The 115,343-nt window shown below is 75.7% G+C and carries 106 protein-coding genes, 5 tRNA genes and 1 other RNA gene (2 of these 112 running past the window's edge); 50 read left to right on the forward strand and 62 right to left on the reverse strand.

The window, feature by feature from the left end; translation table 11 throughout:
• The 4 genes in view from WA616_RS12820 to nth are tightly spaced (each overlapping or abutting the next) and all read right to left on the reverse strand, a layout consistent with a single transcriptional unit that may run on beyond the window.
• Positions 1-22: the beginning of a cupredoxin domain-containing protein gene (locus tag WA616_RS12820; RefSeq protein ID WP_336030323.1), read on the reverse strand. The gene continues 443 nt to the left of window position 1, outside the view; 22 of the gene's 465 nt are visible here — the first part of the coding sequence; it begins with the start codon at positions 20-22; its stop codon lies beyond the left edge, outside the window.
• Positions 19-789, reverse strand: coding sequence for an NUDIX hydrolase (locus tag WA616_RS12825; protein WP_245794231.1), 771 nt, complete (start codon positions 787-789; stop codon positions 19-21). The genes WA616_RS12820 and WA616_RS12825 overlap by 4 nt, the downstream gene beginning before the upstream one ends.
• Positions 786-1,370 carry a TlpA family protein disulfide reductase gene (locus WA616_RS12830; RefSeq protein ID WP_336030324.1) on the reverse strand — a complete coding sequence of 195 codons (585 nt, stop codon included), beginning with the start codon at positions 1,368-1,370 and terminating at the stop codon, positions 786-788. The genes WA616_RS12825 and WA616_RS12830 overlap by 4 nt, the downstream gene beginning before the upstream one ends.
• Positions 1,367-2,161, reverse strand: coding sequence for an endonuclease III (gene nth, locus WA616_RS12835; protein WP_336030325.1), 795 nt, complete (start codon positions 2,159-2,161; stop codon positions 1,367-1,369). Before nth ends, WA616_RS12830 begins: the two co-directional genes overlap by 4 nt.
• A gap of 93 nt (positions 2,162-2,254) precedes the next feature.
• Here nth and WA616_RS12840 point away from each other — a divergent pair, with 93 nt between their 5' ends.
• Both WA616_RS12840 and WA616_RS12845 read left to right on the forward strand, forming a co-directional pair.
• Positions 2,255-2,494, forward strand: a complete 240-nt coding sequence (locus WA616_RS12840; RefSeq protein WP_083628424.1) for a hypothetical protein — start codon at positions 2,255-2,257, stop codon at positions 2,492-2,494.
• A 173-nt stretch (positions 2,495-2,667) separates the two neighbouring features.
• Complete coding sequence (locus tag WA616_RS12845; protein ID WP_073418184.1) at positions 2,668-3,342, forward strand: Crp/Fnr family transcriptional regulator; 675 nt, start codon at positions 2,668-2,670, stop codon at positions 3,340-3,342.
• A 59-nt stretch (positions 3,343-3,401) separates the two neighbouring features.
• On the opposite strand, the gene WA616_RS12850 is transcribed toward WA616_RS12845, so the two are convergent.
• From WA616_RS12850 to WA616_RS12860, 3 genes are read right to left on the reverse strand one after another with little or no spacing between them, the layout of a single operon-like run.
• Complete coding sequence (locus tag WA616_RS12850) at positions 3,402-4,193, reverse strand: NUDIX hydrolase (RefSeq protein ID WP_336030328.1); 792 nt, start codon at positions 4,191-4,193, stop codon at positions 3,402-3,404.
• A complete protein-coding gene (locus WA616_RS12855; RefSeq protein ID WP_336030330.1) occupies positions 4,190-4,666 on the reverse strand; it encodes a RidA family protein in 477 nt (158 codons plus the stop codon). The genes WA616_RS12850 and WA616_RS12855 overlap by 4 nt, the downstream gene beginning before the upstream one ends.
• A gap of 10 nt (positions 4,667-4,676) precedes the next feature.
• Positions 4,677-4,850, reverse strand: a complete 174-nt coding sequence (locus tag WA616_RS12860; protein WP_139252784.1) for a hypothetical protein — start codon at positions 4,848-4,850, stop codon at positions 4,677-4,679.
• Between the two features lie 82 nt (positions 4,851-4,932).
• On the opposite strand from WA616_RS12860, the gene WA616_RS12865 reads away from it, so the two are divergent.
• The 3 genes from WA616_RS12865 to WA616_RS12875 are packed head-to-tail and all read left to right on the forward strand — an operon-like array spanning position 4,933 to position 9,493.
• Positions 4,933-5,922 carry an ArsA-related P-loop ATPase gene (locus WA616_RS12865; protein WP_336030331.1) on the forward strand — a complete coding sequence of 330 codons (990 nt, stop codon included), beginning with the start codon at positions 4,933-4,935 and terminating at the stop codon, positions 5,920-5,922.
• Positions 5,919-7,145, forward strand: a complete 1,227-nt coding sequence (locus WA616_RS12870) for an ArsA family ATPase (RefSeq protein ID WP_336030333.1) — start codon at positions 5,919-5,921, stop codon at positions 7,143-7,145. The genes WA616_RS12865 and WA616_RS12870 overlap by 4 nt, the downstream gene beginning before the upstream one ends.
• A gap of 41 nt (positions 7,146-7,186) precedes the next feature.
• Complete coding sequence (locus tag WA616_RS12875) at positions 7,187-9,493, forward strand: transglycosylase domain-containing protein (RefSeq protein ID WP_336030335.1); 2,307 nt, start codon at positions 7,187-7,189, stop codon at positions 9,491-9,493.
• 21 nt (positions 9,494-9,514) lie between these two features.
• On the opposite strand, the gene WA616_RS12880 is transcribed toward WA616_RS12875, so the two are convergent.
• Complete coding sequence (locus WA616_RS12880) at positions 9,515-9,967, reverse strand: GatB/YqeY domain-containing protein (RefSeq protein WP_073418173.1); 453 nt, start codon at positions 9,965-9,967, stop codon at positions 9,515-9,517.
• A gap of 70 nt (positions 9,968-10,037) precedes the next feature.
• Between WA616_RS12880 and WA616_RS12885 the strand changes: the two genes are divergently transcribed.
• The 5 genes from WA616_RS12885 (at position 10,038) to WA616_RS12905 (ending at position 15,471) form a co-directional block, all read left to right on the forward strand.
• Entirely contained in the window at positions 10,038-10,949 is a 912-nt protein-coding gene (locus tag WA616_RS12885; protein WP_336030337.1) for a metallophosphoesterase, read from the forward strand.
• Positions 10,950-11,009: 60 nt separating this feature from the next.
• A tRNA-Pro gene (locus tag WA616_RS12890) sits at positions 11,010-11,083 on the forward strand.
• Positions 11,084-11,187: 104 nt separating this feature from the next.
• Positions 11,188-12,540: a hemolysin family protein gene (locus tag WA616_RS12895; protein WP_336030338.1), complete on the forward strand. Its 1,353-nt coding sequence runs from the start codon at positions 11,188-11,190 to the stop codon at positions 12,538-12,540.
• Positions 12,537-13,670 carry a hemolysin family protein gene (locus tag WA616_RS12900; protein WP_336030339.1) on the forward strand — a complete coding sequence of 378 codons (1,134 nt, stop codon included), beginning with the start codon at positions 12,537-12,539 and terminating at the stop codon, positions 13,668-13,670. The genes WA616_RS12895 and WA616_RS12900 overlap by 4 nt, the downstream gene beginning before the upstream one ends.
• A gap of 4 nt (positions 13,671-13,674) precedes the next feature.
• A complete protein-coding gene (locus tag WA616_RS12905; RefSeq protein ID WP_336030341.1) occupies positions 13,675-15,471 on the forward strand; it encodes a S9 family peptidase in 1,797 nt (598 codons plus the stop codon).
• Here the strand turns inward: WA616_RS12905 and WA616_RS12910 are convergent.
• The 3 genes from WA616_RS12910 to WA616_RS12920 are packed head-to-tail and all read right to left on the reverse strand — an operon-like array spanning position 15,404 to position 19,033.
• On the reverse strand, positions 15,404-16,690 hold the full coding sequence (locus WA616_RS12910; RefSeq protein WP_336030343.1) for a glycosyltransferase 87 family protein: 1,287 nt from the start codon (positions 16,688-16,690) through the stop codon (positions 15,404-15,406). The genes WA616_RS12905 and WA616_RS12910 overlap by 68 nt on opposite strands.
• Positions 16,691-16,697: 7 nt before the next feature.
• On the reverse strand, positions 16,698-17,768 hold the full coding sequence (locus tag WA616_RS12915; RefSeq protein ID WP_336030344.1) for an aspartate-semialdehyde dehydrogenase: 1,071 nt from the start codon (positions 17,766-17,768) through the stop codon (positions 16,698-16,700).
• Positions 17,765-19,033: an aspartate kinase gene (locus WA616_RS12920; RefSeq protein WP_336030345.1), complete on the reverse strand. Its 1,269-nt coding sequence runs from the start codon at positions 19,031-19,033 to the stop codon at positions 17,765-17,767. Before WA616_RS12920 ends, WA616_RS12915 begins: the two co-directional genes overlap by 4 nt.
• Before the next feature lie 94 nt (positions 19,034-19,127).
• Here WA616_RS12920 and WA616_RS12925 point away from each other — a divergent pair, with 94 nt between their 5' ends.
• The 3 genes from WA616_RS12925 (at position 19,128) to leuA (ending at position 23,571) form a co-directional block, all read left to right on the forward strand.
• Positions 19,128-20,720: a phospholipase D family protein gene (locus tag WA616_RS12925; RefSeq protein ID WP_336030346.1), complete on the forward strand. Its 1,593-nt coding sequence runs from the start codon at positions 19,128-19,130 to the stop codon at positions 20,718-20,720.
• Positions 20,721-21,024: 304 nt separating this feature from the next.
• Positions 21,025-21,669 (forward strand): helix-turn-helix domain-containing protein, encoded by a 645-nt coding sequence (locus WA616_RS12930; RefSeq protein WP_336030347.1) that lies wholly within the window; start codon positions 21,025-21,027, stop codon positions 21,667-21,669.
• Positions 21,670-21,834: 165 nt separating this feature from the next.
• Positions 21,835-23,571: a 2-isopropylmalate synthase gene (gene leuA, locus WA616_RS12935; RefSeq protein ID WP_336030348.1), complete on the forward strand. Its 1,737-nt coding sequence runs from the start codon at positions 21,835-21,837 to the stop codon at positions 23,569-23,571.
• 24 nt (positions 23,572-23,595) lie between these two features.
• Here the strand turns inward: leuA and mnhG are convergent, their stop codons facing one another.
• The 8 genes from mnhG to WA616_RS12975 form a co-directional block, all read right to left on the reverse strand.
• Positions 23,596-24,006, reverse strand: coding sequence for a monovalent cation/H(+) antiporter subunit G (gene mnhG / locus WA616_RS12940; protein ID WP_336030350.1), 411 nt, complete (start codon positions 24,004-24,006; stop codon positions 23,596-23,598).
• Entirely contained in the window at positions 24,003-24,332 is a 330-nt protein-coding gene (locus tag WA616_RS12945; protein ID WP_336030352.1) for a monovalent cation/H+ antiporter complex subunit F, read from the reverse strand. The genes mnhG and WA616_RS12945 overlap by 4 nt, the downstream gene beginning before the upstream one ends.
• Entirely contained in the window at positions 24,329-24,904 is a 576-nt protein-coding gene (locus WA616_RS12950) for a Na+/H+ antiporter subunit E (RefSeq protein ID WP_336030353.1), read from the reverse strand. Before WA616_RS12950 ends, WA616_RS12945 begins: the two co-directional genes overlap by 4 nt.
• The gene (locus WA616_RS12955) at positions 24,901-26,616 is read right to left on the reverse strand and encodes a Na+/H+ antiporter subunit D (RefSeq protein WP_336030354.1); all 1,716 of its coding nucleotides are present in this window, start codon (positions 26,614-26,616) and stop codon (positions 24,901-24,903) included. Before WA616_RS12955 ends, WA616_RS12950 begins: the two co-directional genes overlap by 4 nt.
• Positions 26,613-27,104: a Na(+)/H(+) antiporter subunit C gene (locus tag WA616_RS12960; RefSeq protein WP_336030356.1), complete on the reverse strand. Its 492-nt coding sequence runs from the start codon at positions 27,102-27,104 to the stop codon at positions 26,613-26,615. The genes WA616_RS12955 and WA616_RS12960 overlap by 4 nt, the downstream gene beginning before the upstream one ends.
• Positions 27,101-29,977: a Na+/H+ antiporter subunit A gene (locus WA616_RS12965; RefSeq protein WP_336030357.1), complete on the reverse strand. Its 2,877-nt coding sequence runs from the start codon at positions 29,975-29,977 to the stop codon at positions 27,101-27,103. Before WA616_RS12965 ends, WA616_RS12960 begins: the two co-directional genes overlap by 4 nt.
• A gap of 118 nt (positions 29,978-30,095) precedes the next feature.
• Positions 30,096-30,755: a response regulator transcription factor gene (locus WA616_RS12970; protein WP_336030358.1), complete on the reverse strand. Its 660-nt coding sequence runs from the start codon at positions 30,753-30,755 to the stop codon at positions 30,096-30,098.
• A complete protein-coding gene (locus WA616_RS12975; protein ID WP_336030359.1) occupies positions 30,752-31,927 on the reverse strand; it encodes a sensor histidine kinase in 1,176 nt (391 codons plus the stop codon). The genes WA616_RS12970 and WA616_RS12975 overlap by 4 nt, the downstream gene beginning before the upstream one ends.
• A 186-nt stretch (positions 31,928-32,113) precedes the next feature.
• Between WA616_RS12975 and WA616_RS12980 the strand changes: the two genes are divergently transcribed.
• The gene (locus tag WA616_RS12980; protein WP_336030361.1) at positions 32,114-32,812 is read left to right on the forward strand and encodes a hypothetical protein; all 699 of its coding nucleotides are present in this window, start codon (positions 32,114-32,116) and stop codon (positions 32,810-32,812) included.
• An 85-nt stretch (positions 32,813-32,897) separates the two neighbouring features.
• Here the strand turns inward: WA616_RS12980 and WA616_RS12985 are convergent, their stop codons facing one another.
• Complete coding sequence (locus WA616_RS12985) at positions 32,898-34,718, reverse strand: ABC-F family ATP-binding cassette domain-containing protein (protein ID WP_336030362.1); 1,821 nt, start codon at positions 34,716-34,718, stop codon at positions 32,898-32,900.
• A 162-nt stretch (positions 34,719-34,880) separates the two neighbouring features.
• Here WA616_RS12985 and WA616_RS12990 point away from each other — a divergent pair, with 162 nt between their 5' ends.
• The 6 genes from WA616_RS12990 to WA616_RS13015 all read left to right on the forward strand — a co-directional run bounded on the left by WA616_RS12990 (position 34,881) and on the right by WA616_RS13015 (position 40,731).
• A complete protein-coding gene (locus WA616_RS12990) occupies positions 34,881-35,636 on the forward strand; it encodes a hypothetical protein (protein WP_336030364.1) in 756 nt (251 codons plus the stop codon).
• Between the two features lie 56 nt (positions 35,637-35,692).
• Complete coding sequence (locus WA616_RS12995; RefSeq protein WP_336030366.1) at positions 35,693-37,228, forward strand: Mur ligase family protein; 1,536 nt, start codon at positions 35,693-35,695, stop codon at positions 37,226-37,228.
• Between the two features lie 107 nt (positions 37,229-37,335).
• Positions 37,336-38,325: a pirin family protein gene (locus WA616_RS13000; protein ID WP_336030367.1), complete on the forward strand. Its 990-nt coding sequence runs from the start codon at positions 37,336-37,338 to the stop codon at positions 38,323-38,325.
• Between the two features lie 80 nt (positions 38,326-38,405).
• On the forward strand, positions 38,406-39,317 hold the full coding sequence (locus tag WA616_RS13005) for a DUF5996 family protein (RefSeq protein WP_336030369.1): 912 nt from the start codon (positions 38,406-38,408) through the stop codon (positions 39,315-39,317).
• Positions 39,318-39,337: 20 nt separating this feature from the next.
• Complete coding sequence (locus WA616_RS13010; protein ID WP_336030371.1) at positions 39,338-40,309, forward strand: pirin family protein; 972 nt, start codon at positions 39,338-39,340, stop codon at positions 40,307-40,309.
• Positions 40,306-40,731: a PPOX class F420-dependent oxidoreductase gene (locus tag WA616_RS13015; RefSeq protein ID WP_336030372.1), complete on the forward strand. Its 426-nt coding sequence runs from the start codon at positions 40,306-40,308 to the stop codon at positions 40,729-40,731. The genes WA616_RS13010 and WA616_RS13015 overlap by 4 nt, the downstream gene beginning before the upstream one ends.
• A 58-nt stretch (positions 40,732-40,789) precedes the next feature.
• Here the strand turns inward: WA616_RS13015 and WA616_RS13020 are convergent, their stop codons facing one another.
• Together WA616_RS13020 and WA616_RS13025 are read right to left on the reverse strand one after the other, a co-directional pair.
• Positions 40,790-41,551 (reverse strand): VOC family protein, encoded by a 762-nt coding sequence (locus WA616_RS13020; RefSeq protein WP_336030373.1) that lies wholly within the window; start codon positions 41,549-41,551, stop codon positions 40,790-40,792.
• A gap of 196 nt (positions 41,552-41,747) precedes the next feature.
• Entirely contained in the window at positions 41,748-43,838 is a 2,091-nt protein-coding gene (locus tag WA616_RS13025) for a TPM domain-containing protein (RefSeq protein ID WP_336030374.1), read from the reverse strand.
• Positions 43,839-43,937: 99 nt separating this feature from the next.
• On the opposite strand from WA616_RS13025, the gene WA616_RS13030 reads away from it, so the two are divergent.
• Complete coding sequence (locus WA616_RS13030; RefSeq protein ID WP_336030376.1) at positions 43,938-44,294, forward strand: Rieske (2Fe-2S) protein; 357 nt, start codon at positions 43,938-43,940, stop codon at positions 44,292-44,294.
• Between the two features lie 3 nt (positions 44,295-44,297).
• On the opposite strand, the gene WA616_RS13035 is transcribed toward WA616_RS13030, so the two are convergent.
• From WA616_RS13035 to ffs, 10 genes are all read right to left on the reverse strand, one after another.
• A complete protein-coding gene (locus WA616_RS13035; protein WP_336030377.1) occupies positions 44,298-45,437 on the reverse strand; it encodes an ABC transporter ATP-binding protein in 1,140 nt (379 codons plus the stop codon).
• Entirely contained in the window at positions 45,434-46,513 is a 1,080-nt protein-coding gene (locus WA616_RS13040) for an ABC transporter ATP-binding protein (RefSeq protein ID WP_336030379.1), read from the reverse strand. Before WA616_RS13040 ends, WA616_RS13035 begins: the two co-directional genes overlap by 4 nt.
• Positions 46,510-47,451 (reverse strand): ABC transporter permease, encoded by a 942-nt coding sequence (locus WA616_RS13045; RefSeq protein WP_073418118.1) that lies wholly within the window; start codon positions 47,449-47,451, stop codon positions 46,510-46,512. Before WA616_RS13045 ends, WA616_RS13040 begins: the two co-directional genes overlap by 4 nt.
• Entirely contained in the window at positions 47,448-48,452 is a 1,005-nt protein-coding gene (locus WA616_RS13050; protein ID WP_073418116.1) for an ABC transporter permease, read from the reverse strand. Before WA616_RS13050 ends, WA616_RS13045 begins: the two co-directional genes overlap by 4 nt.
• Before the next feature lie 138 nt (positions 48,453-48,590).
• Positions 48,591-50,297 (reverse strand): ABC transporter substrate-binding protein, encoded by a 1,707-nt coding sequence (locus WA616_RS13055; protein ID WP_336030381.1) that lies wholly within the window; start codon positions 50,295-50,297, stop codon positions 48,591-48,593.
• A gap of 206 nt (positions 50,298-50,503) precedes the next feature.
• A complete protein-coding gene (recR, locus tag WA616_RS13060; protein ID WP_073418111.1) occupies positions 50,504-51,103 on the reverse strand; it encodes a recombination mediator RecR in 600 nt (199 codons plus the stop codon).
• Between the two features lie 39 nt (positions 51,104-51,142).
• Positions 51,143-51,484 carry a YbaB/EbfC family nucleoid-associated protein gene (locus WA616_RS13065; RefSeq protein WP_336030383.1) on the reverse strand — a complete coding sequence of 114 codons (342 nt, stop codon included), beginning with the start codon at positions 51,482-51,484 and terminating at the stop codon, positions 51,143-51,145.
• A gap of 56 nt (positions 51,485-51,540) precedes the next feature.
• Positions 51,541-53,958, reverse strand: a complete 2,418-nt coding sequence (locus tag WA616_RS13070) for a DNA polymerase III subunit gamma and tau (RefSeq protein ID WP_336030384.1) — start codon at positions 53,956-53,958, stop codon at positions 51,541-51,543.
• 50 nt (positions 53,959-54,008) lie between these two features.
• Complete coding sequence (locus WA616_RS13075; protein ID WP_073418105.1) at positions 54,009-54,680, reverse strand: YceI family protein; 672 nt, start codon at positions 54,678-54,680, stop codon at positions 54,009-54,011.
• Between the two features lie 118 nt (positions 54,681-54,798).
• Positions 54,799-54,894, reverse strand: an RNA gene (gene ffs, locus WA616_RS13080) — signal recognition particle sRNA small type.
• A gap of 190 nt (positions 54,895-55,084) precedes the next feature.
• Between ffs and WA616_RS13085 the strand changes: the two genes are divergently transcribed.
• Entirely contained in the window at positions 55,085-56,059 is a 975-nt protein-coding gene (locus WA616_RS13085) for a DMT family transporter (RefSeq protein WP_336030386.1), read from the forward strand.
• 54 nt (positions 56,060-56,113) lie between these two features.
• Here the strand turns inward: WA616_RS13085 and WA616_RS13090 are convergent.
• Positions 56,114-56,198: transfer RNA gene (locus WA616_RS13090), tRNA-Ser, on the reverse strand.
• 140 nt (positions 56,199-56,338) lie between these two features.
• Here WA616_RS13090 and WA616_RS13095 point away from each other — a divergent pair.
• The gene (locus tag WA616_RS13095) at positions 56,339-56,686 is read left to right on the forward strand and encodes a hypothetical protein (protein WP_073418101.1); all 348 of its coding nucleotides are present in this window, start codon (positions 56,339-56,341) and stop codon (positions 56,684-56,686) included.
• A 43-nt stretch (positions 56,687-56,729) separates the two neighbouring features.
• Positions 56,730-58,460 (forward strand): serine/threonine-protein kinase, encoded by a 1,731-nt coding sequence (locus WA616_RS13100; RefSeq protein ID WP_336030388.1) that lies wholly within the window; start codon positions 56,730-56,732, stop codon positions 58,458-58,460.
• 73 nt (positions 58,461-58,533) lie between these two features.
• On the opposite strand, the gene WA616_RS13105 is transcribed toward WA616_RS13100, so the two are convergent.
• The 5 genes from WA616_RS13105 to WA616_RS13125 form a co-directional block, all read right to left on the reverse strand.
• Positions 58,534-58,621 (reverse strand) — tRNA-Ser (locus WA616_RS13105).
• A 10-nt stretch (positions 58,622-58,631) separates the two neighbouring features.
• Positions 58,632-59,135, reverse strand: coding sequence for a nucleoside deaminase (locus tag WA616_RS13110; RefSeq protein WP_442902001.1), 504 nt, complete (start codon positions 59,133-59,135; stop codon positions 58,632-58,634).
• The gene (locus WA616_RS13115) at positions 59,132-59,770 is read right to left on the reverse strand and encodes an HAD-IA family hydrolase (protein WP_336030390.1); all 639 of its coding nucleotides are present in this window, start codon (positions 59,768-59,770) and stop codon (positions 59,132-59,134) included. Before WA616_RS13115 ends, WA616_RS13110 begins: the two co-directional genes overlap by 4 nt.
• The gene (locus WA616_RS13120; RefSeq protein ID WP_336030391.1) at positions 59,767-60,273 is read right to left on the reverse strand and encodes a tRNA adenosine deaminase-associated protein; all 507 of its coding nucleotides are present in this window, start codon (positions 60,271-60,273) and stop codon (positions 59,767-59,769) included. Before WA616_RS13120 ends, WA616_RS13115 begins: the two co-directional genes overlap by 4 nt.
• Positions 60,270-60,932 carry an O-methyltransferase gene (locus tag WA616_RS13125; protein ID WP_336030392.1) on the reverse strand — a complete coding sequence of 221 codons (663 nt, stop codon included), beginning with the start codon at positions 60,930-60,932 and terminating at the stop codon, positions 60,270-60,272. The genes WA616_RS13120 and WA616_RS13125 overlap by 4 nt, the downstream gene beginning before the upstream one ends.
• 40 nt (positions 60,933-60,972) lie before the next feature.
• Between WA616_RS13125 and WA616_RS13130 the strand changes: the two genes are divergently transcribed.
• From WA616_RS13130 to WA616_RS13140, 3 genes are read left to right on the forward strand one after another with little or no spacing between them, the layout of a single operon-like run.
• On the forward strand, positions 60,973-61,416 hold the full coding sequence (locus WA616_RS13130; protein WP_336030393.1) for a PaaI family thioesterase: 444 nt from the start codon (positions 60,973-60,975) through the stop codon (positions 61,414-61,416).
• On the forward strand, positions 61,413-62,336 hold the full coding sequence (locus tag WA616_RS13135; RefSeq protein ID WP_336030395.1) for a prephenate dehydrogenase/arogenate dehydrogenase family protein: 924 nt from the start codon (positions 61,413-61,415) through the stop codon (positions 62,334-62,336). The genes WA616_RS13130 and WA616_RS13135 overlap by 4 nt, the downstream gene beginning before the upstream one ends.
• 39 nt (positions 62,337-62,375) lie before the next feature.
• Positions 62,376-62,609, forward strand: a complete 234-nt coding sequence (locus WA616_RS13140) for a DUF2630 family protein (protein WP_336030396.1) — start codon at positions 62,376-62,378, stop codon at positions 62,607-62,609.
• A gap of 24 nt (positions 62,610-62,633) precedes the next feature.
• On the opposite strand, the gene WA616_RS13145 is transcribed toward WA616_RS13140, so the two are convergent.
• On the reverse strand, positions 62,634-63,869 hold the full coding sequence (locus WA616_RS13145) for a PucR family transcriptional regulator (protein WP_336030398.1): 1,236 nt from the start codon (positions 63,867-63,869) through the stop codon (positions 62,634-62,636).
• Between the two features lie 175 nt (positions 63,870-64,044).
• Between WA616_RS13145 and WA616_RS13150 the strand changes: the two genes are divergently transcribed.
• From WA616_RS13150 to WA616_RS13180, 7 genes are all read left to right on the forward strand, one after another.
• Positions 64,045-64,926, forward strand: coding sequence for an ABC transporter ATP-binding protein (locus tag WA616_RS13150; RefSeq protein WP_139252782.1), 882 nt, complete (start codon positions 64,045-64,047; stop codon positions 64,924-64,926).
• Positions 64,919-65,710, forward strand: coding sequence for an ABC transporter ATP-binding protein (locus tag WA616_RS13155; protein ID WP_336030399.1), 792 nt, complete (start codon positions 64,919-64,921; stop codon positions 65,708-65,710). Before WA616_RS13150 ends, WA616_RS13155 begins: the two co-directional genes overlap by 8 nt.
• Before the next feature lie 42 nt (positions 65,711-65,752).
• On the forward strand, positions 65,753-66,637 hold the full coding sequence (locus WA616_RS13160) for a branched-chain amino acid ABC transporter permease (RefSeq protein WP_336030401.1): 885 nt from the start codon (positions 65,753-65,755) through the stop codon (positions 66,635-66,637).
• Entirely contained in the window at positions 66,634-67,806 is a 1,173-nt protein-coding gene (locus WA616_RS13165) for a branched-chain amino acid ABC transporter permease (RefSeq protein ID WP_336030403.1), read from the forward strand. The genes WA616_RS13160 and WA616_RS13165 overlap by 4 nt, the downstream gene beginning before the upstream one ends.
• Before the next feature lie 94 nt (positions 67,807-67,900).
• On the forward strand, positions 67,901-69,244 hold the full coding sequence (locus WA616_RS13170; protein ID WP_336030404.1) for an ABC transporter substrate-binding protein: 1,344 nt from the start codon (positions 67,901-67,903) through the stop codon (positions 69,242-69,244).
• Positions 69,245-69,432: 188 nt separating this feature from the next.
• Positions 69,433-70,410 carry a UDP-glucuronic acid decarboxylase family protein gene (locus WA616_RS13175; RefSeq protein ID WP_336030405.1) on the forward strand — a complete coding sequence of 326 codons (978 nt, stop codon included), beginning with the start codon at positions 69,433-69,435 and terminating at the stop codon, positions 70,408-70,410.
• 131 nt (positions 70,411-70,541) lie between these two features.
• Positions 70,542-72,188 carry a VWA domain-containing protein gene (locus tag WA616_RS13180; protein ID WP_336030407.1) on the forward strand — a complete coding sequence of 549 codons (1,647 nt, stop codon included), beginning with the start codon at positions 70,542-70,544 and terminating at the stop codon, positions 72,186-72,188.
• 65 nt (positions 72,189-72,253) lie between these two features.
• On the opposite strand, the gene WA616_RS13185 is transcribed toward WA616_RS13180, so the two are convergent.
• The 9 genes from WA616_RS13185 to WA616_RS13225 all read right to left on the reverse strand — a co-directional run bounded on the left by WA616_RS13185 (position 72,254) and on the right by WA616_RS13225 (position 81,634).
• Complete coding sequence (locus tag WA616_RS13185; protein WP_336030408.1) at positions 72,254-73,195, reverse strand: glycosyltransferase family 9 protein; 942 nt, start codon at positions 73,193-73,195, stop codon at positions 72,254-72,256.
• A complete protein-coding gene (gene rfaE2 / locus WA616_RS13190) occupies positions 73,192-74,553 on the reverse strand; it encodes a D-glycero-beta-D-manno-heptose 1-phosphate adenylyltransferase (RefSeq protein WP_336030410.1) in 1,362 nt (453 codons plus the stop codon). Before rfaE2 ends, WA616_RS13185 begins: the two co-directional genes overlap by 4 nt.
• On the reverse strand, positions 74,550-75,230 hold the full coding sequence (locus tag WA616_RS13195) for a D-sedoheptulose-7-phosphate isomerase (protein WP_073418062.1): 681 nt from the start codon (positions 75,228-75,230) through the stop codon (positions 74,550-74,552). The genes rfaE2 and WA616_RS13195 overlap by 4 nt, the downstream gene beginning before the upstream one ends.
• Positions 75,231-75,250: 20 nt before the next feature.
• Entirely contained in the window at positions 75,251-76,495 is a 1,245-nt protein-coding gene (locus WA616_RS13200; RefSeq protein ID WP_083628146.1) for a glycosyltransferase, read from the reverse strand.
• Positions 76,492-77,484 carry a glycosyltransferase gene (locus tag WA616_RS13205; protein WP_336030414.1) on the reverse strand — a complete coding sequence of 331 codons (993 nt, stop codon included), beginning with the start codon at positions 77,482-77,484 and terminating at the stop codon, positions 76,492-76,494. The genes WA616_RS13200 and WA616_RS13205 overlap by 4 nt, the downstream gene beginning before the upstream one ends.
• Entirely contained in the window at positions 77,481-78,515 is a 1,035-nt protein-coding gene (locus WA616_RS13210) for a glycosyltransferase family 9 protein (RefSeq protein WP_336030416.1), read from the reverse strand. Before WA616_RS13210 ends, WA616_RS13205 begins: the two co-directional genes overlap by 4 nt.
• Entirely contained in the window at positions 78,512-80,002 is a 1,491-nt protein-coding gene (locus WA616_RS13215; protein ID WP_336030418.1) for an HAD-IIIA family hydrolase, read from the reverse strand. The genes WA616_RS13210 and WA616_RS13215 overlap by 4 nt, the downstream gene beginning before the upstream one ends.
• Before the next feature lie 131 nt (positions 80,003-80,133).
• A complete protein-coding gene (locus WA616_RS13220) occupies positions 80,134-80,631 on the reverse strand; it encodes a MarR family winged helix-turn-helix transcriptional regulator (protein ID WP_073418059.1) in 498 nt (165 codons plus the stop codon).
• A 25-nt stretch (positions 80,632-80,656) separates the two neighbouring features.
• Complete coding sequence (locus tag WA616_RS13225; protein ID WP_336030420.1) at positions 80,657-81,634, reverse strand: hypothetical protein; 978 nt, start codon at positions 81,632-81,634, stop codon at positions 80,657-80,659.
• Positions 81,635-81,933: 299 nt separating this feature from the next.
• On the opposite strand from WA616_RS13225, the gene WA616_RS13230 reads away from it, so the two are divergent.
• Genes WA616_RS13230 through WA616_RS13240 form a run of 3 tightly spaced genes read left to right on the forward strand, consistent with a single transcriptional unit; the run spans position 81,934 to position 85,557 of the window.
• The gene (locus tag WA616_RS13230; RefSeq protein WP_336030422.1) at positions 81,934-83,250 is read left to right on the forward strand and encodes an alpha-hydroxy-acid oxidizing protein; all 1,317 of its coding nucleotides are present in this window, start codon (positions 81,934-81,936) and stop codon (positions 83,248-83,250) included.
• A 25-nt stretch (positions 83,251-83,275) separates the two neighbouring features.
• Positions 83,276-84,700, forward strand: coding sequence for an amino acid permease (locus tag WA616_RS13235; RefSeq protein WP_336030423.1), 1,425 nt, complete (start codon positions 83,276-83,278; stop codon positions 84,698-84,700).
• A complete protein-coding gene (locus WA616_RS13240; protein ID WP_336030426.1) occupies positions 84,697-85,557 on the forward strand; it encodes a universal stress protein in 861 nt (286 codons plus the stop codon). Before WA616_RS13235 ends, WA616_RS13240 begins: the two co-directional genes overlap by 4 nt.
• 141 nt (positions 85,558-85,698) lie before the next feature.
• On the opposite strand, the gene WA616_RS13245 is transcribed toward WA616_RS13240, so the two are convergent.
• The 4 genes from WA616_RS13245 to WA616_RS13260 all read right to left on the reverse strand — a co-directional run bounded on the left by WA616_RS13245 (position 85,699) and on the right by WA616_RS13260 (position 89,893).
• Positions 85,699-88,224 carry an AMP-binding protein gene (locus tag WA616_RS13245; RefSeq protein WP_336030428.1) on the reverse strand — a complete coding sequence of 842 codons (2,526 nt, stop codon included), beginning with the start codon at positions 88,222-88,224 and terminating at the stop codon, positions 85,699-85,701.
• A gap of 190 nt (positions 88,225-88,414) precedes the next feature.
• Positions 88,415-88,487: transfer RNA gene (locus WA616_RS13250), tRNA-Arg, on the reverse strand.
• 21 nt (positions 88,488-88,508) lie between these two features.
• A tRNA-Ser gene (locus WA616_RS13255) sits at positions 88,509-88,597 on the reverse strand.
• A gap of 96 nt (positions 88,598-88,693) precedes the next feature.
• Positions 88,694-89,893 (reverse strand): MFS transporter, encoded by a 1,200-nt coding sequence (locus WA616_RS13260; protein ID WP_336030430.1) that lies wholly within the window; start codon positions 89,891-89,893, stop codon positions 88,694-88,696.
• 94 nt (positions 89,894-89,987) lie between these two features.
• On the opposite strand from WA616_RS13260, the gene WA616_RS13265 reads away from it, so the two are divergent.
• The 6 genes from WA616_RS13265 (at position 89,988) to WA616_RS13290 (ending at position 95,763) form a co-directional block, all read left to right on the forward strand.
• Positions 89,988-90,515, forward strand: coding sequence for a CGNR zinc finger domain-containing protein (locus WA616_RS13265; protein ID WP_336030432.1), 528 nt, complete (start codon positions 89,988-89,990; stop codon positions 90,513-90,515).
• A 34-nt stretch (positions 90,516-90,549) separates the two neighbouring features.
• Positions 90,550-91,830, forward strand: coding sequence for a phosphatase PAP2 family protein (locus tag WA616_RS13270; protein WP_336030435.1), 1,281 nt, complete (start codon positions 90,550-90,552; stop codon positions 91,828-91,830).
• Positions 91,831-91,939: 109 nt separating this feature from the next.
• Entirely contained in the window at positions 91,940-92,485 is a 546-nt protein-coding gene (locus WA616_RS13275) for a DoxX family protein (RefSeq protein ID WP_336030437.1), read from the forward strand.
• A gap of 8 nt (positions 92,486-92,493) precedes the next feature.
• Complete coding sequence (locus tag WA616_RS13280; RefSeq protein ID WP_336030498.1) at positions 92,494-93,534, forward strand: PHP domain-containing protein; 1,041 nt, start codon at positions 92,494-92,496, stop codon at positions 93,532-93,534.
• A gap of 132 nt (positions 93,535-93,666) precedes the next feature.
• Positions 93,667-94,572, forward strand: coding sequence for a hypothetical protein (locus tag WA616_RS13285; protein WP_336030439.1), 906 nt, complete (start codon positions 93,667-93,669; stop codon positions 94,570-94,572).
• Positions 94,573-94,674: 102 nt separating this feature from the next.
• The gene (locus WA616_RS13290; RefSeq protein ID WP_336030440.1) at positions 94,675-95,763 is read left to right on the forward strand and encodes a glycosyltransferase family 4 protein; all 1,089 of its coding nucleotides are present in this window, start codon (positions 94,675-94,677) and stop codon (positions 95,761-95,763) included.
• Here the strand turns inward: WA616_RS13290 and WA616_RS13295 are convergent.
• Both WA616_RS13295 and WA616_RS13300 read right to left on the reverse strand, forming a co-directional pair.
• Positions 95,736-96,884, reverse strand: a complete 1,149-nt coding sequence (locus WA616_RS13295; protein ID WP_336030442.1) for a glycosyltransferase family 4 protein — start codon at positions 96,882-96,884, stop codon at positions 95,736-95,738. The genes WA616_RS13290 and WA616_RS13295 overlap by 28 nt on opposite strands.
• A gap of 112 nt (positions 96,885-96,996) precedes the next feature.
• Positions 96,997-98,358, reverse strand: coding sequence for a hypothetical protein (locus WA616_RS13300; RefSeq protein WP_336030444.1), 1,362 nt, complete (start codon positions 98,356-98,358; stop codon positions 96,997-96,999).
• A gap of 296 nt (positions 98,359-98,654) precedes the next feature.
• Between WA616_RS13300 and WA616_RS13305 the strand changes: the two genes are divergently transcribed.
• From WA616_RS13305 to WA616_RS13320, 4 genes are read left to right on the forward strand one after another with little or no spacing between them, the layout of a single operon-like run.
• The gene (locus WA616_RS13305; protein ID WP_336030446.1) at positions 98,655-99,488 is read left to right on the forward strand and encodes a hypothetical protein; all 834 of its coding nucleotides are present in this window, start codon (positions 98,655-98,657) and stop codon (positions 99,486-99,488) included.
• Between the two features lie 42 nt (positions 99,489-99,530).
• Positions 99,531-100,778, forward strand: coding sequence for a hypothetical protein (locus WA616_RS13310; RefSeq protein WP_336030449.1), 1,248 nt, complete (start codon positions 99,531-99,533; stop codon positions 100,776-100,778).
• Positions 100,775-101,989, forward strand: coding sequence for an acyltransferase family protein (locus WA616_RS13315; protein WP_336030451.1), 1,215 nt, complete (start codon positions 100,775-100,777; stop codon positions 101,987-101,989). Before WA616_RS13310 ends, WA616_RS13315 begins: the two co-directional genes overlap by 4 nt.
• 52 nt (positions 101,990-102,041) lie before the next feature.
• Positions 102,042-102,596 (forward strand): hypothetical protein, encoded by a 555-nt coding sequence (locus WA616_RS13320; RefSeq protein ID WP_336030453.1) that lies wholly within the window; start codon positions 102,042-102,044, stop codon positions 102,594-102,596.
• A gap of 3 nt (positions 102,597-102,599) precedes the next feature.
• On the opposite strand, the gene WA616_RS13325 is transcribed toward WA616_RS13320, so the two are convergent.
• Positions 102,600-103,691, reverse strand: a complete 1,092-nt coding sequence (locus tag WA616_RS13325; protein WP_336030455.1) for a glycosyl hydrolase — start codon at positions 103,689-103,691, stop codon at positions 102,600-102,602.
• Positions 103,692-103,874: 183 nt separating this feature from the next.
• Positions 103,875-105,143, reverse strand: coding sequence for a glycosyl hydrolase (locus WA616_RS13330; RefSeq protein ID WP_336030457.1), 1,269 nt, complete (start codon positions 105,141-105,143; stop codon positions 103,875-103,877).
• A gap of 228 nt (positions 105,144-105,371) precedes the next feature.
• Between WA616_RS13330 and WA616_RS13335 the strand changes: the two genes are divergently transcribed.
• Positions 105,372-106,523, forward strand: coding sequence for a glycosyltransferase (locus WA616_RS13335; RefSeq protein WP_336030459.1), 1,152 nt, complete (start codon positions 105,372-105,374; stop codon positions 106,521-106,523).
• Positions 106,524-106,582: 59 nt separating this feature from the next.
• Here WA616_RS13335 and WA616_RS13340 read toward each other — a convergent pair whose 3' ends face one another.
• The 5 genes from WA616_RS13340 to WA616_RS13360 all read right to left on the reverse strand — a co-directional run bounded on the left by WA616_RS13340 (position 106,583) and on the right by WA616_RS13360 (position 112,202).
• A complete protein-coding gene (locus WA616_RS13340) occupies positions 106,583-107,920 on the reverse strand; it encodes an NAD(P)H-dependent oxidoreductase (RefSeq protein WP_336030461.1) in 1,338 nt (445 codons plus the stop codon).
• Positions 107,917-108,486, reverse strand: coding sequence for a dTDP-4-dehydrorhamnose 3,5-epimerase family protein (locus WA616_RS13345; RefSeq protein WP_336030463.1), 570 nt, complete (start codon positions 108,484-108,486; stop codon positions 107,917-107,919). Before WA616_RS13345 ends, WA616_RS13340 begins: the two co-directional genes overlap by 4 nt.
• On the reverse strand, positions 108,483-109,511 hold the full coding sequence (locus WA616_RS13350) for an NAD-dependent epimerase/dehydratase family protein (protein ID WP_336030464.1): 1,029 nt from the start codon (positions 109,509-109,511) through the stop codon (positions 108,483-108,485). The genes WA616_RS13345 and WA616_RS13350 overlap by 4 nt, the downstream gene beginning before the upstream one ends.
• 127 nt (positions 109,512-109,638) lie before the next feature.
• Complete coding sequence (locus tag WA616_RS13355; RefSeq protein ID WP_073418020.1) at positions 109,639-110,457, reverse strand: sugar phosphate nucleotidyltransferase; 819 nt, start codon at positions 110,455-110,457, stop codon at positions 109,639-109,641.
• 200 nt (positions 110,458-110,657) lie between these two features.
• Positions 110,658-112,202, reverse strand: a complete 1,545-nt coding sequence (locus WA616_RS13360; protein ID WP_336030467.1) for an exopolysaccharide biosynthesis polyprenyl glycosylphosphotransferase — start codon at positions 112,200-112,202, stop codon at positions 110,658-110,660.
• Between the two features lie 382 nt (positions 112,203-112,584).
• Between WA616_RS13360 and WA616_RS13365 the strand changes: the two genes are divergently transcribed.
• The gene (locus WA616_RS13365) at positions 112,585-113,622 is read left to right on the forward strand and encodes a glycosyltransferase (RefSeq protein WP_336030469.1); all 1,038 of its coding nucleotides are present in this window, start codon (positions 112,585-112,587) and stop codon (positions 113,620-113,622) included.
• A 4-nt stretch (positions 113,623-113,626) separates the two neighbouring features.
• Here the strand turns inward: WA616_RS13365 and WA616_RS13370 are convergent, their stop codons facing one another.
• Entirely contained in the window at positions 113,627-114,670 is a 1,044-nt protein-coding gene (locus tag WA616_RS13370; protein WP_336030471.1) for an alpha-hydroxy acid oxidase, read from the reverse strand.
• Between the two features lie 237 nt (positions 114,671-114,907).
• On the opposite strand from WA616_RS13370, the gene WA616_RS13375 reads away from it, so the two are divergent.
• Positions 114,908-115,343: the 5' portion of a hypothetical protein gene (locus tag WA616_RS13375; RefSeq protein WP_336030473.1), read on the forward strand. It continues 785 nt past the right edge of the window; only the first 436 of its 1,221 coding nucleotides appear in the window; its start codon is at positions 114,908-114,910; its stop codon lies off the right edge, out of view.

Raw genomic sequence — 115,343 nt, forward strand, 5'->3', positions numbered from 1 at the left:
TCGCGGTCGTCGGCGTCCTCATCGCCGCGGAACCGTACTTGCCGGAGGGCCGTCCGCCGCGACGTCGGCGACGCTCGGCGCGGCGGCGTCCTCCGCCCCGCCCTCCCCCAGCGAGCCCGGCGCGGCCTCGGGACGGGGCGCGACGGCCTCCAGCGGCCGCACGTCTCGCACGTCCCACGGCCGGGCCAGGCCGGTGGCCTCGAGGATCGCCTCCATCAGCCCGCCGGTGAAGCCCCACACGACCATCCCGGCGACGTCGAACGCCGGGCCGACGTAGCCGGCCGGGTGGCGCACGCGGAAGCGGTTGGCCGGGTCGGTGAGGTCGGCGAGCGGCACGCGGGCGACCCGCGCCACCTCGCGCGGGTCGCCGACCACGACGTCGGCGGGCTCGTCCCACCACGCCACCACCGGGACGACGAGGTTGTCGGAGTAGGGCAGGAAGAGCTCGGGCAGCGTGGCGAGCACCCGCACGCCCGCCGGGTCGACGCCGGCCTCCTCCTGGGCCTCGCGCAGCGCCGTGGTGACGGGGTAGTCCTCCCCCGCGTCGGCGCCGCCGCCGGGGAAGGCGGGCTGGCCGGCGTGCGTGCGCAGCCGGGCGGACTTCTCGATGAGCAGGACGTCGGGGCCGCGCGGGCCCTCGCCGAACAGCACGAGGACGGCCGACCGGCGCGGCGTGCCGGTGACCGACGGGAAGCGGTGGCGCAGCGGCAGGTCGGCGGAGGCGGCCAGGAGCCGCTGCAGCCACCCGGGGAGGTCGGAGGTGTCGGCGCCGGGGAGCACGCCGGTCACAGCTGCACCCCGAGGTGCTCGGCGACCAGCGCCCGCAGCTCGTCGGTGGACGCGACCGGGCCCAGCTTCACGAAGGCCACCGATCCGTCCGCCGCGAGGAACACCGTGTGCGGCAGCCCCTGCAGGCCCAGCGCCGCCGCGACCTCGCCGTCGCGGTCGAAGGCGCCGGGCAGCGTGACGCCCGAGTCGTCGGCGAACGACGCCGCCTGCGGCACGCCGTCCTGGCTGATGACGCCGAGCACGCGGACGCGGTCGCCGCCGAGGTCGGCGAGCTCCTGCACCAGCGGGAGCTCCTCGCGGCAGGGGCCGCACCAGCTGGCCCAGAGGTTCAGCACGGTGGGCACGCCCGGGCCGCGGCCGAGGTCGAGCGTGCCGCCGCTGAAGCACTCGAGGGGTGCGACCCCGGCCAGGTCCCCGGTCGCGGGCTCGTCGGGCTGCTCCGGACAGGGCGCCAGGTCGGTCTCGGTCGAGGCGACCGTCGCCCGCTGCTCCGGGGCGGGCTCGTCGGCGGAGGCGGTGCAGGCCGACAGGAGGGCGACCGCCCCGAGCAGCAGCGCGGCCGCACGCCGCCCGGCGCTCACTCGGTGTCCGACGCCGCGGGCGTCTTGACCAGCTTCAGCGCCAGCTCCGGGTCGGTGGGGCCGATGCCGTAGGAGGGGCACCAGCGGGCCAGGCCGCACGCCCCGCAGGCGGCCTTCTTGGCGTGGCAGACCCGCCGGCCGTGGAAGATGACGCGGTGGCTGAACATCGTCCAGTCGCGCTTGGGGACCAGCTCGGCGATCTCGGCCTCGACCTTGACCGGGTCCTCCTCGGCGGTCCAGCCGAAGCGGCGCACGAGCCGGCCGAAGTGGGTGTCGACCGTGAGCCCGGGGACGTCGAAGGCGTTGCCCAGGACGACGTTCGCCGTCTTGCGGCCGACGCCGGGCAGCGTCACCAGGTCGGCCATGCGGCCGGGCACCTCGCCGTCGAAGCGCTCGACCAGCGCCTGCGCGAGCCCGAGCACCGAATTCGCCTTGGCGCGGAAGAAGCCGGTGGGCTTGAGGATCTCCTCGACCTCGGCCCGGTCGGCCGCGGCCAGCGCCACCGGGTCGGGGTAGCGCGCGAACAGCGCCGGCGTCACCTTGTTCACCGTCTTGTCGGTGGTCTGCGCCGACAGGACGGTGGCGACCAGCAGCTCGAAGGCGTTGGTGAAGTCGAGCTCGCAGTGCGCGTCGGGGTGGATCACGGCGAGCTCGCGGGCCATGCGGCGGGCGCGGCGGGTGCGCGCCAGCGGCGTCTCGTCGGGGTCGAACGGCACGGCGGCCGGACGGCGGGCGGGAGCGCGACGCGCCGCGGGGCGCGCGTAGGGCTGCTCGGGTACCGGCGAGGACACGCGGTCGAGGGTAGGCGTCACCGGCGACGGTCCCGGGCGCGTGCCACCATGGCGGTGCAGGCCAGAAGCCGGCGACCCGATCGGGAGGTGACCGTGGTCGCACTGATCGTCATCCTGTTCCCGCCGATGGTCATCGCGTTCCTGCTGGTGATGGAGCGCGTGGAGGAACCGCTGCGCCGGCCGACGTCGCCGCGCGAGGTGGCCGAGTTCCTGCAGTCGGCGACGCCGGGTGAGGTCGACACGCTGGCCGCCTCCGGCATCCGCCGGGCCATGGCGCGCTGGCGCCGTCGCCGCCGCTCGCGGGTGCAGAAGAGCACCGAACCGCTGGTCTGAGGGCCGGTCCGGCCCCACGCGGCCGGGGACCGCCGGCCGCCGTCCTCCCCCCGACGGGTCACGTCGCGTCACACCGAACGGGTGACGAGTCGCACAGCCGCCTAGACTCCTCCTGGATGCGGGTGCGTTGCCCCGCAGGTGGAGCGCGAGACGGTGGGGTGGGAAGACACGTGGTGGACGAGGTACTGGCTCAGTCGGGGCTCTTCCAGGGGCTCTCGGAGGAGGCCGTCGACCCGGTCGCCAGCCGTCTGGAGACGATCACGCTGCCCCGCGGCCGGGTGGTGTTCAACGAGGGCGAGCCGGGCGACAGCCTCTACATCGTGCTGAGCGGCAAGATCAAGCTGTCCCGCCGCTCCCCCGACGGCCGCGAGAACGTGCTCGCCGTCATGGGCCCGTCCGACCAGTTCGGTGAGCTGTCGGTCTTCGACCCCGGCCCGCGCACGGCCACGGCCACCGCGGTCACCGACGTGAAGCTGGCCAAGATGCCGCAGTCGGTGCTGCGCCCGTGGATCGAGGCGCACCCGGAGGTCGGCGAGCGGCTCCTGCACGTGCTGGCCCGCCGGCTGCGCCGCACCAACGACTCGGTCGCCGACCTGATCTTCACCGACGTGCCCGGCCGCGTGGCCAAGGCGCTGCTGCAGATGGCCGACCGCTTCGGCAGCCGCGAGGCCGACGGCCTGCGCGTCAAGCACGACCTGACGCAGGAGGAGCTGGCCCAGCTGGTCGGCGCCTCCCGCGAGACGGTGAACAAGGCGCTGGCCGACTTCGTGCACCGCGGCTGGATCCAGCTGCAGGGCAAGTCCGTCGTCGTCCTCGACGAGGACCGCCTCCGCCGCCGCGCGCGCTGACGTCTGTACGCGAGAGGCCCGGAACCGACTCGGTTCCGGGCCTCTCGTGTTCAACGGTCCTAGGACGGGAGCGGCACCACGAGTCCAATACGGGTGCCGTCGGGGAGCTCGGCGAAGCGGCCCTCCGGCGTGCGCACCAGCTCCGGCATGATCGGGTGCAGCGGCTCCGGCGGGCTGCCCGCCAGCGCCGCCGCCACGTCCGCGAACGGGGCGAGCTGGCCGAGCGTGTGGATCGTCGGCGGCAGCATCGGCCGCGTGCCGGCCCGCATCTCCGCCAGCGCGGCCTCCGGCGTCAGCCAGCTGGCCTCGTCGGCCTCGCCGGAGACGTCGCGCGCCTCCTGGCCGACCGGCAGCGCCGCCGCGAAGAAGCGGGTGTCGTAGCGCCGCGGCTCCGCCGGCGGGGTGATCCAGTGCGCGAAGGGCCGCAGCAGGTCCGCGCGCAGCGCGAGGCCGCGGGCCGCCAGCAGCTCGGCGAGCGACAGCTCGCGGCTGAGCAGCGCCTGCCGCTGCGTCTCCCACTCGTCGCCCGACACGTCCGGGACGACGTCGCCGCCGGGCTCGCCGGCGAGCAGGACGCCGGCCTCCTCGAACGTCTCGCGCACCGCCGCGCAGACCAGCTCGCGGGCCACCCGCTCGTCGCAGCCGAGCGCCACCGCCCACTCCGCCGGCGAGGGCCCGGTCCAGGCGACGTCGGTGTCGCCGTCGCGCGGGTCGACGCCGCCGCCCGGGTAGGCGGTCATCCCGCCGGCGAACGGCATGCCGCGGGTGCGCCGCAGCAGGTGGACCTCCAGGCCCGCCTCGCCGTCGCGCAGCAGCAGGACCGTGGCCGCCGGGCGGACCGCCGCGGTCATCCCCTCAGCTCGACGGTCAGCTCGACCTCGACCGGGGCGCCCAGCGGCAGCTCCGCGACACCGACGGCGCTGCGCGCGTGCCGGCCGGCCTCGCCGAACACCTTGCCCAGCAGCTCGCTGGCGCCGTTCACCACGCGCGGCTGGCCGCTGAAGCCCTCCGCGCTGGCCACGTAGCCGACGACGCGGATCACCCGGGCCACCTGGTCGAGACCGACCAGGTCGTCGACGGCGGCCAGCGCGTTGAGCGCGCAGAGCTTCGCGTCGGCGGCGGCGTCCTCGGGGTTGACCGACCCGCCGACCTTGCCGGTGCGGCGCAGGCCGCCGTCGACGAAGGGCAGCTGCCCGGAGGTGAACACCAGCTGGCCGCAGCGCACGGCCGGGACGTAGGAGGCGACGGGCGCGGCGACCGGGGGCAGCCGGATGCCGAGCTCGGCCAGCCGGGCGTGCCAGCTCTGGGGCTGCGCGGAGGTCATCGCGGCGGCCTCAGGACAGCGGGCGCTTGAGGTACGCGACCGGCTGCTCGGAGCCGGACGGGCCGGGCAGCACGGTGACCAGCTCCCACCCGTCGGTCCCCCACGAGTCGAGGATCGCCTTGGTGTTGTGGATCAGCAGCGGGATGGTGGCGTACTCCCACCTGCGGCGGGCCGGTTCGCTCATGGGGCCCGACGCTAGCGCAGCGGCGGGGGTGCGTCGGCCCGCGGGCAGGCCGAGGTCGCGCGGGGCTCCTAGTCTGGACCGGGTGAACCCCGACCTGCCCGTCCGCTGTCACGTCGTGACCGGGAAGGGCGGGACCGGCAAGACGACGGTCGCCGCCGCCCTGGCCCTGGCCCTGGCCGCCGAGGGGCGGACCGTCCTGCTGGTCGAGTGCGAGGGCCGCCAGGGCATCGCCCAGCTCTTCGACACCCCGCCGCTGCCCTACGAGGAGCGCCGCGTCGCCGTCACCCGCGGCGGCGGGGAGGTGCGCGCGCTGGCGATCGACGTCGAGGAGGCGCTCCTCGAGTACCTCGAGATGTTCTACAACCTCCGCCGCGCCGGCCGGGCCCTGCGCAAGATGGGCGCGGTCGACTTCGCCACCACCATCGCCCCGGGCCTGCGCGACGTGCTGATCACCGGGAAGGTCAAGGAGGCGGTCACCCGCCGGGTCGACGGGCAGCGGGTCTACGACGCCGTCGTCGTCGACGCCCCGCCCACCGGCCGGATCACCCGGTTCCTCAACGTCACCAGCGAGATGGCCGGGCTCGCCCGCTCCGGCCCGATCAAGACCCAGAGCGACGGCGTCATGGCCGTGCTGCGCTCCCCGCAGACGGCGGTGCACCTGGTCACCCTGCTCGAGGACATGCCGGTGCAGGAGACCGCCGACGCCATCGCCGAGCTCGCCGACGCCCAGCTGCCGGTCGGCTCGGTGATCGTGAACATGGCCACCGAGCCCGTCCTGCCGGAGCCGGAGCTCGTCCGGGCCGCCGAGGGCCGGCTCACCGGCGCCGACCTCGTGCCCGGCCTGACGGCCGCCGGCCTGCCCGCCGACGCCGACCTCGCGGACGCGCTGGCCGCCGAGACGGTCGAGCACGCCCGCCGCTGGGCCGCGCAGGACGCGCTGCGCGCCCGTGTCGAGGGCCTGGGCCGCCCGACCGTGGAGCTGCCGCTGCTGCCCGGCCCGATGGACCTCGGCTGCCTGTTCGAGCTGGCCGGCCGCCTCGAGGAGTCCCTCGGCGCGGAGGTGGCCGCGTGAGCGCCGCCCCCGCCGACGGCGCCCGTGCCGGCCGCGCGGCCGGCACGCCGCGGCAGGCCCCGGCGATGGACCTGTCGGCCCTCGTCGACGACCCGGACACCCGGATCGTCGTGTGCTGCGGCTCCGGCGGCGTCGGCAAGACGACGACGTCGGCCGCGCTCGCCCTGGCCGCCGCCGAGGCCGGCCGCCGCGTCGTCGTCCTGACCATCGACCCGGCCCGCCGGCTGGCCCAGTCGCTGGGTCTCGTGGAGCTCGACAACGAGCCGCGGCGGGTCGACGTCCCGGGGGCCGCGGGCGAGCTGCACGCGATGATGCTGGACATGAAGCGGACGTTCGACGACATCGTGTCCGCGCACTCGACGCCCGAGCGGGCCGAGCAGATCCTGGCCAACCCCTTCTACCAGACCCTGTCCTCGTCGTTCTCCGGGACGCAGGAGTACATGGCGATGGAGAAGCTCGGCCAGCTGCGGGCGGCCGACACCTGGGACCTGATCGTCGTCGACACGCCCCCGTCGCGGTCCGCGCTGGACTTCCTCGACGCCCCGAACCGGATGAGCCGCTTCCTCGACGGCACGATGATCCGGGTGCTCACCGCGCCCGCGCGGGCCGGCGGGCGGGCCGGGTTCAAGTTCGCCAGCGCCGGGTTCATGCTCTTCACCCGGATCATCAGCAAGGTGCTCGGCGGCCAGCTGCTGCGCGACATCTCCGCGTTCGTCAGCGCGCTGGACACCATGTTCGGCGGGTTCCGCGAGCGGGCCACCGCCACCTACGAGCTGCTGCGCCGACCCGGCACCTACTTCGTCGTCGTGGCGACGCCGGAGCCCGACGCGCTGCGCGAGGCCTCCTACTTCGTCGACCGGCTGTCGGCCGAGGGCATGCCGCTGGCCGGCCTCGTGCTCAACCGCACCCACCCGCCGGCGGACACGCGGCTGTCGGCCACCCGCGCCGAGGCGGCGGCGGAGGCGGCCGAGGACGACGGGCTGGTGTCCGGCGCGCTGCGGGTGCACGCCGAGCGGATGGCCCTCGCCGCGCGGGAGCAGCGGCTGGCCGACCGGTTCACCAGCGCCCACCCCGAGGTGGCCCTGCGGACCGTCCCGGCGGCCGCCGGCGACGTCCACGACCTCGAGGGCCTGCGGGTCATGGGCGAGGCGCTGACCGGCGCCGACGGCGACACGCCGACGGGCGTGCCGCGCACCCGGGTGCTGCCCGCGCGCCGCGGCTGATCACCGGTCCGGGGGCGGCGCGGCACGTACCCTTCCGGGTGATGTCCGAGGTGTCCCGTGGCCGGGTGCTGGCCAAGCTCGTCGCGATGATCGTGGTGGCCGGCGCGCTGGTCGCCGGCCTGATGCTGCCCTTCGTGGGCGGCACCGGGGTGGTGGCCCGCAACTCCGCCTCGCTGCTGGACGCGCTGCCGGTCGAGCTCACCGACGCGACGCCGGCGGGCAACTCGCGGGTGCTGGCCTCCGACGGGTCGCTGATCACGAACTTCTACGCGAACAACCGCACGGTGGTCACCTCCGACCAGATCGCCGACGTGATGAAGCAGGCCCTCGTCGACATCGAGGACTCCCGCTTCTACGAGCACAACGGCCTCGACGTGCAGGGCACGCTGCGCGCCGCGGTGACCAACCTGTCGGCCGGGTCGGTGCAGGAGGGCGGCTCGACGATCACCCAGCAGCTGGTCAAGCAGACCCTGCTGGAGACCGCCGACAGCGCCGAGGAGCGGACCGCCGCGACCGAGCAGGACGGCGTCGAGGGCCTGTCGCGCAAGCTGCGCGAGGCCCGCCTCGCCCTCGCCCTGGAGGAGACCTATCCCAAGGACGAGATCCTCACCCGCTACCTGAACATCGTGTACTTCGGGCAGGGCGCCTACGGCATCCAGGCCGCCGCCCAGCAGTACTTCAGCGTCAACGCCGTCGACCTCACCCTCCCCCAGGCCGCCATGTTGGCCGGGCTGGTGCAGAGCCCGGCCAACGACGACCCGATCACCAACCCGGAGAACGCACAGACGCGGCGCAACCAGGTGCTGCAGCGGATGTTCGACCTCGGCCACATCTCCGAGGCCGAGCTGACCGAGATCTCCGCCCAGCCGGTCGCCGTGGCCCCCGGCGTCCGCCCGGCCAACGGCTGCATCGACGCCGCCGTCGGCGGGTTCTTCTGCTCCTACATGCAGGGCTACCTCACCGGCGTCCTCGGGATCACCCAGGAGCAGCTGGACAACGGCGGCCTGACCATCCAGACGACGCTGGACCCGCAGCTGCAGGTGCTCGGCGACCAGGCCGTCCTCAACACCCTGCCGATGGGCGCCGAGCTCGCCGGCATGTTCACCGCCGTCCAGCCGGGCACCGGGGCGGTGCTGGCGATGAGCGTCAACCGCCGGTTCGGCTGCTCCGACCCCGACTGCGAGTCCGTCGTCCTGCACACGGCGGCCAGCAAGGGCGCCGGGTCCACCTACAAGGTCTTCACCGCCGCGGCGGCGCTGGAGGCCGGCATCCCGGCCAGCACCGTCATCACGACGCCGGGCAACCAGTACACCTCGCGGGTCTTCCGCGGCCCGGGCTGCAACGACGACGACCGCAACACCACCACCGCGCGTGGCATGTACTGCGTGCAGAACGCCGGCAACTACCCCGACACCCTGGACATGGTCGGCGCGCTGGTCCGCTCCTCCAACACCTACTTCCTCGCGCTGGAGGACCGCCTCGGCAGCGTCGAGGGCCCGGTGCGGATGGCCGAGCGGATGGGCATGACGTTCGACCAGCCCACCCAGAACTCCGCCGACACGATCATCGACGGCAACTTCGGCTCCTTCACCCTGGGCGCCGAGGCCACCAGCCCGCTGGACCTGGCCAACTCCTACGCCACGCTCGGCGCCCAGGGCACCCGCTGCACCCCGGTCCCGGTGGTCCAGGTGCTCGACCGCGCCGGCCAGCCGCTCACCGGGGACGACGGCCAGCCGCTGGTGCGCGGCGACAACTGCACCGCGAACGCGATCCCGGCCAACGTCGCCAACACGCTGAGCCAGATCCTCGTCGGCGACGTCGCCACCCCCGCCGGCACCGGCACCCGGGCCGCCATCGCCGGCCACCAGATCGCCGGCAAGACCGGTACCGCCCAGGGCCGCGACTCCGTCGCCTTCGTCGGGTTCATGCCCGAGTACTCCGCGAGCGTCATGGTCTTCAACCCGAAGGCCCAGCAGGACGTCGGCGGCTACGGCGGCAACTTCCCGGCGACCATCTGGCGCAACGCCATGGCGCCCTACCTGGAGACCCGGCCGACCTCGACGTTCCCGCCGGCCGACCCGGCGCTGATGAACGGCGGCCGCGGGGCCTCGACTCCCGCGCCGGACGCGGGGCAGGTGCCGACCGACCCGGGCGTGGTCGCGCCGGGCACGGCCACCGACGGCGCCCCCGCCGACGGCGGCCCCCAGGGCACCGGCACGCAGGGCGGTGTCCCCCAGGGCGGCGCCGGCACCGACGGCGGTCCCGGTGGTGGCGCGGGCGGCGGGTTCGGCGGAGGTCCCGGTGGGGGTCCCGGCGGCGGTGGTCCCGGCGGTGGCGGCGGGGGCTGACCCCGCCGCGCGGCCGGTCCGTCAGCCGAGCTGGCGGCGGACCTCCGCGGCCACCCGGCCACCCTCGGCCCGGCCCGCGACCGCGGCGTTGGCCGCGCCCATGACCCGGCCCATGTCCTTCATGCCGGTGGCCCCGGTGCGGGTGACCACGTCGGCGACGATCGCGGCGAGGTCGGCGTCGTCGAGCTGGGCCGGCAGGTAGCCCGCGACGACCTCGCCCTCGGCCCGCTCGCGGCCGGCCTGCTCGGCGCGGCCGGCGGAGTCGAACGCCTCGGCGGCCTCCCGGCGGCGCTTGGCCTCGCGGCGCAGCACGCCGAGCACCTCGTCGTCGGACAGCTCCCGGGCCTCCTTGCCGGCGACCTCCTCCGCACTGACCGCGGCGAGCACCATGCGCAGCGTGGCGGTGCGCAGCTCGTCGCGGGACTTCATGGCGGCGGTCAGGTCGGCGCGCAGCTGATCCTTGAGGTCGGACACGCCTCCAGCCTGGCACGACGCCCCCGTCCGCTCGGCGCGGGCCGGTGATCGCCACCCGTACGCTCGGCCCGTGCGCTGGTACACCGCCCTCCCCACGGCCGCCGTCGCGGCGGGTGCCTCGACCGTCGCCTACGCCTCGCTCTACGAGCGCACCCACTGGACGCTGCGCCGCTTCGACGTCCCGGTGCTCGCGCCCGGCTCGGCGCCGCTGACCGTGCTGCACCTGTCGGACCTGCACATGACCGCCGGGCAGCGCTCGAAGCAGGACTGGGTCGCCGCGCTCGACGGGCTGGGGCCCGACCTCGTCGTCGACACCGGCGACAACCTCGCCGGCCACGACGCCGTCCCGGCGGTACTGCGCTCGCTGGACCCGCTGCTCGACCGGCCCGGCGTGTTCGTCACCTCGTCCAACGACTACTACGCGCCGCGGCCGAAGAACCCGTTCAGCTACTTCACCCGCACCACCAAGCGGGTGCACGGCGACGAGCTGCCCTGGCGCGGCATGCGCGACGCGTTCACCGGCCGCGGCTGGCTCGACCTGACCAACGCCCGCGGCGAGCTGACCGTCGCCGGGCGGCGGATCTCCTTCGCCGGCCTGGACGACCCGCACCTGAGGCGGGACCGGTACGACGACGTCGCCGGGCCGGCCGACCGCACGGCCGACCTGCGCATCGGTGTCGTCCACTCCCCCGAGCCGCGGGTGCTCGACCGCTTCGTCGCCGACGGCTACGACCTGCTGCTGTGCGGCCACACCCACGGCGGGCAGCTGCGGGTGCCGTTCTACGGGGCGCTGGTCACCAACTGCGGCATCGACCGCGACCGCGCCCGGTGGCTGCACCGGTGGGCCGGCCCCGCGCCGGAGCGCCCGGCGGGCACCTGGCTGCACGTCTCGGCGGGCCTGGGCACCAGTCCCTGGGCGCCGGCGCGCTTCGCCTGCCCGCCGGAGGCGACGCTGCTCACGCTGACCGCGCGGGAGCCATGAGCCGGTCCGACCCGCCGCCGGGGCCCTCCGGCGGCTCGGTTACAGTGGACCAGTCACACCCGGGGTGTGGCGCAGCTTGGTAGCGCGCGTCGTTCGGGACGACGAGGCCGCAGGTTCAAATCCTGTCACCCCGACCCACCACCGAGGGGCCGCCGGAAGGCGGCCCCTCGGTGCGTTCCGGGCCACGTTCCGGATGCGTTCCGGTTGAGTCCGGGCCGCAGCGGGCACCCGTGCCCTGATGACCGAGTGGTTGCTCCTCCTCGCCGCCGTGGTGCTCACCGCGCTGACCGGCTTCTTCGTCGCCGCCGAGTTCTCGCTCACCACCGTCGACCGCGGCCGCGCCGAGGAGGCCGCCCGCGGTGGTGACACCGGCGCGGCCAGCGTGGTGACCGCGCTGCGCTCCCTGTCCACGCAGCTGTCGGCCGCCCAGCTGGGCATCACGCTCACCACGCTGGTCGTCGGCTACCTCGCCGAGCCGGCGATCGGGCAGCTGCTGCACGGCCCGCTCGAGGCGCTGGGACTGTCGCAGGCCGCGGCCACCGGCGTCTCCTACGGGCTGGCCCTGGCGCTGGCCACGACGCTGCAGATGCTGCTCGGTGAGCTCGGGCCGAAGAACCTGGCGATCGCCAACCCGCTCGGCGTGGCCCGCGTCGTCGCGCCGGGCATGCGCCTGTTCACCGCCGCCACCGGTGTCCTCCTCCACGCCCTGCAGCGGCTGGCCAACGCGATCGTGCGGCGGCTGGGCTTCGAGCCGCGCGAGGAGCTCGACTCCGCCCGCGGGGCCGACGAGCTGGCCGCCGTCGCCCGCCGGTCGGCCGAGGAGGGCGACCTCTCCCCCGTCGCCGCCCGCCTGCTGCAGCGCTCGCTGGGCCTGCGCGCCAAGTACGCCACCGACGTCATGACCCCGCGGACCCGGCTGTGGACGCTGCGGGCCAGCGCCACGGCGGCCGACGTCATCGCCGCGGCCACCCAGTCCGGCAACTCGCGGTTCCCCGTGTACGGCTCCGACCTGGACGAGGTGACCGGCGTGGTGCACGTCAAGCGCGCCGTCGCCGTCCCCGAGGCGGAGCGCTCGTCCCGCACCGCCGGCGAGCTCGCCGACCCGGTGCTCGCCGTCCCGTCGTCCCTGCGCCTGGAGCGGCTGATGGACCTGCTGCGTGAGCAGGGCCTGCAGATCGCCCTCGTCGTCGACGAGTGGGGCGCCACGCACGGCGTCGTGACGCTGGAGGACATCGTCGAGGAGCTCGTCGGCGAGATCACCGACGAGACCGACCGGCCGCTGCGCACGCTGCGCCGGGTCGACGACCGCCGCTGGGTGCTGTCGGGCCTGCTGCGCCCCGACGAGGTGCTCGAGCGCACCGGCATCGCGGTGCCCGAGGGCCGGTGGGAGACGCTGGCCGGCTGGCTGGCCGAGCACCTGCAGCGGCTGCCGGAGGTCGGCGACACCGTCGAGCTGGAGAGCGCGCGGCTCACCGTCGAGTCGCTGGACGGCCGCCGGGTCGCCCGGATCGCCGCCGAGCGGACCGTGGAACCCCAGTACGGCGCGACGGCGGCCTCGCGGCTGCGCGCGGAGCGGGAGGTCGCGGCGTGAGCGACGTGATCAGCCTGCTGGTCCTGGTGGCGCTGCTGCTGGGCAACGCCTTCTTCGTGGCCGCCGAGTTCGCGCTGGTGTCGGCCCGGGTGGACCAGATCGAGCCCCGCGTCGACGCCGGGTCCGCCCGGGCGGCGAAGACCCTCGCCGCGATGCGCAACGTCTCGCAGAACATGGCCGGCGCGCAGCTCGGCATCACGCTGTGCTCGCTGGGCCTGGGCGCCGTCGGCGAGCCGGCCGTCGCCCACCTCATCGAGGTGCCGCTGCACGCCGCCGGCGTCCCCGACGCGCTGCTGCACCCGATCGCGCTGGTGATCGCCCTGTCGCTGGTCACCGTGCTGCACATGGTGCTCGGCGAGATGGTGCCGAAGAACATCACCATCGCCGGGCCCGACCGGGCGGCGATCGCGCTCGGCCCGCCGCTGGCCGCCTTCACCCGCTTGCTCAAGCCGGTGATCTGGTTCTTCAACACCACGGCCAACGCGTTCGTCCGGCTGTTCGGCGCCACCCCGACCGACGAGGTGGCGGCGAGCTTCGACGAGACCGAGATCCGCTCGATGATCACCCAGTCGCGGCGGGAGGGCCTGCTCGGCACCGAGGTGAGCGAGCTGGCCGCGGGCGCGCTGACCTTCGAGCAGCACGCCGTCGAGGACGTGCTGCTGCCGATGGACACCGTCGTCACCGTGCCGCGCTCGACCACGCCCCGGCAGCTGGAGGCCGTCGTCGCCGAGCACGGCTTCAGCCGCTACCCGGTGCAGGGCGAGGACGGCAGCCTGCTGGGCTTCCTGCACGTCAAGGACGCCCTCGGCGTCACCGGCGCCGACCGCGACCGCCCGATGCCCGACGAGCACGTGACGCCGCTGGTGCCGATCGCGCCGGGGACCAAGCTGCCCGAGGTGCTGTCGGAGATGCGCGCCCAGGGCGCCCACCTCGGCGGCGTGGTGGCCCAGGAGGACGGCCGGCGGCGCACCGTGGGCCTGGTGGCGCTGGAGGACGTGCTGGAGCTGCTGATCGGTGACGTCCGCGACGCCGCCGCCGAGCACACCCGCCAGCTCGCCGACCGCGCCGACCGCGCCGCCCGCGGCCGCCGGACCGGTGCCGAGGCGGGAGCGGGCGCCGGGGGAAGATGACCGGGTGAGTGCACCCGCCCTCCCCCCGGAGGTCACCGCCCGCTGGCAGGCCCGCTTCCGCGCCCCGCGGGTGAGCCTGCCCGACTGGGCGCTGCGGGCGCCGGACCGCTCGCTGTACGCCTCCGACGTCAGCGGCGTCGTCGAGCAGTACGCCTGGGACCGCGGCACCGACGCCCACCGGCAGGCCACCGACCGGCCCAACGGCACGCTCATCGGCACGCTGTCCCCCGACGGCGAGCAGATCTGGTGGTTCGCCGACACCGACGGCGACGAGTTCGGCGTGTGGATGGTGCAGCCGTTCGCCGGCGGCGAGGACCGGGTCGCCGTGCCCGAGGTGGGCCCGGCCTACCCCGCCGGGCTGGAGATCGGCTCCTCGCTCGTGGCGATCGGCCGCTCCACCGACGACGGCAGCGAGCTGTGGCTGGCGCCCGCCGGCGGGACGCCGCGGGTGGTCTACCGGCACGAGGACCCGGCGTCGGTCGACGCGCTCACCCTCGACGACGAGCTGCTGGTGGTGTCGCACTCCGAGCACGGCGACCCCCGCTACCCGGCGCTGCGCGTGCTCCGGACGGCCGACACCACCGAGGACGCGCCCGCCGTCGTCGCCGAGAAGTGGGACGGCGAGGGCCGCGGCCTGCACGCGCTGGAGTTCGCCCCGCTGCCCGGTGACCGGCGGCTGCTGGTCGGCCACGAGCGCCGCGGCCGCGAGGAGCTGCTGGTCTGGGACGTCGCCGCCGGCACAGAGACCGAGATCGTCCTCGACCTGCCCGGCGACGTGACCGCCGGCTGGTACCCCGACGGCTCGGCGCTGCTCGTGGGCCACGACCACGCCGCCCGCAGCGAGCTGTACCGCTACGACCTCGGCACGGGCACGCTCGAGCGGCTGGACACCCCGCCCGGCGTCGTCCGCGGGGCCACTGCCCGGCCCGACGGCAGCGTGGAGCTGGCCTGGTCGTCGTCGGAGCGACCGCCGGTGATCCGCCGGGCCGACGGCCCCGTGGTGCTCGCCGCACCCGGCGAGGAGCCGCCCGCGGCCTACCCGGTGGAGGACCGCTGGGTGCCCGGCCCGGGCGGCGACGTGCACGCTCTGCTGGTCCGCCCGGCCGGGGAGCCGCCGTACGCGACGGCGTTCCTCGTGCACGGCGGCCCCGAGTCCGCCGACGACGACAGCTACCGCGCGCGGCGGGCGGCCTACGTCGACGCCGGGTACGCGGTCGTGCACGTCAACTACCGGGGCTCCACGGGCTACGGCAGCGCCTGGCGCGACGCGCTGACCGGCCGCCCGGGCCCGACCGAGCTCGAGGACGTCGCCGCCGTCTACGACGCGCTGGTCGCCGAGGGCATGCTCGACCCGGCGCGCGCGCTGATCACCGGGGGCTCGTGGGGCGGCTTCCTCACCCTGCTGGCGCTGGGCACCCAGCCCGAGCGCTGGGCGGCCGGCATCGCCGAGGTGCCGGTGGCCGACTACCTGGCCGCCTACGAGGACGAGATGGAGGGCCTGCGGGCCTACGACCGGGCGCTGTTCGGCGGGTCGCCGGAGGAGGTCCGGGAGCGGTACGAGCGCTCGTCGCCGATCACCTACGTCGAGCAGGTGCGCGCCCCGGTGCTGGTGGTGGCCGGTGCCAACGACCCGCGCTGCCCCATCCGGCAGATCGAGAACTACCTGGGCCGGCTGGCGGAGCTCGGCCGGTCGCACGAGGTGTACCGCTTCGACGCCGGGCACGGCTCCCTGGTCATCGAGGAGACGATCCGCCAGGTGGAGACGGCGCTGTCGTTCGCGATGCGGCACGTGCGGCCCTGATCCCCCGGGCGGGGAGCACGGCCACCACTGCCAGCGTCACCAGCAGGTAGAGGTCCTCGACGACGATGCCGACCACGCCGCGCTCGTGGTGGTGGCCCGTGGTGGCGAAGGCGAACCAGATCGCCGACGACGCCAGCACGCCCGCGGCCACCGCCGCCAGCGACCCGGCGAGCACCCGGGGCCGGTCGCGCCACCACCGCGGGGCGGGCGCGGCGGGCGGCGTGCCGGCGGCGACGTCGACGAGCACGACCAGCGCCGGCACCAGCCAGACGAGGTGGTGCGACCAGCTGATCGGGCTCACCAGGCAGGCGGCCAGGCCGGTGAGCGCGACCCCGGCCAGGTCGTCACCGGCCCGCGCGGCGCGCACCGCCCGGGTCAGGACGAACGCCAGCGCCGCGGCGGCGAGCAGCGCCCAGACCAGCCGCGGCGGCTCGGCGGGATCGGTGAGCCGCGCGAGCGCGCCGAGCAGCGACTGGTTGGACGTCTTGTCCAGCTTGCCCACGCGCTCGGTCTGCCACAGCGTCTCGGTCCAGAAGCGCCACGACGTGCCGGGCACGACCGCGAACGCCAGCAGCGTGGCCGCGGCGGCGGTGCCGGTCGCCACGGCTGCGGCGCGGGTTCGACGGGTGAGCAGCAGCCAGACGACGAACAGGCCGGGGGTGAGCTTGACCGCGGCGGCCAGGCCGATGCCGACGCCGGCCCACCGCGAGCCGCGCCGCAGCGCCGCGACGTCGGCGAGCACCAGCGCCATCAGGAACAGGTTGACCTGACCGAAGCCCATCGTCTCGCGCACCGGCTCGAGCACGAACAGCAGCGGCAGCGCCAGCACCCACGCCCACGGCAGCGGCCAGCCGTGCCGCCGGGCGAGCGGCGTGAGCAGCCACCACGCCAGCCCGCCCAGGACGACGACGTTGAGCAGCACGTGGCCGGCCGCGACCACCGGGTAGGGCAGCAGCGCCATCGGGAGCACCAGCAGCGCCGCGAACGGCGGGTAGGTGAAGCCGTAGGGACTGCGGCCGTAGGTGAAGTCGTAGAGCGGCTGCCCGTCCAGCCACCAGGCCACCGCGCCGCGGTAGACGCGCAGGTCGAAGAAGTCGTGCCAGGGGTCGTTGGGGACGACGACCGACACCCAGGCGACGACGCCCACCAGCGCGGCGAACAGCCCGACGCCGGCGGCGACGCGCCGCCGGCTCGTCGCGCCGGCCCGGGTGCCGGCCACGGGAGCGCTAGGCCTGGCCCCGGCGGGCGAGCAGCAGCTCGGCGATCTGCACGGTGTTGAGCGCCGCGCCCTTGCGCAGGTTGTCGTTGCTGATGAACAGCGCCAGCCCGCGGTCGCCGTCGACGCTCTGGTCCTGACGGATGCGCCCGACGTAGCTCGGGTCCCGGCCGGCGGCCTGCAGCGGCGTCGGGACGTCGGTGAGCTCCACGCCGGGGGCCTCGCCGAGCAGCTCGGTGGCCCGCGCGACCGTGAGCGGCCGGGCGAACTCGACGTTGAGCGACAGCGAGTGCCCGGTGAAGACCGGCACGCGCACGCAGGTGCCCGAGACCCGGAGGTCGGGGATGCCGAGGATCTTGCGGCTCTCGTTGCGGAGCTTCTGCTCCTCGTCGGTCTCGAACGAGCCGTCGTCGACCACGCTGCCGGCCATGGGCAGCACGTTGTAGGCGATCGGGCGCACGTACTTCTGCGGCTCGGGGAAGCTCACCGCCGACCCGTCGTGGGTGAGCGCGGCGGCCTTGTCGACGACGGCCTTCACCTGCCCGTCGAGCTCCTCCACGCCGGCCACCCCGCTGCCGGAGACGGCCTGGTACGTGCTGGCGACCATGCGGACCAGCTGGGCCTCGTCGTGCAGCGGCCGGAGCACCGGCATCGCGGCCATGGTGGTGCAGTTCGGGTTGGCGATGATCCCGCGCGGGACCTCGTCGAGTGCCTGCGGGTTGACCTCGGCGACGACGAGCGGCACGTCGGCGTCGCGCCGGAAGGCCGAGCTGTTGTCGATGACGGTGACGCCGGCCGCGGCGAACCGCGGCGCCTGGGCGCGGGAGGTGCTCGCGCCGGCGGAGAAGATCGCGACGTCGAGGCCGGCGGGGTCCGCGGTGGCGGCGTCCTCGACGGTGATCTCGACGGCATCCGGGCCACTGCCCCACGGCAGGGTGCGGCCGGCGCTGCGGGCGCTGGCGAAGAACCGCAGCTCGGCGAGCGGGAAGCGGCGCTCGGCGAGGACCTGGCGCACGACGGCGCCGACCTGCCCGGTGGCGCCGACGATCCCGACGCGGAGCCCGTCGCTGGTGAAGGTCATCGTCCGGTCCCTCCGTAGACCACGGCCTGCTCCTCGTCGGTGCCGAGGTCGAAGGCGTCGTGCACCGCGCGGACGGCGAGGTCGACGTCGGTGTCGCGGCAGACCACGGAGATGCGGATCTCCGAGGTGCTGATGAGCTCGAGGTTCACGCCGGCGTCGGCGAGCGCGCCGAAGAAGCGGGCCGAGACGCCGGGGTGGCTGCGCATGCCGGCGCCGACCAGGCTGACCTTGCCGATGTGCTGGTCGAAGCGGACGTCGCTGTAGCCGACGGTGTGCTTGACCTTCTCCAGCGCGGCGATCGCGGTGGGCCCGTCGCTCTTGGGGAGCGTGAAGGAGATGTCGGCGAGCTTGCTGGTCTCGGCCGACACGTTCTGCACGATCATGTCGATGTTGATCTCGGCGTCGGCCAGCACGCGGAAGATCTGCGCGGCCTCGCCCGGCCGGTCCGGCACGCCGTAGACGGTGATCTTGCCCTCGCTGCGGTCGTGCGCGACGCCGGTGATGATCGCCTGTTCCACGCTGAGGTCCTCCATCGAGCCGGTCACCACGGTGCCGGGGAGCTGTGAGTAGGAGCTGCGGACGTGCACCGGGATGCCGTAGCGGCGGGCGTACTCGACGCAGCGGAGCATGAGCACCTTCGCGCCGGACGCGGCCAGCTCGAGCATCTCCTCGTAGGTGACGGTCTCGAGCCGGCGGGCGTTGGGGACGATCCGCGGGTCGGCGGTGAACACGCCGTCGACGTCGGTGTAGATCTCGCAGACGTCGGCGCGCAGGGCCGCGGCGACGGCGACGGCGGTGGTGTCGGAGCCGCCGCGGCCGAGCGTGGTGATGTCCTTGGTGTCCTGGCTGACGCCCTGGAAGCCGGCGACGATGACGATCGAGCCCTCGTCGAGCGCCGAGCGCAACCGGCCGGGCGTGACGTCGATGATGCGGGCCTTGCCGTGGCTCGACGTCGTGATCACGCCGGCCTGCGAGCCGGTGAACGACCGCGCCTCGTAACCGTGGGTGTTGATCGCGATGGCGAGCAGCGCCATGGAGATGCGCTCGCCCGCGGTGAGCAGCATGTCGAGCTCGCGGCCGGGCGGCTCGTCGGTGATCTGCGCCGCCTGGTCGAGCAGTTCGTCGGTGGTGTCGCCCATGGCGGAGACGACCACGACGACGTCGTTGCCGGCCTTCTTCTCGGCCACGATCCGCTCGGCGACACGCTTGATGTGGGCGGCGGAGGCGACGGAGGAGCCACCGTACTTCTGCACGACGAGGGCCACGGGTCCACAGGCTACCGATCCCGGCCCGGTCCTCCGTGATCCAGCCCGGTCCCGTCCCGTTGCGCCGCGCCGGGGCGGGCGTTGTGATCATGGGGTGACCGACCCCGTGGAGTGGCTGCTCAGCCCCGAGGAACGGGGCAACCACGCCACCGACCTGCCGCCGTGGACCGAGGGCAACCTCGCCGTCCCGCTGGTGCACGGGGCCGCGTACTTCGACGCGCTGGTGGAGGCGGTCGAGGTGCTCGACGAGGGCGACCACCTCTTCTTCACCGACTGGCGCGGCGACCCCGACGAGGAGCTGCGCCCCGGCGGGCCCACGGTGGCGCAGCTGTTCACCGAGGCCGTGCAGCGCGGCGTGACCGTGCGCGGGCTGGTGTGGCGCTCGCACGTGGACTGGCTGTCGTTCAGCGCCCGGGAGAACCGCGCGCTCGACCGCGAGGTCGAGGACGGCGGCGGGCTCGTCGTGCTCGACCAGCGCGTGCGCCGCGGCGGCAGCCACCACCAGAAGCTCGTCGTCTGCCGGCACGACCAGGACGCCACCAAGGACGTCGCCTTCGTCGGCGGCATCGACCTGTGCCACAGCCGACGCGACGACGCCGACCACCGCGGCGACCCGCAGACGCTGCCCATGGCGGCGGCGTACGGGCCGACGCCGCCGTGGCACGACGTCCAGCTCATGATCCGGGGGCCGGCCGTGGGCGCGCTCGACACGGTGTTCCGGGAGCGCTGGGACGACCCGATGGACCCCGACGAGGGCAACCCCATCGCCCACCTCATCGACCGGTTCAGCCGCAGCCGGATGTACGGCGACCCGCTGCCGCCGCAGCTGCCGCCCCCTCCCCCGGCGGGGCCGCACCTGGTGCAGAACCTGCGGACCTATCCGGCGATCCGCCCGCCGTACAGCTTCGCGCCCGACGGCGAGCGGTCGGTGGCGCGCGGGTACTCCAAGGCGATCAAGCGGGCGCGGCGGCTCATCTACCTCGAGGACCAGTACATGTGGTCGGGCGAGGTGGCGGAGCTGTTCGCCGACGCGCTGCGCGAGCACCCCGACCTGCACCTGGTCGTGGTCGTGCCGCGGGTGCCCGACCAGGACGGCGCGATCGCCCAGCGCCCGCAGTACGTGGGCCGCTGGCAGGCGCTGGAGATGTGCCGCCGGGCCGGCCGCGACCGGGTGCACGTCTACGACGTGGAGAACCACGAGGGCACGCCGGTGTACGTGCACGCGAAGGTGTGCGTGGTCGACGACGTGTGGGCCAGTGTCGGCAGCGACAACTTCAACCGGCGCTCGTGGACGCACGACAGCGAGCTGTCCTCGGCGGTCCTCGACACCACGCTCGACCCCCGGGAGCCGCGCGACCCGGCCGGCACCGGTGACGGCGCCCGCACCTTCGCCCGCGACCTGCGGCTGGTCCTGGCCCGCGAGCACACCGACCGGGCCGACGACGGCAGCGAGGACGCCGACCTGCTCGACCCCGAGGCCTTCGTCGCCACCCTCGACGCGGCCGCCGACGCCCTCGACGCCTGGCACGCGAACGGCCGGCAGGGGCCGCGTCCGCGCGGCCGGCTGCGCCACCACCGGCCCGAGCAGCTGTCGTTCCCCACGCGCCTCTGGGCGACGCCGCTGTACCGCCTGGTCGACGACCCCGACGGCCGCCCGCTCCGCCTCCGCCGCCGCCGCGAGTTCTGAGCAGCCGGGCCGGATCCGGCCGCCCCGCCGCACCGCTCCTCATGGGCACCGCTCTCAGGGCACATGTCCTCCCGAGCCGAGTCGTGCTCTGCACACCCCTGCGTGCAGAGCACGACCGCACACCAGCCCCCACCTCGGCTCACCTTCGTGCTCTGCACACTCCTGCGTGCAGAGCACGACCGCGCTCGCGGGGACGTACCACAGCTCACCTTCGTGCTCTGCACACTCCTGTGGGCAGAGCACGACCGTCCCCAGGAGGACACACGCCCTCCCGAGGCCGGCCACCGCGGGCGACCCTCAGGCCGTGTCCGCCTTCGACCTCCCCGGCTTCGTGCGGCGCATCCGCCGTACGGCCGACCTGTCGCAGCGCGAACTGGCACGGGCCGCGGGGGTACCCGGCACGACCATCGCCGCCGCCGAGGCCGGCTCCCGGGGACTCGACGCGCGCGTGCTCGCCCGGCTCGCGGACACGGCCGGGTTGCGGCTGGCGCTGCTCGACGGCGAGGGGCACGAGGTGGCGCCGATGGACGGCGGGGCCGTGCGTGACGAGGGCGGCCGCCGCTACCCGGCGCACCTCGACGTCCGGCACGGCGACGACGCGTGGTGGCACGGCCCGCACCGCTACGACCGCGACCCGGTGACCTACACCTTCGACCGCGACCGCCGGTGGCGAGACCTCCGGCGCGTCCGTCGGGGCATCCCGGACGACCACCAGCGACCGCAGCCGGGGGACGGCCTGCGCGACCGCGCCGAGGCCCGGCGGCGCGCCGCGCTACGGGCCTGGCGGGAGCGCGTCGAGGAGGCCCGGGCGGCCGCCGCGGCCCGCCCGGATCCGGTCTGCACCTGCCCGCCTGCCTGCGACGACGTCTTCCTCGACGACCGGCCGCCCACCCCCGGACGGCTGCGGCCGCATGCGCCGGACTGCGCGTGTGGCTGCAGCCTCGACTGACCCGCTGCTACCGTGGGCCCGTGCGCGGCAGCCTCCTGCTTACCCGCCGCGGCGAGGCCCTCTCCTAGGTCGGCCCCCTCGCCGCGGAGTCCCGCGCGTCCCCGGCGCCTGCTGACCGCCCCACCGGAGCGACAGTCCAGCCCGCGCCAGAGGAGTCAGACCACCGTGAGCAGCCCGCAGCACCCGCACGCCCGCAACCCCCAGCGCCCCTCGGGGATGCCGGTCTCCCGCTACGCCCCCTTCCAGCCGGTCGACCTGCCCGACCGCACCTGGCCCGACACCGTCACCACGGCCGCGCCGCGCTGGTGCGCCGTCGACCTGCGGGACGGCAACCAGGCACTGATCGACCCCATGTCGCCCGACCGCAAGCGGCGGATGTTCGACCTGCTGGTCCGCATGGGCTACAAGGAGATCGAGGTCGGCTTCCCGGCCGCCAGCCAGACGGACTTCGACTTCGTCCGGCAGCTGGTCGAGGAGGACCTGGTACCCGACGACGTCACGATCCAGGTCCTCACCCAGGCCCGCGACGAGCTGATCGAGCGCACCTTCGAGTCCCTGCGCGGCGCCCGGCAGGCGATCGTGCACCTGTACAACTCGACGAGCACCCTGCAGCGCCGGGTCGTCTTCGGCTCCGACCGCGCCGGCATCGTCGACATCGCCGTCCACGGCGCCCGGCTGGTCCGCAAGCTGACCGAGCAGATGGGCGACACCGAGATCCGCTACCAGTACAGCCCGGAGTCCTTCACCGGCACCGAGCTGGACTTCGCCGTCGAGATCTGCAACGCCGTCACCGACGTCTGGGAGCCCACCCCCGACCGGCCGACGATCCTCAACCTGCCGGCCACCGTCGAGATGGCCGAGCCCACAGTCTACGCCGACCAGATCGAGTGGATGCACCGCAACCTGGGCCGGCGCGACGCCGTCGTCCTGAGCCTGCACCCGCACAACGACCGCGGCACCGCCGTCGCCGCCGCCGAGCTCGGCTACCGCGCCGGCGCCGACCGCATCGAGGGCTGCCTGTTCGGCAACGGCGAGCGCACCGGCAACGTCGACCTGGTCACCCTCGGCCTGAACCTGTTCAGCCAGGGCATCGACCCGCAGATCGACTTCTCCGACATCGACGACATCCGCCGCACCGTCGAGTACTGCAACCAGCTGGGCGTGCACGAGCGGCACCCCTACGGCGGCGACCTCGTCTACACCGCCTTCTCCGGCTCCCACCAGGACGCCATCAACAAGGGCTTCAAGGCCCTGGAGGCCGACGCGCAGGCCGCCGGGAAGTCCGTCGACGAGATGACCTGGGCGGTCCCCTACCTGCCGATCGACCCCAAGGACGTGGGCCGCAGCTACGAGGCGGTCATCCGGGTCAACAGCCAGTCCGGCAAGGGCGGCGTCGCCTACATCATGAAGACCGAGAACCACCTCGACCTGCCGCGCCGGCTGCAGATCGAGTTCAGCGCGGTCATCCAGCGGCACACCGACGACGAGGGCGGTGAGGTCACCGCCGCGCAGATGTGGACCGCCTTCAGCAGCGAGTACCTGCCCGACCCCGACGCCCCGTGGGGCCGGTTCGCGCTGGCCGGCCACCGGCACACCACCCACGGCGACACCCTCGACGAGATGGTCGTGGAGCTGACCGACGGCGGCGTCCCCGTCACCGTGCAGGGCCGCGGCAACGGCCCCATCGCCGCCTTCGTCGACGCGCTGAAGAGCCTCGACGTCGACGTCCGGGTGCTCGACTACGCCGAGCACGCGCTGTCCGCCGGCGGCGACGCCCGCGCCGCCGCCTACGTCGAGTGCGCCGTGGGCGACCGGGTGCTGTGGGGCGTGGGCATCGACCCGAACATCGTCAGCGCGTCGCTGCGCGCCGTCGTCTCCGCGGTCAACCGCGCCCAGCGGTAGCCGGGGCAGGGCCGGGCGGGCGCCTCAGAGGCCCGCCCGGCCCGCCCCGTCGCGCTCGGGCGGGGCGTCGCCGGGCTCGTCGCCGCGGTACGCGTCGTCCTGCGCCCCGGCGCCGCGCAGCTCGTCGACCAGCAGCAGGTCGCGCCGGACGTGCCGGCGACGGTAGGCCACCCGGCTGATCAGGTGCGCGCTGACCGGCGCGGTGAGCAGCTGGAACGCCGCCACGAGCAGCAGCATCCAGGCGTTCGCCCAGCCGTCGAGGCGGATCGCCGCGCCCACCATCACCAGCAGCACGCCCAGCACCTGCGGCTTGGTGCCGGCGTGCATCCGCGACAGCACGTCCGGGAAGCGCACGAGGCCCAACCCGGCGGTCAGGCAGAGGGACGCGCCGGCCACCAGGCAGGCGTACGCGACGACGTCGGCGAGGGCGGTCACGACCGGCCCTCCCGCTCCTCGGCGGCCACCGGCAGCCCGACGTCCCGCCCGTCGTCGGTGCGCGCACGCAGCAGCATGCCGCCGACGTAGCGCGCCACCGACACCGAGCCGACGAAGGCGAGCAGCGACACCACCACCAGCACGGGCACGAGCGTCGGGTCGCGCACCAGGGCCGCGTGCACCGCGAGCCCCGCCGCGATGATCACCAGCAGCGTGTCGGTGGCGACCACCCGGTCCAGCAGCGACGGCCCGCGCACCAGCCGCACGAGGGCCAGCAGCGCTCCCCCGCCGATCAGCGCGTACAGCACCACGGCCACCGCGATCACGGCGTCCGCACCTCGTCGCGCGCGCCCGCCCCGGCCCGCTCGAGCGCCTCGAGGTCCTCCGGCGCCCCGAACGCCCGCACGAGCCGCTCCTCGACCACCAGCACGTGGGCGCGCTTGCGCTCCACGTCGGCGCGGTCGCGGACGGGCAGCAGGTGCAGGGTCATCACCCGCTGCTCCCGGTCGAGGTCGAGCACCAGCGAGCCCGGCACCAGGGAGATCGCCTCGGCGACCATCGTCAGCAGCAGGTCGGAGTCGACGCGCAGCTGCACGCGCACGATCGCCGTGCGGCGCACCCCCGCCGGGCGCACCGTCTGCCAGGCCACCTCGGCGCCCGACACGAACAGGTCGACGACGAAGTGACCGAGGAAGACCAGCAGCGGCACCGGCCGCACCCGCACCCCGCCGACGACGTGCGGCAGGGGCAGCAGGACCAGCACCACCAGCGCGACGACCAGGCCGGACAGCAGGTTGGCCCACGACCAGCTTCCCCACAGCAGCATCCAGACGAGCACCAGCCAGACGACGAGCGGGACCTGGTGGCGCAGCCGCGTGGCGGCCGGTTCCACGGTCACGGCACCTCCTCCTCACCGAACACCGACGTGACGTAGGGCGAGCGGTCGTACAGGTCGGTCGAGGCCCGGTCGGCCAGGCCGTAGAGCGGGCCGGCCAGCCCGGTGAGCGCCACCGTGAGGGTCACCAGCGCCGTGGTCGCGCCGACCATCGTGCGCGGCAGCGGGCGCAGCGCCCGCACCGCGCCGGCCGCCGGCGGCAGGTCCGGCTCGGACGCCGTCGCCACCGCGGTGTGCCGGCGCCAGGCGTCGCTGAACGCGGTGCGCGGCCGGCCGTCGCCGTCCCCGTCGCCGGACCCCGGGATGCCGGAGGACTCGGGCGCCTCGTCCACGGGCCGCCGGCGGGAGGTGGCGTCGGCCGCCGCGGCCGCGGCGGTCTCCTCGGCCGGAGCCTGGTTCGGCGACCGCCAGAAGGCCCGGGTCCACACGCGGGCGACGGCGAGCAGCGTGAGCAGGCTGGTGACGACCCCGCCGGCCACGAGGGTGTACGCCGCGGCGCTCCCGTGCGCGACGCCGGCCTCCAGCAGCCCGAGCTTGCCGATGAACCCCGACAGCGGCGGGATGCCGGCCAGGTTCATCGCGGGCACGAAGAACAGCACCGCCAGCAGCGGCGAGCGCCGGGCGAGCCCGCCCAGCCGGTTGACCGACGTCGTCCCGCCCTGCCGCTCGACGAGCCCCGCGACCAGGAACAGCGTCGTCTGGATGGCGATGTGGTGCGCGACGTAGAAGACCGCGCCGGCCAGGCCCGCCGCCGTGCCGAGGGCGATGCCGAACACCATGTAGCCGATGTGGCTGACCAGCGTGAACGACAGCATCCGGCGCAGGTCGCTCTGCGCGACGGCGCCGAGGATGCCGACGACCATCGTCGCCAGCGCCGCCCAGATCAGCACGTCGTCCAGCGCGCCGCCGGGGAACAGCAGCGTCTGCGTGCGGATGAGCGCGTAGACACCGACCTTGGTGAGCAGCCCGGCGAACACGGCGGTGACCGGGGCGGGCGCCGTCGGGTAGCTGTCGGGCAGCCAGGCCGACAGCGGGAAGACCGCGGCCTTGATGCCGAACGCGACGAGCAGCATCGACTGCAGCAGCACCTGGGTGCCCTCGGGGAGCTCGCCGAGGCGCACCGCCAGCTGGGCCATGTTGACGGTGCCGGTGGCGGCGTAGACCAGGCCGATCGCGGCGAGGAACAGCAGCGAGCTGGTCAGGCTGACCACGATGTAGGTGACGCCACCGCGGATGCGCGGGGCCGTGCCGCCGAGGGTCAGCAGCACGTAGGACGCCATCAGCAGGATCTCGAAGCCGACGTAGAGGTTGAACAGGTCGCCGGCGAGGAACGCGTTGCTCACGCCCGCGACCAGCACCAGGAACGTCGGGTGGAAGATCGACAGCGGCGTCTCCTCCGACCCGTCGGCCGCGCCCTGGCCGACGGCGAAGACGAGGACGCCGAGCGCGACGGTCGAGGCGACCACCAGCATCAACGCCGACAGCCGGTCGACGACGAGCACGATGCCCAGCGGGACCGGCCAGCCGCCCACCGACACCGCGCTGGCGCCCTCCGCGTCGGCGACGAACAGCAGGACCACCGAGACGGCGAGCACCGCGGTGAGCACCAGCGTGCTGAGCGTGCGCTGGAACGTCGGGTGCCGGGCGACCAGCAGGGCGCCGGCCGCGCCGAGCAGCGGCAGCAGGACCGGCAGCGGCGCGAGGACCCCGATCACGAGGGACCCCGGCCGGCCGGCACGTCGACGTCGTCGGCCAGCTCCTCGACGTCGGCGGGCAGCGAGTCGGCGTGCATGGCCGCGCGGTCCTCGGGGGCGAGGTCGTCGGGGTCGAGCTCGTCGGCGTCGGTGTCGCGGCGGGCGGCGACCCGGCGGTCCTCCTCGTCGGTGCCGACGGCCTCGTTGCGCGCCAGCCGCCACGAGCGGTGGATCAGCGCCAGGAGGAACGCCGAGATGCCGAAGGTGATGACGATGGCGGTGAGCACCAGTGCCTGCGGCAGCGGGTCGTTGATCTCCTCGGCGTCGGAGTAGCCGAGGATCGGCGCCAGCCCCGCCGGGCCGCCGGTCGACAGCAGCAGCAGGTTCGTGGCGTTGCCCAGCAGCAGGAAGCCCAGCAGGACGCGGGTGAGGCTGCGGTCGAGCAGCAGGTACACGCCCGCCGCGTACAGCCCGCCGATCATCACCGGCAGCACGATCGTGGGGGTCATCGCAGCACCACCTCCCCGGGGGCGAGTTCGATCGGGTCCTCCTGGTCCTCCTGGCGGTCGAGCTCCGCGCCGAGGCTGCGCAGCACGTCGAGCACCAGGCCGACGACGATCAGGTAGACGCCGCAGTCGAAGAACAGCGACGTCACGAGCTTGACGTCGCCGAGGACCGGCAGCGTCGTCTGCAGGATCGCCGTCTGCAGCACGTCGCCGCCGACCAGCAGCCCGGCGACGCCGGTGGCGCCCGCGAACAGCAGGCCGCTGCCCAGCAGCAGGCCGGGGGCCACCGGCGCGGCCTCGCCCAGCTCGTACCGGCCGCCGGCGAGGTAGCGCAGCACCAGCGCCAGCCCCGCGACCAGGCCGCCGGCGAAGCCGCCGCCGGGCTCGTTGTGGCCGCTGAACAGCAGGTACAGCGAGAACACGGTGATCGTGTGGAACAGCAGCCGGGTGACCACCTCGAGCACGACCGAGCGGCGGGCGGGGTCGAGGGTGGCGGTGGCGGCCAGCCAGCGGTCGCGCGGCGCCCGGCGACTGCGCTCGGCCGAGCGGGTCAGCTCGGCGCGGGTCACCCGGTCCACCCCGCCGGTGCGGCCGCGGAGGAACACCAGGCTGGCCACGCCGGTCGCGGCGACGACGAGCAGCGAGACCTCGCCGATGGTGTCCCAGGCGCGGATGTCGACCAGCGTCACGTTGACGACGTTCTTGCCGCCGCCGAAGTCGTAGGCCGGGCCCGGCCAGCCCGCCGACACCGGCGGCGCCGTGCGCACCGCCATCGCCACGGCGCCCACCGCGCCCATGAACGCGCCCACCGCGACGGCGATCACGCCGCGCACCGCCCGCTCGCGGGGCCGGTGCCGCTCGGAGATGTCCTTGGGCAGCTTGCGCAGCACCAGCACGAACACGACGAGGGTGAGCGTCTCGACGAGGAACTGGGTGAGCGCCAGGTCGGGCGCGCCCTGCAGCGCGAAGACGACGGCGATGCCGTAGCCGGTGACGCCGACGACGAGCACCGCGGACAGCCGCTGCCGGATCCGCAGGGTGAGCGCGGCGGCGGTCACCACGACGACGCCGACGACGGCCTGCACCGGGGTGTCCCAGGCCCGCCACTCCCCCGGCCACGGTGCCTGCGTGAGCAGCAGCGTACCGGGCAGCGCGAGGACGACGACGAGGATCGTGCCGAGGTAGGCCGGCAGCGACCCACGCTGGGTGGTGCCGGTGACCAGGACCGAGAGCCGGTCGACGCCCTGCAGGACGTTCCAGTAGCCCTCGTCCGCCGAGGCGCCCACGGCCACCCGGCCCTGCAGGCGCTGCACCGGCCCGCGGAGGGCGAACAGCGCGGCGCCGCCGAGCACGGTGAGCGCCGACAGCGCCAGCGCCGGCTGCCAGCCGTGCCAGAGCGCCAGGTGCTCGGCCTCGGGGGCGAGCAGGGGCAGCGTCTCGGCGTACGCGGCGACCAGCGGGTCCAGCACCGGGCTCAGTGGCCCCAGCACGAGGCCGGTGAGCGCGAGGACGGCGGGCGCGGCGAGGAACAGCGCGCCCGGCGGGTGCTCGACCGCGGTGTCGGGGACGCCGGGCTTGCGGGCGAACGCGCCCCACACGAACCGGGCGGTGTAGGCCGCGGTGAGCACGGAGCCGAGGACCAGGCCGGCGAGCACGACCAGGGCGACCGTGCGGTCGGGCAGGCCGCCGTCGAGCAGGGCGGTGAAGGCCGCCTCCTTGCCGACGAACCCCAGCAGCGGCGGCAGCCCGGCCATCGACGCCGCGGCGGCGCCGCCGATCGCGGCCAGGACGGGCAGCCGGCGGCCGAGGCCGGACAGCCTGCGCAGGTCGCGGGTGCCGGTGGCGTGGTCGACGACGCCGACGGTGAGGAACAGCGTGGACTTGAACAGCCCGTGCGCGAGCGTCATGGCCAGGCCCGCGGCGGCGAGCTCCGCGCTGCCGGCGCCGACCAGCACCACGAGGAAGCCGAGCTGGCTGACGGTGCCGAACGCCAGCAGCAGCTTGACGTCCTTCTGCCGCAGCGCGCGGTAGCCGCCGAGCAGCATGGTGGCCACGCCCAGGCCGAGCACCACCGGCCGCCAGCCGGGGACGTCGGCCAGGCCGGGCGCCAGCCGGGCGACCAGGTACACGCCGGCCTTCACCATCGCCGCGGCGTGCAGGTAGGCGCTGACCGGCGTCGGCGCCTCCATGGCCGCGGGCAGCCAGAAGTGGAACGGCACGAGCGCGGACTTGGTGACCGCGCCGGCCAGCACCAGGGCCACGCCGGCGGTCATCGCGGTGCCGCTGCCGGGGGCGGCGACGACCTCCGAGAGCAGGTACGAGCCGCTCGCCTGGCCGATGACGATCAGGCCGACGAGCATCGCCAGGCCGCCGGCGGTGGTCAGGACCAGCGCCTGCGACGCCGCCCGCCGCGCGGCCAGCCGCCGTCCCGAGCCGCCGATGAGCAGGAACGAGAAGACGGTGGTGAGCTCCCAGAACACGTAGAGCAGGAGCATGTCGTCGGCGAGGACGAGCCCGAGCATGGAGCCCGCGAAGGCGGTGAGGCACCCGGCGAAGCGGCCGGTCCCCTCCTCGCCGGGCTCGAAGTACCGGGCGCAGTAGACGAGCACCAGGGCCCCGACGCCGGTGACCAGCGCCGCGAACGTGAGCGACAGGGCGTCCAGGCGCAGGGCGACGTCGAGGTCGAGCGCCGGGATCCAGGGCACCGTCTCGCGCTGCTCCTCGCCGGCGAGGACCGGCCCGAGCCGGGACAGCACCCAGCCGAACCCGGCCGCGGGCACCAGGGCCAGGGCGAGGAAGGCCTGCCTCCCCCACCACCGCACGAGCACGGGCGCCAGCAGTCCGGCGGACAGGTGGAGGATCAGCAGTACGAGCACGTGTCTCCGGGAGTCGTGGGCGGCTCGGGGACACCAGGAACGTCGGTCGACGCGGCCGGCGGTGGACCCCAGAATACCCCGTCCGCGCCGAACGCCCTGCTCGCGACGGCGGGGACGGTCACCGGCCGGGCGTCACCAGGCCGGACTCGTAGGCGAACGCGACCGCCTGCACGCGGTCCCGCAGACCCAGCTTCAGCAGTACCCGGCTCACGTGCGTCTTGACCGTCGCCTCGCCCAGGTAGAGGCGGGCGGCGATCTCGGCGTTGGACAGCCCGGCGGCGACCAGCGCCAGCACGTCGGTCTCCCGCTCGGTGAGCTGCGCGAGCTCGGCGGCGCGGCCGGGGTCGGGCGCCGGCGCGGCGGCGAAGGAGCGGATCACCCGCAGGGTCACCGCCGGGTCGAGCAGGCCCTGCCCGGCCGCGACGGTGCGCACCGCCGCCACCAGGTCCTCCGGCGGGGCCACCTTGAGCAGGAAGCCGCTGACCCCGGCGCGCAGGGCGGCGGCCACGTACTCGTCCTCGTCGAACGTGGTGAGGACGACGACCCGCGTGCGCGCGCCCGACCCGACGATGCGCCGCGCGGCCTCCAGCCCGTCCATGCCGGGCATCCGCACGTCGAGCAGGACGACGTCGGGCTCCAGCTCGGTGACCGCGCGGACGCCCGACGCGCCGTCGCCGGCCTCGCCGACCACCTCGATGTCCGGCTCGGCGGCCAGCACCATCCGCAGCCCCGTGCGGATCATCGACTGGTCGTCGACCAGCACCACCCGGATCGTCACGCGCCCACCGCCGCGGGCGGGACGGCGGCCGGCGCCGGGACGGGGAACCCGGCGCGCACGCGGTAGCCGCCGCCGCGCACGGGGCCGACGTCGAGGTCGCCCCCGGCGACGGCCACCCGCTCGCGCATGTGCAGCTGCCCGTGGCCGCCGGGCGCCGTCGGCGGCTGCGGGACCCGCGGGCGGCCGTCGTCGGTGACCGTGACGGTCACCCGGCCAGGCGTCCAGGCGACCTCGACGCGGGTGGCGGCCGCGCCCGCGTGCCGGACGACGTTGGACAGCGCCTCCTGCACCACCCGCACGGCCGCGACGTCGACCAGCTGTGGCAGCTCGGCCGGCTCCCCGGTGACCACCAGCTCCACCGGCATCCCGCCCGCCCGCAGCTCCGCGAGGACGGCGTCCAGGCGCGACAGCGACGGCTGCGGGGCCGGGTCGCCGGCGCCGGACTCGCGCAGGATCCCGACCACCCGGCGCATCTCGTCGACCGACTCCCGGCCCAGCCGCTCGAGCCCCAGCAGCACGTCCTGGGCCTCGGGGTGGTCGGGCAGCAGCCGCCGCAGCCCGCCCATCTGCAGCACCATCACGCTGACCGCGTGGGCGACCGAGTCGTGCACCTCGCGCGCGATGCGGGCGCGCTCGGCCACCACGGCGGCGCCGGCCACGGCCTCCTGCTGCTCGGCCAGCCGGGCGGCGAGCACCTGCAGCTCCCGCGCTCGCTCGCGGGATTGGCGCACCAGCAGGCCGACGCCCCAGGCGGTGCCGGTGACGACGACGTAGAAGACGCTCTCCCAGGTCGAGGGGCCGAACACCAGCCCGGCGACCACCACGACGAGCGTGGCCGACACCGCCGCGCGCAGCCCGCGGCGCACCGGCAGGACCGCGGCCGCGTGCCCGACGAGGACGGCCATCCCGATGAGCTGCGCGCCGCCGGGGCCGGGCGTCCCGAGGGCGTGGTTGCCGAGCACGCTGAGCGCCCCGGCGACCGCGGCCGCCTCCGGCCACCGCGTGCCCAGCGCCACGACCGCGCCGACGGCGACGCCCGGCAGCGCGGTGACCAGAGGGAAGCGGAACGTCTCGTCGATCGCCGTCTCCACCCCCGAGAGCACCGCGAGCAGCGCGCCGAGGGCCGGCCACACGAGCCGGCGGGCGGAGGGGGACGAGGTCCAGCGGGGCACGGCGAGCACGGTAGGGGCGGGCGGGTGCGGGCGGGATCCCCCGCGCGGCCGATCGACGGGGGCCTGTCCATCCGCCGTGCGGCGGAGCCCGGTCGGTCCGCGACGGCGGACGTGCCGGGTGCCCCTCCGGCCCGAGAGTCCTCGCCGACGCACCGACCGATGCGGTGCCCGACCCGACGAGGACCGATGACCACCTCCCCGCTCCCCACCCGCACCACCGCCACCGCCGAGCGCCCGGCGCGCGGCACCGGCCCGCTGATGCTCACGCTCGCCGGCGGCGCGCTCGTCGCGGGTTCCCTGCTCTACGTCGCCGGCATGGTGACGTCCCCGCCTCAGGACTCCCCCGCCGCAGCCGACTACATCGCCGCCCTGGGCCGCGACGAGGGCCGCACGACGCTGTCGGCGATGCTCCTGCACTACGGCAACATGGCGCTGGCCCTGGCCTGGCTGGGCGTCCCGGCGCTGGTCCGCGGCCGCCGGGGGCGCGTCCCCACGGTCGTCGGGGCGCTGATGTCGGCCATCGGCCTGGTCACCGTGGCCGGCTTCGTGCTCTACGACTACTGGACCGGCGCCATCGGCCGCGAGCTCGACCCGGCCACCGCGCTCGGGCTGTACGACGCCGTGGGCGCCAACGCCGGCGTGGGCGTCGTCGGGCTGCTGACGCTGTTCGGCCTGCTCGGCCCGATCGTCGGCTACGCGGGCCTGGCCCGGGCCGGCGTCACCGGATGGTGGCTGCTGCTGCCGGCGGTCGGCTGTCTGGTGGCCTCCGCGGTGATCCCCTTCTCGCCGGCGGTCCACGGCGCCCTGGCGCTGGTCGGCGCCGTCCCCACGGTCGTCGTCGGGCTGCGGATGATCGCCCGCACCCGGGCCGAGGCCGCCGCCTGAGCCGGGATCAGGGGACCTGATCGTGGCGCCTCCTCCCCCACGTCCCACCGTGAGGGAGGAGGCGCTGCCGTGCGGGAGGACCCGCTCAGCCCTCGGCGAGCTCCGCGGCGGCCAGCCAGTCGCTCTCCACCTGGTCCTTCTCGGCCAGCAGGGTCCGCAACCGGACGTCGAGCTCCATCACCCGCGCGTGGTCGGTGGCCGCGGCGGCGAGGTCGGCGTGCAGCCGCTCCTCCTCCGCGGTCAGCTTCTCCAGCCGCCGCTCGAGCCGCGCGGCCTCCTTGCGGGCGGCGCGCACCTCCGACGCCGACGGGCCCGCCGGGGCGGGTGCCGCGGCCGCTCCGCCGGCGGGCGCCGGACCCGAGCCGGCCGAGGGCAGCGCGGCCTCCCCGGCGGCCCGGCGGGCGAGGTACTCCTCCACCCCGCCGGGCAGCGCGGCGAGCGACCCGTCGCCCATCAGCGCCACCACCGAGTCGCAGACCCGGTCGACGAAGTAGCGGTCGTGGCTGACCACCAGCACCGTGCCGGGGAACCCGTCGAGCAGGTCCTCGAGCTGGGTCAGCGTGTCGATGTCGAGGTCGTTGGTCGGCTCGTCGAGCAGCAGCACGTTCGGCTCGGCCATGAGCAGCCGGAGCAGCTGCAGCCGGCGCCGTTCGCCGCCGGACAGGTCGCCGACCGGCGTCCACTGCCGCGACGCCGGGAAGCCGAAGCGCTCGGCGAGCGAGGACGCCGAGATCTCCTGGTTGCCGATCCGCGCGATCCGGGCGACCTCCTGCACCGCCTCGAGCACCCGCAGCCGGGCGGGCAGCTCGGTGACGTGCTGGGACAGGTAGGCCGGCGCCACCGTCTGCCCGCGCACCACGGAGCCGCGGTCGGGCTCGACCTCCCCCACCAGCATCCGCAGCAGCGACGTCTTGCCCGCGCCGTTCACCCCGACGACGCCGATCCGGTCGCCCGGGCCGACGTGCCAGGTCAGGTCGGAGAACAGCGGCCGCGGCCCGGCCTCAGACCGCACCGCGTAGTCGACGTCCTCGACGTCGTAGACCGTCTTCCCGAGCCGGCGCGCGGCGAAGCCCTTGAGCTGCATCGTCTCCCGCGGCGGCGGCTCGTCGGCGATGAGCGCCTCGGCGGCCTCGATGCGGAAGCGCGGCTTGCTGGTGCGCGCCGGCGGGCCCCGGCGCAGCCAGGCGAGCTCCTTGCGCACCAGGTTGAGGCGGCGCTCCTCGGTGGCCGCCGCGACGCGCGCCCGCTCGGCGCGGGCCAGCGTGTAGGCCGCGTAGCCGCCCTCGTAGGCGTGCACCGCTCCGTCGGCGACCTCCCACGTCTGCGTGCACACCTCGTCGAGGAACCACCGGTCGTGGGTGACGACCACCAGCGCCCCGACCCGCCGCTTCACGAAGTCGGCGAGCCAGGCGACGCCCTCGACGTCGAGGTGGTTGGTCGGTTCGTCGAGGACGAGCAGGTCCAGCGGGCGGATCAGCTGCGCGGCCAGCGCCACCCGCCGCCGCTCGCCGCCGGACATCGGCGCGACGGGCGAGTCGAGGCCCAGCCGGTCGAGCTCCAGGCCGGTGAGGACGCTGCGGACGGCCGGGTCGGCGGCCCACTCGTGCTCGGCGGCGAACAGCGTCGGGGGCAGGACGACGTCGCGGACGGTCGCGCCCGGCGGCAGCGTCCCGGACTGGTCGAGGACGCCGACGGCGAGGTCGCCGCGCTGCGTGACCCGCCCGCTGTCGGGCTCCTCCCGGCCGGTGAGGACGCCGAGCAGCGTGGACTTGCCGCTGCCGTTGCGGCCGACGACGCCGATGCGCTCGCCGGACGCGACGCCGAGGGAGACGTCGTCGAGCAGCACGGTGGTGCCGTGCGCCTTGGACACCCGCTCGAGGTTGAGCAGGTTCAGCGGGGCGCTCACGGCCGGGCCTGCGTCGTCGGGGGCGTCGTGGAGTGCGTCATCGGGAGACCAGTATCGCCGGGCCGCACTAGTGGACCCCAAGGCGGCCACAAGTGCGGTCCGGAGATTCGTCCCCGGAACACCCCGGGTCCACGGGGGCGAGGACTGGAGGACGAGATGAGCATGACGGCAGCGGCCCACGACGCGGCGGTCCCGGCGCCGGCGGCGCCGCGGCTGCGGGCGGTCCCGCCCCTGGCGGAGCCGGCCCCCGCCTCGACGGCGCTGTGGTGGGCGCGGCTGCTGCGCCGCGGCCCCGGCCCGCTCGAGTACTCGCTGGTCGGCGTCAACTCCGACCGCTTCGACGACGGCACCCCGGTGGACATGACCGCCCTCGACGCCCGCGGCCGCCGGCCCGCCGGCTGGCTGGTCGACGTCCGCTACCGCGCCGCCGACCGCCGCGTCGTCCGGGTCGACGTCGTCGAGGACGTCGCCGACCGCTGCCCGCCCATGTGGTTCGCCGAGGTCACCCACGCCACCAGCGCGGTGCCGGCGGCCTCGCTGCTCGCCTTCCGCGGCTCGGCCTTCCGGCCGGGCTCGGTCGTCGCGCCGCACCAGGTCGCCGCCGCGGGCGTCCGGATCACCGACCGGATCGGCGAGGTCCGCTGGTGGATCCGCTCGGGCCTGGTCGACACCGTCTCGGTGGAGCAGGTCTACCGGGGACGGGGCGTGGCCCGCACGCTGGTCACCGTCGCCGAGGGGCTGCGCTCGCTGCGCGGCTGGGCGCCGCTGCGGTCCGACGGCCGGCTCACCGACGCCGGCGCCGCCTGGCTGGAGACGGCACCCCCGGCGTGGGCCCCGCGCCTGTCGGCCCGCACCGAGGTGCTGCCCGACGCCGACGCCGAGCAGGGCCCGACCGGGGTCGCGCGGCTGCTCCGCTGACCCGGCGGGGTGCGGCCGACCTGCGGATCGGTCGTGCCCCGCCTACCGTCGGGCGGGTGCCGGTGCCCGCGGTGACCTGGTCCGAGGTCGAGACCCGGGCACGGACCGTCCCGCTCGGCCCCGTGGTGCGCCGCGGCGGCACCGACCACCTGCTCCTGCGCGGCCTGGTCACCGACTCGCGCCGCGTCGTCCCCGGCGCCCTGTTCGCCTGCGTGCGTGGCACGTCCAGCGACGGGCACCGGCACGCGGGGGCGGCCGCCGCCACGGGCGCCGCGGCGCTGCTGACCGACCGGCCGGTCGACGTCGCGCTGCCGGTGCTGCAGGTCCCGTCGGTGCGCGCCTGCCTCGGCCCGCTCGGCGCGCTGCTGGCCGGCGACCCGGCCGCGGCGCTGCGCCTGGTCGGTGTGACCGGCAGCAACGGCAAGACGACGACGAGCACGCTGGTCCGCGGCGTCCTGGAGGCGGCCGGGACGCCCACCGGCGTCGTCGGCACGCTCGGCGCGGCGGTCGGCCGGCGGTCCCGGGGCACGGCGCTGACCACGCCGGAGGCGCCGGAGCTGCACGAGCTGCTGCGCTGGATGGTCGACGCCGGTGCGCGGCGGGCCGTCGTCGAGGCCTCCTCCATCGCGCTGGACATGGGCCGCATCGACGGCCTGTGCTTCGACGTCGCCGTCTTCACCGGGTTCGAGGAGGACCACCTCGACCACCACGGCACGATCGAGCACTACTGGGCGAGCAAGGCGCGGCTGTTCGGACCGGACCGGGCGGCGGCCGGCGTCGTGGTCGTCGACGACCCGTGGGGACGGCGGCTGGCCGACCAGGCGCCGGTGCCGGTGACCCGGGTGGGCGCGGCGGAGGACGCCGACGTGCGCGTGCTCGGCTGGCGCACCGGCGCGGCCGGCACCGAGGTGCTGCTGGCCGACGACACCGGCGGGCACCGCGTGACCAGCCGGCTGGTCGGGCGGGTGCACGTGTCGAACCTGGCCGCCGCGTGGGCCACCGGCCGGGTGCTCGGCGTGCCGGCCGAGGAGATCGCGGCCGGGCTCGCGGCGGTCGCCCCGCCGCGCGGGCGCAACACGGTGCTGGGTGGGGACGGGCGGCCGGTGGTCGTCGTCGACTACGCGCACACCCCGCGCGCCTTCGCCGCCGCGCTCGCCACCGCCCGCGACCTGCGCGGCCCCGGCGGTCGGGTCCACCTGGTCCTCGGCGCCCGCGGCCGGCGCGACCGGTACAAGCGGCAGGGCCTGGGCGAGTCCGCCCGGGCGGCCGACGTCGTCTGGCTGACCAACGAGGGCAGCCACGGCGAGGACCCGGCGGCGATCATCGCCGAGCTGCGGGTCGGCCTGCTCGGCGGCGGCGCGGCGGTGCGCACGGTGCCCGACCGGCGGGCCGCCATCTCCGCCGCGGTGCGCGCCTCCGGGCCCGCCGACGTCGTCCTGGTCGTTGGCCGCGGGCACGAGACGCGGATGCTCGACACCACCGACCCGCGCGACGCGGTCCACCTCGACGACGCCGAGGTGGCCAACACGGCGCTCATCGCCGAGCACGGCCCGCCGGCCGCCGTCGCGGCGCGGGCCGAGCGCGCCTCCTGACCGCCGGTCCCGGCCGCGCTCGGTCCGGGGCCCCGCGGAGGGAAGACAACGGGCCCCTCCGGCGCTACGGTCTCCACCAGTTGAGAGTTCAACGAAGGAGGCCGGCCATGCCCGCCGTCACCGTCGAGGACACCACCACCCTCCCCCGGGTCCCGCTGCCCGCCCCGCGGACGGTGCGCCGCCGCACGCGGTCGGTCACCACGGCGCCCTCGGGCTTCGAGGGCGAGGGCTTCCCCGTGCGCCGGGCCTTCGCCGGCGTCGACCTGCGCGACCTCGACCCGTTCATCCACATGGACCAGATGGGCGAGGTCGAGTACGCCCCGGGCGAGCCCAAGGGCACCTCGTGGCACCCGCACCGCGGCTTCGAGACCGTCACCTACATCATCGACGGCACCTTCGAGCACGCCGACTCCCACGGCGGCGGCGGCACGATCAGCAACGGCGACACCCAGTGGATGACCGCGGGCGGCGGCGTGCTGCACATCGAGCGGCCGCCGGAGGCGCTGGTGGTCAGCGGCGGGCTGTTCCACGGCCTGCAGCTGTGGGTGAACCTGCCGCGCGCGCAGAAGTGGGTGGAGCCGCGCTACCAGGACCTGCGGGCCCGTGAGTCGGTGCTGCTGGCGAGCCCCGACGCCGGCGCGCTGGTGCGGGTGATCGCCGGCGACGTCGGCGGGCACACCGGCCCGGGCTCCACGTACACGCCGATGGCGATGGTGCACGCGACGGTGGCGCCCGGCGCCTCGCTCGACCTGCCGTGGCGGCCGGACTTCAACGCCCTGGTCTACGTGCTCTCCGGCGCCGGCTCCGTCGGCATCGACGGCGCGCCGGTGCGCACGGGCCAGCTCGCCGTCCTCGGCCCCGGCGACACCGTGACCGTCCGCGGCGCGGTGCACCAGGAGTCGCGCACGCCGGCCCTCGACGTCGTCGTCCTCGGCGGGCTGCCGATCCGCGAGCCGATCGCCATGTACGGGCCGTTCGTCATGAACAGCCGGCACGAGGTCGTGCAGGCCTTCGACGACTTCCGCGCCGGGCGCCTCGGGTCGGTCCCGGCGGTGCACGTGCCGCACGGCGACGTCCGCGGCGAGTCCGGGCAGTGACCCGCTCCCCCGGCGGTGGCCCCCGCGCCGCCGCCGGGGGTGCATGCTGACCGCGCCCCGAAGAGACCGAGGAGCCGCACGTGCCCGTCTTCCCGCCCGTACCGCTGGCCGAGTGGGCCGACACCAAGGAGACCGTGCACCGGTTCCTGCAGGTCGTCGGGAAGCTCCGCCTGGCCAACGCCCCGCGGCGCAACCACTGGTGGCACGTCCCGTTCCACCTCACCGGCCGCGGCCTGACCACCCGGCCGATGGGCTTCGACCCCGTCTTCGCCGTCGACCTCGACCTGGTCGACCACCGGCTGGAGGTCAGCGTCGCCGACGGCAGGCGGGCGTCCTTCCCGCTGCCCGGGCTCAGCGTCGCCGGCTTCTACCGGCAGCTGCAGGCGACGCTGACCGGACTCGGGCTGCCGGCCCACATCGACCGGCCGGTGCCCTTCGACCTGCCCGACCGGACCCCGTTCGCCGAGGACGAGCACCACGCCGCCTACGACCCGGCGCACGTGACCCGCTACTGGGTGGTGCTGGGGCAGGTCGCGCAGGTGCTCGAGGAGTTCGCGGGCCGCAGCTACGCGAAGACGAGCCCGGTGCACCACTTCTGGCACACCTTCGACGTCGCCGTCACCCGCTTCTCCGACCGGCGGGTGGAGCAGCCCGACGCCGTCGACCCGGTCACCCGCGAGGCCTACTCGCACGAGGTGATCAGCGCCGGGTTCTGGTTCGGCGACGACCAGGTGCCCGAGCCGGCGTTCTACTGCTACACCGCGCCGGAACCGGCGGGCCTCACCGAGGAGCCGCTGCGCCCCGCGGCCGCGCGCTGGGTCCCCAGCCGCGGCGCCCACCTCGCGCTGCTCACCTACGAGGACGTGCGGACGGCGGCCGACCCCCGCGCCACCGTGCTGGACTTCCTCAAGAGCGCCCACGCCGCCGGGGCCCGCCGCGCCGGCTGGGACGTCGGCGCACTCCGCTGCCCGTCCGCCCCCGAGCCCCGCTGACACACCCTCGTGGAGGTCCCGTGAGCACGTCCGAACCCCGGCCGACCGCGCGCGCCGTCGGCGGCCTCGACGACACCGCCGCGGGCCCCGCCCTCGACCTGCTGCCGGCGAAGGAGGTCGTGCTCGGTCCCGGCACCCCCGTCCGGCGGCTGCTGCCCACGCTCGGCCGCCGGATGGTGGGCGCCTGGGCGTTCGTCGACCACTACGGCCCCGACGACGTCGCCGCCACCGCCGGGATGCAGGTCACCCCGCACCCGCACACCGGCCTGCAGACGGTGTCCTGGCTGATCGAGGGCAGCGTGCACCACCGCGACTCCCTCGGCAGCGACGTCACCTTCGGCCCGCGGCAGCTCGCGCTGATGACCGCCGGGCACGGCATCGCGCACTCCGAGCAGTCGCCGGTGCCGCACCCGCGGTTCCTGCACGGCGCCCAGCTGTGGGTGGCGCTGCCCGACGGCGCCCGCGACACCGCGCCGGCCTTCGAGCACCACGCGGCGCTGCCGGGCTTCGCCTCCGACGGGCTCACCGCCACGGTGCTCATGGGCTCCTTCGGCGGGGCGACGTCGCCGGGTACGGCGTACTCGCCGCTGGTGGGCGTCGACCTCGACCTCGCCGCCGGGGCCGACGTCGAGGTGCCGCTGGAGCCGGACTTCGAGCACGCGCTGCTCGGCGCCGCGGGCGGGGCCGACGTCGAGGGCGCGCCGCTGGCCCACGGCGCGATGGTCTACCTGGGCACCGGCCGCCGCTCGGTGCGGATCCGGACCGACGCCCCCACCCGGCTGCTCCTGCTCGGCGGCGAGCCGTTCGAGGAGCGCCTGGTCATGTGGTGGAACTTCGTCGGCCGGTCGGGCGAGGAGATCACGGAGTACGCCGAGCGGTGGAACGACGGCGACGCGCGCTTCGGCGCCGTCCCGGGGTTCGGCGAGGACGAGCGCCAGCTCGCGCCGGCCCTGCCGCCGGTACCGCTCAAGGCCCGCGGGAGGGTCCGGTGACCGTCGACGACCGCCTGCTGGGATTCGTGGCCGGGCGCCGCTGGGGCGTGCTGGCCACCGTCAAGCGCGACGGGCGGCCGCAGCTGTCCAACGTCGGCTACGCCTACGACCCGGAGCAGCGGCTCTTCCGGGTGTCGGTGACCGCCGACCGCGCGAAGACCCGCAACCTGCAGGCCGACCCGCGGGTGACCCTGCACGTGTCCTCGGACGACTTCTGGTCCTGGGCCGCCGTGGAGGGCACCGCCGAGCTCACGCCGGTGGCCGCCGACCCGGCCGACGCGACGGTGGACGAGCTGGTGGCCTACTACCGGGCGATCTCCGGCGAGCACGAGGACTGGGACGACTACCGGCGGGCGATGGTCGCCGACCGCCGGCTCGTCGTCCGGTTCACCCCCGACCACACCTACGGCCAGGTCCGCTGACGGCCGGGCCGGCGCGCCCCGTCCGCGCCGGCCCGGACCGCCCGCCCGCACCGCCGGCTCAGCCCTCGGGCGGCAGCTGCATGACCGAGAAGGACGCGCCCCACGGGTCGGTGACCACGGCGAACCGGCCGAACTCGGTGTCCTCGGCGGGGTGGGTGACCTTGCCGCCCGCGGCCTCGACCGCGGCCACCGTGTCGTCGGCTGAGGTCACCGCGAAGCAGGTCGACCAGCCCTTCGGCGCGCCGGGACCGACCGGCCCGAGGCCGCCGAGCGGGCGACCGTCCGTGCTGAACGTGGCGTAGCCGCCCATGTCGGGGAGCTCGTCCCAGGAGAACCCGAAGACGGCGCCGTAGAACGCGCGGGCAGCGGGGACGTCGTCGACGGCGGCCTCGTTCCACACCTGCGCGCCGTGCTCGTCGACCACCTCCGCGCCGGTGTGCGTGCCGGCCTGCCACAGCCCGAAGCCGTTCCCCTGCGGGTCCAGGGCGATGACCATCGTGCCCATCGGCCCGACCGCCATCGGCTCCACGACGACGGTGCCGCCGGCCTCGCGGATCCGGTCGCAGGTGGCCGCCGCGTCGCCCGTCGCGAAGTACGTCGTCCAGGCCGGCGAGTCGTCCGCGTCGGTCAGCGGGCCGAGGCCCGCGGCCTGCGCACCGCCCTTCAGCGCGTTGACGTAGCCGCCGTACTCGGGGCTGTCGGCCGTCCAGTCCCAGCCGAACAGGCGGCCGTAGAACTCCTTCGCCGCGGCGGGGTCGGCGGCGCCGTAGTCGACCCAGCAGGGCGTGCCGTCGGGCCAGGGGGTGTTCCGGGTGGGCATGGCTCCTCCTCGGGAGGTCGGGGAGGGCACCGTCCCACCGGGGACCGACACTCCGGGAGCCCGGGCGCGTCCCGGCTCGGCCCGCCCGTCCTGGCTCGGCTCCGCGCGTCCTGGCTCGGCTCCGCGCGTCCTGGCTCACCGTCGGCGGTGAGCCGGGACGCAGCACGATCAGGCGGCCTGATCGTGCCGCGGGGCGTCAGAAGCGGCCGCCGCCGGAGCGGCCCCGGCTGCCCGAGCCGCCGAAGCCGCCGCCCCGCGGCCGGCCACCGCCACCCAGACCGCCACCGAGGCCGCCGCCCAGCCCGCCGCTGCCGCCGAAGCCCCCGTAGCCGCCGCGCATGCCGCCGGCGAGGATGCCGCCGAGCACGAGGCTGCCCAGGTCGACGCCGCCGCGGCCGCCGCCGTAGCCCGGTCCGTACCCGCCTCGTCCGTACCCGCCGCCGTAGCCACCGCCGTAGCCGCCCTCGCCGTAGCCGGAGGACCAGGTGGCGACGTCGGACTGCGCGTACTGCAGCGCCTGCTGGGCGAGCTGGTCGGCCAACTGCGCCTCGCGCAGTGCTCCCTCGGGGTCCCGCGGGCCCGTGCCGACCGCCGCGTCGAGGTGGCGCTGCGCCTCCGCCAGCCGGGTGCGCGCCTCCGGCCCGACCGCGCCGCGGCGGGTGGCGACGAAGTCGGACGCCGCCGCCACCGACGAGCGGGCGCGCAGCAGCGTCTGGTCCAGCGCGGCGGCGGCCCGGCGGGCGCGGGTCTGCGCGTCGCGGGCCACCGACAGCGCCTGCTCGAGCGCGAGGTCGGCCTCCTCCAGCCGGCGCAGCGCGGTGAGCGGGTCGGGCAGGCCGCCGTCCCCACGCAGCGCCTCGTCGGCGGCGGCCAGCCCCGCCTCGGCGCGGGCCACCTGCGGCCGCAGCCCACCGGCGTCGGGCGTGGAGGCGACCAGCGTGCGGGCCTCGGCGAGGTCCTGCTCGGTCTCCGCGCGCACGGCGGGCAGCCGCGCGGCGGCGTCCTCGAGGTCGCGCTCGAGCCGGGCGACGGCGTCGAGCAGCGTGCCCACCTGCGCCACCGCGTCCTCCGCGGCGCGCAGGTCGCCCACCGCCTCCCCGGACCGGCCGTCGGCGAGCGCCGCGCGCGCCTCGCCGGCCTCGTGCTCGGCGGCGGCCAGCGCCGACCGCGCCTGCTCGAGGTTGCCGGCCACCGGCGCCAGCGCCGAGGCCGCGTACCGGCGCTGCAGCCGCGCCATCCGCTCCTCGTCCTGCGGCAACCGGCCGTGCAGCGCGGTGATCCGCGGGCCGAGGCCGTCGAGCACCTGCGGGGCGTTGCGCTCGAGGTCGCGCAGCTGCCCGAAGGCCTCCGCCTGCTCGTCGAGGCGGGCGTCGGCGGCGCCGGTCAGCTGCAGCATCTCGGTGAGCATGCGGCGCTGGGTCGGTTCGTCCTCGGGCACCTCGTCGTCGAGCTGCTGGCGCAGCGTGAAGGCGCGGGTCAGCTCCTGCCGCGACTGCGCCAGCGCCTCGGTGAACCCCGCGACGGCGGCCTCGCCGTACTGCAGCCGGGCGAAGTCCAGGTCGAGCTGCGAGGTCTTCACCGCCTCGTCGAGGTCGAGCAGGGCGGCGCTGGCCCGGCCCTGCAGCTCCTCGGTGGGCACGCCCGCGTACGGGTCGGGGCGCTCGATGCGGGTGGACGCCGGCGGCTGCGCGGCCGCGCGGCGCCGGCGGGACCGGGAGACCAGGTAGGCGCCGCCCCCGACGACGGCGATGCCGCCGACCACCGCCAGGGTGGCCGCACCCGACCCGCCGCCGGAGCCGTCCCCGGTACCGGAGCCGGTCCCCGCGGCCGCCCCGGCTCCGATCCCGTCGGCGAAGGCCACCGCGGCCGCGCCCCAGTCGCCCGCGGACAGCTCGGGCTCGACGTCCTGCGCGAGGAAGGTGTCGAGGTCGGCGGTCGACTGCGGGAAGGCGTCGTCCACCCAGTAGCCGTACTGCCGGTCGTCGACCGCGACGGCGAGCAGCACGTCGGTGCGGCCGAGCCCGGAGAACTGTGCGGTCCGCGCCGCCCACTCACCGGAGGTGAGGCCGTCGAAGGAGGACACGTAGACGACGAAGGCCTGCGTGCCGTCCTCGGCCTGCCGGTCGTCGACGGCCTGCTGCACCCGGGACAGGGCGCCGGGGTCGAGCGCCCCGACGAGGTCGGTCACCTCGTCGGGCACCTCGAACGGCTGCTCGGCCGACGCCGGCCCGCTCCCGGCCAGCAGCAGGACCGCCGCGACGGCGAGGACCCCCATCAGTCGGCGCACGGACCGACCCTAGGTCGGCGGCCGCGACCCGGCCGGGTAGGACGGGCACCACCGGGTAGGGGGCTCTCGACCCAGCACCGGCACCCCAGGAGGACCCCCGTGAGCGACCCCGACCGCATCCCCGCCGCCCAGCTGCCCCCGGGGACGGTGGGCCGGGCCGGGAAGTGGGCCGTCGGCAACCGCGACGGGGAGTACTTCGCCGTGTCGCGGCGCTGCCGGCACCAGCTCGCCGACCTGTCGAAGGGCAGCCTCGACGAGAACGGCTGCCTCGTCTGCCCCTGGCACCAGGCGAGGTACGACGTCCGCAGCGGCGCCATGGTCGAGGGCCCGCGCGGCCTCCTCGGCTACCACGGGCCCACGCCGGGCTACACGCAGCTCGTCCGCGGCTACGCCCAGGTGCTCAAGCTGAAGGTGAAGAAGGCGCTGCGCCGCGGGGACGACGTCGTCGTGGAGTGACCCTCAGGTGCGCTCGATCGGGGCGTCCAGGCCCTGCACGAGCGCGTCGCTCTCCGGGTTGTCGGCACCCGTCGGGCGGACCGAGACGCCCTGCGTGGCGGCGACCTCCTCGGCCGAGCGCGGGGCCAGCAGCCCGTCGCGGATCTCCTCGGCCCAGTGGCAGCTGACCAGGTGCCCGGGCCCGAGCTCGCGCAGCACCGGCACCTCGTCGTCGCAGCGCGTCTCCTGCCGCCACGGGCAGCGGGTGTGGAACCGGCAGCCGCTCGGCGGGTTCGCCGGCGACGGGAGGTCGCCGGCGAGCAGGATCCGCTCGCGGTCGGCCTCGACCACCGGGTCGGGCACCGGGACGGCGCTCATCAGCGCCCGGCTGTAGGGGTGCAGCGGCTGCTCGTAGAGGACGTCGGAGGGCGCCTGCTCCACCAGCGACCCGAGGTACATGACCCCGACGACGTCGCTGATGTGCCGGACCACCGCGAGGTCGTGCGCGATGACCAGGTAGGTGAGGCCGAGGCGCTCCTGCAGCTCCTCGAGCAGGTTGACCACCTGCGCCTGGACGCTGACGTCGAGGGCGGACACCGGCTCGTCGGCGATGAGCAGGTCGGGCTCCAGCGAGATGGCGCGGGCGATCCCGATGCGCTGCCGCTGCCCGCCGGAGAACTCGTGCGGGTAGCGGCGCAGGGCCGCCGACGGCAGGCCGACGGCGTCGAGCAGCGTCCGGATACGTGCGGCCACACCCTGCCGGCCCCCGCCCATCCCGTGGGCGAGCAGCGGCTCGGACAGCAGCGACTCGACGTTCTGCCGCGGGTCGAGGCTGCCCAGCGGGTCCTGGAAGACCATCTGCATGCGCCGGCGCAGGGTCCGCAGCGGCTCGCCGGACAGCGTCGACACGTCGGTGCCGTCGAAGACGACCCGCCCGCCGGTCGGCTCGACCAGCCGCAGCACGGCGCGACCGAGGGTGGACTTGCCGCAGCCGGACTCCCCCACGAGCCCGTAGGTGGTGCCGCGGTCGATGGCCAGGTCGACGCCGTCGACGGCGCGCACGTGGCCCACCGTCCGGTCGACGAACACCCCGCGCTTGATCGGGAAGTGCACCTGCAGGCCCTCGACCCGCAGCAGCGGCTCGGCGGACGGGACGGCGGTCATCGGGCGGCTCCGGACGCGGTGGCCCCGGCCGGGGTCCGCGGGTACTCGAGGGGGTGGCGGCAGCGCAGCTCGCGGCCCGGGCCGTCGTACTCCAGCGGCACGGTGCTGCCGGCCACCTCGGTGAGGCAGTCGTCCTGGGCGTTGTCGCAGCGGGGCGCGAAGGCGCAGCCCTCGGCCCACGGGATGACGTCGCGGGCGGAGCCGCGGATCGGGTGCAGCGGCGCGCCGCGGGCGCCGTCGAGCCGGGGCACCGACGCCAGCAGCCCGCCGGTGTAGGGCTGGCGCGGCCGGGCGAACAGGTCGTGCCGGTCGGCGGACTCGATGATCCGGCCGCTGTACATGACGTGCACCCGGTCGCACAGCCCGGCGACGACACCGAGGTCGTGGGTGATCATCACCAGCGCCGTCCCGGTGTCGACGACGAGCTCGCGCAGCAGCTCCAGGATCTGCGCCTGGATCGTCACGTCGAGGGCGGTCGTCGGCTCGTCGGCGATGAGCAGCCGCGGCGAGCAGGCCAGCGCCATCGCGATGAGCGCCCGCTGCCGCATGCCGCCGGAGAGCTGGTGCGGGTACTCCTTGAGCCGGCGCGAGGGGTCGGGGATGCCGACGCGGTCGAGCAGCCGGGTGGCCTCGGCGACGGCGTCCTTCTTCGACATCTCGCGGTGCTCGAGCAGGACCTCGGTGACCTGGACGCCGATCGGCACCGTCGGGTTCAGCGAGGACAGCGGGTCCTGGAAGACCATCGCCATGTCGGCGCCGCGCAGCCCCCGCAGCTCGCGGTCCGGAGCGCCGATGAGCTCCTGGCCGTGCAGGCGCACCGAGCCGCCGACCTCGACCCCGCGGCGGGGCAGCAGCCCCATGATCGCCAGCGAGGTGACCGACTTGCCGCAGCCGGACTCGCCGACCAGGCCGACGGTCTCCCCCGGCGCCACGCTGAAGCTGACCCCGTCGACGGCGCGGGTGGGCTGCTCGGCCCGGCGCGTGAAGGTGACCGACAGGTCCTCGACCTCGAGGACGGGCCGCCCGTCCTGGCCGGCGTCCCTCGGGGGCAGTTCCTCGATGGTCAGCGGGCTCACCTCCGGAACTTCGGGTCGAGGGCCTCGCGCAGCGCCTCGCCGAGCAGGGTGAAGCCGAGCGCGACGACGATGATGCAGACGGCCGGGTAGATGGCCAGCTCCGGCCGGACGGACAGGAAGTCCTGCGCGTTGGACAGCATCGCGCCCCACTCAGGCCGGGCGAGGTCGGGGTCGCCGAGGCCGAGGAACGACAGCGCCGCGGCCTCGATGATCGCCGTCGCCAGCGACAGCGTGGCCTGCACGATCACCGGCGACAGCGAGTTGGGCAGCACGTGACCGAACACGATGCGCCGTCGCCGGATGCCCAGCGCCTGGGCGGCCAGGACGTAGTCGCTGCCCCGCTGCGCGAGCATCGAGCCGCGCAGCAGCCGGGCGAACACCGGCACCTGGGTGACCGCGATGGCGATCATCAGCGACCACTGGTTCTGCCCGAGCAGCACCGAGATGCTGATCGCCATCAGCAGGCTGGGGATCGACAGGATGATGTCGACGAACCGCATCACCACGGTGTCGACCCACCCGCCGAACGCGCCGGCGAGGACGCCGAGCGCCATGCCGACGACGACGCCGAGCAGCGTGGACACCACGCCGATGAGCAGCGACTGCCGCGACCCGACGATCAGCCGGGACAGCAGGTCGCGGCCGAGCTCGTCCACGCCGAGCGGGAAGCCCGGCTGCGAACCCGGGATGAAGCCGGGCCGGATCTCCGACAGCAGCGTCTGCGCCAGCGGGTCGCGCGGGGCCAGCAGCGGCGCGAAGGCCGCCACGACCAGGAAGACCACGACGATGACCGCGCCGAGGATCGCCACCGGGTTGCGCCGCAGCCGGCGGAAGGCGCTGCGGGTGAGCGAGACGCCGCCCTCGCCCTCGGGCACCTGACCGGCGCGGGCGGCCAGCTCGTCGATCCGCCGCCGCCGCACGTCTCCGACGGCGCTCATCGGACCCTGACCCGCGGGTCGAGGAGGCCGTACGAGATGTCGACCAGCAGGTTCACCAGCACGTACACCACCGCCAGCATGAGGATGAAGCCCTGCAGGACGGCGAAGTCCCGGGCGAAGATCGCGTCGAATATCGCCGAGCCCACGCCGCCGAACGCGAAGACGGTCTCGGTGAGCACCGCGCCGGAGAGCAGCAGCCCGGTCTGCAGGCCGATCGTCGTCGACACCGGCAGCAGGGCGTTGCGGATGACGTGCCGCCGTCGCACGGTCGCCGTCGCCAGGCCCTTGGCGTTCGCCGTCCGGACGTAGTCCTCGTTGACGACGTCGAGCACCGAGGCGCGGGTGATCCGGACGATGATCGCCAGCGGGATGGTGCCGAGCGCGATGCCGGGCAGCACGAGGTGCAGGAAGGCGTCCCAGGCGGCGTCCCACTCGCGGGTCAGCAGGCCGTCGAGGACGTAGAAGTTCGTGATGCGGGTGGCGTCGATGCGCACCTCCTGCCGGCCGGAGCCGGGCAGCCAGCCCAGCTCGACGGCGAACAGCAGGCGCAGCAGGTAGGCCAGGAAGAAGACCGGGGTGGCGACGCCGAGCAGCGACCCGACCACCGACGTCGAGTCCAGCCAGCTGCCGTGCCGGCGGGCGGCGAGGTAGCCGAGCGGGATGCCGACGCCGATGGCGAAGACCATCGCGAAGAGGGTCAGCTCGATCGTGCCGGGCATCCGCTCGAGGAACTCCTCGGTGACCGGCCGGCCGGTCCGGGCGGAGTTGCCGAAGTCCAGCTGCACGGCCCGCCCGAGGAAGCGCAGGTACTGGACGTAGAGCGGCTGGTCGAGCCCGAAGAGCTCGTTGTACCGGGCGATGGCCTCGGGGGTGGCGCGCTCACCGAGCGCGGCCTGGGCCGGGCCGCCGGGCAGGGCGCGCAGCCAGGCGAAGAGCAGGACCGACAGCCCCAGCAGGATCGGGATCAGCTGCAGGAGCCGGCGGACGACGAAGCGGAGCACGCGGTCGGGTCACCTCTCCGGGTTCCGGGTCGACGTCCCGGGTCGACGTCGGGTGTCGATCATCGGGGTCGACAGGGCACGGACACGGGTCCGGCCGCGCCGGGACAGGTCCTGTCCCGGCGCGGCCGGAGGGGTGGGTCAGTCGGTGATCGACACCGTCGAGAACACCTCGGCGGTCAGCGGGCTGGGCTCGAGGCCCTCCACGTTGTCCGCCACCACGAGCGCCGGCGGCGAGTGCGAGATCGGGACACCGGGCAGGTAGTCCATGATCAGCCGGTTGGCCTCCTGGTACTGCTCGGTGCGGGCACTCGCGTCGGGCTCGGCGTCGGCCTCGGCGAGGGCGGCGAAGATCTCCGGGTTGCTGAACGCCCCGAACTCCGCGGACGCCTGGCCGTTGGACGCCTCGGCGAAGAACGTGCCGATGAAGTTGTAGGCGTCGTTGTAGTCACCGGTCCACCCGAGCAGGTGGATGTCCGCCTGGCCGGCCTGGACGGCGTTCAGGTAGTCCGGGTTCCACGGCAGGGCCACCGGCTCGATGGTGAAGCCGGCGTCGGTCAGGTTCTGGCTGATGACCTGGAACATCGCGGCCGGGTCCGGCAGGTAGGGCCGGCTGACCTCGGTCGGGTAGTAGAACCGCAGCGTCGTCCCCTCGGCGCCGGCCTCCTGCAGCAGCTGGCGGGCGCGGTCGGGGTCGTAGTCGTACGTGGTGACGTCGTCGGCCCAGCCGTCGACCGTCGGCGGCATGAACTGCGTGGCCGCCTCGGCGCCCTCGGGGAGCAGCGAGTTGACGATCGTCTCGCGGTCGATCGCGTGCGCGATCGCCTGCCGCACCTGCGGGTTCTGCAGCGCCGGGTTGGCCTGCGTGCCGGGCACGTTCCCGCCGTTGAAGCCCAGGTAGAGGATGTTGAACGGGTCGCGGACGAGCACCTGGAAGCCGTCGTCCTCCAGGGACTGGTAGTCCGCCGGCGCGACGAAGTCGTAGCCGTCGATGGACCCGGCCTGCAGCTCCTGACGGCGGGTGTTCCCGTCCGGGATGGTGCGGAAGATGATCTCGTCGAGGAGCGGGGCGTCGCCCCAGTAGTCCTCGTTGCGGACGAGGGTGACCTCGCCGTTGCCGCGGTCCCAGCTCTCGAACTTGAAGGGGCCGGTGCCGGTCGGGTGCTCCAGGGCGTACTCGGAGTAGCTGAGCGCGTCCTCGCTGCCGGACAGGTTGTCGGCGTCGTACTGCTGCAGCGCTTCGGGGCTCTGGATGGAGAACGCCGGGAGCGCGAGCGCGGACGGGAACTTCGAGGTGACCTGCGTCAGCCGGATCACCGCGGTGCTCTCGTCGGTGGCCTCGCAGGACTCGTAGATGCTCGGGGTGTCCGGCGTGCTGGCGAAGCCGCCGAAGACCGCCTGGTAGTAGTACGAGGCGCTCGGGCTGGTGGCCAGCCCCTCGAAGTTGTACCAGCGGTCGAAGTTGAAGCAGACCGCCTCCGCGTTGAAGTCCGTGCCGTCGTGGAACGTCACGCCCTGGCGCAGGTTGAAGGTGTACTCGAGGCCGTCCTCGCTCACCTCGTAGTCCTCGGCCAGCTCGGGGACCGGCTCGGTGCCGCCGAGCTCGTTGCCGAGCAGGCCCTCGTGGATCTGACGGGCGACCCGGAAGGTCTCGCCGTCACTGCCGAAGGCCGGGTCGAGCATCGCCGGGTCGCCGGCCGCCCCGAAGACGAGCGTGCCGCCGGACTGGGCCTCCCCGCCCTCCCCGCCCTCGCCGGAGTCGCGGTCACTGGACGCGCAAGCGGCCAGGGTGACGGCGGTCAGCGCGGCCGCGGAGGCGGCCAGCACACGTTGGGGTCGACGCTGCATCGCAGGAGACCTGCCTTCTCGGCCCGCTCCGGGCCGGATGAGATCCGAGGTGGACCGCCGGTGGACGCAAGACGTCCGGACGGCGTGCTCACGGACCCTAGGTCGCGAGGAGGCGGGCACCAGAGCCGAGCGGCCCCATCGACACCATCCTGTGACCTTGCCGACGCCGGGCCGAGGGCCCGCGCCGCGGCCGTGCCGGGTCGTGCTCAGGCGTCGATGCGGCGGCGGCCCTCGAAGGCCCGGCCGAGGGTGATCTCGTCGGCGTACTCGAGGTCGCCGCCGACGGGCAGGCCGCTGGCCAGCCGCGAGACCGCGAGCCCCAGGGGGCCCACCAGGCGGGCGAGGTACGCCGCCGTGGCCTCGCCCTCGAGGTTGGGGTCGGTGGCGATGATCAGCTCGGTGACCGTCCCGTCCATCAGGCGGGTCATGAGCTCCTTGACCCGCAGGTCGTCGGGGCCGACGCCCTCGATGGGGCTGATCGCGCCGCCCAGCACGTGGTAGCGCCCGCGGAACTCGCGGGTGCGCTCGATGGCGACGACGTCCTTGGGCTCCTCGACGACGCAGATGACGTCGTCGGAGCGGCGCGGGTCCTTGCAGATCCGGCACTGCTCGCCCTCGGCGACGTTGTAGCAGGTCACGCAGAAGCGCACCTCGGCCTGCACGCGCTGCAGGGCGGCGACGAGCCGGCCGACGTCGGCGGACTCGGCGGCCAGCAGGTGGAAGGCGATGCGCTGGGCGCTCTTGGGCCCGACGCCGGGCAGGCGGCCGAGCTCGTCGATGAGGTCCTGGACGGCCCCCTCGTACACGGTGCTCCTAGGGGAAGAGGTGGTCGGGCGCGGTACCGGTCAGGCGCCGGGCAGCCCGGGGAAGCCGCCACCGAGGCCGCCGGCCAGCGGGCCCATGCGGTCGGCGGTCAGCTCGGAGGCCAGCCGCGAGGCGTCGCGGACCGCCGCGACGACGAGGTCCTGGAGGGTCTCGACGTCGTCGGGGTCGACCGCCGACGGCGCGATGGTGACCGACCGCAGCTCGCCGTCGCCGGTCATCGTGGCGGTGACGAGGCCGCCGCCGGCGGAGCCGGTGACCTCCTCCTTGGCCAGCTGGTCCTGCGCGGCGGCCAGCGCCTGCTGCATCTGCTGGGCCTGCTGCAGGATCGCGGACAGGTCGGGCTGGCCACCACCGGGGAACATGTCCCGAGCGTAGGCCGCGGGGGCGACATCCGGCGGACGACGGCCCGGCCGGCCGGTCAGCTCTCCAGCGGCTGCGCCCCCAGCTGCGCGCGCAGCAGCGCCAGCGCCGCCTGCTCGGGGTCGACGGCCGGCACGTGCTCGCGGTCGCCGGCGGTCTCGTCCTCCGCGGCCCGCTGCGCCATGAGCTCGCGGGCCTCGGCGGCCTCGGCGACGCGCGCGGCCTCCTGGGCCGCCTCGCGCGAGCCCTCGGCGCCACCGCCGGCCGCGGGCGACCGGCCCGCGGCCCCCTCGACGACGGCCTCGACCTTCCAGCGCACGCCCAGCAGCTCGTTGAGCGCCTCGCGCAGGACGTCCTTGTTCAGGTCGTCGCCGATCCGCCGGGCCAGCGCCGGCGACGACGTGGACAGCGTGAGCACGCCGGCCCGCAGTTCGTGCACCTGCGCGTTCTTGAGCAGCGCCTCGGTGGTGCGCTTGTGCCGCTTGACGACGGCGAGCAGCTCCGGCCAGACCCGCCGGACGTCGGAGGTGGCCAGGTCGCCGTCGCCTTCCCCCTCGGGCGCGCCGGGCGGGTTCGCGGTGACGACCGGGGTCGGCTCGCCGCCGCGCGGGGCGGGCGTGGACTCGGCGGCCGCGCGCGGAGGCGAGGCCGGCGGGCGCGGCTCGGCGACCCGCGCGGCGGCCGCGCGGGCCGCGGCGGGCTGGGGCGCGTGCGGCCAGTCCTCGTCGTCGGTGGGCTCGGGCGGCAGCGGGATGTCGGGCTCGCCCGTGGCCACCCGCACGCCCTGCCGCGGCCCGGCCGGCGGGGGCGACGCCGGGGCCGCCGGCGCCCGTTCCGGGGCGGGCGCGGCCTTCGGCGCGGGAGCAGCGGGGGCGCCGCTGCCGGGCTGTGTGGTCTCCGGCCAGTCGTCGTCGGCCGCGGCGGCCGCAGGTGCCGGCGCCGGACGGACGCCGGAGCCCGGCCGGGCGGTCTCCGGCCACTCGTCCCCGCCGGGCGCGGGGGACGACGGGGCGGGCGCGGGGGACGACGCCGCGGGCGCCGGTGCCGGGGCGGCGGCGGGTGCAGCGGCAGCGGCAGCGGCAGCAGGAGCCTGCGGGGCGGGAGCCTGCGGGGCGGGAGCCTGCGGGGCGGCGGCGCGCTGGGAGGGGCGGACGTACTCCTTGCGCGGCGGGCCGGAGCGCTCCTCCGGGGCGGGTGCCGGCTCCTCGCGGGCCGGGGCGGGCCGCGGCGCCTCCCGCACCGGTGCCTCCCGGACCGGGGCCTCGCGCACCGGGACGTCCCGCACGGGCGCGTCGGCGGCCGCCCCGCCACCGGCGATGGACAGCCGGCGCTCGAGCCGCTCGAGGCGCTGCAGGGTGGCGGCGGCCGAGCCGTCGGTGGCCGGCAGCAGCATCCGGGCACACACCAGCTCGAGCAGCAGCCGCGGCGCGGTGGTGCCGCGCATCTCGCTCAGCCCGGCGTGCACGGTGTCGGCCAGCCGCGAGAGCGTGGCCGACCCCAGCGCCCGCGCCTGGGACACCATCAGGTCGAGCCGGTCGGGCGGGCAGTCGAGCAGGCCGTTGCCGCCGGCCTCGGGCACCGCGTCGAGCACGATGAGGTCGCGCAGCCGGTCGAGCAGGTCGGTGGCGAAGCGGCGCGGGTCGTGGCCGGCCTCGACCACCCGGTCGACGGCGCGGAAGACGCCGGGCGCGTCCTGCGCGGCCAGCGCGTCGATGGCCTCGTCGAGCAGCGCGTCGTCGGTGACGCCGAGCAGGCTCACCGCACTCGCGTAGGTGACGCCCTCGGACCCCGCGCCGGCGAGCAGCTGGTCGAGGATCGACAGCGAGTCGCGCACCGAGCCGCCGCCGGCCCGCACCACCAGCGGGAACACCGTGGGCTCGACCTGCACGCCCTCGGCGGCGCAGGTCTTCTCCAGCAGGCCGCGCAGCGTCGTCGGCGGGACCAGCCGGAACGGGTAGTGGTGCGTGCGCGAGCGGATGGTGGGCAGCACCTTGTCCGGCTCGGTGGTGGCGAAGACGAAGACGAGGAACTCCGGCGGCTCCTCGACCACCTTGAGCAGGGCGTTGAAGCCCTGCGTGGTGACCATGTGCGCCTCGTCGACGATGTAGACCTTGTAGCGGCTGTTCACCGGCGCGAAGAACGCGCGCTCCCGCAGGTCACGGGCGTCGTCGACACCACCGTGGCTGGCCGCGTCGATCTCGATGACGTCGAGCGAGCCGGGGCCGTCGGGGGCCAGCGCGACGCAGGAGGCGCACACGCCGCACGGCGTCGACGTCGGGCCCTGCTCGCAGTTGAGCGAGCGGGCGAGGATGCGCGCCGACGACGTCTTGCCGCAGCCGCGCGGGCCGCTGAACAGGTAGGCGTGGTTGATCCGCCCGCCGTCGACGGCGTTGACCAGCGGGGTGGTCACGTGCTCCTGGCCGACCACCTCGGCGAAGGTCGCCGGGCGGTACTTCCGGTAGAGCGCCAGAGCCACGCGGCGAGGTTACGTGCCGGGACCGACGAGCCGGGAGCACCGGCCGTGTCTCACATCGTGAGCTTGAGCAGGAACTCCACCTGGCCGCGGTCCTCGACCCGGACGAAGCCCAGGTTCGGCGGGGTGATGCCGAAGTCGCCGAAGACGACCGGGACCACCCCGGAGACCTCGACGCCCTCGGCGGTGCGCACGACCGACAGCTCGGCCTGCACCTGCCGGGTCGTGCCGCGGAGCGTGAGGTCGCCGGTGACCGGGACGGTCACCGGGGTGCCGGACAGCTCGGGCAGGTCGACCGGCCCGCGGACGGCGAAGGTCGCCGTCGGGTGCGTGCCGACGTCCATGACGTTGTCGCGGAAGTACCCGTCGCGCTGGTTGCTGTCGGTGCGCACGCTCGCCACGTCCACGGTGACCTGGGCGGTGCTGAGGTCACCGTCCTGGACGACGACGTCGCCGGTGACCTGGTCGGTGGTGCCGGCGACGGTGACGTCGGCGCCGTTGAGCACCTCGTCGACGCGGTAGCCGGCCGAGGAGCCCGGCGAGACGGTCCAGGTGCCGTCGGTGTCGGGGGCGAGCTCGACGTCGGAGGGCTGCGCCTGCACGGTGGGCGCCGCGGCGGCGTCCTCCTGCGTGGCGGCGTAGAGCAGCGGGCCCACGCCGAGGCCGAGCGCCAGGAGGGCGACGACCCCTCCGACGATCCACCAGGTGCGACGGCGACGGGCCATGGCGAGCTCCTCTCCTCGGGCTCCGAGGATGCTGGCCGACCGAGCTGGCAGCCAGCTGTGAGACGCGCCGCGGCCCGCCGGAGTGCCCGGGACGGTCGCCCGGGAGAGGACCGGGGAAGAAAGGGACCCCCCGCGCACCCGCCAGAGCCCGCTTATCCTTGCTGCCTTCCGGCCCTGGGGAGGTTCACAGGGTGACGTCACACGAGGGGTCTGCGCACCACTGTAGAGGACGCCGCTCGCTAGGCTCCCGCCCCATGACGCCCCGGCGCGCCCTCGTCCTGCCCCCGCCGCGCTCCTGACCCGGAGCACCGCGGGCTGACCCGCGCGGCCGCGACCTCGCCGGCCGCGCTCGCGCCGTGCTCCGGACCCGCCCGTCCCGTCCGGAACCAGCGCCCAGGAGCGTCATGTCCACCCCCTCCCCCCGCGGCTCGAGCCGCGGGTCCCCCGGGTCCCGCCCCCACACCTCGTCCTCTGCACGCGGCTTCGGGTTCGTCGTGCTCGCCGCCCTCTGCTGGGGCACGTCGGGGATCAGCGGCCGCGTCGTCGCCGACCGCAGCGACCTCTCCGCCCTCGACATCGCCTGGTACCGCCTCGCCATCGGCGCGCTCGCGCTGCTGGCGGCGTGGGCCGCCACGTCCCGCCGCCGCGGCCCCGCGGTGCGCGTTCCCCGTCCCGTCGCCGTCCGCCTCGGGCTCATCGCCGCGGGGCTGGCCGGCTACCAGCTGGCCTACTTCACCGCGGTCGAGCGGGCCGGGGTGAGCATCGCCACGCTGGTCGCCCTCGGTCTCGCGCCGCTGCTCGTCGCCGTCGGCGGCGCGCTGCTCGGGCACGGCCGGCCGCAGCGGGCCACGCTCGTCGCGCTCGGCGTCGCCCTCGTGGGGCTGACCCTGCTCGTGGGCGTCTCGGCCGGCGCGGACAGCGGGACGGCGGTCCTGCTCGGCGCCCTCGTGGCCACCGGCTCGGCGCTCGGCTACGCCGTCGTCACCGTGGCCGGCGGCGGCGTGCCGGCCGGTGTGCCGGTGACCCTCGTCGGGTTCGCCGGCGGCGCGCTGCTGCTCACCCCGGTCGTGCTGGCGCAGGGGGTGTCGGTGCCCGACGACGGCACGGCGCTGGCGGTGCTGCTCTACCTGGGCCTGGTGCCGAGCGCGCTGGCCTACGGGCTGTTCTTCACCGGGGTGCGCACCGTCCCGGGCGCGGTGGCCTCGATCGTCACGCTGCTGGAGCCGCTGACGGCGACCGCGCTGGCCACGGCGTTCCTCGGCGAGCGGCTCGAGCCGGCCGCGGTGGCGGGCGGGGCGCTGCTGCTGGCCGCCGTCGCCGGGCTCTACCTGCGGGAGCTCGGCCGGCGGGCGGAGCGCGTGGCGGCTCCCGGCGCCTGAGCGGCCCCGGGAACGGCGACGGGCCCCGGCGCACTGCCGGGGCCCGTCGGGGTGCGGAGGATGGGAGATTCGAACTCCCGAGGGGTTGCCCCCAACCCGCTTTCCAAGCGAGCGCCATAGGCCACTAGGCGAATCCTCCCGGTGCCCGTCGATCGTACCGGCACGCCCGGCCGCGGTCAGCCGCCGCCCCGCGGCTCGCCGCCCCGGGTGGTCCGGCGCGGGCGCACCAGGCAGGCTTGCGGGGTCGGGGGGACGCACGCGAGGGACGGGAGCAGGACGATGAGCGAGCCGGGCCAGGTCCGACCGGAGGTCGTGGACGAGATCGTGGCCGTGCTGCGCGGCGCCGACCCGGCGGGCCTCCCGCCGTCGGCCACCGCGGAGGAGAAGGCCGCCGCGAAGGACCGCTACCTGTCGGAGTTCGCCGCCGAGCGCAGCAAGCGCGACCGGCAGACCCAGGCGTGGGAGCTGCTGCTCACCCGCAGCTACGACGAGCCGCCGACGTGGGAGCGGCTGTTCGACGACCTCGCCCCCGACGCCGTCGAGGAGCTCGGCGGGCTCTACGACGTGCTGCCCGAGGGGGCGCAGGAGGAGTACGCCCGCCGCTTCGGCGTCCCCAGCACCGTCTGACGCCCCCGGTGCCGCGCGCGGCCGCGCTGGGTAGGGACGGCCGGTGACCACGACCGTCCCGGGCCGCCTCGTGGCCGGCCGCTACCGCCTGGTGTCGCGCATCGCCGGCGGCGGCATGGGCGCGGTCTGGCTCGGCCGCGACGAGCTGCTCGGGCGCGAGGTCGCCGTCAAGCAGGTGCTCCTGCCCGCCGGCGTCGACCCGGAGCTCGCCGGCCAGCAGCGCGAGCGGGCGATGCGCGAGGGCCGCATCGCCGCGCGGCTCTCCCACCCGCACGCGGTCTCGGTGTTCGACGTCGCCCTCGAGGACGGCGTCCCGTGGCTGGTCATGGAGTACCTGCCCTCGCGCAGCCTGGCCGTGGTGCTGCACGAGGACGGCGTGCTGCGCCCCGACCAGGTGGCCCAGGTGGGCGCCCAGCTCGCCGACGCGCTGGTGGCGGTGCACGAGGCGGGGATCGTGCACCGCGACGTCAAGCCGGGGAACGTCCTGGTGGGCCGCGGCGGGCGGGTCGAGGGCCTGGTGAAGATCACCGACTTCGGCATCGCGCACGCCAGCGGCGACGTCACCCTCACCCAGACCGGCCAGATCACCGGGACGCCGGCCTTCCTGGCGCCCGAGGTGGCCCGCGGCACGGACATGACGCCGGCCAGCGACGTGTTCTCCCTCGGCGCCACCCTCTACACCTGCCTGGAGGGCGAGCCGCCGTTCGGGATGGACGACAACGCGCTGCGCCTGCTGCACCGCGTGGCCGCCGGCGAGTTCCGCCCGCCGCGGCGGGCCGGGTCCCTGGAGCGGCCGCTGATGCGGATGCTCGACGCCGACCCCGCGCGGCGGCCGTCGATGACCGAGATGCGCGACGAGCTGGCCCGCCTGGCCGCCGGCCGCGACGGCGACCCGACCACCGTGCTGCTCGCCCGCACCGCCCTCGGCCCGGCGCCCGACCGCACCCGCACCGCGGCGACGCCCACCCCCACGCCCGAGCCCACGACCGACCCCGGGCCGCCGACGCCGGTCGCGCCCTCCCCCGCCGCCGTCGACCCGCCGACCGCCACCTCGCCGCCGACCCTGACGCAGCCGCCGGGGTCCGGGCCGCCGCCGGGGACGGAGGGCCCAGGCCCCTGGCCACCCGCCCCGCCGCTGGTGGGCGCCCGCCCGCGGCGCCGCCGCCCGCTGGTCGTGGCGCTGCTGGCCGCGCTGGTCGTGGCCGCCGTCGCGCTCGGCACCTGGCTGGCGGTGCGCGGCGACGGCGACCCGCAGGCCGGCGCGGCGGACCCGTCGTCGTCCTCGGGGGCGACCCAGCCGACCACGGACGCACCGGAGACGGACGACGGCACGGACGGCGGCACGGACGGCGGGCAGGCCCCCGGCACCGGCGCGGAGGAGCCGACGTCGGAGGAGCCGTCCCCGACGGGGGACGCGGAGCCCCCGACGTCGTCGGCCGAGCCCCCGCCGGCGGACGACCCGGCCGCCGAGGCGCGCGACACGCTCGAGCAGTACTACACGCTGCTGCCCGGCGACACCGCCGCCGCCTACGAGCTCACCGGGCCGACGCTGCAGTCGCGGGCGAGCTACGGCTACTACGAGGACTTCTTCAGCCGCTGGTCGGACATCAACCTGCTGGACGTCCGTGACGTCGTCGACCGGGGGGACGTCATCACCGCGACGACGGACGTCGAGTTCCTGGCACCCGGGGACCGGCTGGTGGAGACGCACGCGGTGACGTTCGTCCGGGCCGACGACGGCCGGCTGCTCATCGACCTCGACGTGATCGCCTGACCCGGCGCCGCCGCCCGACCCCGCGGACGACGACGGCGGCGCCCCTGCGCGGGGCGCCGCCGTCGGTTCCTGCTGGCGGTGGCGGTGGGATTTGAACCCACGGAGGCTTGCACCTCACACGCTTTCGAGGCGTGCTCCTTCGGCCGCTCGGACACGCCACCGTCGGACAGACTACAGGCCCCGCTTCCGGCGGAAGAACGCGCGTAGGAGTGTCGCGCTCTGCTCGGCCCGGACCCCGCCGGTGACCTGCGGGCGGTGGTTGAGCCGGCGGTCGCGGACGACGTCCCACAGCGACCCGGCGGCGCCGGCCTTGGGGTCGTCGGCGCCGTAGACGACGTGCGCCACCCGGGCCAGGACGCTCGCGCCGGCGCACATGGTGCAGGGCTCGAGGGTGACCACGAGCGTGGCGCCGGTCAGCCGCCACCCGTCGCCGTGCACCCGCGCGGCGGCGCGCAGGGCGAGCACCTCCGCGTGCGCCGTCGGGTCGCCCTGCCTCTCCCGCTCGTTGGCGGCCTCGGCGAGCACGGCGCCGTCGGGGCCGAGGACGACGGCCCCGATCGGGGTGTCGCCCCACTCCTGCGCGGCGGCGGCGAGCTCCAGCGCGCGGGCCATGGCGGCGTCGACGGCGTCCGGCCCCGGACCGGTCCCGGCGGCGGTCCCGTCCGCGGCGGTCACGGCAGCGGGAAGCCGACCAGCGCCGACAGCTCGTCCAGCGCTCTCCGCGGGTCGGCGACCTTGACGGTGTGCATGCCCAGCGCCCGCGCCGGCTTGAGGTTGATGCCCAGGTCGTCGAGGTAGGCGCAGTCGGCGAAGTCGAGGTCGCGGCCGACCGCCTCGTTCAGCCGCGCCAGCGCCCGCCGGTAGATCTCCGGCTCGGGCTTGCGCACGCCCTCCACCGAGGACTCGACGACGGCGTCGAACAGGCCCAGCAGCTCGGCCAGCGGGCCCGTGCGCTCCATCGGCGCCACGTTGTTCGACAGCATCGCCAGCGGCAGGCCGGCCGCCCGCAGCCGGCGCACCGCGGCGACCATCTCCGGCCGGACCTCGCCGTGCAGCGCGGCGAGCACCCGGCGGGCGTCGACCCGGTGCCCGGCGGCCAGCGCCTCGGCCTCGAAGGTGTCGACGAACCCCTCGACGTCGAGCTCGTTGCGCTCGTACCGGGCCCAGGCGTTGCTGTCGGGGTCGGTGCTGTTGAGCCGGCGGACGAGGCCCTCGGGCAGGCCGGCCTCGGCCTCGTAGGCGGCGAAGGCGAGCATCGGGCTCTCGGTGATGACCCCGCCGAGGTCGAACACCACCGCGGCGACGCTCACCGGCCCACCGCCGCGGCCAGCTCGTCGGCGAAGCCGAGGCGGGCGGCGACCGTGGCGACCATCTCGTCGGCCCACAGGTCGTCGGCGGTCACGATCGGCCGCAGCTCGTCGGCGGGCAGGCCGTCGTCGGCGAACACGTCCAGGTCACCTCCGGGCCAGCCGGTCTCGTCGTCGTCGAAGGCGCCGTCCTCGTCGACGCCGATGCCGTAGCGCTCGACCACCTCGGCGCCGAGCACCCACTCCTGCATCGTCGCGTCGGAGATCAGCGCGCGGACCATCCCGCCGGGGCCGTGCCGCAGCACGACGAAGTACAGCCGCGAGTCGACGACGACCACGAACGGCGGCGGCCAGGCGCCCGCGCCCGGCTCGCCGAGCGCGCGCTCGAGCACCGGCAGCTCGTCGCCGGCGTCGTCGGCGAGCAGCTCCACCCGCCAGCGCCCGCCCGGGCGGTCGACCCGCACGGCCCAGCTGGCGCCCTCCGGCCCCGCCACCGGCCCGGTCACCGCTTGCGCAGCACGGTCAGGCCGTCGGCGAGCGGCAGCAGCACGGTCTCCCAGCGCGGGTCGCGGGCCAGCGCGGCGTTCAGCGCGACGACGGCGCGGTCGTCGTCGGTCCGCGGGTCGAGCACCCGCCCGCCGCGCAGCGTGTTGTCCAGGAGGACCAGCCCGTCGGGCCGCATCCGCGGGTGCAGCTCCTCGACGTAGGCCGGGTAGCCGGTCTTGTCGGCGTCGACGAAGGCGAGGTCGAGCACCGGGTCGGCCGGCAGCGCGCGCAGCTGCTCCAGCGCCTCGCCCAGCCGCAGCTCGATCCGGCCGGCGACGCCCGCCCGCTCCCAGTACCGGCGGGCGACCGCCGTCCACTCCTCGCTGCGGTCGAGGCAGACCAGCGAGCCGTCCTCGGGCATCCCGCGGGCGATGCACAGGGCGGAGAAGCCGGTGAAGGTGCCGATCTCGACCGCCCGCCGCACGCCGAGCGCGCGGGTGAGCAGCTGCATGAGCACGCCCTGCTCGACGGCGATCTGGAACGTCGCCGGCGCCTCGCCGCGGTCGGCCAGCGCCGCGGTCTCGGCGACCAGGTCGGCGGCCACGTCGTCGAGCGGCTCGGAGCTCGCCCGCACGTGCTCGGCGAGCTCCGGGGTGAGCAGGAACGACCGCGGCGTCATGCGGCGCGGACCGGGAGCGCGGAGGCCATAGCCTCTGATCATGGCCGATCCCGCCCCGGACGACCCCGCCCAGGTCGCCCCCGCGCTCGCCGCGCGGCTCGCCGCCGACCCGCTCGCCGAGCTGCTGGGCATCGCGCTGGAGGAGGTCCGGCCCGGGTACGCCCGCGCGGCGATGACCGTCGGCCCGCGGCTGCTCAACGCCGTCGGCACCGCGCACGGCGGCGCCACGATGGCGCTGCTCGACGTCGTCCACGCGGTGGTGAGCAACAGTCACGGCGTCGTGGCGGTGGCCCAGGACGTGCACACCGAGTTCCTCGCCCCCGGCCGGCCCGGCGAGCGGCTGGTCGCCGAGGGCAGCGAGCTCTACCGCAGCCGGCGCACCGCCGTGTACCGGATCGAGGCGCGCGGCGAGGACGGGCGGCCGGTGGCCACCGCCCTCGCGCGGGTGTTCCGTACCGACCGCAGCTGGGAGGACGACGAGTGAGCCTGCCGGTGCCCACGATGGAGGCCCCGCCGGTGGGCGTCGTCGGGCTCGGCCAGCTCGGCGGGTCGCTCGCCGCGGCGCTGGTGGCGGCCGGCCGCGAGGTGCGCGGCTGGGACGTCGACCCCGCCGCCCGGGAGGCCGCCGCGGCCCGGGGCGTGCGGGTCACCCGCGAGCTCGGCGGCGTCGTCGTCCTGGCGGTGCCGCTGCCCGCGATGGCCGACGCCCTCGACGGCCTCGACGTCGACCCCGCCGCCACGGTCACCGACCTCGGCTCGGTGAAGGTGCCGGTGCTCGGGTCGGTGGGCGCGGCGCTGGGCGGCCGGTTCGTCGGCGGGCACCCGATGGCCGGCACCGAGCGCTCGGGCCACGCGGCCACCGACCCGGACCTCTTCCGCGGCGCGCGCTGGGCGCTGTGCCTGGAGCCGGGCACCGAGCTGCCGCGCTGGCTGCGCGCCGCCGAGGTGGCCCTCGACGCGGGTGCCGAGGTGGTGCCGGTGACCGCCGCCGAGCACGACGACGCCGTCGCCGCCGTCAGCCACGTGCCGCACCTGCTGGCCGCCGCCCTGGCCGCCGCGGCGGGGTCGGCCGGGCCGCTCGCGCTCTCGCTGGCCGCCGGCAGCTTCCGCGACGGCACCCGGGTGATCGGCAGCGACCCGGCGTTCGTCACCGCCATGGTCGAGGGCAACGCCGGGCCCACCGCGGCCGCGCTGGCCCGGGTGCTGGCCCAGCTGGAGCGGCCCTGGCCCGAGCTCGTCGACGCCGGGCACGCGGTGCGCAGCGCCCAGGCCGGAGGGGGAGCCGGGCGGCGGGCCGTGCGCGTGCCCCTCGACCGGGCCGCCCTGCTGTCGCTCGGCCGCGCCGGCGGGGTGGTCACCCGGCGGCTGGCCGCCTTCGTCGAGGGCTGGGTGCCGGGGGCCTGAGCCGGTTAGCCCGGACCGGCGATGGGGCAGAGTGGCCGCATGGACGACAGCGAGATCCGCACCCGCATCGACGCCCTGGTCGAGGAGGAGCACCGGCTCCGCGACAGCGCCGAGCACACCGAGGAGCAGCGGGCCCGGCTCCGGGCGATCGAGGAGGAGCGCGACCAGCTCTGGGACCTCGTGCGCCAGCGGGACGCCAAGCGCCAGTACGACGAGGACCCCGACACCGCCCAGGTGCGGCCGAAGTCGGAGGTCGAGGGCTACCTGCAGTAGCCGGCGGCGCGCCGCGGCCTCCTGTCAGGCGGAGTCGCGGACCGGCCGCCGGGCGCCGGCGTCGTGGTGCCCGGTGGCCAGCAGCGCGAGCTGCCAGAGCAGCCGGGCCCGCGGGTCGGTGGGCTTGCGGCCGGTCACCGACTCGATCCGCCGCAGCCGGTGCATGACCGTGTTGCGGTGGCAGTAGAGGAGGTCGGCGGCGCGGGTCGGTGAGCCGTCGGCGTCGAGGAACGCCGACAGCGTCTCCAGCAGCACCTCGCGCTCGTCCTCGGGCAGCTCCAGCAGCCGGCCCAGCGTCTGCCCGACCAGCCGCGCGGCGATCTCCGGCGAGTCCGACAGCAGCGCCTCGGGCAGCCGGTCGTCGGTGGTGACGACGCGCGCCGTCCCGGGCGGGAGCGTGCGGGCCGCGGTCTCGGCCAGCCGGTAGGCGCCGGCGACGGCGGCCGCGCCCTCGACCACCGGCGACACCCCGACCGGGCCGGTGGCCAGCAGCCCCAGCCAGCCCAGCAGCTCGGGCAGCCGCCGGGTGCCGAGCGCCACCACGCCCACCTGCGCCTGCGCCCGGGTGCCCCAGGCCGAGCGGATGCCGCGCTTGAGCAGCGCCTGCGCCGGGTCGGCCGCCTCGGGCCGGTCCTCCGCCGGGTGCGCGACGACGACGGCCAGCCGCCCGCCCAGCGGGACGGCGAGCAGCTCGGAGGCCTGCCGGACGAACGCCGGGTCCCCGCCGCGGCCGTCGAGCAGGCCGTCGACCAGCCGGCGGCGCTCGGCGACGTCGAGGCCGGCTCGGCGGCGCTCCTCGGCCCGGTAGCCCTCGGCGGCGGCGCTGCACCCGCGGTCGTTGGTGCGCCACAGGGAGCCCGCGACCTCCAGCAGCAGGCCGTCGTCGTGCCGGCCGCTGTTCCGGGACAGCGCGACCAGCGCCTCCCAGGTGATCTGGCCGCCGAGGCGGTAGGCGCGCAGCACCGCCTCCAGCGGGATGCCCTGCGCGGCGCGCAGCCGGCCCACGGCGCGGGCGCCCTCGGCGTGGCTGGCGTAGTAGGCCGCGGGGACGTCGGGGAGCAGGCCGCGGATGCCCACCTCGAGGTTGCGGCGCAGCGTCGTCCGCAGCAGGGGGTCGCCCGACTGCATCGCCTCCCGGTACGGCGGCTCGGTCTCCACGAGGACCTCGACCATCCGGTCGGTCATCGCGTCGAGCTGCTCGAGCAGCGCGGGGACCATCTCGGCCAGCCGCTCGGTGACGCCTCCGGGGGCCGTGTGCACGCCATCACCTCCGGTTCCCATCGCACAGAGCACAACACGGCGGGGGCATCACTGTGCGCTGCGCCCATTGTGACGGCCCTCACCGGACCGCAGAGTCATCGGGTACCGAGCTGTGACCCAATCGACGCCGTCCGGCGTCGGCTGGAGCGCGGTTCCTCCCCGATGAAGAGGAGACGTGGGCACCTTGGCGCAGCCGCCGGACACCACAGGCAGCAGCACCCGGCACCAGGACCGATCGCCCACCGCCCGGCTCGAGATGACCGGGATCAGCGTCGCCTTCGGCGGCGTGAAGGCCCTCACCGACGTGTCGCTGACCGTCGAGCCGGGGCAGGTGCACGGGCTCATCGGCCCCAACGGCGCCGGCAAGACGACGATGTTCAACGTGGCCTGCGGCCTGGTCCGCGCCACCGAGGGCCGGATCGTCTGGCGCGGCCAGGAGCTGCGCCGCCTGCGGCCCGCCCAGCTCGCGGGGCTGGGCATCGCCCGCACCCTGCAGGGCGTGGGCCTCTTCCCGGGCCTGACCGTGCTCGAGAACGTCATGGTCGGCGCGCACAAGCACGCGAAGGCCGGCTTCTTCTCCGCGCTGTTCGCGATCCCCACCGCCGACAAGGACGACGCCCGGCTGCGCGAGCGGGCCATGGGCGCGCTCACCGAGCTCGACGCCGAGGGCTACGCCGCCCGCTACCCCGGCAGCCTCCCCTACCCGGTGCAGAAGCGGGTCGCGCTGGCCCGCGCGCTGGTCTCCGAGCCCGAGCTGCTGCTGCTCGACGAGCCGGCCAGCGGCCTGTCCGAGGACGAGATGCACGAGCTCGGCGAGCTCATCCGCCTGCTCTCGGGCCGGATGAGCGTGCTGCTCGTCGAGCACCACATGGACCTCGTCATGCGGGTCTGCGACCAGATCACCGTGCTCGACTCCGGCCGCCAGATCGCCGCCGGCACCCCGCAGCAGGTCCAGAACGACCCGGCGGTCACCGAGGCCTACCTCGGCGACGCCGTCGACGACACCACCGACGTCAGCGAGCTGGCGGGCACCGACGGGGGGACCCACCGTGGCTGACACCGGCGCGCACGGCAGTACCGCGGCATCGGCCGCCGGCGTCGGCCTCTCGAAGGGCGGCGGGACGGCGACCGCGCAGGCGATCCTCGAGGTCGAGGGCCTGTCGGCCGCCTACGGCCCGGTCCGGGCGCTCGACGGCGTGACGCTGCGCGCCGAGTCCGGCCGGATCACCGCCGTGCTCGGCGCGAACGGCGCCGGCAAGACGACGCTGCTGCGCACCATCAGCGGCCTGGTCCGCCCGACCTCGGGGCGGGTCGTCCTGAACGGCGAGGACGTGACCCGGGCGCCGGTCGAGGCCATGGTCACCAAGGGCATGTCGCACGTGCCCGAGGGCCGCGGCGTCATCGCCGAGCTGACCGTCGACGAGAACCTGCGGGTGGGCTCGCTGTTCCGCGGCAAGGTCGGCCAGGACGAGTTCGACCGGGTCTACGACCTGTTCCCCCGCATCGCCGAGCGCCGCGGCCAGACGGCGCACACCCTCTCGGGCGGTGAGCGGCAGATGCTCGTCATCGGCCGCGCGCTCCTGGCCCGCCCGAAGGTGCTGCTGCTCGACGAGCCCTCGCTGGGCCTCGCGCCGCGGATCGTGGCGCAGATCTTCGCCCTGCTGCGCAAGCTCGTCGACACCGAGGGCCTGTCGGTGCTGCTGGTGGAGCAGAACGCCCGCAGCGCGCTGTCGGTGGCCGACACCGGCGTGGTGCTCAACCTCGGCCGCGTGGTCGTCACCGACGACGCCGCCCGGCTCGCCGGCGACGAGGACCTCCGGCACGCCTACCTCGGCTTCTAGCCGCTCCCCGCTCCTCCGCACGCCAGGAAGGCAGCCCCCCACGTGCAAGAGTTCGTCAACCTCACCCTCGGCGGGGTGATCACCGGGTCGGTCTACGCGGCCTTCGCCCTCGCCCTGGTGCTGATCTGGCGCTCCACCCGGATCGTCAACTTCGCGCAGGGCGCCATGGCCGCCCTGACGACCTTCATCGCGATCGCCCTCATCGACGCCGGCCAGTCCTACTGGGTCGGCCTCGTCGTCGCCCTGCTGTCGGGCCTGGTGATCGGCGCGGTCGTCGAGCGCGTCGTCATCCGGCCGGTCGAGGGCGGGCCCGAGCTCAACGCCGTCATCGTCACGCTGGGTCTGTTCATCGCGATCCAGGCGCTGATCTCGGTGCTCTTCGGCGTCAACCAGCGCGCGTTCGTGCCGCCGTTCTCCAACATCGGCTTCCGGATCGGCGACACCACGCTCGGGTCGCTCAGCCCCAACACCGTCTACACGCTCATCGCGGTGCTGCTGGTGATGGTCGCGCTGATCGCGCTGTTCCGCTTCACCCGGGTCGGCCTGGCCATGCGCGCCTCGGCCTTCGGCCAGGAGGTCGCCCGGCTGCTCGGCGTCCGCGTGGGCCGGATGCTCACCCTCGGCTGGGCGCTGGCGGCCGTCGTCGGCTCGCTGGCCGGCATCCTCATCGCGGCCGAGACCGCCTTCGTGACGCCGACGTTCATGGACTCGCTGATCGTGTTCGGCTTCGTCGCCGCGGTGCTCGGCGGGCTGGACTCCCCGATCGGCGCCGTCGTCGGCGGGCTGGTGCTCGGCGTCGCCCTCAGCTACGTCCGCGGCTACGTCGGGGACGAGCTCGTCGGCCTGGCCGGCCTGGTCATCCTCGTGGTCGTGCTGCTCGTGCGGCCCGGCGGACTCTTCTCGACCACCCAGACGCGGAGGGCGTGACCGCCGTGAGCGACCTGCAGACCCCCGCTTCCGCCTCGGCCGCCGGCGCGGCCACCTCCGAGGCACCCACCACCGCCACCGCGGCCAGCAACGCCACCTCCGCCCAGGCCGGCGGCGGGCGCTCGTTCCTGCCGCGCAACACGCTGCTGCGCCACCTGCTCGTCCTGGTGCTGTGCGCCGTCGGGGCGGTCGTGGTGCTCGAGTCCACCGACCTCGGCTTCAACGCGCAGGTCGGCTACGTCGCCTTCTACGCCATCGCTGCGGGCGGGCTCACGCTGCTCACCGGCCTCAACGGGCAGATCTCCCTGGGCCACGGCGCGCTCATGGCGGTCGGCGGCTACACCACCGCGCTGCTGCTCGACGCCGAGGAGCCGCTGCCCCTCGTCGTCATCCTGCTCGCGGCCGTCGCGCTGACCGCGGCCGTCGGCGCGGTCGTCGGGGTGGCCGCGGCGCGGCTGCACGGCCCCTACCTCGCCGGCGCCACCCTCGCCCTCGCCGTCGGACTGCCCGGCCTGGCGCTCTACTTCGACGACCTGCTGGGCGGCGAGCAGGGCCTCACGGTCTCCTCGCCCGACCGTCCCGACTGGTTCGTCGAGGGCATCCGGGCGCTGTCGGGCAACTCGGCCTCCGGCGTCAAGTGGATCGCCTACATCAGCGTCGCCTGCCTGCTGGTCACCTACTTCCTGCTGGCCAACCTGATGCGCAGCCGGGTCGGCCGCACCTGGCGCGCGGTGCGCGACCAGGAGGTCGCCGCGGAGCTCTCGGGCATCAACCTGGGCACCTGGCGGGTCGTGGCCTTCGTCGTCAGCGCCGCCGCGGCGGGCCTCGCCGGCGCGGTGCTCGCGCTCGTCGTCCGGCTCACCGCCCCGACGGCGTTCACGATCGTGCTGTCCCTGTCGCTGCTCACCGCCATCGTCATCGGCGGCCTGGGCAGCCTGCTCGGGGCGCTCATCGGCTCGGCGCTGCTGGTCTTCCTGCCGCGGCTGCTGCGGGACGCCGGCGAGTCGCTGGACATGGACGCCGCCCAGGCCGCCGAGATCTCCTACGTCGTCTACGGCGTGATCCTCGTGCTGGTCATGCTCTTCGCCCCCGCGGGCCTGGTCGGGTCGATCCGGCTGGCCCTCATGAAGCAGCGCGCCCGGCGGGCAGCCGGCCGCGCCCGGGGGTGAGGGGCCGCCCTCCCGGCCGCCGGCCACCCCGACTCCCCCACCCCCACCAGAACCCCCCGGGCACAGGCGCCCGGGTCCCTCCAGAGGAGAACCGTTGACAAGTTCCTCACGACGCCTCGTCAGCTTCGTGGCCGCGGCGACCGTCGCCACCACCCTGGCCGCCTGCGGCGGCGGGGACTCCGGTGGCGGTGGCGGCGGCGGTGGCAGCGAGGAGAACGAGGCCTCGGACATCGGCATCACCGAGGACACCATCAAGCTCGGTGCCCACTACCCGCTGACCGGCGTCGCGGCGCCCGGCTACAGCGAGATCCCCACCGGGGTCGAGGCCTACTTCGACTACGTCAACGCCAACGGCGGGGTCAACGGTCGCCAGATCGAGTTCGTCTACCGCGACGACGCCTACAACCCGACCAACACCAGCCAGATCGTCAACCAGCTCGTCCTCGAGGACGAGGTCTTCGCGATCATGTCGGGCCTCGGCACCCCGACCCACAACGCGGTCACCGACTTCCTCAACAGCGAGGGCGTGCCCGACCTGTTCGTGTCGTCGGGCTCGCGGCTGTGGGACGACGTCGAGGAGAAGCCCTACACCTTCGGCTGGCAGCCCGACTACGAGATCGAGGGCAAGATCATCGGCCAGTACGTGGCCGAGAACTTCCCCGACGCCCGCGTCGGCCTGTTCCTCCAGGGCGACGACTTCGGCGAGGACGGCGCGGCCGGCGCCCGGCAGTACCTCGAGGACCAGATCGTGGCCGAGGAGACCTACGTCCCCGGCAACACCGACGTCGTCCCGCAGATCTCCGCGCTGCAGGCCGCCGGTGCCGACCTCGTGCTCGGCTTCAACGTGCCCAGCTACACGGCGCTGTCGCAGCTGACGGCGCTGCGGCTGGGCTACGACCCGCAGTGGTTCTACTCCAACGTCGGCTCGGACCCGGCGCTGGTCGGCTCGCTGCTGGCCCGCTTCTCGCAGGGCGCGGTGAACGACGCCAGCCTGCTCGACGGCGCCCTCACCACCGAGTACATCCCCGGCCTCGACGCCCCCGACAACCCGTGGGTGCAGCTGTGGCAGCAGGTGTGGGAGGAGTCCGGCCAGGAGGGCGAGCTCACCAACTACCGCATCTACGGCATGTCGCAGGCCTACACGATGGTCCAGGCGCTGCAGTCGGCCGGTCAGAACCCGACGCGTGACGACCTCGTCGCCGCCGTCGAGCAGGCCGGTGCCGAGTGGGAGGGCCCCGGCTTCACGCCCTTCCGCTACTCGGAGGACCGCCACGCGGGCTACAGCGGCATGCTGATCAGCCGCATCCAGGGCCAGGGCTCGGAGGACCTGACGCCGGTGCTCGTCACCGACAACGGCGACGCCGAGATCGAGGAGCAGGACGGCGAGCCGGCCGGCCCGCCGGAGAACGGCATCCCGGAGGAGGAGCCGATCAACTGAGGCCCTGACCTCCGGAGCCTCCAGCGCACGACGGCGGGCCGCCGGTTCCCCTCGGGGACCGGCGGCCCGTCGCCGTCCCGGGTGACCGGGAGGCGGACACTCAGCCCTCGAAGTGTCGGCAGTTGATCTCCGGGTAGGGCAGCCGCGGACCCTGCGCGACGGGGCGGCGGAACAGGACGGAGCAGGGCATGGTGCACGCGGCACGGACGATCCGGCGGGCGGTGGTGACCGGCGGCGCCGGCTTCCTCGGCTCCCACCTCTGCGAGCACCTGCTCGACCGCGGCGTCGAGGTCGTCTGCCTCGACAACTTCCTCACCGGCTCGCCGGAGAACGTCGTCCACCTCCTGGAGCACCCCGGCTTCCGGCTGGTGCGCTGCGACGTCACCGACTTCGTGCACGTCCCCGGCGACGTCGACCTGGTGCTGCACTTCGCCTCGCCGGCCAGCCCGCTGGACTACCTGAGGATGCCGATCGAGACGCTCAAGGTCGGCAGCCTCGGCACCCTGCACACCCTCGGCCTGGCGCACGAGAAGGGCGCCCGCTACGTGCTCGCCTCCACCTCCGAGGTCTACGGCGACCCGCTGGTGCACCCGCAGCCCGAGGAGTACTGGGGCAACGTGAACCCGGTCGGCCCGCGCGGGGTCTACGACGAGGCCAAGCGCTTCAGCGAGGCCATGACCACGGCCTACCGGACGTCGAAGGGCACCGACACCGGGATCGTGCGGATCTTCAACACCTACGGCCCGCGCATGCGCGCCGACGACGGCCGCGCCATCCCCGCCTTCGTGGGGCAGGCGCTGGCCGGGCGCCCGCTGACCGTCGCCGGCGACGGCTCGCAGACCCGGTCGATCTGCTACGTCGACGACACCGTGCGCGGCATCCTCGCGCTGGCCTTCTCCGACCAGCCCGGCCCGGTCAACATCGGCAACCCCGACGAGCTGTCGATGCTCCGGCTGGCCGAGTGGATCCGCGAGCTCACCGGCTCCACGTCCGACGTCGAGTTCGTCGACCTGCCGGTCGACGACCCGAAGGTCCGCCGTCCGGACACCCGTCGCGCCGAGGAGCTGCTCGGCTGGCGGCCGACGGTCCCCTCCGAGGAGGGGCTGCGCCGCACGGTCGACTGGTTCGCCGCCCGGCTCCAGGAGTCCGCGACCCGCGTCGGCTGACCGGCGGGAGGGCCCGGGGCCGGTCGCGACGGCGTCGCGACCGGCCCTCCACTGTGGCGGAGTTCGCACCTACAGTGGTTCCGGCGGTCGGGGGACACGCCAGAGAACCGGACTCTGACCGAGAGTGAGCAATGGGCCGCCACGCCGACACGACCGCGCAGCGCCGCGCGACCCGTCCCGCACCCCTCGCGATCGGCGCGGCACTCCTGGTCCTGGCCCTGGTGGCCGGCGGGCTGGTGTGGTGGCTGTCCTCCGGCTCGGACGCCGGCGCCGACTGCGACGAGACCCGCACCGTCCGGGTCACCGTGGCGCCGGAGATGGGCGTGGTCGCCCAGGGCCTGCTCGACGAGAGCCAGGACCTCGGCGGCGGCACGTGCGCGCTGGCCGAGGTGACCGCGCAGGAGCCGCTGCAGACCGTCGGCGACCTCACCGCACTGGAGGGCAGCGCCCTGCCGCAGGTGTGGGTGCCCGACAGCTCGCTGTGGGCCGTCCGCGCCGGTGACGACGCGGGCCTGGACCCCTCCGGCTCGATGGCCCGCTCGCCCGTCGTCCTCGGCACCAGCCGCGCCGCCGCCGACCAGCTCGGCTGGAGCACCCAGCCGCCGGGCTGGCAGGCCGCGCTCAGCGGCGAGCGCCCGGTCGCCGTCCCCGACCTCGCCACCAGCGCCGAGGGCGTGGCCGCGCTGGCCGCCGTCCAGACCGCCCTCGGCGGCGGCGACCAGGCCGACAACGCCGTCGTGCAGGCGGTGCTCGCCGCCCGCCGCGGGCCGGCCGTCACGCCCGCCGACGCGCTGACCGCCGCGGCCGCCGACGACGCCGGGGCCCCGCTGGTGCCGGTGAGCGAGCAGGAGGTCATCTCGCTCAACCGCGCGACGCCGGACTCCGCGCTCGTGGCCGTCTACCCGGCGGAGGGCTCGCCGCAGCTGGACTACCCGGTGCTGCGGGTCGGCAGCGCCTCCGACGAGGACCGCGCCGCCGTCGACGCCGTCATCCGCACGCTGACCTCCGAGGCCGCGCGCACCGCCGTCCTCGACGCCGGCTTCCGCGACGCCGAGGGCAACCCGCCGACCGAGCCCGGCCCGGGCGTGCAGGAGCAGGCGCCCCAGGCGCTGGACGTCGACACCGAGCAGGTGCAGGGGCTGCTCGACGAGCTGGCCCGGCTCGCGGCGCCGTCGCGGCTGCTGACCGTCTTCGACGTCTCGCAGTCGATGGAGGCGCCCGCCGGCGACGGCACCCGCGCCACCCTGGCCCGCGACGCGGCCCGCAGCGCGCTGTCCCTGATCCCGGGCACCTCCTCGATCGGCCTGTGGTTCTTCGCCTACCAGCTGCAGGGCGAGCAGGACTGGGTCGAGCTGGAGCCGATCCGGGGCCTGCAGGAGGAGGTCGGGGGCAGCACCCAGCGCGACCTGCTCGACGCCGCGCTCGACACCATCCCCGAGCGGCTCTCCCGCGGCGGCACGGGCCTGTTCGACACCACGCTGGGCGCCGTCCGGGCCGCGCGCGAGCAGTACGACCCCGAGGCCGTGAGCAGCGTCGTGATCGTCACCGACGGCACGAACGAGGACAGCACGGGCATCGGCCTGGACCAGCTGCTGCAGACGCTGCAGGACGAGGCCGACCCGTCGCGGCCGGTGAAGGCCATCGGCGTCGCGCTCGGCCCGGACGCCGACATCGCGGCCCTGGAGCAGATCGCCGCGGCCACCGGGGGCGCGGCCTACTCCGCCGTCGACCCGACCGACCTGCAGGACGTCCTCTTCGACGCGCTGCGCCAGCGCTGAGGGTCGTCCTCCCTCACCGCAGCGCCTCCTCCCTCACGGTGGGCGGTGAGGGAGGAGGCGCACGATCAGGTCAGCTGATCGTGGCCCCGGGCCAGCACCTGCTCCAGCGCGGCGGTGACCTCGCCGACGGTGATCCGCGCGAGGGCGGGGTCCAGCTCGGTGCCCCACGGGTCGCCGGTGCCGTCCCCGTGCCAGAGGACGACGTGCTGGGGTCGTGGCGGCGGACCCCACAGCGCCGGCGACACCGGCCCGAACAGCACCACCGACGGGCGGCGGTAGGCGGTCGCGAGGTGCGCGACGCCGGTGTCGCCGCACACGACCACCCGGGCAGCGGCGACGGTCGCGGCCAGCTCCAGCGTGGAGGTGCGCCCGGCGAGGACGGCGTCCTCCCCCAGCCCGGCGGCCTCGGCCACGGCGCGGGCCAGCTCGCGCTCGGCCGGCCCGCCGGTGACCCGCACGTCGTGGCCGGCGGCGGCCAACTCCCGGGCGACGGCGGCGAACCGCTCCGGCGGCCAGCGCCGCCCGGGGAACGCCGCACCCGGGTGCACGAGCGCCGCGCCGCGCACCGCCGGGGGCACGGGCGGGACCGCGAGGTCGAGCGCGTCCGGGTCGGCGTCCACCCCGAGGCCCTCGGACACCAGCCGGCACCAGCGCCGGACCTCGTGCTCGTCGGGGTACCACGCCGGGCCGGGGTAGCCGGGGCTGGCGAAGGTCAGCAGCCGGTCGGGGCGCAACCCCGCGACGACGACGTGCGAGGCCGGCCCCTTGCCGTGCAGGTCCACGGCGAGCTCCGGCGGCGGCCCGGGCCAGTCCAGCGGCTCGAGCTCGCGCGCGGGCAGCACCTCGTCGACGGCGTCGACCAGCCCGGCCAGCGGCGCGAGCGCGGCCGTCGTCGCCAGCACCAGCCGGTGGCCGGGCACCGCCGCCCGGATCGCGCGGATGGCCGGGACGCCGGTGAGGAGGTCGCCGAGCCCCAGCGGCCGCAGGACGACGGCGGTGGGCCTCACACCCTCGAGCGCTCGACCAGGGCGGTGGTCGAGTGGCCGTCCAGGTAGGGCAGCACGACGGCCTGCCCGCCCCACTGCCGCAGCACCGCGGCCTCGGGCAGGTCGGCGCCGGCGTAGTCGCCGCCCTTGGCCCAGACGTCGGGCCGCAGCCGGTCGAGCACCTGCGCGGGGGTGTCCTCGCCGAAGACCACGACGGCGTCGACGAACTCCAGCGCCTCGAGCACCCGCGCGCGGTCGGCGGCGGTCACCAGCGGCCGGGAGGGGCCCTTGAGCCGGCGCACCGAGTCGTCGGAGTTGATGCACACGACGAGGCAGTCGCCGAGCCCGCGGGCGGCGCGCAGCGTGGCCACGTGCCCGGCGTGCAGCAGGTCGAAGCAGCCGCCGGTGGCCACCACGGTGCCGCCCGCGCCGCGCACGCGCGCCAGGAGCGCCGAGACGCCGTCCTCCGCGACCACGTTGGGCTCGCGCACCGGGGAGGCGTCCCAGGCGGTAGCCCCGCCGGCGGCGACGAAGCGCCCGGCGAACGCGACGGCGGCGGCCACCGCCTCGCCGGTCACCGCGCCGTCGGCCAGCGCCAGGGCGGCCGCGGCGGCGAAGGAGTCGCCGGCGCCGCACGGGTCGCCGCCGGTCACGGGCACCGCGGGCACGACCATCGGCGCGCCCTCGCCGTAGGAGAGCAGCGCGCCGCGCGCGCCGAGGGTGACCACGACCGCGCCCACGCCCCAGTGCCGGATGAGCGCCTCGGCGCGGGCGCCGACCGCGGCCAGCCCGTCGCCCTCGACGCCCGGCGCGACCCGGGCGGCCTCGGCGCCGTTCGGCGTCACCAGCCGGACGCTCGGCACCGGGTCGGCGCCGCGCGGGTGCGGGTCCCAGACCACCGGCCCGCCGGCCTCGGCCAGCGCCGCCCGCACCGCCCCGTCCGACGTCGTGCCGCGGCCGTAGTCGGCGACCAGGACGGCCGCCGCGCCGCGGATGGCCTCGCGGGCCTCCTCCGGCAGCTCGCCGAGGGAGACCGCCGGCGCGCCGCTGTCGATGCGCACGACCGAGTGGTCGCCCACCCGCACGCGCTGCTTGACCGCGGTCCCGCCGGTCGCGGGCACGGCGACCAGCCGGACGCGGCCGGCCAGCAGCGCCCGCAGCCGCGCGGCGCCCTCGTCGTCGGCCAGCGGCGCGACGAGCACGACCTCCCGGCCGGTGGCCTGCGCGGCGATGACGGCGGCCAGCGCGGCGCCGCCGGGGCGCTCGCGGGTCTCGACGTCCTCGACCACCGGCACCGGTGCGTCGGGCGTCAGCCGGGTGGAGGTGCCGACCAGGTCGACGTCGAGGAGGGCGTCCCCCACGACCACCAGCGGCTTCACCGGGCGACCCCGAGCCGGCTCTGCGGCACCCGGGCGGGCTCGGCCAGCACCGCGGCGTCGAAGGCGGCGCACAGCAGGTGCAGCGCCACCAGGTGGCACTCCTGCACGGTCGCCGTCCACGGGGAGTCGATGCACACCGCCTCGTCGGAGGCCGCGGCCAGCGGGTTGGGCGCGGGGCCGGTGATCGACAGGACGGTGATGCCGCACTCGCGGGCGCGGCGCGCGGCGGCGACGGCGTTGGGCGAGCGGCCCGAGGTCGACAGGAGCACCAGGACGTCGCCGGCCCGGCCGTGCGCCTCGACCTGGCGGGCGAACAGCTCGTCGGCCGGGTAGTCGTTGGCGATCGCGGTGAGCGACGACGTCTCGGCGGTCAGGCAGATCGCGGAGAACGGCGGCCGGTCGGCGCGGTAGCGGCCCACGAGCTCGGCGGTGAGGTGCTGCGCCTGCGCGGCGCTGCCCCCGTTGCCGGCCGCCAGCAGCCGCCCGCGGGACTCGCCGCACAGCACGTCGGCCAGCAGCGCACCCCAGCGGTCGAGGGTGTCGACCGAGTCGTCGAGGCTGCGCAGGGCGTGCGTCAGCGAGGCGACGTGGTCGCGGCCGGTCAGGTGCGTGCACGAGTCGGGCGAGACGACCTCGCCGGCCGAATGCGGGGCCTCGGACAACGGGGCGGAGCTCATCGGGACGCCTCCTGGGGCGCTCATCGGACGGCCTCGACGGGACGCCGGGTGGAGAGGACCGACCGGTAGACGGCCTCGGTGTCGGCGGCCACGCGGGCCCACCGGTAGCGGGCGCGGGCCCGCCGGACGCCGGCCGCGCCGTAGGCGGCGCGCCGGGCGTCGTCGGCCAGCAGCGCGGCGAGGACCGCGCCGAGCCGGGCCGGGTCACGCGGCGGCACGAGGTCGCCGGTGACACCGTCGGCGACGGAGTCCTGCAGCCCGCCGACGGCCGTGGCCACGACCGGGCGGCCGCAGGCCATCGCCTCCAGCGGGGTGATGCCGAACGGCTCGTACCAGGGCACGGCCAGGACGACGTCGGCCGAGCGGATCCAGGCCGGGACGTCGTCGCGCGCCACCGACCCGGCGAAGACGACGCGGTCGGCGACGCCGAGGGAGCCGGCGAGCTCGCGCAGCCGGCGCACCTCCGGGTCCGCGTCGACGGCGCCGGGCGGCGGGCCGCCGACGACGACGAGCTCCGCGTCGGGCACCGCGGCCAGCGCGCGGACGGCGTCCTCCTGGCCCTTGCGCTCGACCAGCCGGCCGAGCACCAGCAGCCGCGGCCGGCCGCTGCGCGGCGCCACCGGCCCGCGCGGGGTGAAGACGGTGGTGTCGACGCCGCAGGGGACGACCGAGACGCGGTCGCGGGAGAGGCCGAGGCGGCGCAGCTCGAACACCTCGTCGCTGCAGGTGGCCACCACGTGGCCGACCGCCTCGCACAGGCCCCGCTCCAGCTCCACGCGCTGCGCCGGCGAGGTGTCGGCGTCGCCCTGGTGGCGTCGCTTGACCGAGCCGAGTGCGTGGAAGGTCTGCAGCACCGGCACGGGGGTGAGCAGGCTCCCGGCGGCCTCGACCGCGGCCAGCCCGCTCATCCAGAAGTGCGCGTGGACGACGTCGGGCGGCCGCACCGCCCAGCGCGCCCGCAGCGCCGCGGCCAGCGCGGGCATGTGCCCGAGCAGGTCGTCCTTGGGCAGCGCCTCGGCGGGGCCGGCGGTGAGGTGCGAGACGACGTAGCCGTCGTCGGTGGTCACCTCGTCGGGCAGGCCGGGGTCGTCGCGGCGGGTGTGCACGGTGACCTCGTGGCCGCGGGCGGCCAGCCCCGCCGCCAGCGCGGCGACGTGCACGTTCTGCCCGCCGGCGTCGACCCCGCCGATCGCGGCCAGCGGCGAGGCGTGCTCGCTGACCATGTCGATGCGCAGCGGCGCGCCGGGATGCCGGTGCGTCCTCATCGGGTGACCTCCTCGAGGAGCCGGTCCCAGTCGGCGAGGAAGCGGGCCAGGCCGTAGCGCTCCAGCGCGGCGGCGCGGGCCGCCTTGCCGGCCAGCCGGGCGGCGTCCTCGTCGTCCAGGTAGGTGCGGACCGCGTCCCACAGGACCTCGGGCCGGGTGGAGACGACGCCCGCGCCGGCCGGCACCGCCTCGACCACCTCGGTGGTGGCCAGCGCGACCACCGGCATGCCCAGGTGCATCGCCTCGAGCAGGGACAGCCCGAGGGAGGTCCAGCGCACCGGGTGCACGTAGACGCGCCGGCGGGCCAGCTCGGTGTGCATGGCGGCCTGCGGCGGGTCGTCGTACAGGGTGACCCGGTCGGGGTCGAGGCCGTGCCGCTCGTGCAGCCCGGACAGCCCCATGCCGAAGACGTCGACCGGCGCGGCCGCGGCGAGCCCCGGCAGCAGGTCGGCGCCGACGGTGCGGCCGCGGCGGACCGGCTCGTTGGTGACGACGGCGGCCCGCGCGAGGTCGCCGGTCCAGCGCTCGCCGGGGTCGACGATGCCGTGCTCGATCACCGTCGTCGGGGCGCGGCCGTTGTCGTAGAAGAGCCGGTTGAAGTGCGTGACGTGCGCGATCGGGATGTCGTCGCGGTCGGCCAGCGGGTGGCGGGTGTGCGGCACCGGGCCGTCCCCGGGCTCCAGGCCCGGCGCGTTGTGCTCGAGGAACACGGCGGGCAGGTCGTGCCCGGGCTCGCGGCCGAGCCACTCGCGGACCAGCTCGAGGTCGCGCACCCGCTGGAGCACGACGACGTCGACGTCCTCCTCGCGCAGCTGCTCCGGGGTCACCTCGCGGGCCGACGCCGGCCAGTCCCAGGTGCGGGCGCGGCCCAGCCCGTCGGGACTGCGCCTCCCGTCGGGGCCGTCCACGACGGGCAGCAGGTACTCGTGCCGGCCCTCGAGGAACGCGGTCGTCCAGGAGCCGTGCACGTGCCAGAGCAGGACCTTCACACGCTTCCCTTCTCGATGCGCACCTTCTCGACGGCGGCCACGACGTCGGCGGCGGTGACCGACGAGAGGCAGGGGTGGCCCGGCACCGGGCAGGCGCGGGCCCGGGTGCCGCGGCAGGGGGCGTCCTGGTCACCCAGCAGCACGGTGGGCACGCCGTAGGGCGCCCAGCGGGCGGCGGGCACGACCGGGCTGAACAGCGAGACGACGGGCGTGCCGACGGCGGCGGCGAGGTGCGCCGGGCCGGTGTTGCCGACGACGACGGCCGCCGCGCCGTCGAGCAGGGCGGCCATCTCCGGCAGCGTCGTGGCGCCGCCGAGGTCGGTGCCGCGGCTGCCGGCGACGGCGGCGGTGAGTGCCCGCTCCCCCGGCCCGCCGGTGACCAGCACCCGGTGGCCGGCGTCGGCGAGCGCCTCGACCGCCTCCGCGCAGCGCTCGGCGGGCCAGGTGCGGGCGGGCACCGAGGCGCCGGGGTGCAGGACGACGTAGCCGGGCTCGTGCGGCGGAGGCGGCAGCGGGCGGCGGACGGCGAGCCGGCCGTCGTCGCCTTCGGGCAGGTCGAACCCGGCCGCGCGGGCCAGCGACAGCGCCCGCTCGGGCTCGGGCAGGTCGACCTCGTCGTCCTGCCCGACCCGGTGGCGGACGTCGAGCAGCGAGCCGGGGTAGTCGACGCTGGTGCCGCTGATCCGCGGCACGCCGGCCGCGCGCAGCAGCAGGGCCAGCGGGAGCGGCGACTGGTGGAAGGACGTGGAGACGACGGCCTCGTCGGGGGCGAGCGCCCGCACGCGCTCGGTGAACGCGGCGAGGTCGGCGGCGTCGACCGGCGGCGGGTCGCCGAGGATCCACGGGCAGGCCCAGGTCACCACCTCGTCGACCCCGGGCAGCAGCGCCGCGGCGTCGGCCCCGGCCGGCCCGGCGAGGAACACCACCCGGTCGGCGGACGCGGCGACCGCCCGCACCAGCGGGCCCTGCAGGAGGACGTCGCCGGCGTTGTCGAGCCGGGCGACGAGGACCGTTCCGCGGCCGGCGCTCACCACTCGCCGGCCAGGACGTCGTCGACCGCGGCGGTCAGGGTCCCGGCGCGGCGGGGCGCGGCCGCGACCTCCTGCCGCCGCGTCACCGGCGTCGGGACCATGATCCCGGACGCGCCGACCGCCGCGGCGGCCTCGACGTCGGCGCCGATGTCGCCGATCACCACCGTGCGCGCGGGCTCGACGCCGAGCTCGGCGCAGGCCGCCTCCACCATCCCCGGGGCGGGCTTGCGGCAGCTGCAGCCGTCGTCGGGGCCGTGCGGGCAGACCTGCACGGTCTCGAACGGGCCGAGCAGCTCCTCCAGGCGCGCCATGCAGGCGTCGACCTGCTCGCGCGTGATGATCCCGCGGGCGACGCCGGACTGGTTGCTCACGACCCCCACCCGGACGCCGCGGGCGCGCAGGGCGTCGAGGGCCTCCCGCGCGCCGTCGACCGGGCGGACCCACGCGGGGTCGCCGTTGTAGGGGAAGTCGTGCACGAGGGTGCCGTCGCGGTCGAACAGGACCAGGTCGGGCAGGCCGCGCCACGGCGCGACCCGCCGGTGCCGCACGACGCCGCGCAGCCAGTGCCAGGTGGCCAGCGGCGGGATGGCGGCGCTGGTCAGCGCCATCGTGGTGACCTCCGCGCGGTCGCGCGGGCCGGGCGCGATGCGCGCCCAGGCGAACTCCGCGGTGCCGGCGGCCCAGGCCAGTGCCGCGGCGGCCGCCGCGCGGGGACGGCGGGCGGCGGACAGCCCGACGGCGGCGAGCGCCGCGGCGGTGACCGCGAGGTGCTGCGGACGGCGGCCGAGCGCCGCGTCGGCCCGCTCCCGCCAGTCCGGGCCGTGCAGGCGGCGCATGAGGACGTCGTCGGCGTTGCCGGCCTGCACCCGCACGCTCACCCAGCGGTCGACCGGGCGCACGGGGTGGGTGATCCAGCGCTCACCGCGCACCAGCCGGGCGCCGGTGTCCATCACCCGCAGCGCGAGGTCGGAGTCCTCGCGGAACGCGCGGGGGAAGCGCTCGTCGAACCCGCCGACGGCGGCCAGCGCGGCGCGGCGGTAGGCGAGGTCGGCGGTGATCCAGGAGCTGGTGGCCAGGCCCGCGGTGCCGCGCTCCCAGTCGGTGGGCCGGCGGTCCCCCGGCAGGGGCACCCGCACCCGGCCCTGGCTGCCGGCGACGTCGGCGGGCAGGCCGGCCAGGTCGGCGTCGAGCCGGGCGTACCAGTCGGCGTCGGGGACGACGTCGTCGTCGAGGAAGGCGATCCACTCGGTGCGCGCGGTGCGCCAGCCGAGGTTGCGGGCGCGGGCGGGACCGCCGCCGCCGGTGCGGACCACGCGGACCGGCGGCAGGCCGGGCCGGTCGACGTCGAGCGGCGGGCCGCCGGGGCGGTCGTCGACCACCACCAGGGCGGCCGGACGCGGCCCCTCGGCGGTGGCGAGCACGTCGAGCAGCACACCCAGCGACGGCCGGCCGATGGTCGGCACGACGACGGTGCAGCTCACGGGCATGATCGCGCCCTGCCCGGGCGCGGCGGCCCGCAAACACTACGGGCTTGAAGTGCCTCCGGAAGAGCTGGAACGGCCCCTCCGCAGGGGCCCGCCGCGAGCCTGCGAGCGGTGGGGGGCGGAGGGGTCCTTCGTCAGCGGCGTATGCGGGTGGCCGCGGACACCCGGGCGAGGGCGTCGGTGACGACGGGCGCCTCGTCACCCAGGAGGATGAGCAGGCGGGCGACCAGGTCGTCGTGGAGCACCGCGGCGGCCCGGACGCGCTCCCGGCCGGCCTCGGTGAGCCGGGCGTGCAGCAGCCGCCGGTCGCCCGGGCGGCGCTCGCGGACCACCAGGCCCTGGTCGACGAGCCGGCCCACCGTGCTGGTGACGCCGGCCCGCGACAGCCCCAGCGCCTCGGCCACCTCGCCCATCGTGGCCCGCTCCCCCGGCGCCTCGGCGATCCGGCGCAGCGCCTCGAAGCCGGTCAGCGAGAGGTCGTGCTCGCGGTGCAGCGCGGAGTCGACCCGGTGGGTGATCTGGTCGTGCACCTGCACGATGCGCAGCCACGTCTCGGCCGCGCGGGGCTGCGCCCCGGCCAGCGCCGCGGGGTCGGCCGGGATCCCGGGGGCGAGCACGTCCTCGGAGCGCATCGCCCCATCGTCGCCGATGACGGCCTCAGGCGCTCCCGGGCGGGCCGGACGGCACCGTCTGCTCGCGGCGCCCCGCGGCGACGAGCACGAGGCCGGTCGCGGTGACCACGAGCGCCAGCCCGGCCGCGACCAGCGGGACGGGCACCGGGTCGCGGTCGACCGGGGCCGCCGCCGCGGCCACCCGCAGCTGCACCTCGGCGACCGTCTCGGACTCCGCGCCGACCAGCGCCAGCGTCGTGGCCCCGGCGGCCGCGCCGCCCGGGATGCGCACCGTGGCGAGCACCTGGCCGTCGGGCCCGGCCGGGACGGCGGTGAGCTCGGTGCCGTCGGCCAACCGCACCCGGACCACCTCGCCGGGGGTGAACCCGGCGCCGGTGAGGGTGACCGCGTCGCCGGCGGCCACCAGGGCCGACGACGCCACGACGGCGCCGCCGGGCGACACCCCGCCGTCGACCGGGGAGCCGGGGGCCGGCTCCGGCCCGGGTAGGCCGGGGACCGGCAGCACGTCGGGCGCGGCGCCCGCCGGCGCCGAGGGGGTCGCCGGCTCCTCCGCCGGTCCCCCGCCGGGCGTCGTCGGCTCCCCCGGCGACGACGGCGCGGCCGTCGCGGGGGGCGCGGGGGACGGGGGCGGGACGTCGCCCGCGCCGGGCGGGGCGGCGATCGCCGCGCAGTCCTCCTCGGAGGGCCGGGTGAAGACGAAGCCGTCGAGCTCGTCGGTGTAGGCGGTGCCGGAGTCGTCGAGCGCGGTGTACTCCAGCCGGCTGTCGACCACCTCGCCCCAGGCGACGTCGCCGGTGCGCAGGACGACGGTCTCGCCGGCCGCGACCTCCGCGGAGTCCTCGCCGGCGGGCCGGCGGGTGGTGGCCAGCGTGACGGCGTAGGCGACGGTGCCCGCGGTCACCTCGACCACGACCCCGCCGGGCCGGCAGCTGGGCCCGTGCGTCACGCGCGCGTCGGGCCGGGCCGGGTCGTCGACGGCGGCGGCGGGGGCGGCCAGGACCACCCCGCCGGCCAGCAGTCCGGCGACGGAGAACAGCAGAGCGAGCCCTGTCGCGGTGACAGGGCGGGGAGCGTGCCTCGGCCTGTGCCTGGGCAGGGTCCCGACCGGCACGGTGTCCCCCTCGAGCGGTCGTGCACGTCACCGGCGGTGGTTCCACCGGGGGCGCTCGCCCATTCTGCGGCCCGTGACCCGATGTGGACGATGGGTTCACGGCGCGTCGTCAGGTCCTGACGGCGTGTCGCGGTTCGGGCGTGTCGCGGACCCCGGCCGGGGTCGGTGAGGCGGGTCACTACGGTGGCCGCGTGGACTCAGCAGCCGGGACCGGTCGCCGCCGCCAGAACGAGGTCTACCGGGCCGGCGTGTACGGCCGGACGCCGCGCGTGCCCACCACCGCGGTGCCGCTGCAGCGCCGGGCGAAGGCCCGCCTGACCGCCCGCGCGTACGCCTACGTGGCCGGCGGCGCGGGCGAGGAGAACACGCAGCGCGCCAACCGCGCCGCGTTCGACCGCTGGGCCGTCGTCCCCCGGGTGCTGCGCGACGTCAGCGCCCGCGACACCTCCGTCGAGCTGTTCGGCCGGCGCCTGCCCGCACCGCTGCTGCTCGGCCCCGTCGGCGCGCTGGAGCTGGTGCACCGGGAGGCCGACCTCGCGGTGGCCCGCGCGGCGGCGTCGCTGGGCGTGCCGTTCGTCTTCTCCAACCAGGCGTCGGTGCCCATGGAGACCTGCGCGGAGGCGATGGGGGACGCGCCGCGCTGGTTCCAGCTGTACTGGTCCACCTCCGACGAGCTGGTGGAGAGCCTGGTCGGGCGCGCCGAGGCGGCCGGCTGCGAGGCGCTGGTCGTCACCCTCGACACCACGATGCTCGGCTGGCGCCCGCGCGACCTCGACCTCGGCCACCTGCCCTTCGCGCTCGGCAAGGGCATCGCGCAGTACACCTCCGACCCGGTCTTCCGGCGGCTGGCCGAGCAGCGGGTGGCCGAGGCCGGTGACGCCGCGCCCGCGCAGGCCGCCGACGCCGCCGGCCGCGACCGCCAGCCCCGGCCGACGCTCGCCGCGGTGCTGGCGATGGTCGGCATGGCCCGCGCGTGGCCGGGGCCGCTGCGGGAGAACCTGCGCTCGCCGCTGCCGCGGGCCGCCGTCGAGACCTTCCAGGGCATCTACTCGCGGCCCTCGATCACCTGGGCCGACCTCGCGTGGCTGCGCGCCCGCACCCGGCTGCCGATCCTGCTCAAGGGCGTCCTGCACCCCGACGACGCCCGGCGCGCGCTCGACGAGGGCGTCGACGGCGTGGTGGTGAGCACGCACGGCGGCCGGCAGGTCGACCGGTCGATCTCCGCGCTGGACGCACTGCCCGACGTCGTGGCCGCCGTCGGCGACCGGGCGCCGGTGCTGCTCGACAGCGGCATCCGCAGCGGCGCCGACGTGCTCGTCGCCGTGGCGCTCGGCGCCCGGGCGGTGCTGCTCGGCCGGCCCTACGCGTGGGGCCTCGGGCTCGCCGGCGAGGAGGGCGTGCGCCAGGTCGTCTCCGACGTCCTCGGCGAGTTCGACCTCTCCCTCGGCCTGACCGGCCACACCTCGGTGGCCGGGCTGACCCCCGAGGTCCTGCGCCGCATCCCCTGACCCGGCCGTCGCCGAGGAGGTCCGCGTGAGTGCTCCGTCCGCCGGCAGCCGGCTGTTCCGGCGCAAGCCGGTGTCGGCGATGGTCGAGGAGACCGGCGCCGAGCAGGCCGACGGCGGGGTGCTGGCCCGCCGGATGGGCGTCGGCCAGCTCATGGGGCTCGGCATCGGCGCCACGATCGGCACCGGGATCTTCTTCGTGCTGACCACCGCGGTCCCCGAGGCCGGCCCCGCGGTGGTCGTCTCGTTCGTGCTGGCCGCGGTCACCGCCGGCTTCACCGCGTTGTGCTACGCGGAGCTGGCCTCCACCATCCCGGTGGCCGGCTCCTCGTACTCGTACGCGTACGCGACGCTCGGCGAGGTCGTGGCCTACGCCGTCGGCTGGTGCCTGGTGCTCGAGTACGCGGTGAGCTCGGCGGCGGTGTCGGTGGGGTGGAGCGAGTACCTCAACGAGCTGCTCGACGACACGATCGGCGTCCGCATCCCCGACGCGCTCTCCTTCGCCCCGGGCGACGGCGGCCTGGTCAACCTCCCCGCGATCGTCCTGGTGACGCTGTGCGCGCTGCTGCTGGTGCGCGGCGCCAGCGAGTCGGCGCGGGCCAACGCGGTCATGGTCGTGCTGAAGATCGCCGTCCTGCTGTTCTTCGCCGTCATCGCCCTCACCGCCTTCGACGCCGGCAACCTGACGCCGTTCGCGCCGCTCGGCGCCGCCGGGGTGGGCGTCGCCGCGTCGTCGATCTTCTTCAGCTTCATCGGCCTCGACGCCGTCTCGACCGCCGGCGAGGAGGTGCGCGACCCCCGGCGGACGCTGCCGCGGGCGATCATCGGCTCGCTGGTCGTGGTGACCGTCGTGTACCTGCTGGTCGCCGTCGCCGCGGTGGGTGCGCAGGCCGCCGGGGTCTTCGAGGGCCAGGAGGCGGGCCTGGCCGTGATCCTCGAGGACGTGACCGGCTCGCGGTGGCCGGCGGTCGTGCTCTCCGCCGGGGCGGTCGTCTCCATCTTCTCGGTGACCCTCGTGACGATGTACGGGCAGACCCGCATCCTGTTCGCCATGAGCCGCGACGGGCTCATCCCGTCGCTGTTCGCCCGGGTCGACCGCCGCACGCTGACCCCGGTGCGCGGCACGGTCGCCGTCGCGGTGTTCGTGGGCGTGCTCGCCGGGTTCGTGCCGCTCGACGCCCTCGTCGACCTCACCAGCATGGGCACGCTCGTGGCCTTCGCCGTCGTGTCGGTCGGCGTGGTCGTGCTGCGGCGGCGCTCCCCCGACCTGCCCCGCGGGTTCCGGGTGCCGGGCTACCCGGTGGTGCCGGTGCTGTCGGTGGCGTTCTGCGCCTACCTGATCTGGGGCCTGTCGAACGAGACGTATCTCTTCTTCCTCCTCTGGCTGGCCCTGGCGGCGCTGGTGTACGTCACCTACGCGCGCACCCACTCGCGGCTGCGGGACCCGCGGTGACGCTCGTCGTCGGGCACCCCGCCGACCTCGAGGAGCGCGGCGACGCCCACCTGCTGCTGGCCGCGATGCTCGCCCGCACGGCCGGGGACGACGTCGTCGTCGCCACGGTCACCGCCCGCGGGTTCCCCGACCCGCGCGCGGACCGGGAGTACCGGACGTGGGTCGCCGAGGTCGCCCGGTCGCGCCAGGGCCGGGCGGCGCACGCGCTGCGGACGGCGGGGGTCGGCGAGGTGCGCACGGTCGCCGTCGAGGCGCCGTCGGTGCCCGCCGGGCTGGTCACCGTGGTGACGCAGGTAGGCGGCTCGCTGCTCGTGCTCGGCCGCGACGGCGCGGTGCCCGAGCACCTGCTGCGCTCCTCCCCCGTGCCGCTCGCGCTGGCCGCGCGCGCCGGCTCGCCGGGCGGGCGGGTGACCCGGGTGACCTGCACGTGGGCCGGCACCGACCGCTCGCGGGCGGCGCTGGCCTGGGCGACCCGCGCCGCCGCGGCGTGGGCCGTGCCGCTGCGGCTGGTCACCTTCGCCCCCGACCGCGACCCGCTGCTGCCGTCGGAGACGGGGCTGCACGTGGAGCGGGAGGTCAGCAGTGCGTGGGCGCGCCAGGCGCAGGCCGAGCTCGACGCCGTCGCCGCGCGGCTGCCCGGGACGACGGCGACGCGGGTCGCCCGGGGCTCGGGGTGGCCGGGCGCGGTGTCGGCGGCCGGCTGGTCCGACGGCGACCTGCTGGTGGTCGGCTCGTCGCGCCTCGGCCCGCTGGCCAGGGTGTTCCTCGGCTCGACCGCGACCCGGATCGTGCGGGCCGCGCCGGTGCCCGTGGTGGTCGTCCCGCGCGGCACGGAGGACACGCCCGGGCGGGGTTGACGCCCGCTGTGACGGCGCTCACAGTGGTGTCGGGCGGGGGAGCCGGCAATCGAGTGGCCTCCCACTGCTGGGAGGATCGACCAACGCGGCCAGACCGCCAGGACCGGCCCCCCGCCCCACTCTCCCGGCGCTGCGGCGCGGTCAGCCCCGCTCCGGGACGGCGGCCGCGTCGAGGCCCGGGACGGCGGCGTCGAGGGCGGCGAGCTCCGCGGTGAGCGCCTCGGCGAGCGCCCCGACGTGCGGCTCGTGCAGCACGCCGGTGTGGTCGCCGGCGACCCGCACGGTCACCGACGGGCCGGTCAGCCAGGGCCCCCAGGCCGCCCGCGCCTCCGCCGCCGCGTCGTCCCGGGCCACCACGACCAGCGTCCGCCCCGGCCAGGGGCGGCCGCGGTAGCGGCGGGCCACGGCCATGCCCTGCAGGTGGAAGCGCGAGTAGTTGCCGACCCGGTCGGGGACGATGCCCGCCGTGGCGATGGCGACCGCCAGCTTGAGCCGGCGCAGCGGCCCCCCGGCGAACGGCGAGGGGGTGAGGGCCGGGTCGGGCGGGAAGCTGTCCACGACCGCCAGGAGCTCGACGTCCTCGCCCTCGGCCCGCAGCCGGTGCGCCATCTCCAGCGCCACGAGCGCACCCAGCGAGTGCCCGGCCAGCCGGTAGGGCCCGTGCGACCGGACGTCGCGCAGGGTCCGCAGCGCCCGGGCCGCCATCTCCTCGACCGACCCGTCGGGGCGCCCGCCCCCCTCGAGCCCGTGCGCCTGCAGCGCGAGGACCGGCTGGTCGGCCGGCAGGCGTTGCGCCAGCGGCCGGAACCCGACGGCGACCGCGCCGGCCCCCGCCACGCAGAACAGCGGCGGGCGGTCCCCGTCGTCGCGCAGCCGCAGCAGCGTCGGGTGCACCGGCCTCCGGTGCCGGCGGACGGCCGCCGCGAACGCCTCGACGGTCGGCGCCTCGGCCAGCAGGGTGGTGGACAGGGTCACCCCGGAGACGTCGAGCTCGGAGGCGACGGCGGCCAGCAGCTCCTCGGCCGCCAGCGAGTCGCCGCCGAGGTCGAAGAAGTCACCGTCGCGGCCGACCTGCTCCAGTCCGAGGACCCGGGCGAACACCGCCGCCACCACCCGCTCCCAGTCGGTGCGCGGCGGGCACGCGCCCGGGTCGTGCGCCGCGGCCGGCGGCAACGCGGCCCGGTCGAGCTTGCCGCGCTCGGTCCGGGGCAGCGCCGGCAGCAGCACGACCTGCTCGGGGACCATGAACGCCGGGAGTTCCGCGCGCACCACGCGGCGGACCGAGGAGGCCTCGAGCCGCCCGCCGGCGGGGACGACGTAGGAGACCAGCCGCGCCCGGCCGGTGTCCTCGGCCACGACGCCGACCGTCACCGCCTCGCGGATCTCGGGCCGGGCGAACAGCAGGGCGTCCACCTCACCGGGCTCGACGAGGTGCCCGCGGATCTTCACGCTGTGGTCGGTGCGGCCCAGCAGCCGCACGGTCCCGTCGTCGGCGATGACGGCGGCGTCGCTGGTGAGGAACTCGCGGACGCCGTCGCCGAGGTCCCGGAACACCTCGGCGGTGGCCTCGGGCGCCCGCCAGTAGCCGTCGGTCAGCCACCGGGACCGCACCACCAGGCGGCCGGTGCCGGTGGCGGAGTCACGGCCGTGCTCGTCCCGGACCAGCAGCGCGACGCCGGCGACCGGCCGGCCCACCGGCGTCGCGCCCGGGGGCAACGGGTCCCCGGGACCGAGGACGTGCTCGCAGATCAGCCCGGTCTCGGTGGAGCCGTACCGGTTGCGGATCACGCAGGCGGGCCCCACCAGCCGCCGCACGGCCGCCAGCTCGGCCGCGTGCACCGTCTCGCCGGCCATCGTGAGCTGGGCCAGCCCCTCCAGCCGGGTGCCGGCCGGGCTGCTCGCCACGATCCCGCGCAGGATGGCCGGGCTGGCCACGAGCACGGTCGCGCCCACCGCCCGCAGCCACCCGGGCAGTTCCCGCACCGGCCGGGTGCGCGGGTCGAAGAGCTGCTGCGTCGCCCCGCTGACCAGCCCGGCGATCGTCAGCCCGAGGCCCGCGCTGAAGGCCATCGGGAGCAGGGCGGCGACGGTGTCGCCGGGGCCGTAGCAGCCGGTCGCGGTGGCGTTGGTGTACGCGTCGTGGAGGTACCAGGCCGACCCGGACGCGACGCCCTTGGGCCGGCCGGTGGAGCCGGAGGTGAAGGCGAGCGCGGTGGGCTGCCCCGGCAACGGCGGGACCACGCGCAGGTCGGCGCGCCGCCCGTCGAGGACGACGACGTCGCCGCAGACCTCCCGCGCCGCCGCCACGCGCGGCCCGTCCGCGACGCACAGGACCGCGCCGGCGGAGTCCACGTAGGAGCGCAGGCGGGCCGCGGGCGTGGTCGGGTCGAGCACCACGACCGGGGCTCCCGAGACCATGACCCCGACGATCGCGACCACGGCCTCCACGCCGTGGCCGCAGAGGACCCCGACGGGGTGGCGGTCGGGGTTCCGCCGGGCGAGGGCGTCGGACACCGCGGCCGCCTCGGCGAGCAGGCCGGCGTAGGTGAGCTGCCGCTGGGCGTCCCCCACCGCGACCGCCGCGGGCTGCGCGGCCGCGACCTCGAGCAGCCGGCCGACCACCGTCGTCGCGGATCCGTCGTCGGTCAACGGCGGCAGGGCGGGCATGGGGCACCTCTCCGGCTCCGGTCGACCCCGCAGGTCAGGGGCTCGGGGCACCGTAGGCGACCGGGGGGCAACAGGTATAGCGCCTCGGCCGTCCGCCGCCGATCCTCACCCGGTCGGGCGGCTGGCCCTGGACACACAGCGGCCCCGCACTCCGGGGAGTGCGGGGCCGCTGCGCTGTCTCAACCAGACGTGCACCCGAAGGGATTCGAACCCCTAACCTTCTGATCCGTAGTCAGATGCTCTATCCGTTGAGCTACGGGTGCGGAGTGTTCAGTTGTCGTGCGCGGAGGCTCCGGGATTTGAACCCGGGATGGGGATTAACCCAAACCGCATTAGCAGTGCGGCGCCATAGACCGGACTAGGCGAAGCCTCCCGGGGTCCGAGTTCCCCCGGTACCACCGAGAGGAGAGACTACCAGCGCCTCCGGGGCGACTCCCAGCCCGGGGGGTCCCCGGGCCGGGAGCGCAGGTCAGGCGGCCACCCGTTCCCGCGGCCGGGCCGGCGCGGCCCGGCCGGGCACCAGCGTGACGACGACGGCGGCCGCGGCGCCCGCGACGGCCAGGAGCAGGCTCCCCGTGACGCCGGAGGAGTCGATCAGCGCGCCGCCCAGGGCCGCGCCCAGCGCGGAGGCGCCGGTGGCCATGGTCGACAGCCAGGTGAACGCCTCCGTGGTGGCGTGCGCCGGGGCCAGTGAGCCCACCAGCGAGCTCTGCACGGTGAGCGTCGGCGCGATGGCCGTGCCGCCGAGGAACAGCAGGGCGCCCAGCACCCACGGGCTCGACGCCGCGACGAGCGGCGCCAGGCCGATCGTCACGCCGAGCAGCAGCCACCGGTACTGGCGCGGCAGCGAGGCGCTGACCACGCGGGCGCCGAACCACAGCCCGCCGGCCACCGAGCCGAGGGACCACAGCGCGAGCAACAGTCCGGACAGGCCCGGCGACCCGGACTCGTCGGCGAACGCCGGGATGGCGACCTCGAGCGCGCCGAACCCGAGCATCAGCGCCGAGCCGCTGAGCAGCACCCGCGGCATCCCGGGGGCGAGCACGGTCGCGAAGGGGCTGGTGCGCTCGGCGGCCGGCACGGGCACCCAGCGGCGCATGGCCCCGGACGTCGCGATGGCGAGGGCGCCGCAGACGGCGAGCGCGCCGGCGACGGCGAGCGCCCACGCCGGGCTCGCCAGCACGGCGAGCGCGGCGACGACCGTGGGACCGGCGACGAAGACCAGTTCCGTGGCGGTGGCGTCGAGGGCGTAGGCGGTGCCGCGGACGGCGGGGTCGACCCGCGACCACAGCGCCCGGACGGTGCCCGAGACCAGCGGCGTCGCGGCGCCGGCGGCGGCCGCGGCGGCGACGACGGCCGGCGTGGGCGCGCCGCCCAGGACGACGGCGACGAGCAGGACCAGCAGCAGCGGGTAGACGGCGGCCTGGGCCAGCAGGACCGGCCGCGGGGTGCGGCGGTCGGCCAGCCGGCCGAGGACGGGCGCCATCGCGGCCATCGCGAGGCCGTAGGTGGCCGACGCGAGGCCGGCGACGGCGTAGGACCCCGTCTGCTGCTGCACCATGAGCAGCAGCGCCAGCGGGACCATCGCCGAGGGCAACCGGCCGGCGAAGCCGGCGAGCAGCAGGACGGGGGCCGACGGCAGGCGCCAGACGGACAGGTACGAACGCACGGCAGAGCTCACTTCAGTACACGCGGAAACCGGAACAGTAGGCGGTCAAGTCACGTTGACCCCCTACGACAGTAGCAGGGCGGTAGGGAGTCACATGGACTACGACACCTACGGGTCGAACGCCGTCGAGCTGGCCATCCACCTGGCCAACGTCGAGCGCGACGGCGAGTGGGCCGCGGCGTTCCTGCGCGCCCACGACGAGTGGTTCACGCCACAGACGGCGCTGGACCTCTCCCCCGCCGAGTCGCGGCGCGCCGCGGCCACCGCCGACCTCGTCCGCGCGGTCGCCCTGGCGGGGTCGCAGGCGGAGGTCCTCGAGCGGCTCAACGAGCTGCTCGCGCTCGCCCGTCCGCACCCCTACGCCACCGACCACGACGGCGAGCTGCACCTGCACTACGCCCGCCCCGACGCCCCGGCGCTCGAGCAGCTGACGACGACCGTCGCCATGGGCCTGTCCCAGGTCGTCGTGCAGCACGGGTGGCAGCGGCTGGGCGTCTGCTCGGCCGAGGGCTGCGACGACGTCTACGTCGACACCTCCCGCAACGCCAGCCGGCGGTACTGCTCCAACACCTGCGCCAGCCGCTCCACCGTCGCGGCCTACCGGGCCCGCCGGAAGGCCTGAGCACCCTCCCGGACGGGCCCGTAACGTCCCGCCCGTGACCCCCCTGCGGCTCCGCTACTGGGACGCGCGGCTGCACGCCGCCGTCGGGGCCCTGCCGGAGTCCCCCGCCGACCGGTGGCTGCGCCGGCTCACCCGCAGCGCCGACCACGGGCGGCTGTGGTTCGCCGTCGCGCTGCTGCTGGCGCTGCGCCGGGGCCCCTCGCGCCGGGCGGCGCTGCGCGGCCTCGGCTCGCTGTCGGTGGCCAGTGCCGTCGTGAACACCGTCCTCAAGCGCGTCTTCGGCCGGGTGCGGCCGGACATGGCCAACCTGTCGGCCGGCCGCGCGCTGCCGCGGGCGCCGCACACCTTCTCCTTCCCGAGCGGCCACTCCGCCTCCGCCGGCGCCTTCGCCACCGGGGTGCTCCTGGAGAGCCCGCCGGCCGGTGCCCTCGTCGGCCCGCTGGCCCTCGCCGTCGGCTACTCGCGGGTGCACGTGGGCGTCCACTACCCCGGCGACGTCGTCTCCGGCCTGGCGATCGGAGCCGGCGTCGCGCTGGCCGGGCAGCGGCTCCGCCCTCCGCCGCCGGCGCCGCCCGCGGCGCCGGCGCCCGCGCTGCCCGGCGGGGCCGGCCTGGTCGTCGCGACGACGCCCGCCGCCGCGGCGGGGATCCGGCGGCTGCTGCCGGACGCCGAGGTGCTCGACCGCGGGCCGGACGTGCTCCGCGACGCCGCCCGCGGCGGCCGGGCCCGGGCGCTCGGCGTGGCCGGCGACGGGGACGCTGTCGCCGCGGCCGCGGCCGTCGCTGCGGAGCACGGGCTGCCGCTGGCCGTGTTCGGCGGCACGGGCCCCCTCGGCCGGACGCCGGAGGGGACCGCCGCCGCGGTCGCAGCGGGCTCCGCGGTGGCGGTCGACGTCGCGGAGGTCGACGTCGCCGAGGTCGACGTCGCCGAGGGGGACGGCGCGCTCGTCGCCGGCCCCGTGGTCGTCGGCCTGCGCCTCCCGCCGGGCCCCCGGGCCGCGGCGCGGGCGCTCCGGGAGGCGACGCCGGTGGGCGTGGTCGTCGACGGCCGGCCGGCGGAGGTGTGGGCCCTGTCCGTCGCCCCCGGGCGGTCGGGCGGCCCGCTCGACGTCCGGTGCGTGCGCGCCGACGTGCCGTTCGCCCGCCTCCGGGCGGTCCTCGCGCCCGGCGGCCGGCCGGTCCCCGCCGGCCGGGAGGTGCGGGTGCACCTGTGGTCGGGCCCGCGGCCGGTGCACCTCGACGGCCGCGCGCGGGAGGCGGCGACGTCGTTCGCCGTCCGGGCCCGGCCGCCACTGGTCGTCTACCGGCCGCGCTGACCACCGAGCGGGACGCGACGCCGGTCACTAGGTTCCGGAGCAGGGTGTCCCGGCGCGCCGCACGGGCATGAGGGGACACACGGTCAGCCCATCGACGGAAGAGGTCCCCATGTTGGTCCGCCGGATCGCCCGGCCCCTGCTCGCCGCGTCGTTCGTCTACGGCGGCGTCGACACCCTCCGGAACCCGCAGACGCGGGTCCCGGGCGCGCAGCCGGTCGTCGACACCATCACGAAGACCGCCGACGAGCAGCTCCCGGTCCAGGTCCCGCGCGACGTCGAGCAGTGGGTGAGGATCGACGCCGGCGTCAAGGTGGGCGCGGGCGCGCTGTTCGCCCTCGGCAAGCTCCCCCGCCTGAGCGCCCTCGCGCTGGCCGGCAGCATCGTCCCCACGACCCTCGCGGGGCACCGCTTCTGGGAGCACGAGGACCCGGAGGAGCGCTTCGGCCAGCTGTCGAACTTCCTCAAGAACGCCGGGCTCCTCGGCGGCCTGCTCATCGCCGCCGTCGACACCGAGGGCCGCCCGTCGGTGGGCTACCGGGCCAAGCGCGCCGCCAAGCGCGCCGGTGCCGCCACCGAGAAGAGCCTCGAGCAGGCCCAGAAGCGCGCCGCCAAGGCGGAGAAGAAGGCCCAGAAGCAGCTGAAGAAGGCCAGCTGAGCACGACCCTGACGCCCGCGGCCGCGCTCCGGAGGATCGCCTTCCTCCTGGAGCGCGCCCGCGAGCCCACGCACCGGGTGGCGGCGTTCCGCACCGCCGCCGCCGTCGTCGACGCGCTGCCCGAGGGCGAGCTCGAGCGGCGGATCGCCACCCGGACGCTGACCGACCTGCGCGGCATCGGCCCGAAGACCGGCGCCGCGATCGTGCAGGCGCACGCCGGTGAGGTGCCCGAGTACCTGGCCCGCCTCGAGGACGCGTACGCCGAGCTGGTCCCGCTCGCCGACGACGTCGCGGAGTTCCGCGCCGCCCTGCGCGGCGACCTGCACACGCACTCCGACTGGTCCGACGGCGGCAGCCCGATCCGGGAGATGGCCGAGGCGGCGATCGCCCTCGGCCATGAGTACATGGCGCTCACCGACCACTCGCCGCGCCTGACCGTCGCCAACGGCCTGACGGCGGAGCGCCTCGAGCGCCAGCTCGACGTCGTCGCCGCGCTCAACGAGGAGCTCAGCCCCTTCCGGCTCCTCACCGGCATCGAGTGCGACATCAACACCGACGGCAGCCTCGACCAGACCGACGAGCTGCTCGGCCGCCTCGACGTCGTCGTCGCGAGCGTGCACTCCGACCTGCGGGCCGAGTCGGCCGCGATGACCGAGCGCATGCTCGCCGCCGTCGAGAACCCGCACACCGACGTCCTCGGCCACTGCACCGGCCGGCTGCTGATCCCCCGCGAGCAGCGGGAGGGCCGGCGCCAGCGCCCACGCCCCGAGAGCGCCTTCGACGCCGAGGCGGTGTTCTCCGCCTGCGTCGAGCACGGCACCGCCGTCGAGATCAACTCCCGTCCCGAGCGGCTCGACCCGCCGCTGCGGCTGCTCTCGCTCGCCGTCGAGCTCGGCTGCTCGTTCGCCGTCGACACCGACGCACACGCCCCCGGCCAGCTCGACTGGCAGTCCAACGGCTGCGAGCGGGCCGTGGAGACCGGCGTCGATCCCGACCGGGTGGTCAACACGTGGACCGCCGACGAGCTGCTGGAGTGGACGGCCTCCTGACGCGCCGGACACCCGTTCGGTCACAGCGGGGAAACAGGGGTTGCGGCTACGGGCCGTTTCGGGTGTAGAACGACGACGCCGTTCCGTTGCGCCGCGCAACGGGCGTGGGTACCCGAGGGAGTGCTGGACACGGTGGCGCTGCGTCTGATCTACCGCTCCTACGGCGGCGACAACCGGAAGGGACGGCCGGACTACTTCGACAAGAAGGCGTGCCTCTGGTCGTTCCTCCGGGCCGCGGAGCAGGTCGCCGGGGACGTCGAGATCGTCTTCGTCAACAACGGCCCGATCGCCGAGGACCGCGTCGCCGTCATGCGCGAGCACGGCACGATCGTCGAGCTGCCCGGCGTCGGCGTGCACGAGTCCTACGCCGCGGCCCTCGACCTCGCCCTCGACGGGCGCTGGCCCGACACCGACGTCGTGTGGTTCAGCGAGGACGACTTCCTCTACCGGCCCGAGGCGTTCGCGGCGCTCGAGCAGGCCGCCGCGGCCCTGCCGGAGGCCGACTACCTGGGCCTGTACGGCAGCAGCCCCGACGCGCCGCACACCCAGCCCGACCCGTCGCTGCACCACCCGCGCACCTGGACGAGCCTCCCGCCGTGGCGGGTGGGCGACCACGAGTGGATCCGCTTCTACAGCACCACCGCCACCTTCGGCGCCCGCATCGGGTCGCTGCGCGCCGACCGCGGCATCTTCCGCTGGTGCACGGTGCCGCACCGGAACATGTTCCGCGACCACGACACCTGCCTCGTGTACCAGGGCTTCGAGCCGTACTCCTACCGGCGGCTGGCGCGCGACCTCGTGGGCGGGGCGCCGGGCACGCCCCGGGAGCGGCTGCGGGATGCCTTCATGGCCCCGTTCCTCTTCGCGACCAACCTCCGTTCGCACCGGCGCGCGGGCAACCGCCGGCTCCTGGTCGGCCCCTCGCCCAACCTGGCCACCCACGTCGAGACCGGCTACGTGGCCTCCGGCACCGACTGGGCCGAGGTGGCCCGTGGCGCCCGGCTGTGGGGAGGACAGACCGCCGACGTCCCTGCCTGACCATCCCGGCGGGCGATGGCAACCCGCCGTTGCTCCCTGGCATGATCCGGGCGCATGACGACGTCCCGGGAACCCTTCCGTCCGTCGAGCGGTTCTCCGGGGGTGACGCGTCCGCACGTCCTCGTCGACGGCTTCTTCCTGGGCAAGCCCTACGGCTTCGGCCGGTTCGCCGGTGAGCTGGTCCGCGCGCTGTCCCTGCACGCGCCCGACGTCGACGTCTCCGTGGCGGTCCCCGAGGACACCGCGTGGGTACCGGAGAGCGCGCCGGAGCACGTGACGCTGCACCGGCTGCCGCCGCGCAACCTCATCGTGTGGGAGCAGGTCGCCGTCCCGGCGCTGGCCCGGCGGCTGGGCTGCCACGTCATCCACTTCCCGTACAACACCCGGGCGCTGCACACCCGCGGCCTGCCGTCCGTCACCACCGTGCACGACCTGGTGTTCCTCGAGCCGGACGCGGCGGCGGGGCTCACCCCGAAGGAGCGCGTCTCCTTCGGCTACGCCCGCTGGGCGTTCAAGTACGCGACGCTGCGGTCGGAGGCACTGGTCAGCGTCAGCGAGACCACCGCGCGGCTGCTCGACGAGCGCGGCGTGCCCTCCTCCGTCGTCTACAACACCGTCGACGGGTTCGCCGCCGCGCTCCCCGAGCGCCCGGCCGGCAGCACCGGGCGGCGCTACGTGCTGCACCGCGGCGGCACGGCCGCCCACCGCAACACCGGGCGGGTCATCGAGGCCTTCCGGCAGGTCCGCCAGGAGCACCCCGACGTCGACCTGAAGGTCATCGGCGTGCCCGACGGCGCCGCGGTCTGGGACGTCGCCCCCGACGAGGGCATCACCTTCCTCCCGCGCCAGACCGACGCCGAGCTCGCCGCGCTCTACGCCGACAGCGCCTGCGTGCTCGCCACCAGCCTCGAGGAGGGCTTCGGCCTGCCGATCATCGAGGGCTTCGTGTTCGGCGCGCCGGTCGTCACCTCCGACCGCGACCCGATGCGCGAGGTCGCCGGGGGCGCCGCCCGGCTGGTCGACCCCACGGAGGCCGACGAGATCGCCGACGCGCTGGGCGGGGTGCTCGCCGACCCGTCGCTGGCCGCGACGCTGCGCGCGCGGGGCGCCGAGCGCTACCGCGACTTCACGGCCGAGCAGGTCGCCGGCCGCATGCGCGAGGTCTACCGCGAGGTCGCCGCGGCGCCCTGAGCGAACCCGCTGCGGACGGCGTCGGCGATGCGGCCGACGTAGTCCTGCACGCGGTGGACCTCCTCGACCACGACCCGCCCGCGGGCGCCGATGGCGGCCGCCTCCTCGGGGTGGTCGATCACCCAGCGCAGGACCGAGTGCAGCTCGTCGGCGTCGCCGACCGGGAAGTACAGGCCGGTCTGCCCCTGCGCCGACGGGGACCCGAATCGCCCCGCATAGGTGGCCGACGTCGCCCGCAGCGGACCGCGCCGCAGCACCCGCCGCCGGTCGGCGACCACGTCGCCGGCGCCCTCCGACCGGGCCGCCACGACCGGCTTGCCCATGGCCATCGCCTCGAGCACCGACGTCGTCCCGGCGGGGAAGTCGGTCTCCACGACCGGGGCGACGACGGCGAGCGCGCCCGCGTAGGCGTCGCGCAGCTCGGCCAGGGACGGCGACTCGACGCGCACCCAGTCCGGCTGCGGCGTCCCGCTCATCTGGTCGGCGCTCTTGCTCCACGGGCTCGCCGCCGCGATGAGCAGGTCGACGCCGAGGCCCTCGGCCGCGCGGACCAGCGTGGCGTAGTCGCGGTGCTGCAACCCGGCGGCCATGACGTACGGGCGGGTCCCCTCCGGCGCGGTGGCGCGGTCGGGGTGCCAGTAGTCGGTGTCGATGCCGTAGGGCAGCACCTCGACCTTCTCCCGCGGCAGGCCGAGTGCGTGCAGCCGCTCGGCCTGCACGGTGCCCAGCGGCAGGAGGCGGTGGATGTGGGTGTGCACCTTGGCCAGCCGCCAGGCCGCCCACTTCTGCCGCTTCGCGGGGTACTGCCCGACCGCGACGACGGGGATGCGGCGGCGGGTGAGCTTGAGCAGCAGGCCGATGATGATGGCCTCGTTCTCGGAGTTGCTGACGAACGCCGTCGCCGAGTCCCGCCGGCGGAAGGCGGTGACCGACAGGGCCGCGTAGGTGCCCGCGACGCGGCGGACGAGCCGGGCGAGCCGACTCGCCTCCACGTCGGCCAGGTCGAGGATGCGCGCGCCCAGCTCGTCACGGAGCAGCACGTAGTCGACGGCCCGCTGCGCCGGGGCGCCGTCGGGCCGGGCGGCCGCCGCCCCGGCGGTGTGGCCCCGGACGATCAGCACGGGACGTGCGTCGTCCGCTCCCCGACCGGCCATCCCCGTCCTCCGCTCCCTCGCCCCCGTCTGCGGCGCCGACCCTACGGTCGCCGCGCCCGCACCGGGCGATCGAGACGTGTCAGTTCTCCCGTCCGGGCGACACGGCCACGGCCGCGTCGCCCGGGCCGGCACCGGCGTCCGGGGCCGCGGCGACCGCCGTGTCCCCCGCCGTGTCCCCCGCGGCGTCCGGCCGGTGCACCAGCCGCCACATGGCGCGGAACGACAGCGGCATGACGAGCCAGTACGCGGCCATGAAGCCCCACGCCGCGCCGACCGCCCCGCCGAGCAGCAGCCCGCCGACACCGAGGACGACCAGCAGCACGGCCACGGTGGCGTTGATGCCGAAGACGGCGCGGGTGGCGCCCATCGACAGCAGGACGCAGGTGGCGCCGATGGCGAAGAGGTTGGCGATCTGGCCGATGACCGTGGGCCACAGCACCGACTCCACGCCGGGCCACGAGTCGCCGAGCAGCGCGACGCCGGCGGTGTCGGGCAGCACCAGGGCGACGACGCCCCACACCAGCCCGACCGCGGCCATCACGGTGCCGATGGCGAGGGCGAGCTGGACCTTGCGCCGCGCGGGCAGTCCGCGGCGGCGGGCGAGTTCCGGCACGCAGAAGGAGAAGGCGCTCATCGCCACCAGCGACACCGGGCCGACGAGCACCGCGGCCCCGCGCAGGGCGCCGACCGCGCTCAGGCTCCCGAGGACGCCGACCAGCAGCAGCGCGCCCTGCATGGCGCCCTGGACGAGCATCGACTCGAAGAGCAGGAAGCGGGTCATGTCCCAGTGGGCGCGCAGCCACGAGGCGGTGCGCGACACCTGCGGCCAGGCCCGGCCGCGGAGGGCGCCGAACACCGCCGCGCACGCCGAGGCACCGCCCCACACCGCCAGGTACAGGACGGTGTGCTCGACGCCGGCCCACCACAGCGCCGCGACCCCGGCGAGCTGCAGGACCACCCACGCGCCGTCGATGAGGGCGGCCTGGTCCTGGCGGCCCTGCGCGGCGAACGCCGCCCGCCACGAGTCGTGCAGCAGGAGGGCGGGCAGCAGCAACCCGACGGTCACCAGGGCCGGGCCCACCGTGTCGCCGAGGACGAGCCCGAGGACGACGACGGCCGCACCGGCGGCAGCACCCAGTGTGAGCGCCGTGCCGGTGGACGAGCCGGTCGCGCGGCGGAAGGCCGCGGCGTCCTCGCCGGCGAACCGGATGGCCAGCGGCTGCCCGGTCAGGCTGCGCGAGAGCAGGACGGCGACGGAGAAGACGCTGAACGCGACGGTGAAGGCGCCGAAGTCGTGCGCGTCCACCGCCCGGGCCACGACCAGGGACAACGCCAGGTTGCTGAAGCTCGAGAGGGCCTGGTCGACGACGCCCCAGCCCGCACGACGGGCCAGCCGGACGACCGTTCCACGCCGGCCCCCGGCCACGGACACCGCGCTCACGGACGACACGGTAACGGCTGGTCCCGTTCCCCCGACCCGATCGGGTGATCCTGCCCCACGAGACCGTGACGACGCTCGCACGCCTACTTCTGGAAACGGAACTGCACTACCGTCGGATGCTCGCCCATGACTGCCCGCTTGTCCGAGGGGAGATCCCCTCGCGGGCACCGACTGTGGAGGCTCTGCTGACTGCGACCGGAACGCCCCCTGCCCTCGGCATGTCCTCTGCCGACGAACCAGAGCGCGGACCCCAGTATCCCGCATCCTCCGGCCCGGCACCGTCCAAGCGCCCCGGGATGCGGCCGCGGACCCGCCAGGCCGTGGTCATCACCACGCTCGCCACGCTCCTCGGGGCGGCCGCGGCCGGTGCCGGCGCCTCGCTGACCGACCCGGTCTACAGCAGCGAGTCCCACCTGCTGTGGTCGCCCGGCGCCCTGGAGTACCTCGGCGACGACAACCCGGTGACCGACCCCAACGCCCTCGACCGGCAGGTCGTCGACCAGGCGGAGGTCATCGAGTCCGACCCGGTCATCAGCAGCGCGGCCTCCACCCTGGGCGTCGACGAGGACGACCTCCGCGAGGTGGTCAGCGTCGAGATCCAGGAGGGCACCAGCCGGATCGTGATCACCGGCAGCGGCGCCGACGCCGAGGAGGCGCGGGCGACGACGGAGACCGTCACCACGGCCTACACCGACTACGTGCGGGTCTCCGGGGCCGACGCGCTGCGCCAGCAGGCCGACCTGCTGCAGAGCTCGATCGACCGGCTCACCGGTGAGCTGAACGCGGCCAACGGCGAGCTGGACGCGGTCAACCGCGAGCTGGCCGGCCTGAACGTCAACTCCCCGGCCTACGCCATCACCCAGGGCCGCGCCGACCGCGCCGCCGCCCGCAGCGCCGACGCGCAGACCCGGCTGGCCGACCTGATCGGCCAGCAGGAGAGCCTGCGGGCCGCCGCTGATGCCTTCACCGGCCAGGCCTTCCTCATGCGGCAGGCCACCACGCCGGAGGCGCCGTCGTCGCTGCCGCTGACCACGACGGTGGTGCTCGGGGCGGGCCTCGGGCTCGCCATCGGGCTCTGCATCGTGTTCTTCCTCCTCGGCCGGAGGCGGAACCCGCGGGCGCGCGACTAGATGACGTCCACGGTGCGCGCGTCCCGGAGCCCGGGGCGCTCGGTGCGCGACACGGCCCCCTGCACGATCGCGCTGCTGGTGCTCTCGATCCTCCTCCAGCGGCTCGGGGTGCCGGTCACGGAGGAACAGGCCCCGGTCATGGTGCCGGTGGTCCTGTTCCTCCTCGCCGTCGGCCTGCGCACCGGTGAGTTCCGCTTCTCCCTCGGCAACCTGCGGCTCCTCGCGGTCGTCTGGGGCGCAGCGGCGGTCTGCACGCTCGCCCAGGTGGTCCTGGGCGGCATGCCCTCGCTGTTCTCCCTCGCCCTGATCGTCGTGCTGTACGTGGTGGCCGCCGTCGCCGCCGACATCACGCCGGCGGCCGTGGCCCGCGTCGAGAAGGTGTTCCTCGGCCTGATGACGTTCTTCGCGGTCGTCTCGATCGGCCAGCTCGCGTCGCAGTACGCCGGCATCCCCTACGAGGACCGCATGCTGTGGTTCGTCCCCGAGGGCCTGCTGCTGGTCGACTACAACACCGCCGACCCCATCGCCTACGGCGAGGCGATCTACCGGTCCAACGGCATCGTGTTCCTCGAGCCGTCGTTCCTCAGCCTCTTCCTCGGTGCCGCGGCAGCGCTGGCGCTGTGGCGGCGCGCGCACTGGCTGGTGATCACCGTCCTGCTCGTCGGGATGGTGCCGCCGCTGGCCGGCAGCGGCTTCGTCGTGCTGATCCCGGCGGTCGTGGTGCTGGCCTTCACCCGCAGCCGCCGCCGCAACCTGCTGGCGATCGTGCCCGCGCTGGCCGTGGCGGCCGTGGTCGCGTTCCTGACGCCGCTGGGCGAGCGCTACCTCGACCGCTCGACCGAGGCCGGCGAGTCCAACACCAGCTCCAGCATCCGGCTGATCCAGCCCTACTACGAGCTGCTGCCGCCCTCGATCGAGGACCCGGTCAGCGCGGCGGTGGGGCACGGCGCCGGCACGGCCAACGACCACCTCGAGGCCGAGGGGCTCACCGCGGTCACGCAGCCGATCATCCCGAAGGTGGCCTTCGAGTACGGGCTGCTCGGCGTCGTGGGCATCCTCGGCGCCCTGCTCCTGATGCTCGGCCGCGGGGTGCGCGACCGGCCGTGGACGCTCGGCCTGCTCGTCCTGTACGTCTACGTGAACGCCTCGTTCCTCCAGCACACCCAGGTGTTCATCACGCTCTTCTTCATCTGCCTCATGCCGGCCGTCGCGCGCCCGGCACCGCCCGGGAACCCGGACGAGCGGCGGGCGGACGACCTGGTCGGCGCGGGGACGGAGGGCTCCCGGTGAGTGCAGGACGTCGCCTGGCGACGCTGGACGGGCTGCGCGGGATCGCGGTGCTGCTGGTGGTGGGCGACCACACCATCGGCGCCTTCACCGACGAGGAGGCGGGCGTCCCGCGCCTGCTGTCGGCCGTCTCGAGCGGCGCCGTCGGCGTGACGCTGTTCTTCGTCCTCAGCGGCTACCTGATCACCGGCATCCTCACCCGCGAGCGGGCGCGCACCGGCCGGGTCGACTTCGGCGCGTTCTACCTGCGCCGGACGCTGCGGATCCTCCCCGCGTTCTACGTCTTCCTCACCGTGGTGGCGCTGCTCGCCGTCGCCGGGGCGGTCGACGTCAGCGGCGCGCAACTGCTCTCGGCCGGCCTGTTCGTCTGGGACTACTCCCCCGCGGCCGACGGCTGGTGGCTCGGCCACACGTGGTCGCTGGCCATCGAGGAGCAGTTCTACCTGCTGTGGCCGCTGGCGCTGGCGTTCCTGCGCCCGCAGCGCGCGGTGTGGATCGCCGTCGCCTACCTGGTGGCCGCGCCCGCCATCCGCCTCGGCAACTACGTGCTGGTCGAGAGCGCCCGCGATGACGTCTGGATGATGTTCCACGCGCGCGCCGACGCTCTGCTGCTCGGCTGCCTGCTGGCCCTGCTGCCCACCGCCTACCCGGCCGCCTGGGCGCGCCTGCGGAGCCTGGCGGGGGCCCGCGCGACCGTGCCGCTGGCCCTGGTGGCGATCGTCGGCTCCTCGCTGCTGTCCAAGCGCTTCGGCGGCTACTGGGAGCTCCCCTTCGGCCTGACGGTGGTCACCCTCGGCGGCGGCGTGCTGCTGCTCGTGGCGGTGACGCGGGAGACGCCGAGCGTCTTCACGCGGGTGCTGCGCTGGCGCGTGCTGACCGCGGTCGGGCTGATCTCCTACAGCCTGTACCTGTGGCAGCAGCTGTTCCTGGCACCCGAGGACATCGCGCTGCCGGTCGTCGGCACGACGCCGCTGGCGGTCCCGGCCGCGTTCGCCGCGGCGACGCTGAGCTACCTGCTCGTCGAGCGGCCGTTCCTGCGGCTCAAGGACCGGCTCAGCGGGTCCTCGGCGATCCCGCCGGGCGCCACCGCGGGCACGAGCGCCCCGGACGCGGTCCCGGCCGACGCCGTGCCCGCCGACCGTGCGCCGGCCGTGCCGGCAACAGCGGACGGCGCCCCGCCGGCCGTCGACGGGAGCACCTCCCCCGTTCGCTGAACCGGGCGACCCGGGGGTGCAACCCCCTGTTGCATCGTGGCATGGTGGCGGTGTGGCAGGCGACGCGCAGACCTCGGTGTGGCACCTCGTCCGTGAGGACCTCCGCACCCACCGGCACAACCCCGCGGCCACCGGCATGCAGGCGCTGGTGGTGCACCGGCTCAGCCGGGCGGCCCACACGAGCAGGTCGCCACTGGCGCGCGCGGCCCGGCCGCTGTGCCGCCTGGCGTGGATGCTGGTGAAGGGGCTCTACAACGTCGAGCTGCCGCACACCGCGCGCATCGGCCGCCGGCTGCGGCTGCCGCACCCGCACTCGGTGGTGGTCGTCGACGGCGCCGTCGTCGGCGACGACTGCCTGATGCGGCACAACGTCACCCTCGGCGCCGGCACCCGGGACGGCGGGGCGCCGGTGATCGGCGACCGCGTGGAGTTCGGCCCCGGCGCCATGGTGATCGGCGGCGTGACGGTGGGCGACGACGTGCTGGTCGGACCGGGCGCCCTGGTCATGCAGGACGTCCCGGCCGGGAGCCGCGTGCTCGCCCCGCTGGCGACCGTCCGGCCCGCCCGCGCGCGGCGGGAGGGCGACCGGGTGCGCCGGGCGAGCTGAGGCTCACCAGAGGTCGCGGTAGGCCTCCGCGGCCTCGGGCATCAGGACGTCGTCGCCGTAGACGTAGAACTGGTGGTCGTAGCCGTCGACGTTGAAGAGGATCTCGTAGAGCAGCTCACCCGGGCCGTCGCCGGAGTGCTCGGCGAAGAAGTCGTGCATGCCCCGCATGAAGGCGGGCGAGTCGCCCCACTCGGCGTTGTTCGACCACTCGGAGACCGCCATGGGCAGGCCGACGGACTCGGCGAACTGCCGGTGCGCCTCGAGGCCCTTGGGCGCACCCCACTGGTCGACGTCGTCCATGCTCTCGGCCCACTCCTCGGCGGTACCGACGAAGGGCCACTGGTTGTAGTAGTCGACGCTGAACACGTCGACGTACTCGGCGCCGGGGAAGGTCTCGCGCCAGTCGATGCCGCTGTTGACCGACTCGCGGTTGACGTTGAAGACCAGCTGCGACTCGGGGAAGACCTCCTGCTGGAGGGCCCGGAAGCGCTGCCAGGCGGCGCGGAAGTCGGCAGCCTCGGTGGCGTCGACCGACCACTGGTACCAGTTGCCGTTGCTCTCGTGGGCGAACCGGATGTAGACGGTGCCGCGGTCGCCGCGGATCTCGCGGAGGTTGGTCAGCGACTGCCGCCAGCGGTCGTCGTAGGCGCCCTGCGCGGCGGCGGCCCAGGACTCGCCCTCGCCGATCGCGCCGATCGCGACGTCCATCGGGCCCTCGTAGTCCTCCCACTCGGACCCCTCGTCGAGGCCCCAGAGGTACACCATCGCCTCGTTCGTGTCCGACCACTGGCCGACGATCGTCACGGGGCTGCCCCGCCACTCGGCGAAGTCCCCGGTGGCCACGCCGGTGCCCGCGGCCCCCGACAGCCAGGTGGGCGCGGCGGACCCGCTCGGGTCGGAGCTGCCGGTCCCCCCGCCCCCGTCGTCGTCGCCGGCGTTCAGCACGATGACCCCGACGAGCACCAGGAGGGCGACGACGGCGGCCGCGACCCCGGCGAGGTACGCGCGGGAGTGGCCCCGGCGGGGCGTGGGCAGCTGCTCCACGTCGTCGAGGACGGACGCGTGCGCGCCGTCCCGGTCGGTCGGTGCCGCCACGTGGACCCTCCGTCACAGTCGCCGACCGCAGCCGGACCTGGGAGGCCCCGACCCACTGCACCGTGCCGTCCGGGCCCCACCGGTGCGTCGGCGACGCACCGCGGCCCCCGGGCCTTCCGTCACTCTACGTCGCCACCGCGGAGCGGCGCCACCAACGCAGCGCCGCTCCTCGGTGACGGACGGTCACCAGAGGCGCTGGTAGGCGGCCGCGGACTGGGCCAGCCGGACGGTGCCGTTGCCGAACAGCCAGAACTTGAGGTCGTAGCCGTCGACGTTGAACAGGACCTCGTAGAGCAGGTCCCCGGCGCCGGTGCCGGCGTGGGTGCGGAAGAAGTCGTACATGCCCTGCATGAAGGCCGCGGTGTCGGTGAAGTCCGCGTTGCCCGACCACTCCGAGATGGCCAGCGGGAGGCCCTGGGACTCGGCGAACCGGCGGTGCATCTCCAGACCCTTGGGCGCTCCCCACTGGTCGACGTCGTCCATGCTCGCCGCCCACTCAGCGGCGGTGGAGACGGCCGGCCACTGGTTGTAGTAGTCGACGCTCATGACGTCGACCTGGCCCTGACCCGGGAACATCTGCCGCCAGTCGACACCGGCGCCCACCGACTCGCGGTTGACGTTGAAGACCAGCCGCGACTCGGGGAAGACCTGCTGCTGCAGTGCACGGAACCGCTGCCACGCCTGGCGGAAGGCGGTCACCTCGGACGCGTCGACCGACCAGGGGTACCAGTTGCCGTTCATCTCGTGGGCGAACCGGATGTAGACGGTGCCGCGGTCGCCGCGCTTGGCCTCGAGGTTGGTGAGCGACTGCCGCCACCGGGCGTCGTAGGCACCCTGCGCGGCCGCGGCCCACGTCTCGCCGGGGCCGATGGCGCCGATGGCGATGTCGACGGGGCCGTCGAAGTCGCGCCACTCGTCGAGCGTCCAGAGGCCGACCTGGTCGTTGTTGTTGTCGGCCCAGGTGCCCGCGATCTCCAGCGGGCGGCCGCGCCAGTTGCCGAAGCTGCCGTTCACCGTGCCGTAGCCGGAGGCGCCGGAGAACCAGCCGGCGGCCGGGACCGCTCCGGGCTGCGAGAGCACCGGCGGCGGCGCCGCCTCGGCCGGGGCGAGGCCCGCGGCGGAAGCGGCCACCTGCTCCTCGGCCGCGGGGGCCTCGGTGTCGGCCTCGGCCACGGGGGCCTCCTCCTCCATCGGCGCGGGCTCGGGCGCCGGGGTGGGGGCGGGCGGCGGGGGGACCTCGGCCGGCGTCGTCGGGACCGGGGCGGGCGTCGTCACGGGCGGCACGGCGGCCGGCTGCGGGGACGTCGTCGCGGCGGTCGGGGCCTGCGCGGCGGGGGCGCCCGCGGCGGGCAGGCAGCCGGCCAGCGAGGCGATGACGGCGGTGGCAGAGAGGACGGCGACCGTGGTGCGGCGCAGCGGGGAGGCGGCGCGGCGGCGGGCGTGGGAAGACACGGGGCTCCAGCGTCGAGTGGGGACTACTCGGCGTGAGTAGCCAAATCACATCAGTGACGTTTTCAGGTTGACACATGCGGAGCGCGTTGACCAGAACACTCTGAGTACTCGTTCACCGAGTGCCACACACGTCACATCGAGGGAGGTGCGGCCGCGCGGCCCCCCGAGACGCCCGCCGGTCTGGTTGGGTCGGTCCGATCGAGTCCCGATTCCTGGAGGTCCTCCGCAGTGCGCAGCGTCGTCGTGGCCAAGTTCGTCCCCTGGCCGCCCAACAGCGGGGACAAGCGGCGGACGCTGGGGCTGGTCCGGGCGCTCCGCCGCCACGGCGAGGTCACGCTGTGCGCTTTCGAGACGCCCGACGACGACGCCGCTCCCCTGCGCGCCGAGGGCATCGACGTACGCAGCGTCCCGCTGCAGCGCTCGGTCCGCGGGCTGCTCGACGGCCTGCGGGTCGGGCAGTCGATCACCGCCGCCCGCTTCTGGGACCGCCGGCTGGCCGCCACCGTCCGCGAGGCGGTCGCCGAGGGCACCGACGTGACGCTGGTCGGGCACGTCCAGTTCATGCCCTACGCGCCGTCCGGGCGCCGCGGCACGTACGTCGTGGACATGCAGAACATCGAGTCCTCGCTGGCCGGGCGCATCGCCGCCTCCGCGACGGGCGTCAAGAAGGTCGCCTGGGCCGCCGAGGCGTGGGCGCTGCGCCGCCTGGAGAGCCGCACGAGGCGCGCCGACGTCGTCTCCGTGGTCAGCGACCTCGACCGCGACACCCTGGCCGGCATCGTCGACCACCCGCGGGTCCTCGTCGTGCCCAACGCCTGGGACGAGCCCGACCCGCTGCCGCCGGCGCAGGACCCGGTGGTGAGCTTCGTGGCGCTGCTGTCGTGGGGCCCGAACGTCGAGGCCGCCGCGTGGTTCGCCCGCGAGGTGTGGCCGCGCGTGGTGGAGGCCGTGCCCGGCGCCCGTCTGCAGCTGGTCGGCCGCAACCCCGCACCCGCCGTGCAGGCGCTGGCCGGCCCGTCGGTCGAGGTCACCGGCACCGTGCCCGACCTCGCGCCCTGGTACCAGCGCACCCGCGTCGCGCTGGCCCCCCTACTGACCGGCGGCGGCTCCCGCATGAAGATCCTCGAGGCGCTGGCCACGGGGCGCCCGGTCGTCGCGACGGCGATCGGCGCGGAGGGCCTCGAGGACCTCGTCGGCCGCGGCGTCGTCGTCGCCGACGAGCCCGCCGCGATGGCGCAGGAGATCGTCGCGCTGCTCGGCGACCCCGACCGGGCCACCGAGCTCGGGCTGGCCGGGGCGCGCGCCGTCGGCGAGGACCACTCCTGGACCGCCGCCGTCCGCCCGCTGCTGGCGCAGCTGGAGACCCCCGGCACCGTCTGAACGCGCAGCGGGGGCCGCCTGACGTCGTCAGGCGGCCCCCGCTGTCGTTCCCGGTCGCGTCAGGCGGGCGAGGCCGCCAGGGACGCCGCCGCGGCGCTGCCGAAGAACATCTCGTCCTGCTCGGCGCGCAGCCGGTCGACGAGCCGGCCCTGGGGCAGCTCGACGTCGGCGTAGCCGATGACCTCGTCCTTGGCGACGTCGCGCAGCAGCCGGCAGCCCTCGGCCAGGCCCACGGGCAGCAGCCGGTCGGCGTGCGTGACGTCGGCCCGCTCGGCCTCCCCGTAGTAGTGGTAGCCGCCCGGCCGGTCGAGCACGGTGCCGGCCGCGAGGTCGGTCTTGGCGACCGTCACGACGTCGACCTGCGGCGCCCCCGCGGGCCGGATCGTCGCGTCGCCGAGCAGCGCCACCCGCGCCACCGTGGTCGGCACCTCGAAGTGGCACAGGTGGTACGGCGTGTAGAAGCTGTACAGCGGCCCGGTGCCGAGCTTGTAGAGCTCGAGATAGTGCCGCTGCTTGGGGTCGTCGTGGGTGCCCATGACGTACACGCCCGGGCCGGGCTTGGCGCCCACCACGTAGTCGACGACTCCGCCGAGGGCCTGCAGCTCCTCGACGTCGTAGCGCTGCGCGAGCTCGTCGACGTGACCGGTGTGGTCCATGGCGTAGAGGCCCCGCTTGGGCACGGTCAGGCCGAAGGCGTTGGCCACCAGCGCCTGCTCGACGCTGACCTTGGTGCCGTCGGCGAAGCTCGTGACCATCCACGGGTCCTGGCCCCAGCGCTTGGCGAACCCCTCCTGGGTGGTGGGGTTGCGGTAGGGGTCCTGCAGGCCCTTGATGTTGCCGGCCACGAGCGGGCGCAGGCCGATCTGGCGGACGAACCGGATCAGGTTGGCCTGGACGCCGGGCTGGTCGCCGTCGGCCCCGGAGTAGACGACGCCGGCCGCGTCGGCCTTCGTCACCAGCAGCGGGCCGAGCGTGGCGTCCACCTCGGCGTTGAGCAGCACCAGGTGCTTGCCGCCCGTGATGGCGGCCAGCGCCAGCTCCGCGCCGAAGTCGACCGCGCCGGTGGCGTCCACGACGACGTCGACGGCATCGCTGCCGGTGACCAGCGCGATGTCGTCGGTGACCGCGACGTCGCCGGCGGCGGCGATGCGGGCGACGTCGGCGACCGACTCGGCCGCGGCCGGCGTGGCGCCGGCCTCGGTGACGATGGCGTGCGCCTTGGCCGGCGTCCGGTTGCAGACGACGGTCAGCTGCACGCCCGGGGTGCTGTTGACGACCTGGTTGACCAGGCCCTTGGCCATGAACCCGGCGCCGACCAGGCCCATGCGGACCGGGCGGCCCTCGGCCTGCCGCTGCAGCAGCAGCGTGTCGACGGCCCCGCCGACGACGGGGTTCACGCGGGCACCCCGGCGCGGAAGCGCTCGGCGTTGGCGTCGGCGTCGAAGGCCGGCCAGGCGGCGTCCTTGTCGCTGACCACGGCGACCTCGCGCGGCCAGGTGATGCCGAACGCGGGGTCGTCGTAGCGGTAGCCGACCTCGGCGCCCGGCGCGTACGGGACGCTGACCATGTAGAGCACCTCGGTGTCGTCGGTCAGCGTCTGGTAGCCGTGCGCGAGGTGCGGCGGCAGGTAGAGGCCCAGCCGGTTCTCGGCGGTGAGCTCCACCTGCACGTGCTGCATGTAGGTGGGCGAGTCCGGCCGCACGTCGACGGCGACGTCGACGATGGCGCCGCGGGTGCACCGGATGAACTTCGACTCCGGGTGGCCGGGCAGCGACAGGTGCATCCCGCGCAGCGTGCCCGCGCGGTGGTTCCACGAGACGTTGCACTGGGCGACCTCGGAGCGCATGCCGTGCGCCTCGAACTCCGCCGTGTCGAACGAGCGGGCGAAGGCGCCGCGCTCGTCGGTGAACGGCGTCATCTCGACGAGGTGGACGCCGTCCACCCCGAGGGGCGTGTACTTCACAGGGCGGCCTTCCAGAACAGCTGCGGGTCGACCTGCTCGGTCCGCATGAGGTACTCGATCTGCTTGAGCCGGGTGTGGCCGCGGCCGGTGAAGGTCGCGTCGTCCATGTCGATCGACTTGAAGATCGCGTGCAGCTGGGCGGCGCCGGCCTTGGCGTCCCAGTCGGTGTCGTAGCCGGGCAGCACCTGGCGGATCCGGTCGAAGGCGACGCGGTAGCTGCGGTTGTCGGCGCTCGGGTCGCCGAAGGTGAGCTCGCAGCCGGGGAACTCCGCGGCGACGATCTCGGCGATGTCGCGGACGCGGTAGTTGTTGCCCTCGCTGCCCACGTTGAAGATCTCGCCGTGCACCCGCTCGCGGGGGCTCTCCAGCGTCATGCGGATGGCCTTGGCGATGTCGAGCGCGTGCACCAGGGGCCGCCACGGCGAGCCGTCGCTGGTCATGGCGATCTTGCCCGTCGTCCAGGCGAGGCCCGACAGGTTGTTGAGCACGATGTCGAAGCGCATCCGCGGGCTGGCGCCGAAGGCGGTGGCGTTGCGCAGGAACGTCGGCGAGAAGTCGTCCGTGGCCAGAGCCGAGACGTCCTTCTCCACCAGCGCCTTGCAGCGGGCGTAGGAGGTCTGCGGGGAGACCGGGCTGCTCTCGTCGACGGTGCCCTCGGCGACGCCGTACACGCTGCAGGAGCTCATGTAGACGAACCGCGGGACGCCGGCGGCCTTCGCCACCTGGGCCAGGTGCACCGACCCGTGGTGGTTGATGTCGTAGGTGACGTCGCCGATCAGGTCGCCGATCGGGTCGTTGGACAGCTCGGCCATGTGCACGATCGCCTCGACGCCCTCGAGGTGCTCGGGGCCGAGCTTGCGGATGTCGAGCGCCAGCGTCTCGGGGACGTGCTCGAGGCCCGGGTAGAGCCAGCCGTTCTTGTAGTAGCCGGTGTCGACGCCGATGACGTCGTGCCCGGCCCGCATGAGCTCCTGCGCGGTCAGGCAGCCGAGGTAGCCCTCGGTCCCGGTGACCAGTACTCGCACGTCGTTCCCCGATCTCGTTGCCGTGTGCTGTCCGGTCCGCGTCCGGGACCGGTCGGTGGTGTGTGGGGTGGCCGCGCCGCCGGGCGGGGCCGGGGCCGGCCGGGGAGGTCCCGGCCGGCCGGGCGGATCAGTCCTGCCAGACCTTCCACTCCGCCTTGCCGTCGTCCCAGAGGCCGTTGAGCTCCTTCCAGTCGCGGAAGGTGTCCATGCCCATCCAGAAGCCCTCGTGGCGGTAGATCCCGAGCCGGCCGTCGCGGGCCAGCCGCTGCAGGGGCGAGTGCTCGAGCATCTCGTCGGTGGCGTCGGCGTCGAGGTACTCGTCGACGAAGGGCCGCTCGAAGAGGAAGAAGCCGCCGTTGATGAAGCCGGTCTGGGGCTGCTTCTCGTTGAAGGCGGTGACGTCGTCGCCGTCGATGACGATCTCGCCGTAGCGGCCGCTGGGGTGCACGCCGGTGAGGGTGGCGAGCTTGTCGGAGGCCATGTGCGCCTTGAGCTCGGCGGTGAGGTCGACCGCGCCGACGCCGTCGCCGTAGGTGAGGGCGAAGCGCGGGGCGTCGAGGTACTGCGCCACCCGGGCGATGCGGGCGCCGGTCGCCGTCGTCAGGCCGGTCTCGGCGAAGGTGATCTCCCAGTCCTCCTCGGCCACGTTGGTGTGGAACTCGAGGTCGTGGTCACCGCGCATCTTGAGCGTGAAGTCGTTCATCCGCGCCCGGTGGTCCACGAAGTACTGCTTGATCAGGTCGCCCTTGTAGCCGAGGCAGAGGACGAACCGGCGGTAGCCGTGGGCGCTGTAGGTCTTCATGATGTGCCACAGCACCGGCCGGCCGCCGATGTCGACCAGGCCCTTGGGCAGCTGCTCGGACGCCTCACGGAGGCGCGTGCCCATGCCGCCGCAGAGGATGACGACGGGGATCTCGGACGTGGGGACGTCGACCTTCTCGGTCATGTGGCTACTCCAGGTGAGGCGGGATCGCGAGCGAGGCTAGGGGGAACGGCGCAGGTGCGGAACCCGCTCGGGCCTGGTCGCACCGGGTCGGGTGACCCCCATCGGTGATCGGCGACTGGACGCACGGTGACGGGGTCCGCGCAGGACCGGGCCCGCGCCGTCCGTGGCGGACGGCGCGGGCCGGGAGACGACCGGACGGCTCAGCCGCCGGCGCCGCGGAAGACCGAGCTGAAGGTCCGCAGGATGATCTTCAGGTCGAGCCAGAGCGACCAGTTCTCGATGTAGTAGTTGTCGAAGCGGGCCCGGTCGGCGATGGAGGTGTCGCCGCGCAGGCCGTGCACCTGCGCCCAGCCGGTGAGCCCCGAGGGCACGCGGTGGCGCGCCTCGTAGCTCGGGTAGGCGCTGCGGAACTCCTCGACGAAGTGGGGCCGCTCGGGGCGCGGGCCGACGATGCTCATGTCGCCGCGCAGGATGTTGAACAGCTGGGGCAGCTCGTCGAGCGAGGTCTTGCGCAGGAACCGGCCCACCCGGGTGACCCGCGGGTCGCGGGCGATGTTCCAGGTGGTCGCCGACTCCGTCGCGGTGGCGCGCATCGACCGGAACTTCAGCACCTGGAAGGTCCGGCCGTCGACGCCGACCCGCTCCTGCCGGAACAGGATCCCGGGGCCGCTGTCGAGGCGGACGGCGAGCGCGATGAGGCCGAGCAGCGGCGCGAGGACGGCGACAGCGAACCCGGAGGCGGCGACGTCGACCATCCGCTTCACCCGCCACGCGGGGCTGCGGTAGGTGGAGCGCCGCAGCCGCACGAGCGGCAGGCCCCAGGCGGTGTCCATGTCGTCGTCGACGTGGTGCAGCTCGAAGAGCCGGGGGACGACGAACAGTTCGCAGCGGTACCGGTCGCACGTGCGGATGAGCTTCACCATCTCCGACTCCTTCATCGAGGAGAAGGCGACGACGACGTTGTGCACGCGCCCGTCGCGCAGCTCCTCGGGGAGGTCGGCGGGGGCGCCCAGCACGGGCAGGCCGGCGGGGCCGGCGAGGTAGCGGGGGTCGGCGTCGAGGAAGCCGACCGGGTGCAGGCCGTACTCGGGGTGCTCGCGCAGGATGTCGGCCACCTGGTGACCGACGCGCCCGGCGCCGACGATCAGCGTGCGGTGCACGACCAGCCGGCGGCGGCGCAGCTTGCGGACCACGGCGTAGCCGACCGCCCGGAGGGCGACGACCAGCACGCCGATGGCCAGGGCGCCCCAGAGGAACTGCCAGTCGATGATGTAGTCCTGCCACAGGGCGTTGGACCACAGGACCTGGCCGAGCACCGCGATGCCGGCGGCGACGGTCCACCGGCCGGCGAGGGCGGGCAGGTCGTCGAGCACGGAGAGCGCGAGGCGCGAGCGGTAGAGCCCGGCCTGGGCCAGGGCGAGCAGGAGGACGGCGGCGAAGGCGGCCGTCTTGCGCGCGGGGAAGTCGTCGCCGAGCCCGCGGCCGACCAGCTCGGCGCCGACCAGGCCCACGGCCACGGCCAGCAGGTCGAGGCCCAGCAGCAGCGGCCGGACGCCGAAGCGCGCGGCGGAGTCCAGCGGCGCCGCGCTCTCCCGCGTCCGGACGGCGGGGACCGGCGGCAGGCCGGTCGCCGCGACCACCTCGGGGTCGGACGGCGCCGCGACCGGCGCGTCGGAGCCGGCGGGCGGTCGCCCGAGCGGGAGGTCGAACGGCTGCGTCCCGAACTCACGCGGTGTCGCCGTCATGTTCCCCCTGCTCCCCTCCCGGCGGGGCCACGCGCCCCTGCCGAACCGGTGGTCCGAGCCACCGGTGGGGAACGCTAACGGCTACCGAGTGTCAGCACGGGCAGTCGTCCACGTCCGTGTGAGCGGAGCCGGAACTCCTGTGTCAGCCACCGGTGGTTCGTCACCCTCAGTGCCTGACCCGATCCAGTTACGGACTGGTCACGCGGGGACGACTCGTGCTGCCGACGTGTCCGGACTCCGTCCGTCACCTGTTGTGCAGGTCACTCTCCGTCCGTGTGACGTGGCCCCGTCCGAGGGACCCCGGGACGCCCGCGCCACCCGCTAACCTCCTCGTCACGGACGGTGACCGAACGGCGCGGTCCGCACGACTGGAGGAGCAGGCATGGCACCCGCTGCAGGACCGCGTCCCGAGGCCGCCCCCGCCGGCCCGGCGACGGCGCCCGAGGTCACCGTGGTGGTCCCGGCCCGCGACGAGGTCGCCACGATCGGCGCCTGCCTGGACTCGGTGCTGTCCCAGGAGGGCGTGGACCTCGAGGTCGTCGTCGTCGACAACGGCTCGACCGACGGCACCACCGAGCTGCTGCACGCCCGCGCCGCCGCCGACCCGCGCGTCGTCGTGGTCTCCAACCCGGTGGCGTCGATCCCGGCGAGCCTGAACGCCGCCGTCGCCGCGGCCCGCGGCACGTGGATGGTGCGCGTCGACGCGCACTCGACGATCCCGCAGGGCTACGTGGCGCACGCCGTCGCCCGGCTCTCCGAGGGCGGCTGGGCCGGCGTGGGCGGGCGCAAGGCCGCCGTCGGCCGCTCCCCCGTCGGCCGGGCGATCGCCGCGGTGCTCAACTCGAAGCTCGCCGTCGGCGGCTCGGTCTACCACTGGGGCACCGAGGAGACCGTCGTCGACCACGTGCCCTTCGGCGCCTACCCGCTCGCGCTGGTGCGCGAGCTCGAGGGCTGGGACGAGCGGATCGCCAACAACGAGGACTTCGAGTTCGACCAGCGGGCCCGCGCGCACGGCGAGCTGCTGTTCGACCCGCGGCTGGAGATCGCCTGGAACGTCCGCGAGACGATCGGCGACCTGTGGCGCCAGTACCGGCGCTACGGCCGCGGCAAGCCGGCGGTCGCGCTGCGGCACCCCGAGGGCGTCAGCCCGCGGCACCTCGCCCCGCCCGCCCTGGTCGTCTGGCTGGCGCTGGCCGCCGGCGTGGCCGTGCGCCGCCCGGGCCTGGCCGCGGCCGCCGTCGCGCCGTACGCGCTGGCGGTCGGCGCGGCGTCGGTGGCGATCGCCCGCACCGCGCCCGGGGACGCCGACCGCCGCGCCGTGCCGGCCGCGCTGGTCGCCATGCAGGTCGGCTGGGGCCTGGGCTTCTGGGAGGGCGTCCGCGACCTGGTGGGCGACGCGGTGCGCGACCGCCTGCGCTGAGCGCCTAGGCCCGCGCCCGGACCACCATGCTCGGGTCGAGGTCGGCCGGGCAGGTGGCGCCGGCCACGGCCAGCACGTGCTGCAGGTGCGCGGTCAGCGCCTGCAGCGACGCGGTGACGGCGGGCGCCCCGCCGGCCGCCAGCGCCCAGAGGACGGGGCGGCCGACGAGGACGGCGTCGGCGCCGGCGGCGAGGGCCACGAGCGCGTCGGTGCCGCTGCGGATGCCGCCGTCGACCAGGACCGGCACCTGCCCGCCGACGGCCTCGAGCACCTCGGGCAGGGCGTGCGCGCTGGGGACGGCGCGGTCGAGCTGGCGGCCGCCGTGGTTGGAGACGATCACGCCCGCGGCGCCGGCGTCGACGCAGCGGCGCGCCTCGTCGCCGCGGAGCACGCCCTTGACCAGGACGGGCAGGCCGCCGACGTCGGCGAGCCGGGCGATGCTGTCCGGCGTCATCGACGGGTCCTGCTCGGCCGACTCGCGGCCGACGGCGCCGGGGACCAGGTGCTGGGCGAGGTTGACCAGGTACTGGTCGTCGGGGACGGCGATCCGGGTGCCGCTGACCTTGTCCTTCTTGCCCACGTACGGGGTGTCGACGGTGAGGACGACGGCGCGCGCCCCGGCGGCCGCGGCGCGCTGGACCAGCGCCTCGGTGAGGCCGCGGTCGCGCATCAGGTAGGCCTGGAACCACCAGGGCCCGGTGGCGGCGGCGCCGATCTCCTCGATCGTCCGGGAGGCCCGGGTGGAGATGACGGTGAGGCTCCCGGCGTCGCCGGTGCCGCGGATGGTGGCGCACTCGGCGTCCTCGTGGGCGAGGGCGTGGAAGGCCATCGGCGCGACGACGAACGGCGAGGCGAGCTCGGCGCCGAGCAGTGTGGTCGTGAGGTCGACGCGCGAGACGTCGCGCAGGACGCGCGGCCGCAGCCGGAACTCCCGCCAGCTGGCCTCGGCCTCGGCGAGGGTGACCTCCTCACCGGAGCCGGCCTCGTAGTAGTCCCAGACCTCCGGCCGCAGCCGGGTCCGTGCCTGGTCCCTGTGGTCAGCGAGCAACGCGAGCATGCTGCGTGGGCCGGGCGTCCCGGCCCGCCTCCTCTCCAGCGGCCGGCCGGGGTCAGCCGGCCGGGACGGGGGCGCCGAGCGTACTGACCAGCGGGCCGCCCGGACCGTCCCGCGTGCCGCACCCTGCTCGTGCGGGTGACCACGGCCCGTGACCGCTCCCCGCGCGTCGCGTCAGGACGGCCGCGGCGGCACTTGACGCCGGCCGCCGGAGCGCCGACCGTGCGCTGGGTGACGAGCCGGGTGCCGGTGGGCCCCCTGCCGATCGGCACGGCCCGCCGCGGGCTGCCGACCGGGCGGCGTCGTGCGCCGTGGCCCCTCCGCCTCGTCCTGGCCTGCGCGCTGGCCCTGGCCGCCTGGGTCGTGCTGGCCGCGCTCGCTCCTGACGCCCGCGCCGACGCGCCGACGGCCACCGACGGCGGGTCCCAGGCCCCTGCGCCGGAGGACGGCGACACGGCCGAGCCGGAGCCGGTCGCCGAGCCCGCGCCGGCCCCCGAGCCGGAGCCCGAGCCGGCGACCCCGCCGCCGCCCGCGCCGGTTCCCCCGCCGGTGACGCCGCCGGCCCCCGCGCCGCCCGCCGACGAGCCGGAGGAGGAGCCCGTCCCGCGGCCCACTCCGCCCGCTCCCGCGCCGGTCGTCCCGCCGCGGCCCCCCGTGCCCGTGGACA

Source organism: Geodermatophilus sp. FMUSA9-8 (assembly GCF_037034165.1).
In the GTDB taxonomy this organism is placed as follows: domain Bacteria; phylum Actinomycetota; class Actinomycetes; order Mycobacteriales; family Geodermatophilaceae; genus Geodermatophilus; species Geodermatophilus nigrescens.

Excerpts from the sequence above, each read along its gene's own strand:
- WA616_RS12850 (WP_336030328.1), bottom strand. The coding sequence starts at position 4,193 with ATGACCGCGGCGGTCCGCCCGGCGGCCACGGTCCTGCTGCTGCGCGAC.
- WA616_RS13265 (WP_336030432.1), top strand. The coding sequence starts at position 89,988 with ATGGACTACGACACCTACGGGTCGAACGCCGTCGAGCTGGCCATCCAC.
- WA616_RS12915 (WP_336030344.1), bottom strand. The coding sequence starts at position 17,768 with ATGACCTTCACCAGCGACGGGCTCCGCGTCGGGATCGTCGGCGCCACC.
- WA616_RS13075 (WP_073418105.1), bottom strand. The coding sequence starts at position 54,680 with ATGGCCCGTCGCCGTCGCACCTGGTGGATCGTCGGAGGGGTCGTCGCC.
- WA616_RS13200 (WP_083628146.1), bottom strand. The coding sequence starts at position 76,495 with ATGAGGACGCACCGGCATCCCGGCGCGCCGCTGCGCATCGACATGGTC.
- WA616_RS12895 (WP_336030338.1), top strand. The coding sequence starts at position 11,188 with ATGACCGAGTGGTTGCTCCTCCTCGCCGCCGTGGTGCTCACCGCGCTG.
- WA616_RS12990 (WP_336030364.1), top strand. The coding sequence starts at position 34,881 with ATGACGGCAGCGGCCCACGACGCGGCGGTCCCGGCGCCGGCGGCGCCG.
- WA616_RS13035 (WP_336030377.1), bottom strand. The coding sequence starts at position 45,437 with ATGACCGCCGTCCCGTCCGCCGAGCCGCTGCTGCGGGTCGAGGGCCTG.
- WA616_RS13140 (WP_336030396.1), top strand. The coding sequence starts at position 62,376 with ATGGACGACAGCGAGATCCGCACCCGCATCGACGCCCTGGTCGAGGAG.
- WA616_RS13130 (WP_336030393.1), top strand. The coding sequence starts at position 60,973 with ATGGCCGATCCCGCCCCGGACGACCCCGCCCAGGTCGCCCCCGCGCTC.
- WA616_RS13055 (WP_336030381.1), bottom strand. The coding sequence starts at position 50,297 with ATGCAGCGTCGACCCCAACGTGTGCTGGCCGCCTCCGCGGCCGCGCTG.
- WA616_RS13175 (WP_336030405.1), top strand. The coding sequence starts at position 69,433 with ATGGTGCACGCGGCACGGACGATCCGGCGGGCGGTGGTGACCGGCGGC.
- WA616_RS13095 (WP_073418101.1), top strand. The coding sequence starts at position 56,339 with ATGAGCGAGCCGGGCCAGGTCCGACCGGAGGTCGTGGACGAGATCGTG.
- WA616_RS13000 (WP_336030367.1), top strand. The coding sequence starts at position 37,336 with ATGCCCGCCGTCACCGTCGAGGACACCACCACCCTCCCCCGGGTCCCG.
- WA616_RS13275 (WP_336030437.1), top strand. The coding sequence starts at position 91,940 with ATGTTGGTCCGCCGGATCGCCCGGCCCCTGCTCGCCGCGTCGTTCGTC.
- WA616_RS12960 (WP_336030356.1), bottom strand. The coding sequence starts at position 27,104 with ATGACCCCCACGATCGTGCTGCCGGTGATGATCGGCGGGCTGTACGCG.
- WA616_RS12980 (WP_336030361.1), top strand. The coding sequence starts at position 32,114 with ATGACCACCTCCCCGCTCCCCACCCGCACCACCGCCACCGCCGAGCGC.
- WA616_RS12875 (WP_336030335.1), top strand. The coding sequence starts at position 7,187 with ATGTCCGAGGTGTCCCGTGGCCGGGTGCTGGCCAAGCTCGTCGCGATG.
- WA616_RS13125 (WP_336030392.1), bottom strand. The coding sequence starts at position 60,932 with ATGACGCCGCGGTCGTTCCTGCTCACCCCGGAGCTCGCCGAGCACGTG.
- WA616_RS13020 (WP_336030373.1), bottom strand. The coding sequence starts at position 41,551 with ATGCCCACCCGGAACACCCCCTGGCCCGACGGCACGCCCTGCTGGGTC.
- WA616_RS13215 (WP_336030418.1), bottom strand. The coding sequence starts at position 80,002 with ATGCCCGTGAGCTGCACCGTCGTCGTGCCGACCATCGGCCGGCCGTCG.
- WA616_RS13355 (WP_073418020.1), bottom strand. The coding sequence starts at position 110,457 with ATGACCGAGAAGGTCGACGTCCCCACGTCCGAGATCCCCGTCGTCATC.
- WA616_RS13245 (WP_336030428.1), bottom strand. The coding sequence starts at position 88,224 with ATGCCCGCCCTGCCGCCGTTGACCGACGACGGATCCGCGACGACGGTG.
- WA616_RS13305 (WP_336030446.1), top strand. The coding sequence starts at position 98,655 with ATGCGGCCGCGGACCCGCCAGGCCGTGGTCATCACCACGCTCGCCACG.
- WA616_RS13045 (WP_073418118.1), bottom strand. The coding sequence starts at position 47,451 with ATGAGCGCCGTCGGAGACGTGCGGCGGCGGCGGATCGACGAGCTGGCC.
- WA616_RS13195 (WP_073418062.1), bottom strand. The coding sequence starts at position 75,230 with ATGAGCTCCGCCCCGTTGTCCGAGGCCCCGCATTCGGCCGGCGAGGTC.
- WA616_RS13085 (WP_336030386.1), top strand. The coding sequence starts at position 55,085 with ATGTCCACCCCCTCCCCCCGCGGCTCGAGCCGCGGGTCCCCCGGGTCC.
- WA616_RS13180 (WP_336030407.1), top strand. The coding sequence starts at position 70,542 with ATGGGCCGCCACGCCGACACGACCGCGCAGCGCCGCGCGACCCGTCCC.
- WA616_RS13065 (WP_336030383.1), bottom strand. The coding sequence starts at position 51,484 with ATGTTCCCCGGTGGTGGCCAGCCCGACCTGTCCGCGATCCTGCAGCAG.
- WA616_RS12855 (WP_336030330.1), bottom strand. The coding sequence starts at position 4,666 with ATGACCTCCGCGCAGCCCCAGAGCTGGCACGCCCGGCTGGCCGAGCTC.
- WA616_RS13365 (WP_336030469.1), top strand. The coding sequence starts at position 112,585 with ATGGCACCCGCTGCAGGACCGCGTCCCGAGGCCGCCCCCGCCGGCCCG.
- WA616_RS13220 (WP_073418059.1), bottom strand. The coding sequence starts at position 80,631 with ATGCGCTCCGAGGACGTGCTCGCCCCCGGGATCCCGGCCGACCCCGCG.
- WA616_RS12860 (WP_139252784.1), bottom strand. The coding sequence starts at position 4,850 with ATGAGCGAACCGGCCCGCCGCAGGTGGGAGTACGCCACCATCCCGCTG.
- WA616_RS13360 (WP_336030467.1), bottom strand. The coding sequence starts at position 112,202 with ATGACGGCGACACCGCGTGAGTTCGGGACGCAGCCGTTCGACCTCCCG.